Genomic DNA, 115,343 nt, shown 5'->3' with positions numbered 1-115,343 from the left:
TGATGTTTCTGTTGCACAAGCGGATAGCAGGCTGGCACTCAGCAGGGTAAGATAAATTTTTTTCATATTGAGCTGCATATATTATTTCTTCAGCTTGTATCTGGGAAAATATTGATGTTAAAAGATATTATTAGTATTTTCAATTAAATATAATTTATATCCGTTCAGGTTGCAGAGTATCAGAATTTTTCCTGCGGGCTTAAATAACGCCATTGTCCCGGTGGCAGGGCACCCAGTTTGATTTTACCCATGCGTACCCGTTTCAGACCGGTTACACGTAAGCCTACCAGTTCACACATGCGCCTGATTTGGCGTTTTTTACCTTGTTTAAGTATAAAACGCAGCTGATCCTGATTTTGCCAGCTGACTTTAGCCGGCCGCAGTTTTTCACCGTCAAGACTTAATCCGTGGTTCAGCAGAGCCAGACCGCTTTCACTCAGTTTACCGGTTACGCGTACGAGATATTCTTTTTCGATACCACTATTTTCACCGATCAGCTGCTTGGCAATACGCCCGTCCTGAGTGAGTACCAGCAAGCCTACTGAATCGATATCCAGACGGCCGGCCGGCGCCAGATGGCGTGTATGCTCCGGCTGAAACTGAATCCGGCTTTTGTCTTCCTGCCAGTGGTTGGCTTCGGTAATCAGCTCAACGGCCGCACGATAACCTTTTTCCGGCTGCGCGCTGACAAAGCCTACTGGCTTATTCAGTAGAATGGTAACGCGTTCGGCTTGCTGACGGTGCGCCTGCCGGTCGAGGTCGATGCGATCACTATTAAAAACTTTTTGCCCAAGTACGGCAGTTTTACCATTAACTTTTACCCAGCCCTTTTCAATATAGTTGTCTGCTTCACGGCGTGAGCATAAACCCAGTTGCGCCATGCGCTTTGACAGACGCTGAGCTTCGTTTTGTTCTATAGTTGTCATGCTTTATGCTCTTTTTGTCGATTAGAACCGGCTACCATATCCAGCAGGAACAGGCGGCAATCCAGATTACCGTTAAACAATGGGATTTTACGTTTTGGCGACAGACGCATCAGTTTGGGCATATCACGGTCGGCGCTGAACATACCGATCAGCCAGCCGGCAAAATGTTGTTTCAGCCAGCTGCCTAATTGGGGATATAAAGCATGTAAGAGCTGAATTTCAGAAAGGCGGACACCATAAGGCGGATTGCTTATCATGATGCCGTTATTCCCGTTCGGACGGGTATCCAGGGCATCTGTTACCTGCCATTGAATATATTGCTCCATACCGGCATAGCGGGCGTTGTCCTGAGCCAGTCTGATTAGCCTGCTATCAATATCTGCTCCGAAAATCGGTGCAGATGGCTGGTGTATGGCTGCCTGAGCAGCGCGACGCAGTTGCTGCCATAAATTATCATTATAATTATTCAGCTTTTCAAAACCGAAAGCACGTTCCAGCCCGGGTGCTGTGCCGGTAGCAATCAGTGCGGCTTCAATGGCAAGGGTACCACTGCCGCAAAAAGGATCCATGAAGGGCTGGCTGCCGTTATAGCCGGCCAGTAACAGTAAACCGGCTGCCAGATTTTCACGTAATGGTGCTTCACCGGTGTCACTGCGGTAGCCACGTTTGAATAAGGCTTCACCACTGCTGTCCAGATAAACAGATATTTCGTTTTTCTCAATAAAGACATGAATGCGGATATCCGGACGAAATTTTTCTATACTGGGGCGGCGGCCGGTTTTATCGCGAAATACATCGCAGATAGCATCTTTTACTTTGAGGGCAGCAAAATTAAGGCTGTTGATTTGTGCCTGTTTGCCTTCAATATGAATTTTGAAATTTTTATCTACGTCAAACCATTCAGGCCAGCAGATTTTCCGGGCCAGTTGATAAATTTCGTTTTCGTTGCGAAAGTGGCCGGTAGTCAGACGAATAAGTACCCGGCTGGCTACACGGCTGTGCAGATTAATTTTGTATACGCTGGCTAAATCACCTGTAAGTGCGATACCGCCGTCATGATTATGAATCTGCTCACAGCCCAGAGTAACCAGTTCCAGATTTAATATGGTTTCCAGCCCGCGCGGACAGCTTACGAAAAGAGAATATGAATTCATGCAGTACTTTATTTAAAGAAGATAGGACATGCTAAATTGGTTTGCGCATGTATAAATAGTATGATTGTAATATTGAAGTTTATGTGCTGACTATTGTTTATGTTTTCGGGCTTGCAAATTTGAGTGATTAAGCGTGAAGATAACCTTAAGATGAAAAGGGACAAGAAGTCTGTATATGTCTAATTAATCGGGGATAAATACCATGTTTATTTTTAAACTGCATTATTTGAAGTCGATAGAAGAAGTAGAAAAATATTTGCCTGCTCATCTGAATTATTTGCAGGAACACTATGATAGTGGTGATTTTATTGCTTCCGGCCGGCAGGTACCGCGCATCGGCGGAGTTATTCTGTGCCGGGCGGTCAGTAAAGAATCGGCGCAGTCTATTATGGTTAAAGATCCGTTTTACATTCATCAGATTGCCGAATATGAACTGATTGAATTTATACCGACAAAATATGCATCAGGTTTTGAAGTGTTTATTTAAAAAATATTTTCAGAATGATGTTTACTTGTTTTTTGTGTTACAGGCAGATAAACGGTAAATCATCATTATGCTGACGCTCAAATCACATTACTGGTTTTATTAGCCTGATGTGTAAACAATTTTATGATTTAAGATTACTTTTTTCATGGTCAATCAGCCATTTTTTACGTTCCAGCCCTCCGCCGTAGCCGGTTAATTTACCATTGGAGCCGATTACTCTGTGACAGGGGATAATAATAGCAATACGATTGAAACCATTGGCATTGGCTACAGCCCGGACTGCCTGAGGATTATGCAGTTTTTCTGCCTGTTGTTTGTAGGTAGTGAGTTCTCCGTAGGGGATCTGTTTGAGACAATTCCAGACTGCCTGTTGAAAATCAGTGCCGGGAGTATGTAGTGGAATAGAAAAATATTTTCGTTTTCCTTCAAAATATTCCTTAATTTGAATTCTGGTCTGAATGATATGTTCATTTTCACCAAAAATAATTGTGGCATTCAGTAATTGCTGTAATTGTTTAAACTCTGTTTCTAACATCCGCCGGTCGACAAATTCCAGCAAACAGACTCCCTGTTGCGTGGCGCAGACAAACATCGGACCTATAGGCGTGGTCAGCCGGTTAATAAGTATGATATTGTTGTTTAAATGGCTGGATGGTGAGTTTTTAGCGATTTTTTTATAGATATAGCCAAAGCCGCTTAATGATCCATAACCATTATCGAAAGCGACATCTATTATTTTTTTACCGGTTTTCAATTCCTGATATGCCTGATTAATCCGGTACATTCTCTGATATGCCTGAAAAGTAATTCCATAATTTTTTTTAAACCAGCGGCGAACAATTTCCGGACTGATTTCATGTTCTCTTAATACGGAATCAGAAATTTTTATCTTCGGATTCTGAGTAATCATTTTTATGGCATTAATAATCTGTTCGGGCGCCTCATTGGCATTTTCAGTCGGTCGGCAAATTTTACATGGGCGGTAACCTGCATTCAGAGCTTCTTTGACTGTATAAAAAAATTCTGTGTTTTCTAATTTAGGCTTTTTTGCTCTGCATGTTGCGATACAAAATATTGAGGTGGTTTTCACACCTGCATAAAAAATACCAATATAACTTTGATCTTTTGTGAGTAAGGCCTGATAGTATTTTTTGATTTCATTTATCTCTGTAACTGGCATTTAAAATATACTTTCCTGTATTTTGTGAACACTGTAAACCAATTCATCTGCCTGCAATGATGTAGTTAAATTACTTTTTATGCATAATTTCATTAGGCGTTTTTAAGCTAAAAGATTATGTAATTAGGTTCTGGAATGAGCATAGTTAAATTTGCTCCAATGTAGTTTCTATTGATGTAGCAGTAAATAAAAAGATATTAAAAATTAATGCTGACAATAACAACCGAAAAATGGATAACTATTTTTATAATTTGAATTATTAGATTGTATGATTTAATCTCTTTGTAATTTAAAATAAAAATATTGTGAGAATAATATAAATCGGTTTTGCAAAATGAGTAAAGAAAAGATGGAAACAAAAAAATCAGATAAGTTTTTAAGTACTCTGGAAGCAGCTCAAAAAGGAGATGCGGATGCCCAATTTGCTCTGGGTGGTATGTATAAACATGGTATAGGAGTCGCACAAGATTATCCAGAAGCATTCAAATACTATAAGCAGGCTGCCGATCAGGGAAATATTGATGCGCAATTTGCTCTGGGTGATATGTATAAGCATAGTATAGGAATCGCACAAGATTATGAACAAGCATTCAAATATTATCAGCAGGCTGCTGAGCAGGGAAATATTGATGCACAAGTCGAATTAAGTGTTATGTATTATGATGGTCAGGGTGTAGAACCGGATCGTGAAAAATCATATGAACTTCATGCAGTCGCTTTAAAAAATCTTCAAGAGGGATATAAAGAATATCTGTTGGGTGCTGAACAGGGAGAGGCTAAAGCACAAGTCAGATTGGGTTATCTGTATAAATACGGCTTAGGTGTAGAACAGGATTATGAAAAGGCATTTGAATATTATTCAGCGGCAGCAGCTCAGGGAGATGCTACCGCACAGTATTATTTAGGTTGTTTATATTATTGCGGTAAAGGTACAGAGCTGAATTACGCTAAAAGTTTTGAATATATTCAGTTAGCTGCGCATCAAGGCAATAGAGATGCCCAATGTGATCTGGCTATTATGTATGAGAATGGTGAGGGAGTAGAGCAAAATTATGCTGAAAGCTGTAAATATTATCAGCTGGCTGCCGAGCAGGGGGATGCTTCAGCACAATTTAATTTAGGTAATTTTTATTACTACGGTGTGGGAGGAGAAAAAGATTACATTAAAGCAATTAAATATTATCAGTTAGCCGCTGATCAGGGTGATAGTTCTGCTTTATATATTTTAGGACGTATTTATAAAACAGGTGAGGGTGTTGCTCAGGATTTTGTTAAAGCAGCGAATTATTTCCAGCGGGCAGTAGAATCGGGCGATATTTCTGCACAAAACGAATTAGATTTTATGTATAAAAACGACAATGGCGTAAACCAAGATTACAAAAAAATCTTTGAATCTTATTCAGTCGGTGTTGAACAAAGAGATATTTTTTCTCTATCTAATTTAGATAAAATGTACTGTTATGGTAAAAGTCTGAAACAAGATAATATTCAAGGTATTGAGCATTATCTAGATAAGCACAATTTGTTTTAGGTTGTATTTATTTTGTTGAAAAAAGTGTCGTTCAGGATATGGCTAAAGCTGAGAATTATTTTCAGCAGGTAGCCATGCAAGAACCTCCTGAAGCTCAGCATTTTCTGGAGCTAATTCATAAAAATAATTCTGGAGTAAAAATAGATGTATTTTTAAAGATTTTATAAAAACTTAGTATAGAAAATAAAATATTTATAGTTAAAAGCGATATTGCAAAATGAGTAATGAGAAGATGGACACAAAAAAATCAGATAAGTTTTTAAGTACTCTGGAAGCGGCTCAAAAAGGAGATGCGGATGCCCAATTTGCTCTGGGTCTTATGTATGAGGATGGAAAAGGAACAGAGCAAAATTATGTAGCTGCCTATAAATACTATAAACTTGCTGCAGACCAGGGAAATATTGATGCACAAGTCAATTTAGGTCTTTTATATGCGTATGGTAATGGCGTAGAACAGAATTATGAAAAGGCAGCTGAATATTATGCAACTGCAGCTGCGAAGGGAGATGCTATTGCCCAGTATAATTTAGGTCTATTGTATGAAAATGGTGATGGTGTAGAAAAGAATTATGCAAAAGCATTTGAATGTTATGCAGCTGCGGCTAAGCAGGGAGATGCTATTGCTCAGTATAACTTAGGTGATTTGTATTATTTCGGTAAAGGTACAGAACAGAATTACACTAAAAGCTTTGAATATTTTCAGTTAGCTGCGCAACAAGGTAATAGTGATGCACAATTTTCTCTTGGTCTTATGTATGAGGATGGAAAAGGAACGGAGCAAAATTATACAGAGGCATATAAATACTATAAGCTGGCTGCCGAACAGGGAAATATCGATGCACAAGTCAATTTAGGTAATTTATATTGCTTTGGAAAAGGAGTAGAGCAAAATTACACTAAAAGCTTTGAATACTATCAGTTAGCCGCGCAACAGGAAGATGCTACTGCTCAGCGTTATTTAGGTAATTTATATTACTTTGGAAAAGGAGTAGAACAAAATTACACTAAAAGCTTTGAATATTATAAATTAGCCGCGCAACAAGGTGATAGTGAAGCACTATACACTTTAGGATATATTTATGACGTTGGAGAGGTAATTGCTCAGGATTATGCAGAGGCACATAAATATTTTAAGCAGGCTGCCCGGCTCGGAAATATTAGTGCACTATTGAGTTTAGGTATTCTATATGAATATGGTCAAGGTGTAGAGCAGAATTATGAAAAGGCAGCAGAGTATTATTCAGCTGCAGCAGCACAGGGACATGCAAATGCTCAGTGTAATTTAGGTGTATTGTATGAAAATGGCGAGGGTGTAGATCAGAGCTGTGAAAAGGCATTTGAATATTATTCAGCTGCAGCTGAACAGGGACATGCTGCTGCCCAGTGTAATTTAGGTAGATTGTATGAAAATGGTGATGGTGTAGAGCAGAATTATGAAAAGGCGGCAGAATATTATGCAGCTGCAGCTGAACAGGGATATGCTAATGCCCAGTGTAATTTAGGTATATTGTATGAAAATGGTGATGGTGTAGAGCAGAATTATGAAAAGGCAGCAGAGTATTATTCAGCTGCAGCTGAACAGGGACATGCAAATGCTCAGTGTAATTTAGGTGTATTGTATGAAACGGGCGATGGTGTAGATCAGAGCTGTGAAAAGGCGGTTGAATATTATTTGGCTGCAGCTGAACAGGGAAATGCAAATGCTCAGTGTAATTTAGGTGTATTGTATGAAAATGGCGATGGTGTAGAGCAGAATTATGAAAAGGCAGCAGAGTATTATTTAGCAGCTGCTACACAGGGACATGCTATTGCCCAGAGTAATTTAGGTAATTTATATTACTATGGTAGAGGTGTAGAAAAAAATTACAACAAAAGTTTTGAATATCATCAGTTAGCTGCGCAACAAAACTATGGTGAATCACAATATCAACTAGGTTTGATGTATTGTAAAGGTCTTGGAGTAAAACTGAGTAAGATTAATGCTTATAAATATTATTTACAAGCATCTACGCAAAAGCATGTTAATGCCGAGAATGAACTGGGATGCATGTATGCTGAAGGTAAGGGAATAAAACAAAATTTTAAAATAGCAAGGGATTATTTTTATTCAGCCGCCAGAAAAGGACATAGAGGAGCACTAAATAAGTTAGGACTTATGTTTCTCTCAGGAAATGGTGTACGGCAGAATTATATGAAAGCAGTATATTACTTTTGTTTGGCAGCAAAACGGGGTGAAACAGAGGCATGGCACAATTTAGGAATAATGTATGCCGATGGTCAGGGTGTGAAAAAAAATAAACGCTTTGGCCAGCAACTGATCAAAAGAAGCGCTGTATACAAAAAAACGGGGACACGTAGATTTTATCAGTGATTAATCTAAAACTGATGGAAGAAATAAAGCGTAGTATTCAGGCTGAATAAACATTACTGTATTAAAGTATGATTGAAAAATTAAATAGAATTAATTCGATGATTAATGATATTTAAAAAAAGTCTGAAATCCGATATTTTAAAAGCAGATTTTTTATATTCACTGTTTATACTCAATACAAATATTAAGAATGATTGCTAATGATATATAAAATGATGACTATTTTTGTTATTGGTATCAGAATTTAGGTTTATCTGTATTTTATAAATACAATAAATTGAGAATATTTTAAAAGCAACCTTGTAAAAGGAATAATAAGTATATGGAAACAAAAAAATCAGATAAATTTTTAAGTACTCTGGAAGCGGCTCAAAAAGGAGATGCGGATGCCCAATTTAACCTGGGTGCTATGTATGAGAACGGAGAAGAAACAGAGCAAAATTATGCAGAGGCATATAAATACTATAGGCTGGCTGCCGAACAGGGAAACATTGGAGCACAAGTCAATTTAGGTTTATTTTATAGCGAGGGTTATGGAGTAGAGCAGAATTATGAAAAGGCAGCTGAATATTATGCAGCTGCAGCTGCGAAGGGAGATGCTATTGCTCAGTATAATTTAGGTCTATTGTATGAAAATGGTGATGGTGTAGAACAGGATTATGCAAAAGCATTCGAATGTTATGCAGCTGCGGCTAAGCAGGGAGATGCTATTGCTCAGTATAACTTAGGTGATTTGTATTATTTCGGTAAAGGTACAGAACAAAATTACACTAAAAGCTTTGAGTATTGTCAGTTGGCTGCGCAACAGGGTGACAGTGATGCTCAATTTACTCTGGGTATCATGTATGAGAAAGGTAAGGGAACAGAGCAAAATTATGCAGAAGCATATAAATACTATAAGCTGGCTGCCAAGCAGGGAAATAGTGATGCACAAGTTAATTTAGGTATTTTATATGAAAACGGTGATGGTGTAGAACAGAATTATGCAAAAGCATTTGAGTGTTATCAGGCTGCCGCTGAGCAAGGAAATCCTATCGCTCAATATTATGCAGGTAGTATGTATTATTATGGTAAAGGTGTAGAACAAAGCTTCATTAAAAGTATTGAATATTATAAGTCAGCTGCGGAACAGGGAAATAGTGATGCCCAATTTACTCTGGGTATCATGTATGAGAAAGGTAAGGGAACAGAGCAAAATTATGCAGAAGCATATAAATACTTTAAGCTGGCTGCTGAACAAGGAAATATTGGGGCACAAATCAATTTAGGCACTTTGTATTATGAGGGTAAGGGTGTAGAACAGAATTATGCAAAAGCAATAAAGTATTATCGATTAGCTGTGCAACAAGGTGATAGTGATGTGCAATTTCATCTGGGTAATATGTACAGAGATGGAGAGGGGACAGCACAAGATTATACTGAAGCATATAAATACTATAGACTGGCTGCTGAACAGGGAAATATTGATGCACAAATTAATTTAGGTATTTTATATAAGTATGGTTTTGGTGTAGAACAGGATTATGCAAAAGCATTTGAGTATATTGCAGCAGCTGCTGAACATGGAAATGCCACTGGACAGTGTAATTTAGGTGATTTGTATTATTTCGGTAAAGGTGTAGAACAGAATTACATTAAAAGTATTAAATATTATAAATTAGCTGCGCAACAGGGTAATAGCGATGCCCAAAATAAACTGGGTGTTATATATGAATGTGGACGGGGAATAGAACAAAATTTTGCAGAAGCATACAAATATTATAAGTTTGCAGCAGAACAGGGAAATATTGATGCACAAGTTAATTTAGGTGATTTGTATTATTTCGGTAAAGGTAGAGAACAGAATTACGCTAAAAGCTTTGAATATTTTCAGTTAGCTGCGCAACAAGGCAATAGCGATGCACAATTTTCTCTGGGTCTTATGTATGCAAAAGGAGAAGGAAAGGAGCAAAATTATACAGAGGCATGTAAATATTATAAGCTGGCTGCGGAACAGGGAAATAGTGATGCACAAATTAATTTAGGTATTTTATATGAAAACGGTAATGGTGTAGAAAAGAATTATAAAAAAGCATTTAGGTATTATCTGGCTGCCGCTGAGCAAGGAAATCCTATCGCTCAATATTATGCAGGTAGTATGTACTATTATGGTAGAGGTGTAGAACAAAGCTATATTAAAAGTATTGAATATTATAAGCTAGCTGCGGAACAGGGAGATAGTGATGCACAATTTGCTCTTGGTCTTATGTATGAGGATGGTGAAGGAACGGAGCAAAATTATACAAAGGCATATAAATACTATAAGCTGGCGGCAGAACAAGGACACTCTGGAGCTCAGCATAATCTGGAGCTTATGCAAGAAAATGGTTTTGGAATAAAGAAATAAAAGTATTTTCAGAAAATTTATAAAAAAAGTAGTACAAAAATCTTTGTGTCTGAATGCTATATAACTTTTTTATTATTGATCTCTATGATTGAGGTTATTTATATTTGCAGATAAAAATATTCTGAAAAAGTTTAAAAGCTTACTGTAAAAGGAATAATAAGAAGATGGAAACGAAGAAATCAGATAAATTTTTAAATACTCTGGAAGCGGCTCGAAAGGGGAATGCGGATGCACAATTTGCTCTGGGTGTTATGTATGAGGATGGAGAAGGAACAGAGCAAAATTATGTAGAAGCATATAAATACTATAAATTGGCTGCCGAACAGGGAAATATCGATGCACAATTCAATTTAGGTTTATTGTATAGCGAGGGCTATGGCGTAGAGCAGAATTATGAAAAGGCAGCTGAATATTATGCGGCTGCAGCTGCACAGGGGGATGCTTCCGCTCAATGTAATCTGGGTATATTGTATAGTGATGGTTATGGTGTAGAGCAGAATTATGAAAAGGCAGCTAAGTATTATTCAGCTGCAGCTGCACAGGGAAATGCAAATGCTCAGAGTAATTTAGGTATATTGTATGAAGATGGTTATGGTGTAGAGCAGAATTATGAAAAGGCAGCTGAGTATTATTTGGCTGCAGCTGCACAGGGAGTTGATATTGCCCAAAGTAAATTAGGATTTTTATATTACAACGGCTATGGTGTAGAGCAAAATTATGAAAAGGCGGTTGAGTATTATTCAGCTGCAGCTGCGCAAGGAGATGTTACTGCCCAGTATAACTTAGCTAATTTATATTACTATGGAAAAGGCGTAGAACAAAATTATACTAAAAGTATTGAATACTATCAGTTAGCAGCGCAACAGGGTAATAGTAAGGCACAATTTACTTTAGGATATATTTATAAAACTGGTGAAGGTGTTGCTCAGGATTATGCGGAGGCATATAAATATTATAAGCTGGCTGCAGAACAGGGAAATAGTGATGCACAAATTAATTTAGGTATTTTATATGAAAACGGTGATGGTGTAGAACAGAATTATGCAAAAGCATTTGAGTATTATCTGGCTGCCGCTGAGCAAGGGAATCCTATTGCTCAATATTATGCAGGTAGTATGTATTATTATGGTAAAGGTGTAGAACAAAGCTTCATTAAAAGTCTTGAATATTATAAGCCAGCTGCGGAACAAGGAAATAGTGATGCACAATTTGCTCTGGGTTTTATGTATATAAATGGTGAAGGAGCAGAGCAAAATTATGCAGAGGCATATGAGTACTTTAATCTGGCGGCAGAACAAGGACACTCTGGAGCTCAGCATAATCTGGAGCTTATGAAGAAAATGGTTTTGGAATAAAGAAATAAAAGTATTTTCAGAAAATTTATAAAAAAGTAGTACAAAAATCTTTGATGATGTCTGAATGCTATATAACTTTTTTATTATTGATCTCTATGGTTGAGGTTGTTTATATTTGCAGATAAAAATATTCTGAAAAAGTTTAAAAGCTTACTGTAAAAGGAATAATAAGAAGATGGAAACAAAAAGTTCAGATAATTTTTTATGTGTTCTGGAAGCTGCAAAAAAAGGAGATGTTAATGCCCAATTTACTGTTGGATTAATGTATTACAAGGGTGCAGGCGTTGAGCAGAATTATATTAATGCTTTTAACTATTTTAAGTTAGCATCTGAACAAGGTGATAGTGGTGCTCAATATAATTTAGGCGTGATGTATTACTATGGAGAAGGAGTAAAACAGGATTTTACAAAGGCATTTTATTATTGCCGGTTATCTGCTGAACAAGGGAATGAAGATGCTTTGCTCAGTCTGGCAAACATGTATGAAAAAGGTAATAGTCTTCAGCAGGATTATGATAAAGCTATATATTATTATCAGCTAGCCTCTGATAGAGGAAATATAAATGCACAGTTTCATTTAGGATATGTTTACTATAATGGTATAGGGGTAGAACAAAATTTTGCGCAGGCATTTAAGTATTATCAACTGGCTGCTAAACAAGGACATGCCGATGCTCTGACTAATCTGGGTATGATGTATAGCGAAGGTTCAGGCGTCAAACAGAATCACAAACAAGCCTTAAAGTACTTTCATCTTGCAGCATTAAAGAACAGTCCGGAAGCACTATTTAATCTTGGTGCATATTACAGATATGGCTATGGTGGTATTGAACAAAATGATACCGAAGCTATTAAATATTATAAATTAGCGGCTGATCAGGGTAATGCAATTGCACAATATAATCTGGGTGTAATTTATGAGTTTGGTCAGATTGTCCCGGCTGATTATTCTAAATCAGTTAAATATTATAAACTGGCAGCCAAAAAAGGGTATTCTTACGCTATCTATAATTTAGGGCTGATGTTGTTTAATGGTAAGGGTATTGAACAAGATTATCAGAGAGCTGCTCAGTGTTATCGTCTTGCTGCTAAAAAGGGCTTGGCAGCTGCGCAATATAATATGGGATTAATGTATTTCAAAGGTACAGAGATAGAACAGAATTATGAAGAGGCTGTCAAATATTTTCAATTAGCGGCAGATCAGGGAAAAATTGGTGCTCAGGCTCATTTGGGGTATTTGTATAGTGAGGGAGAGGGTGTTAAACAAGATTTTATAAAATCATTAAAATACTACCAATTGGCTGCCGACCAGGGAGATTCGTTCTCACAAAATAGCTTAGCTAATATGTATGAGAATGGTGAAGGAGTGAAACAGGACTTTGCAAAAGCAGCCAGATATTATCAGCTGGCGGCTAAACAGGAAAATGCAGATGCTCAGTATAATCTGGCCTATATGTTTTTGAATGGTACCGGTGTCAAACAAAATAAACGGATAGCTAAAGAATTATTCGGTAAGAGCTGTAAAAATGGTAATCAGGAAGCATGTGAAATATACAATCAATTGAAATAAAACCATATTGGTTATCATGGATATTATTTTTTCATTTTAAAACTATGAATGCTGAAATTTTTTAACAGTAGATTTTAATAAGTAGTCACTGTTATTTAAATTTTATATCATGAAATTTAATACTATTGATAATATTTCTCTGTTTATGATTATGAAATAATTTTGCTTTTCTAAAGCAGATTCTTGTTTTATGTCTATAATCACCCATATTAGTTTATTACCTGAATTATTCAGGCTGATCATGAATTTTTTATGTTAAATTAGGGTGTTATGAATAAACAAGCAGTGCAGGAGGCGGAGTTTGCTCCTCGCCTGGTAAGCTGGCAGCGTCAGCATGGCCGGCATGGTCTGCCATGGCAGTGTCGTGAACCATATAAGGTATGGTTATCGGAAATTATGTTGCAGCAAACGCAGGTGTCCACGGTACTTGATTATTATCCGCGCTTTCTGGCTGCATTTCCTGATGTCCGGGCACTGGCGGCGGCTGATGAAGATAAAGTGCTGGGTCTGTGGCAAGGGCTGGGCTACTACAGTCGTGCACGCAATTTGCATAAGGCTGCCAGACAAGTTATATCTGAATTTTCAGGAAATTTTCCACACAGTCGTGTGGAATTACAAACTTTATGTGGTGTAGGTCGCAGTACGGCAGCAGCGATTGCTGCATTTTGCTTTGATGCACGCGAAACCATTCTGGATGGTAATGTAAAGCGGGTATTGTGCCGGGTTTTTGCTCTGGACGGTGATATTGCGAATAAAGCTTTTGAAGATCAGCTTTGGCGCAAAGCAGAAGCTTTGCTGCCACTTAATGCAGCAGATATGCCGGCTTATATTCAGGGGTTGATGGATTTGGGAGCAACGGTATGTAAGCGCAGTAAGCCAATATGCTGTTCATGTCCGATGAACGATCTGTGTCAGGCATATGCCCAGAACCGTATTGCTGAATTACCGCGTAAGAAAAAAGCTGTAAGTGTAAAAAATTTATCGCTATATTGGCTGGTTTTACGTAACTGTGATGGTGCAATATTTTTGCATAAACGTCCAGCTAAAGGAATATGGGGTGGTTTATGGTGTGTACCATGTGCAGACAGTCTGGATGATTTGTATAAACTTGCTGCAAAGTTTGGTTGTACTGCTGAAGATTTAACTGAAGGTATTGAATTCAGTCATCGTTTAACTCATCGTCAATTGCTTATTCTGCCTTTTGCTGCTCAGATAAATACCGGGCAGGATGCTGCATTTTGTGCAATAACTGGTGAATGGGTATCAGCCAATAATCTGAATGCATATGGTATCCCTAAACCGTTATATGATTATCTGAACGTAAAACAGAGCAGTCTTTTTTAATTTGATTATTATGTTAATAGCATAATTTTTAACCGCTATTTTGCTGCGTATATTTATTTTTAAATTTGTCTGTTTTATGTGCATATTATCGTTATTAATATTATATATTGTGAATAATATTGTTTTTTAATTTGTATAGCGTAAATATAATTGACACTGACATCACAAATATGTATAAACGCTATCTTGCTGAAATATTGCTGTCTTTCAGATGTTTTAGTTATTCAGACAGAATAAAGAAGAGAAAGCTGTTGTTTCAGTAAGGTGTGCTTAATTCTATGTATTAAGTATCTGATTATTTAACCGGGAATAAAACAATGGAAGAAGATTCGAGTCGACCGTTTATTTTATTAAAACAACAACTGCAACAAGGCCGTTGATGTTTCCGGGTTAACAGTATCTGCCGACCGGGAAATATCATGGTCGGTGAGGTACTGTTTATGAAAAAATTCAAAAAAATCATTTCCCAACCAGTGGTAATCAAGGCTGTGCTGGAGTCCCGCAATAGTCTTGACCATACGCTGTCTAATTTACAGACCAGTTTAAATGGTCTGACTGAGCAGGATGTTAAAGAAAGACTGATCAGTTTTGGCAATAATGATGTTGTGCACGATAAAGCACCATCAGTCTGGCTGCAATTATTACTAGCCTTTAAAAATCCGTTTATTTTTGTTTTACTGGCGCTGGCTTTGGTAAGCTTTTTCACTGATTATCTGATTCCTTTGCATAATGGCGAAGAAACCAGTGTGAGCGGTATTACAATAATTCTGGTAATGGTTCTGCTCAGTGGTGTACTCAGTTTCTGGCAGGAATATCGTTCCAATAAGGCTGCACAGGCGCTGAAATCTATGATCAGCACCACTGCTACAGTAGTGCGCCGCAGCCATAGAGATATCAATGCAGAACAGCTTGAAGTACCGATTAAAGAAGTAGTACCGGGAGATATTATTTTGTTATCTGCCGGCGATATGGTACCGGCTGATGTGCGTCTGATTGAATCACGTGATTTGTTTATCAGTCAGGCCGTACTGACCGGTGAGTCTATTCCGGTAGAGAAATCTGATACTCTTGGCATGAATAGCTCGCTAGCTATTGAAGAGCAGCCATTATCAGCTGATCCGCTGGATGCAGAAAACATCTGCTTTATGGGTACTAATATTGTCAGTGGTACGGCTAAAGCTGTGGTTGTGGCAACAGGAAATGATACCTATTTTGGCTCTCTGGCCAAATCCATTGTCGGTACACGCAGCCAGACTGCGTTTGATCGCGGTGTAAACAGTGTAAGCCATCTGCTGATTCGTTTTATGCTGGTTCTGGTACCGGTGGTGTTGCTGATTAATGGCTTCACTAAGGGAGACTGGGGTGATGCTGCCCTGTTTGCACTTGCTGTTGCTGTCGGGCTGACTCCTGAGATGCTGCCCATGATTGTCAGTGCCAATCTGGCTAAAGGTGCTATGGCCATGGCACGGCGTAAGGTAGTGGTAAAACGCCTGAGTGCTATTCAGAATTTCGGTTCAATGGATATTTTATGTACAGATAAAACCGGTACATTAACTCAGGATAAAATTATTCTTGAGCATTACACGAATATTCATGGCAATAATGATAGTGAAGTTTTGCAACTGGCCTGGTTAAACAGTTCCTATCAGAGCGGTATGAAAAATCTGATGGATAAAGCCATTGTGCGTTTTGCACAGGAGCCTGAAAACAGGGCGGGTATCAGCGATGGTGGTTATCATAAAATTGATGAATTACCGTTTGATTTTATTCGCCGGCGTTTATCTGTGGTTTTACAGGATGAAGAACAGCGCCATGTGCTGATTTGTAAGGGCGCAGTGGAAGAAATGCTGTCTATTTCCAGCCGTGTTTATGAGCACGGAGAATATTTGCCATTAGATGCAGCGCGGCGGGAACAATTGCTGGCTTTAGCTGAAAGCTATAATAAGGAAGGCTTTCGGGTACTGGCGATTGGTAAAAAATACATTACTGCTGAAGCCCAGAAAGCACAATATGCAGTTGCTGATGAAACTGAGCTTACTCTGTTCGGCTTTCTGACATTTCTTGATCCGCCGAAAGACAGTGCTGCACAGGCTATTGCTGCGCTGAGTGAAAATGGTGTGGCTGTTAAGGTTTTAACTGGTGATAATGCGATTGTTACCCGTAAGATTTGTTATGAAGTAGGAATTGAAGCCGGACAGCCTTTACTAGGTAGTGAAATTGAGGCTCTAAGTGATGAGGAACTGAAACCTCTGCTGGAAAAACACACTGTATTTGCTAAACTTACACCATTACAGAAATCACGCATTATTCGTCTGCTTCAGGAAAACGGACATACAGTCGGTTTTCTTGGTGACGGTATCAATGATGCTCCGGCTCTGCGCGATGCCGATGTCGGTATTTCTGTGGATACAGCTACTGATATTGCTAAGGAATCGGCTGATATTATTCTGCTGGAAAAAAGTCTGATGGTATTGGAAGAGGGCGTAATCAAAGGACGTGAAACTTTTGGCAATATTATTAAATATCTGAATATGACTGCCAGCTCTAATTTTGGCAATGTGTTTTCTGTATTGTTTGCCAGTGCGTTCCTGCCATTTCTGCCTATGCTGGCTATTCAGTTACTGATTCAGAATCTTCTGTATGATTTTTCTCAGCTATCACTGCCATGGGATAAAATGGATGAGGAATTTTTGCGTAAACCGCGTAAATGGGATGTATCCAATATCAGCCGTTTTATGCTGTTTATCGGTCCTATTTCCTCTATATTTGATATCAGTACTTTTGCGCTGATGTGGTTTGTGTTCCATGCTAATGCGCCAGAAGTGCAGAATCTGTTTCATTCCGGCTGGTTTGTAGAAGGTTTATTGTCACAGACTCTGGTAGTACATATGCTGCGTACCCGCAGAATACCGTTTGTACAAAGTACTGCTGCTTTACCGGTATTGCTGATGACAGGGTTAATTATGGCTATTGGTATTTATATTCCGTTTTCGCCGATTAGCAGCTGGATCGGGCTGGTACCGCTGCCATGGCAATATTTCCCCTGGCTGGTACTGACACTGGGTTGTTACTGTATTGTGACTCAGATAGTGAAACGCTGGTATATTCGCCGTTTCGGACAATGGTTCTGAATGTTATGTAAAAAAAGCGAGTTGAGTACTCGCTTTTTTTAGGTCTGAATTAAATAAGGATAAGCTAAATACTGATTTTAATGCCTAAATACTTTTATCAGGATGAGTATAAGAACTGGCAGTTCTAAGAGTGAATCTGATTATTTTTCAGTTTGCTGTATAACTGATATTTATAGTATTTTAAATCATATTGAAATTATTATATTCAGAAAAGGGAAATAAATGGCATTTACTGAAACTGAAAAAGCGGCTTTGCTTACTGTAAAAGGGGTAGGAGAAAAGGTAATTATGCGTCTGGAGCAGATGGGTATTGACTCATTGGATAAGCTTGCTCTTGCAAACCCACAGGATATCACTGAGCAGGCAGCCAGTCTGGTTGGCAGCAGCTGCTGGAAAAACAGTCCGCAAGCCAAAGCAGCTGTCACTATGGCAGTAGATTTTGCGCGCGGAAAAGTTCAGAAATGAGTAAATCTGTATTGTTTAGAGCAATTAACTACTGTATGTCTGATAAAAATATATTATTTATTAACAACAATTTATCAGGTTGGTTTTTACTATTATTTAATTTACAGCACTAAGATTGCACGAAAGTCATTGATATTGGTTAATGTAGGGGTTGTCACCAGTAGTTGTCCGGTTGTGCTGAAAAAATCATATGCATTATGATTATTCAGCATATCTTGTGCTGATATTCCGGCCTGTTCAGCACGGAGTAATGTATCAGGTGTTAGCCATGCTCCGGCATTATCTTCGCTGCCATCAATACCATCTGTATCGGCCGCCAGTGCATAAATATTGTTTGCTCCATTCAGAGCAATAGCCAGTGCCAGTAAAAATTCAGTGTTACGACCGCCGCGTCCTTGTTGCCGGTTCAGGGTAACAGTGGTTTCTCCACCGCTGAGAATCAGCAAAGGTTTACTGCGCTGATGCCGGTTTTGCTGAAACAGAGCGATTCCGGCCATCACCTGAGCCACTTCCCGTGCTTCGCCACCTATACGGTCTCCCAGATACAGTACTTCAATTTCCTGATTAATTGCCCAATTTTGCACGGCAGTAAATACCTGATCAGGGTTAATAATTATGTGAGCACTGCTGTTTGGAAGATTTTTAGGTGTTTCTGCATCAGCTTTGTTTAAATAGGCGATAACACTTGCAGGGAGGTCGATTTGGTATTGATTAACGATACGTTTAATATCAGCCAGTGTGGTAGGATCGGGCACACCTGCGCCGGAGCCTATGGTACTGATATCATCACCAACTACATCTGAAATAGCCAGAGTGGTGATATGTGCTGGTGCTGCTGCGGCAGCCAGTCGACCGCCTTTGATGCGAGAAAGATGTTTCCGCAGTGTATTCATAGCGTCTATGGGAACACCATTACTAAGTAACTGGCGGTTAATATATTGCTTATCAGCCAGTGTAATGCTGCTAACAGGCAGTGTGGTCAGAGCGGAAGCACCGCCGGAAACGAGATAATATACCTGATCGTGCGGATTTAGTCCGCTAACAGCATTAAGTAAGGCCTGAGCAGCAGCCTGTCCGGCAGTGTCCGGCAGGGGATGACTGGCTTCGAGTACTTTGATGTGCTTTGTAGGGGTAGTGTGTCCGTAGCGGGTAACAACGACACCGGATAATGGCGGATAGTCTTGCGGCCAGATTCTTTCCCATTCAGCCGCCATGGCAGCAGCAGCTTTGCCTGCACCGACAACTATCACTCGTCCGCATGGATTGGTCTGTGGTAACCAGTTACTCATTTTATTCACCGGACTGGCTTCTTCGATAGTATAGCGAAATAATTGCTGTAAAAAGCTGATGGCATTAACGTGGCTGAGCATACTGTTCTCCCCTTAGACTTTTTATTGGATTTTAGCGGTTTTTAGCAGTTTCAAATTTTTCTGCCAGAAAATCAATAAAACTACGCACTTTAGCGCTGAGAAATTCACGATTCATATAGGCCGCATACAGTGTATGGCTTTCCGGACAAGCGATGTGTTCGATGATTTCTAAACGTTTTTGTTGTATATCTTCTCTCACCATCCATTCAGGCAAGTATGCCAGTCCCATATGATTAAGCGCCATCTTGTGTATTAGCAGAGCACTGTTACTGGTACAGGCAGGAATAAGTGGTAAATCAAGATGAACATATTGTGGTAACAGACCATAATGCTGTTTCAGGTCTGCTACAGTATGCGGCATGCCGTATTTTTGCAGATATTTCGGGCTGGCTACCCATAAAAAATCAATGGGGGTAATGGGTTTAACAATGAGATTGGGTTCAGGGTTATTGGTGACACGTAAAGCAAGATCGATACCCTCTGCAACCAGATCGGTACGCCGGCTGTCCAGGTTGATGGATAAACTTACTTCCGGAAATTGCTGCCGGTATTCTGATAGAATTTCACTAAACTGACGTGAAGCACACCAGTTAGGAGCGGTAATTTTAAGTAAGCCCTGCGGTTTGACCGTACCAGCCTGTGCAACACGTTTGGCTTCGGTAAGTGTATCCAGTGCTTCTACACAGCGATGATAGTATTCCTGTCCGGCTTCGGTAAGGCTGATGCGACGGCTGGTACGGTTGAGTAGTTTAGCCTGAATGTTTTTTTCCAGATGATGCAGGTGTTTACTGGCCATCGCAGTAGAAATATCCATAAATTCAGCTGCTTTAGTGAAGCTGCCTAACTCTACTACGTAACGGAAAACCCACATGCTTTGTAATGTGTCCATTCTGTTTCTTTAAAGGAAATAATTATTTAATAAAAATGATATCGTTTCTTTTTAGTAAATTCAATACACTATTTTCATGTTTTTTATGAATGAATGGCAGAAATTACTATGTTTGAGATAGATAAGATTCATACTATGGGGGCTGAGTTTGCTTTGGGGTTACTACGTATAGTCGTAGCATTTTTATACATACAGCATGCCACGGCAAAATTTTTATAGCGGCGATTTTCAATGACTGACGGGAATGGATCAATAGTGTTATTTTTGATAATAAGTGTTGCCAGTATGCAGGAATGATTGGGAAGTATTCTGTTGCAGGCGGTGGTCATTTTTAAGACGGAAAATCGGTTTCAATAATTGCAGATTGTTACTTAAATGGCATTTTAAGCAGATGCCGGTGCTAGCGATAATTTTATGTATCTGCTGAAATAATTATTATAAACCTGGATTTATGTCTGATAAGAGTTATAAAGGTTTAATTGGAATGGATTGGATTTTTTAGGAATATATGCCAATTTCATTAGAAAAAAGATTATTTATTTTGTACTAAATTTTTTTATTTAAAACTGATGCTAATATCTTTTTTTAGATTTCCAATAATCCAGAGTTGATTTAGATTTTCGATAATAATAAATTGCAGTAATAATAATCATAAAAGATAAAAATAAATAACAATAAAACTCAAATTTACGGCTATGATTGCCTTTGATATCTGCTACTTTAGGAAAAAATTTACTATAGATAATTTTAATTGTATTACCAGGAGATAAGTGATAATCGCTACGAATATTTGTAATATAAGTTTTATTGTATTTGTCGGTATATATAACTGTCAGTATATAGACTTCCCCATTTTTTCTTGAGGAAAAGATAGATTCTTTGGAATCAATTACCGTAGCGAATGTTTCTTCACTGTATCTGGAAAGTATGAAAAGTAATTTTGCATCATATAAAGTTGTACCTATAATCTCAAAGCTAAAAAATATGGCAACCACTAACAAAAGTATTTTTTCTATTTTACTCATAATATAAAGAATAATAATAAATATTTACATATTAAATTAATTAAATAATATAATTTATTTATTTTTACAATTCAAGCAATATATAGAATGTTCAGAGTATTTCAAACCATGTGTCGGTTGTGTGCTCTGAACATCTTTATCAGTGATGACTTAATCAAAACGGCGGATATAACGAATTTCATTCCGGCTGATCCGGTACCTATGCGCACAATATTCTGATAATGGCGATTTTTATAACTGACGAGACTGGATCAATAGCATTTCGATAATAGGTGTTGCTGATATGCTGGAATGATTAGAAAATTTTCTGTTGCTGACGGGTCTGTTTGTGCGGGCTGAGTGGTTTACTGTTGTTGGTCGTTTTAAGACAGAAAATAGGTTTAAATAATTGCAGATTGTTACTTAATTGGCATTTTCAGTAGACACAGGTGTCAGTAATAATTTTATGTATCTGCTGAAATAATTATTATAAACCTGGAATTATGTCTGATAAAAGTTAAATTGGAATAGATTGGATTTTTTTCAAGAATATAAGCTAATATCTTAAGCTAATATCTTTAGAAAAAAGATTATTTATTTTGTATTAAATTTTTACTTAAAGCTTATGCTTATATTTTCTTTTGGATCTCCAAAAATTTGGACTGGATTTGAATTCCTGATACCCTTGAATTGTAAGAATAATAAAAATAAAGCAAATATATAAATTTATATTAAATTTCTTTTTGCGCAAACTGTTGTCTTTGCGATCGGCAACTTGAGGAGAAAATTTATTATAAATAATTGTAATTTTATCGCCAGGCTTCAAGCTATTTTCGGTTTTGATAGTATTTGTAATATAAGTTTTATTATATTTATCAGTAAATTTGGCTGTTACTAAATAATATTCACGATTTCTATAGACATAGGATTCGCTAGTTACTATCGTAGCTAATGTTTCTTCCCCATGTCTGGCAAGTCCGAAAATAATTTTCGCATCGGAGAAAGTTACAGCCATATATAGTGCGGTAAGAACTACAAGGCTGATATAGCAGGATATTATTATTATTTTGTTTATTTTTTTCATAATAAGGAGCTAATAACAGATATTTATATATAAAATTCATTGTACTAATATAATTTATTTATTTTTACAATTCAAGTAGTATATAAAATGTTCAGAGTATTTTAAACCATGTGCCGGTTGTGAACTCTGAACATTTTTATCAGTGATGACTTAATCGAAACGGCGGGTATAGCGGATTTCACCTCCAGCCGATCTGGTACCTATGCACACAATGCTTTGCAGTGCACTGCTAATCTGATAGATGATGCTGATGATCTGGGTCGCACTTTCAATTCCATACAGATAACAGATATAAAGATTATCAGACAGATGTTTGTCGATTGTGATGACCTGTTCTGCAGGATTCATTAGTAAAGCTGCTCTGTCTCTACTAGGTAACCAAAAACCTACACATTTTGTAATGTGTTCATTCTGTTTCTTTAAAGGAAATAATTATTCAGTAAAAAAGATATTGTTTCTCGTTAGTAAATTCAATACACTATTTTTTTATCTAAAACTGATACTAATATCTTTTTTTAAATTTCCAATAATTTGGATTGAATTTAAATTCCTGATAATAATAAATTGCAGCAATGATAATCATAAAGGAGGCGAATAGTTCTGCAGAAAAATTATTTTTACGGTTATGGTTGCCTTTGATATCGGCTACCTGAGGAGAAAATTTATTATAAATAATTGTAATTTTATCGCCAGGATTTAAGTTTTTATAGGTTTTAATATCATTTTTGATATAGGTTTTATTATAGTTGTCGGTGTATTCTACTGTCAGTATATGGAGGACTATCCCACGTCCTTCGTCTTGGGATTTGGTATCTATTACCGTAGCTAATGTTTCTTTTCCGTGTCTGGCAAGCCCGAAAATAAATTTCGCATCGGATAGAGTTAAACCTATAATCGAAACGCTAAAAACTATGGCAGCCACTGACAAGAGTATTTTTTCTATTTTTTCCATAATAAAATTATTATAACAAATATTTACATATAAAATTAATTAAATAATATAATTTATTTATTTTTATAATTAAAGCAATATATAAAATGTTCAGAGTATTTTAAACCATGTGCAGGTTGTGTACTCTGAACATTTTTATCAGTGATGATTTAATCAAAACGGTGGGTATAGCGGATTTCACCTCCGGCCGATCCGGTACCTACGCGCACAATGCTTTGCAGTGCACGGCTAATCTGATAGGTAATGCTGACGGTCTGGGTCGCACTTTCAATTCCATACAGATAGCTGATATAAAGATTGTTAGACAGATGTTTGCCGATTGTGATGGCCTGTTCTGCAGGATTCATTTCGCCAGTCTGAGTATTTCGGGTTTGCTGGCTGGTAAGGCCGATTTCGTCAAGTAAACCAAGCTTGTCATTCAGGCCTCCGGCAAGCCAGGCACTGGCCGCAGCTGCAATGGCGGCTTCGTCACCGGCGCTGCCGCTACTGGGACGATTGAGTATCAGCCACGATAGTTTGTCTTTTTCACTCATGGCTTCATTGGCTATCAGATTAATACGCGGGCTATCCAGCCGTCCGAGTGCTTCAACACCCGCACCAACTTGTGAATAACGGCGTTTGGCACGTATTTTCAAATTGGGATTATCCATCGGACCTACGAAAGAAATGGTACTCCCATGCTGAATAACCAGATCCTGTCCGTAAGCTTTGTATTGTCCGCGAACAACGTTTACTGTACCAACAATTTGAACCGTGCTGCCCGGATTGGCAGTAGCAGTAAGCTGACCGCCAAGCAGAACGTCAATCCCTTCAGCACTGAAACGGAAAGCATCATTCATGTCTAAATCGAGATTGAGCCGGATAGGTGTAGGGCGTTGCTGTTCTGCTGTCTTTTCGCGACCCAGTACGACAACGTCGTCATCTAACTGTGGCATTCCTGATTTTTGCATACCAAAGAGACCTTTATCGACTTTTAGTTTGCCGTTCAGAACAATTCCGTGTGCAATAGTATACAGTAGCTGAGTATTTCCGCTTATGGTAAGGCGACGGTTTATCTGATCAAAAATATTGTAATGGTCAAAGTGGGCAGTAACGTTAATATCTGGAGTGAGTTTGGTCATATCTACTACGCCACTGAGTTTAATAGTTCCGTCACGGCGCGCAAAACTAAGATTGTCAATTAACCAGCGCCGCCCCTGAAAGTGGCTTTTAAGGTTGCCGTTTTCAAGAATAGTGCCGTTGGCCTGATCTCGGTAGTAAAGGTTATTACCGGTAAGCGTACCATTAAGCAGAGGTTCATTCAGATGTCCGCTGATGCCGGCTTCGGCATGCATATTGCCCTTAAGCTGCATACCAATGGGTAGAAGATTGCGAATAGTGCTCAGATCAGGGCTATCAAGTTTTATACGTCCGCTGATGGGGGCAGTACTGACTTTGCCGTTATTGTCAGGAGTAATAACCAGTGTGGCATCTGTAGTTCCATAACGGGTAATACCACTCAGATGATTATTGATATGACCGTTCTGGAATTGTGCATCCAGACGTACATTTTGTAAGCCAAGTTTCTGCTGATGCTGTGGCAGGGTAATGTCACCGCCCTGCTGGTATAGTTTCAGATAGCCCTGCATGTGGCGACTGTAACTGAAGTTCCAGTCACCACCAATGATCAGGTTTTGCTCAACGGGTAATTCTATGACGTTGTGTAATTCGTGCAAAGCCAGATTGCTGGCTGAACCACGGGTAATCAGACCTTTATTTTTATCCCAGTTCAGATTATTCAGAGTTAAGTTACCGTTCAATGCAGCCCAGCGTGCATTTTGCATGCTGACATGCTCGGTTCCGGCCTCAAGCTGAATAGGATTGAGCAGTTTCAAATTAAGTGCGCCACTTATATCCAGAGCATTAACTCGCCCGCGCCACTGATAATGCTGGTCCAGACCACCATGCGCACTGAGATTAAAATGGTAAGCTTTGCCATCCAGAGTCAGATTACTGCTACCCTGAAGCTGATGCTGGCTGCCGCGGCCATTGATTTTGATGTCGGTACTGTTAATGATCGTGGGTTTTTCGCTGGTGCTGCCGGCGATGCTGATATGATCTGCATTCAGGTTAACCAGTAATGGCTGATTAATATCAGGTGAACCAACAAGTTTAAAATCCAGCTGATTAATGTTAAGTAGTTGAGCAATTTGCAGGTTGCGTGCCGCACCAGTAAGATTTGCTGTAATTTTTTTGGGTTCTCCGGCGATAAAACCTTTGGTGCTGAGTAAACCTTTCATGCCTAATCCGAATAATCCCAGATTGGGTGCATTGATATCAAGATTGAGCTTGTCACCTTTTTTACCAAAACTGCCATTGGTAGCTATCCGGTTCGGGCCGGCATTCAGGTTAATGCTGGCCTGTTCCAGATGCTGATTACGATAGCGGATGACGGCTTTACCTGAAAGAGGTGCACCGGAAAGAATGCTATTATGCCAGAGCATATCTGCCTGAATGGCAGGTTGTTGTGCCAATTGTCCGTTAACGTTGATATGTCCGTTGATACTGCCTGCCGGAAAGTCTGAATTAACTTTGGCGGGATTAAAATTGTTGCTGTTGATGGCCAGCTGGATTGCTTTATTCTGATACAGTGCCAGACTGCCTTTGGCGTTAAAGCTACCCCCGCCATTGGGGGTGATGTTCAGTTTATCGAGTATCAGTGTTTGCTGATGTTTCTGTTCATCAGTAATAATCTGAATCGAACCTTCGCTGTTGCCTTTCTCACTGGACAGAAGCCATTGGGTAATCAGGCCGTTGAAACTACCGGATACACGAATATGACCATTAAGTGAACCGGGTAGTGGTGTAGCCAGAGCATCGCTGGCGTAAATACGTAATAATTGGCTGTTGATATCGAGTTGTCTGGATGCACTATCGATATTTCCGCGGGTGATGATTTGTCCCTGCTGAAGCAGACGTGTGGTTAATGCCGGTAAGATAAGTTTGCCGTTATTATCGATGTTAATGTCACCTTCAATACTGCGTACAGGTAAACCGCCATGTTTAGCATCGTTATAGGCCAGTGGCTGTTCATTCCCTAGCTTAATATGTCCGGCAAGCTGGCTTTTGCCGTTGTTTACGGGTGCCAGATCTAAATTGAGATTGAGATCGGCAAATGGTAAGTTTGCATTAAAAGCAGCCGGATTAATATGGCGGCTTTGAAGATTCAGGCTGATGATTTTATGATTGAGTTGCAGTGCATACGGTCTGATGATGGCATGGGTACGGAAATGAATATTTCCGCCGTCCAGGCGGGCAAATATATCTGGCTGTTGCAGACTGCCTTTGATGAGTGCAGCACTTTCAACCGCAGTTTTATCAAGAGTGCCGCTACCGTTCAGCTGTCCGCTAAGTATAAAGGGTGTCTGAGTAGTAATAGCTGCATTGCCGTGAATGTTCTGCCATGGTGTATTCAGCTCACTGAGAATAAGCTGATGTTTGTGATAGTCAAAAGTGTAGCTGGCCTGGCTGGCAAGTAAAACTGGCGTTTCTTTTTTACCCAGTGTGAATCCACCAAGCTGAATGTTATCAATAATAACTTGTAATGGCACGCTGATGCTGTTGGGTAGGGTAGGAACGGGCTTGGGTTTGGGTACACTATGGTCTGTATAATTAATTTTACCAACATCGAGCAGCCGTACGTGGAAGCGACGTCGCCATAATTCACGATTGTTCCAGTCAAGACGTACTTTATCTATGGATAAGTCAAAATCGCGATGGCTGACGTGAATATCTGTGCCGGAAAACCCGCGCCAGATACTACCAGTCAGATTTTTTGTCTGGATGTGCACACCAAACCATTTCGGGACAGTATGTACACCAAAACGCAGACCGGATTCGGTACCAATCAGCCAGCATAATAGTGCCACAATAATAATAAACAAAGCCAGAAGAGAATACAGACTGGTTTTCAGCCATGATTTCCAGCGTGGTTTACGCGGGGGTACGGAAGGCGGCGTGGCGGGAACTGGTGTTTCGCCTGAGTTGATAGTGGTTTCAGCCATTAGAATTTAGTTCCCAAACTGATAGACCAGCGCCATTTTTCATCATGATGGCCATAGGCTATATCAAAGGCAAACGGGGCAACCGGATTAAACCAGCGTACTCCGAATCCGCTGCCATGACGCCATTGCATGTCGCTGAAGTTTTTCGATACCGAACCGGCATCATGAAAAAGCGCCAGAGAAAAATCCTTATACACTGGAATCTGGTATTCAACACTGGCTACAGCCAGCGTACGGTTAGGTAACACTGAATTATGTGAGCTTTTAATACCGATACTGTCTATTTCATAACCACGTACGCTATTGGCGCCACCGGCACGGAACATCAGCACAGAAGGTACGTTTACTGCATCACCGGTATGTACATAGCCAATCTGGCTGCGTAAAAACCATGTTCCGTATTTTTTGTTTTCAGGGGTGAAATAGTAGCCGCCACTGGCTGTTATTCTTTGCATGGATGCCGATGATATCAGTTTGCCCAGAGTGGTGCCGACCTTACCTTCCAGATAATAACCATTAGCCGGTCGCAGCTGGGTTTCTATGTTCTGACGTTTCCATGAAGCTGTCACCATGGTGGCATAGCTGTGTCCGAGATTAGGTCCGTTTTCAATTTTGCTGCTTTCAGTAACGTATTCAATCCCGATTCGCGAATCAATTCCGTCACGGTCTCGAACTTTCCACATCCCGCTGGATAGAGCGCGGCTTTCCAGATGCTGGACAGTAGAGTAGGTATAGTTAAGATTGCTGGTCCAGTAGTGACCGCGATTGTCACGCGGCTGGCTCAGACCTAAACCGAAAGTAGTTTCATAGCGGTCTGTATCCAGCAAGGTTGAACCGACAAAACCTTTATGAAAAACATTATAGTGGTCATACCCACCACGAAAACCCGGACCGTTTTTGGTGTCATAACGTAAACCAAAGGTCAGCTTCTGGCGGCGCATTTCACTGATTTTCACCAGAACCGGCACCTGATTATTTTCCATATGGTCGAAATCTGCACTGACTACGGCATTACCATAATGGCTGTCCTGTTCCAGTGCCTGCTGATAGTCCAGAAGTTTGTCCAGATCATAGGGAGAGCCAGAAGCAAAACCGGCCATACCGGTGACGATTGAAACAGGATATCGTTCATTTCCGCTAACGTGAATATCACCAAAGTATACAGCCTGCTTACTGTCAATTGTGAGGGACAGATCCGCCTTATTTTTTTGCGGATCAATAGCCGCACGGCTGGCGCTAATGGTTGCCAGCGGGTATTTTTTGCGCACAATAGCGCTGAGGACAGAAGATTTACTTGCAGACCAGTTACTCTGAGTAAACGGGTCACCTACAGGCAGCACCCAGTTATCAATAGCAGTTTTGTAATAGTTGGTCAGATTATCATCACTGGTTACATCACCAATCAGAGAAACGTCGACATTTTCAATACGGGTCAGCGGGCCGGGCTTTATATGGATAATGTAACTATTACTTTGTTTCTCCAGATTAACTTCAGCATTAAAGTATCCCTGAGTTTCCAGCATGGTTTGTGTTTGCTGAGGTGCTTCTTCTGCCAGGAAACTGAGCTGCTCATCGTCCAGATCTTCAATCAATTGTTGAGTAATCAGGGGCAGGTGATCATTAATCAGTTTTTTTAAGGCTGAACTATTAATATCTATGATAACAGGAACACGCGGATTCTTGGGTGTCTGAGGCTGTTGTTGTGAGTCGTTATGCTCGCGTCCGTGCAACAATCTGTGCAAGAAACCGGCTTTGGGAGGCGGAATATTGTCATCTGTGTCATCGCTGTCTGCTGGCAGGCCTACAGCCCACACCATGGAGGTAAGGGAAGACAGCAACATACTTAAAAGCAGCCATTGCAAGCGCTTCTGCGTGAAATATACCAAAATCAGTCCTGTTTCAGAAAGTTAAAACATATGTCAGTTTTTGCAGTCTGTTTATGTCTGCTATTGTAGCGTGAAACTGAAATTTCATCCTATGCCTTGAATGACACAGATATTCTATATTAATGTACAAACAAATTTAAAGTCATGATAACAGGTTTAGTGAAATGTTAAATCATCAAAGCTGTTTACTGACTTGGACGAATGTCTGACATTTTTGTAGAATAAATAATTTAGGTTAATATGGATTGTGTTATCCATTCACCCGAATTTACTGAGGATTAATTGTGGCCGGAATTATTCGTGTAGGCAATATTGAAGTAGCCAACCATTTACCGTTTGTACTGTTTGGTGGTCTGAATGTACTGGAAAATCTGGATTTAACAATGCGCACATGTGCACATTATGCAGAGGTTACCCGTAAACTGGGCATTCCGCTGGTTTTTAAGGCCTCATTCGATAAAGCCAACCGCTCTTCCATTCATTCCTATCGCGGAGTAGGGCTGGAAGAGGGAATGAAAATTTTTGCTGCGGTTAAACAGGAATTCGGTGTGCCGGTAATTACCGATGTGCATGAACCGTATCAGGCTGCGCCAGTAGCAGAGGTTGCCGATGTATTACAGTTGCCGGCGTTTTTAGCCCGTCAAACTGATTTAGTGGTGGCACTGGCACAAACCGGTAAAGTAATTAATATCAAAAAACCTCAGTTCCTAAGCCCGCACCAGATGAAGAATATTGTTGAAAAGTTTTATGAAGCCGGCAATCAGCAGCTTATTCTGTGTGAGCGTGGCAGCAGCTTTGGTTATGATAATCTGGTAGTTGATATGCTGGGTTTTGGGGTGATGAAAAAAGTTTGTGCTGATTTACCGGTTATTTTTGATGTAACCCATGCATTGCAGCAACGTCAGGCTGATGCTGCAGCTTCAGGCGGGCGTCGCAGTCAGGTACTGGATCTGGCATTAGCCGGTATGGCTACCCGGCTGGCCGGTTTATTTCTTGAATCACATCCTGATCCGGATAAGGCACGTTGCGATGGTCCCAGCGCTTTACCTTTGGATTTGCTCGAACCATTTCTTGCTCAGGTTAAAGCTGTGGATGAGCTGGTAAAAACCATGCCGGTACTGGATATTAATTAAATAAGTATGTTCTTGCATAAAAAAGCAGAGCGTTTTGCTCTGCTTTTTTATTTATCAGGTAAAAATTCAACCAGAAGGATTTTATTGCTCAACAGAACCGGAATTCTGGTACAGCGTAAATAATGGTACTCCTTCATCTCGAATTTTTTTGCCGCCGGGCAAATCAGTAAATTCGATAATTGCAGCTGCCTCTACTACTTCAGCACCCAGTTTACGAATCAGTTTTACACCGGCATTCATCGTACCTCCGGTGGCAACCAGATCATCTACCAGCAGCACACGAGTACCCGGTTTTACCGCATCAGTGTGCATTTCGATGGTTGCATGTCCGTATTCCAGTTCGTAACTTTCCGCAATAGTAGTAAAAGGAAGCTTGCCTTTTTTACGGATAGGAACAAAACCGACATTCAGCTGATAGGCAAGAGCAGCACCGATAATAAAACCGCGTGCATCCAGACCGGCTACAACATCAATTTTCTGATCCATATACCGGTAAACCATTAAATCTACCAGCAGACGGAAGTACTGCGGGCTTTGTAATACCGGAGTAATGTCGTGAAATAAAATTCCTTCCTGCGGCCAGTTCGGAATTTTGCGAATTTTTTCGGCCAGCGCGTCAACACCTATGACTTCGGGATGAGTCTGCATTATAAATCCTTTAAAAATAAAGACTATATGCGAAAGCTATAAACGCGGGACGAGCGAAGTTATTTGCATATAGTGTATGCGAAAGTTGCGCATAATAGCACTATTCCTGTTTTTCTACAGCCTAATATGAAGCATAAAATGGTCTGTTTTGGTAAAATGGTCGCCATAATTTACACAAATCAACAGGTTGATAACATGGTTAGCACGCCTGATCAAGCTCTTGTCACCAATCCATGCTTACCGTGTGTCTGGTTAGATGATTATATTGCCACCTTACCAGCGGCGATGGGAGTAATGCTCCGGCATGCCCAGAGTTTGGTAAATAACAGCTATCCGAAAGACGCGGTAACCTTTGCCGGTGAAGATCTGTATATCAATTTAATGGCTGCTGCTAAATCGGTAGCAGATATGGATTTGATGGCCGATGCTGTTGCCGCCACAATGCTGAGCTGTCTGCCCAATTATGTCACTGACTGGAAAAATATTGTCAAAGAAGAATGTGGTGACAGTGTAATGCAGCTGGTTGCTGGTTTGTATCAGGTACAGAAGCTTACTTATTTTGTCAGCATCAGCCCTCTGGCTACACAGGAGGAACGGCAGCAGCAGGCTGAAGCAATGCGACAGATGTTACTGGCGATGGTATCGGATATCCGGGTCGTACTGATTAAACTGGCTATGCGCGCCCAGACCATGAGCTACCTGAGTAAAGTCACCGACGAAAAATTAAAAAAAGACGTAGCTAAAGAAACCATGACAGTTTTTGCCCCTCTGGCAAATCGTCTGGGTGTATGGCAGCTGAAATGGCAGCTTGAGGATTTAAGTTTTCGTTATCAGAATCCGGATGAATATAAGAAAATTGCCCGTCTGCTGGATGAAAAGCGTACTGAGCGTCTGGACTATATTGAACATTTTGTTGATACCCTCAGACAGCAACTGAGCCGCCTGAATATGCATTTTGAAGTGGCCGGACGACCAAAGCATATCTATTCCATTTACCGTAAAATGGTAAAAAAGAAACTGAGCTTTGATGGTTTGTATGATATACGGGCAGTACGCATTCTGGTGGATACAGTAGCAGACTGTTATGCCACTCTGGGGATCGTGCACAGCTTATGGCAGCCTATACCGGGTGAATTTGATGATTATATTGCTCATCCTAAACCCAATGATTATCAAAGTTTGCATACTGTTGTCGTCGGACCTGAAGACAAAGGCGTGGAAATCCAGATTCGAACTTTTGATATGCATCGTTATGCAGAGTTTGGGGTGGCCGCTCACTGGCGCTATAAAGAGGGTGGCAAGGGTAATGAAGCCTATGAACATAAAATAGCATGGTTACGTCAGTTGCTCGACTGGCGCGAAAATATCGCCGAAAACGATAGTAGCCGTGAAGATCTGTCACGTGCTTTCCAGACAGAACTGTTTAACGACACTATTTATGTTCTGTCTCCGCATGGCAAGGTATTCTCTTTACCAGCTGGTGCCACACCGATTGATTTTGCCTATGCATTACATACAGATATTGGCAACCGTTGTCGCGGTGCCAAAGTAGACGGACAGATTGTTCCGTTATCCACACCATTGGAGAATGGTCAGCGGGTTGAAATTATTACTGCACGCGAAGGTAAACCGTCAGTTAACTGGCTGCATGATGGCTGGGTGAAAAGTAATAAAGCCATTAGTAAGATTCGTGCGTTTATCCGGCAGCAGAACGGTGAATCCATACGGGAATCAGGACGTGCTGCGCTGGAAAAACAGTTAGTAAAAATGCAGGTACAGCCAAATATTCATAAGCTGGCTGAAGCTCTGGGATTTTCCAGTGCAGATGATTTTTATCTGTCTATGGGGCATGGAGAAGTTTCCGGCCGCATGATTCAGAAAGCAGTCGATACTTTACTGGAAAAACCGGAAGCACCGGTAACAGAAAACCATTTAGTCAAACGCAGTAAAATTAAGAAAAATTTTGGTGGTGTTCTCGTTGATGGTGAGGCTGGTTTATTTACGACACTGGCTAAATGCTGTAAACCGGCATTCGGAGACAAAATTATTGGTTTTGTAACACGGGAACGTGGTATCTCAATCCATCGCAGCAATTGTTCTTCGTTTCAATATCTGGCTCAGATTTCTCCGGATAAAGTATTACCTGCATCCTGGGCAAGTGATTCAGCCGGGCAGGTTTTTGCTATTGATATCGAAATTCGTGCCAGAGACCGCAGTGGATTATTACGCGATATTTCTGAAACACTGGCACGCAACCGGCTTAATGTTACTGCGGTACAGACGTTATCACGTGATATGGAAGCTCAGTTGCGATTTACTGTTGAAGTACAACAGGTAAATGATTTACCCCGGGTACTTAGCCATTTGAGCGATGTTAAAGGTGTACTCTCAGTAACCCGTTTATAAGCAATTGCTATCCGCTGCGGATAAATTATCAGCTTATTTATCATTTATCTGAACAAGCCACGGACTTTGTACCTATGTTCGTGGCTTGTTCAAACTGCTTAATATCTATTTCTTTTAAGTAAGAGAGTTTTATGCCTCCGGAAAATATTTTTCAATTAAAGCGTATAAGATAGCAACCGTTTCGCAATCCACTCTTCCGCTATAGTCTGTCGGACGGAAATGCAGTTGAAAAGCACGTATCAGTTTGCTGAATTGTTCAGCATCAGCGTCAGCACCGGTGATATCGTAACCATAACGATTTAATTGCTTTAAAATGGTTGCATTATCAGGTATCCCTTGCTTTGTGAATTGGATTAGATAATTTAATTTGGTTTTTGTATCAAACCAGGCGCCAATTCCAGCTTTGTACAGTTCTTTCCATGGAAAGGCCGCACCCGGATCACTTTTGCGTTGTGGTGCGATATCTGAATGGCCGATAACATGAGTTGGCGTAATGTCCGGATAACGCTGGAGAATATTCAGAGCTAGTTGTTTGAGCGCTTTAATCTGATTTACTCCATAGGATGGAAAAGTAAATATACCGTTATTATCGGTAGCCAGATTAACAACTTCTATACCTATGGAAGTATCATTCAGATTACTACGACCTTGCCAGCTACTGATACCTGCATGCCAAGCCCGGTCTGTTTCTGCCACCAGATTAAAAATACGCAGCTCTTTAAAGCCGGCTGCCTGATAGCTTGCTTCTGCTTCATCTGGAATCAGATAATGAATACTCGTATTTGGACCGGTGAGTGATTTGATCGAATCAGCAAAATTTTCAGCAGTATAATGCAATATTAAAAAACGTACGCGCTGATTAAAACCGTTTATAGAGCGATAGCTATTGTAGTCAATATTATACATATTATTTTCTCCTTTTATATGCTTTTAAGATTTTTTATAATTTAAATTAATAACCTAAGCTAAAGAAGTTAGGTAAATAAATTATATAGTTTATTTTTTATTAAGCAATACTTTATTCATGAAAATAATAGTTTAATTATAATATTTTAAATGAAAATTTTTAATTATTATAAAGATATAAATATTTTGTTATTTATTCTGTATTAATTTATTTAAAATCTCTTATCCCGGTTAAGAAAGAGAAAGATAATTGAATTATTTTAGCGAGAAGTAAAATAAAAAAACGAATAAAGATACACAAGCAGAAAATTTCACCTGAAATGAAAACAAGTTGTATAAGTTGTGAAGATTCTATAAAAAATAATATACCGTTAATAAAAAACAAAAAGAGGCAGTTTATCAGAGATAATCCGGAGCTGCTAAGTAAAGAAATAAATGAAAAGGATTCACTATTTTCAATATTAAAAAAAATATATTTTACAGGTTTCATAGTAGAAACAGATATAATCAATATAAAAGTTAAAAAATTAATTCCGAGCAGAATTAAGTTTAATTTTCCGATTCCAAGCAAAAGCTTGAATTGGTAAGTATAATCACCAATAGAATAGTAAAATCCAATCATGCAGATTATAACTAATGAGTAACTAGTTAAAAACATAAATAAATCTTCGGATACAAGTCTATAAGAAGAAATCTGAACATTTTTTTCTGCCCGTAAAAAATATTTTATGATTTTTATATTTATTAGTATAAAAAAACTGACTGCCCAGCAATATAAAATGAAATATATCATTAAACCATAAATAGTGTACGCTAAATCTCTGTCGATACCTAATAAATAAACAACAAAGTGAAATAGCAAAATTAAACCAATGTTAAGTGCTAATTTAAAAAATAAAGATTTAAAAGAAGATGATTGATTTTTGCTGTTGCGAATGAAAATAGTTTTAGTCGTTTTGAACAAAAAAAAGAAGTATAAAAAGAGAATGAAAGTTATTTCCATCAGACCCAAAACTGACTCTCGTGTAAAAAATTCATTAATATCTCTAAAACCAGTAAGGAGTTGGAGTATAATGAAAAAAACTATTGTAAATATTAAATAGTTAATTAAAAATCTGATCAATTTTCTGAGATTTAAGTAATGCTGAATCATATTTAAATTTTATTGTCAATAAAAATTATTTTATTATATATAAATTTTTTAAATTAAATATATTTAAATGTTGTGGTTTGATTTAAATCATATATACAATTGATCATTATATTGATGAGTCAGTTATCATAATTGCCTTAAATTACAGCGACTGGAAAATAATATTATCTGCTGCTGAACTCATTAAAATATTCAGATTTATCACTAGCTGTTTGTATATTATGAATGACTGTTTAAAAATTAATTCTGGCTCGGGCTATTACATTTCTGATTAAAATGCTGCATTTGGTGCTGATGTTATAAATAATTGAGTACGGAATAAATATATTGATTCATAATTAAATATAAAATGATATGAGTCATTATGTTTATTTTACAGTAAGTATTGAGTAAGGTTTATATACTTTTTTACCAAATTAATTAGTTAATATTTTTATCATTAAGCTGAACGTAAGAAAAGCCATTTGATTATTTTGGCGAAAAATAAAATTAAAAAACAGATAAAGATACAAAAAGAACAGCAGAGAATATTTAACTAAAACAATATCTGTTTGATTATAATAGGCACTTAATAATCTATAACCCAAAATACTGATAAAAAAGGTAATAAGAAATAGTGTGAAATTAAACAGTAAAAATTTAAATGAAAGTGATTGTTTATTTTCAGTCCGGGAAAAATTGCTTTTAAAGCTTTAATAACTATAGAAAATAAAAAAATTAATCAGTGCTATTAAACCTAAAAAGAAACTTGCGCCTGATCGTTCACATTCATCATAAAAATAAAATTACTCCAACTGAACACAGTATAAATATGAAATAGCTGACAAATAATATTAAATAATTTCTAGATAATTTTTTATGCAAAGAAATTTGAACTATTTCCGTTTTTTTTATTATTTCATTTAACAAATTCAAAGATAATTATATTTATGTATTCTTTTTAATGTAAAGAAAAACAAATATTTTAGTTGGATTCTGGGTAAAATTTTCTGTCTTCTGTACGCTGGTAACACTGGTAACATTACCGGAAATTATTAATAATATCCGGTATCTCTGGTTTCCAGTCATCAGTATGTAGTCTAATGAAGAGATAAATATTATTTTGACAAATTTCTGAAAATACCCGGTATTATCTAAAGATGATATTTAACATAGGTAGCAATGTTTCAGGCATTCCATAATTGTATATTCAGTATTGTAAATAAAATTTCTGGATATTCCGGTATTGTTTATTGGTAATATTAATAAATCTGATAATAATCAGATTAATATATTTGTACTAATGTAAAGCATCATATATCTTTTCGGCCAGAGCAAGGCTAATACCTTCCGTCTGACTCAGATCATGCACACTGGCAGCAACCACGCCGCGCAAACCGCCAAAACGGGTTAATAGTGCCTGACGCCTTTTGCTGCCAATACCCGGTATGTCGTTGAGTGAAGAAGTGACTCTTGCTTTGGCACGTTTCTGCCGATGGCCGGTAATGGCAAAGCGGTGAGATTCATCCCGGACAGTCTGTAACAAATGCAGAGCTGGATTGTGCGGTTCTACCCTGATATTGCGCTGCTGATGCGGAATAATCAGCTCTTCCAGTCCGGCTTTACGTTCCGGACCTTTGGCAATGCCGACTATCGGAATATGAATACCCAGTTCCTGCCATACATCCAGAGCCATATGTACCTGACCTTTGCCTCCGTCTATGAGCACCAGATCCGGCCACGCACCGATACTGTCATCATTATCTGCCAGTCGTCCGTAGCGACGGGTTAATACTTCGCGCATGGCGGCATAATCATCACAGGCCTTTGCGGTTGTAATATTATAGCGACGATATTTAGCAGGCTGCATGGCTTCATCTTCATATACGACACATGAAGCAATAGTAGCCTCGCCCTGAGTATGGCTGATATCAAAACATTCAATCCGGTTGAGATTTTCTGCATCCATATCAAGCAGTTGAGCCAGTGCTTCAATCCTGTGTTGCTGGCTATGCTGCTGTAAACGATGCTGTTCAATCGCCATATGTGCATTGCGTTCCGCCATATTCAGCCATACGCGCCGTTCACCTACAGTTTTATGAATAAACTGAATCTGTTTACCGTTTTCGTTATTCAGTGCTTCACACAGACTTTTGGGCAGTTGAAAATTACTGATGATTATATCCGGCTTATTTTTACCCAGATAGTGTTGTGCAACAAATGCCTCTCCATAGTGATTGAGTTTTTCAGTAACACGGTAGCGGGTATCTGGAAAAAAGTTTTTATCCCCGACATGCCGGCCGCCGCGAATGCTAACCCAGTGAATACATACAATATCATTTTCTTCAGCCAACGCAAGGATATCAATGTCATTGTGACGAGCCTGTTTGCTGTCGATAAATTGCTGAGACTGCATTAGTCCCAGTGCCTGAATCTGATCTCGCACCTGTGCTGCCGTTTCAAAATCCAGCTGTTCAGCAGCATGTTGCATTTTGGTATGCAAAGAAGCAGTCAGCTCACTGGTTTTTCCGTGCAGAAAGCTGATCGCAGCTTTAACACTGCTCTGATAATCTTCAACTGTGATATGCCCTGTACATGGCCCAGAACAACGCTTAATCTGGTAAAGCAGGCAGGCACGGTCGCGATGTTCAAATACACTATCTTCACAAGTACGCAGTCTGAATACTTTCTGTAATGTCTGGATGCTATTACGTACCGCATAGCCATTAGGATAAGGACCGAAATACTGGTTATTTTTTTTCAGATTGCCACGGTAATACGCCATTTGCGGGAACTGATGCCCACTCAGCATCAGATAAGGATAGCTTTTATCATCCCGGAACAGAATATTGTATTTCGGCGATAATGCCTTGATAAAGTTATTTTCCAGAATCAATGCTTCTGTTTCTGAATGAGTGGCTGTAATTTCAATTCGCGCCACTTGTTTCACCATAAGCTGAATCCGGGGCGATAAATTGGTTTTCTGAAAGTAGCTGCTGACACGACGTTTCAGATTCACTGCTTTGCCCACATATAATACTTTATCATTTGCATCGAGCATGCGGTATACCCCCGGCACTAAAGGCAGATTTTTAAGAAACAGGGCTATATCAAATTTACTGTCAGTATTGCTGGATGATGTGGCTGTGGTATTGGTCATAGTAATGGTATATCTGGTTAACAACTATGTATGCAGCCATAAAAAAGTCCATAAGCTGCGTAAACAACTTATGGATAAGGAGTAAAATAGTCAAGAGTAAAAGTTTATTTACAATTCAGTTGTACGTCTTCATCATAACGTTTAATCAGCGCATCGCGATTATTGGTACGCAGACTGTCAGCCATTTGGCGGTTCATCTTCGAAGTTTTGCAGGCGGCTTCACGGTTTTTCTTGTTTTGTTCTTCAATTTTTTTGTTCCGCTCATCTGTCAGCTTGTTATGTTCTTCAATTTTACGGTTAAGTTTTGCCTGCTGTTCTGTTATTGAATCAGAACTGGCTTCAGCATTAGGCTGAGGTGCTGCCACAGGCGTGGCAACCTGTGTGCGCACATTAAAACGCTGAGTTTTAGCAGGTGAAAGATTTACTGGGGTGTCTGAGTATTCATTTACGCCTTTGTTATCACGCCATGTATATACCTCCACAGCACCTGCTATTAATGTGCTGCCCATCAGTACCATTGCCAGTGACATTTTCAGTATTTTGTGACGCATGTTTACTTTTCCTTGGGTTTGAAAATATATGTTTTGACTATTATACGATAAAAAAAACCAATGTTTGCCAATTGACCGGTTTATGTAAAAGTATATTTTGCGAGTGTGTCGTATATTTGTTAAAATTACCCGCCAATTTCCTTATCTGAATTTCTTCTCATCCTCTAAAAGAAGCCCTAAAATGCGTATAGTCGAAAAAGCTTACACTTTTGACGACGTGCTACTCGTACCTGCTCATTCTGAAGTACTGCCGCGCGACGTTATTCTGAAAACTCCGCTTACCCGCCGGATTAATCTGAATTTACCCCTGGTTTCAGCGGCGATGGATACGGTTACTGAGGCTAAGCTGGCTATTTCCATGGCTCAGGAAGGCGGTATTGGCATTATTCACAAAAACATGAGTGTTGAACGGCAGGCACGGGCCGTAGCCAATGTTAAACGATATGAAAGTGGGGTGGTCAAGGATCCGGTAACCATTACGCCTGATACGCTGATTAGCGATTTAATTGGTCCTGGGCGTAAATACAAAGCTTCCAGCTTACCGGTGCTGGAAAATGGTAAAGTTGTTGGTCTGGTCACTAACCGGGATTTACGTTTTGAACGTAATCTGCAGCAAAAAGTATCCAGCATTATGACCCCGCGTGAGCGTCTGGTTACGGTAAGTGAAACTACCAGTATTGATGATGCGCGTGAATTAATGCATACACATAAAATTGAGCGTGTGCTGGTAGTGAATGAAGACTGGGCGCTGAAAGGTCTGATTACGGTAAAAGACATATTAAAAAACACAGCTTTTCCTAATGCCAATAAAGACAGTGAAGGGCGGCTGAGAGTAGGTGCAGCAGTAGGAGTCGGAAAAGACACAGACGAGCGAGTAGCTGCACTGGTACAGGCCGGAGTAGATGTGCTGGTGGTGGATACAGCACATGGACACAGTCAGGGTGTAATAGAACGTGTACGCTGGGTAAAACAGCATTATCCGGATGTAGATGTCATTGGCGGTAATATAGCAACAGCCGCTGCTGCGCGTGATCTGGTTGCAGCCGGAGCGGATGCAGTTAAAGTCGGCATCGGGCCAGGTTCAATCTGTACAACCCGTATAGTAGCCGGTGTAGGTGTACCGCAGTTAACCGCTATTCATAATGTGGCTACAGAACTTGCCGGTACCGGTGTGCCGCTGATTGCTGACGGTGGTATACGCTTTTCAGGTGATCTGGCTAAAGCACTGGCAGCCGGCGCCTCTGCGGTAATGCTCGGCGGTATGTTCGCCGGTACTGAAGAAGCACCGGGCGAAATCGAGCTTTATCAGGGACGCTCTTATAAATCCTATCGCGGTATGGGCTCAATGGGTGCCATGAGCCAGGGCTCATCTGATCGTTATTTTCAGGATAATGTCTCCAGCGCTGATAAATATGTGCCGGAAGGCATCGAGGGACGGGTACCTTATAAAGGACCAATCAGTCAGATTATCCATCAGCTCGTAGGCGGATTACGCTCCAGTATGGGCTATCTGGGCTGTAAAACCATTCATGATATGCATGATAAGGCAGAATTTGTTGAAATTACCGCAGCGGGTATGAGTGAGTCGCATGTACACGATGTGCAAATCACCAAAGAAGCGCCGAATTATCATGTACGCTAAAATAGTGTTGTAAAATTTGCAGTCAGTCTAATGGGCAGCCGGCGGGCTGCTCAGCAGATTAATAAAAATTTTCTTTTTTATTTAGTAATATCTGCATTGCCAAAGTAGAGAAGATTAGCTAAAATGCATTGCTTTCATGGCAGTGTCGGATTTTATGTCTCTGCCATAATCAAGCACGTAGCTCACGCTTTTTGCGTGAAGTGGCGTGTTTTTTTTTGCCTGCAACTGGTAACTGGAAGCACGATTATTAATCCATAAAAAACAGATTGTCGTTATTGACGGTCTATTAAATACACAGGACTCATCCATGACTACAAGTGCAATTCTGGTGTTGGCTGACGGTTCCGTATTTCATGGTGTCAGCATTGGTGCAGCCGGGCAGGCAGTTGGTGAAGTAGTCTTCAATACCAGCATGACTGGCTATCAGGAAATCCTCACTGATCCGTCTTACACTCAGCAGATGGTGACTCTTACTTATCCGCATATCGGCAATACCGGTATCAATAGTGAAGACACTGAGAGTAAACAAATTTATGCTTCCGGGTTAATTATTCGCGACTTACCTTTATTGCACAGTAATTTTCGTGCGCAGGAAAACCTGTCCGATTATCTGAAACGTCAGCATACTGTGGCAATCGCAGATATTGATACCCGACGCCTTACCCGTTTGCTGCGGGATAAAGGTTCACAGGCCGGCTGTATTCTGACTGGCGCCGATGCAAATAAAGAACAGGCTCTGGAAATGGCACGTGCTTTTGGCAGCATGGCTGGAAAAGATTTGGCACGGGAAGTAAGCTGTTCTGCAAAATATGAATTTACTCAGGGTGAATGGCAGCTGGGGCAGGGTTATGTTCAGCCGCAAGAAGCCGGATATCATGTGGTTGCCTACGATTTCGGGGTAAAAACCAATATTTTGCGTATGCTGAGTGAACGCGGCTGCCGTCTGACTGTGGTTCCTGCTACTACACCGGCAGCTGAAGTACTGGCATTGAATCCTGACGGCGTATTTCTGTCTAACGGGCCGGGTGATCCGGAACCTTGTGATTATGCCATTAAAGCTATACAGGAAATTCTGGCACATAAACTACCACTATTCGGTATTTGTCTGGGACATCAGCTGCTTGGTCTGGCTTTAGGGGCGAAAACCCGCAAAATGCCTTTTGGTCATCACGGAGCCAATCATCCGGTACAGGATATGGATACTGGCCGGGTTGTGATTACCAGTCAGAATCATGGTTTTGAAGTAGACGCAGATACTTTACCGGAAAATGTTCGTATTACCCATAAATCGCTGTTTGACGGTTCACTACAAGGTATTAGCATGACCAGTCAGCCGGCTTTTTCATTTCAGGGACATCCGGAAGCCAGTCCGGGCCCGCACGACGTTGCTTACCTTTTTGACCGCTTTATCGAACATATGCAGGCGGCAAATAAAAATTAATTGCGTGATATTACGAACTACATTTATTGAGAATAGTAAAAAAGTACAGGAATCCCCATGTTTGGTATTACTGATCTGGGAACGTATATTGTCGGTGCCATAGCAATTGTTCTACTGCCGGGACCAAATTCAATGTATTGTCTGGCCATGGCTGGAAAATATGGAGCACGGGCTGCTTATTGTGCGGTTGCCGGAATATTTCTGGGTGATAGTATTTTGATGTTGCTTTCAGCTTCAGGTGCAACATCAATTATTAAAACCATACCTGCGTTGTTTTTAATACTGAAACTGGTCGGTGGCTTGTATTTGTTTTATCTGGGCTGGCAGTTGCTGCGTTCAGCTCTTAAGCAATGGAACAGACGTCAGCAGGCTGCTGCAGATGTTTTCAGACAATCGTTGTGTGAGCCGGCAGCAGCCAGTAAACCGCTTCCGGCACGTCATTACTTTCAGCATGCTTTGCTGCTCAGTTTGTTAAACCCGAAAGCAATTTTGTTTTTTCTGGCTTTTTTTGTTCAGTTTGTTGATCCGCATTACTCACATCCGGCATATAGTTTTTTACTGCTGGCTATTATTTTGCAAATTTTCAGCCTGACTTATCTAAGCGTACTGATATTCAGTGGCTTATCGCTGGTCAAGTGGTTTCGGCACTATCAGCGTCTGGCTGCCGGGGCAGTAGCCACAATCGGGCTGATGTTTATTGCGTTTGCACTGAAATTATGGACGGCAAGTATCGAATGACCGATTGACTGTCAGAAAATCAATCCTGCCGTACCGCTAAATTAACAGATAATTTTTGATAAAGGTATCAGTATGCCTAAGCGCACAGACTTAAAATCTATCCTAATTATTGGTGCCGGTCCTATTGTAATTGGTCAGGCATGCGAGTTTGACTACTCCGGAGCTCAGGCATGCAAGGCATTGCGTGAAGAGGGCTATAAAGTCATTCTGGTTAATTCCAATCCGGCTACGATTATGACAGATCCGGATATGGCTGATGTTACTTACATTGAGCCGATTATGTGGCAGACAGTGGCAAAAATTATTGAAAAAGAACGTCCCGATGCTATTTTGCCAACGATGGGCGGACAAACGGCACTCAACTGTGCTCTTGATCTGGCGCATAACGGTATTCTGAAAAAATATCAGGTAGAGCTGATTGGTGCATCCGAAGATGCAATTGATAAAGCAGAAGACCGCGGCCGTTTTAAAGAAGCAATGAATGAAATCGGTCTGCATACCCCGAAATCCTTTATTTGCCATAGCATGGAGCAGGCACTGGAGGCACAGGCGCAGGTTGGATTCCCTGCATTAATTCGCCCGTCTTTCACCATGGGCGGCAGTGGCGGCGGTATTGCCTACAATAAAGATGAATTTATTACTATTTGTGAACGTGGTTTCGATGCTTCACCTACTCATGAATTACTGGTCGAACAGTCTGTACTGGGTTGGAAAGAATATGAAATGGAAGTGGTGCGTGACCGTGCCGACAATTGCATTATTATCTGTTCAATAGAAAATTTTGATCCGTGCGGCGTACATACCGGTGATTCGATTACAGTAGCTCCGGCACAAACACTGACGGATAAAGAATATCAGCTGATGCGTGATGCTTCTCTGGCAGTGCTGCGTGAAATCGGTGTGGATACCGGTGGCTCTAATGTACAGTTTGCCGTTAATCCGCAAAACGGCGAAATGATTGTGATTGAAATGAATCCGCGTGTCAGCCGTTCTTCTGCTCTGGCTTCTAAAGCTACCGGTTTTCCGATTGCCAAAATCGCAGCTAAGCTGGCAATAGGCTATACACTGAATGAATTGCAAAATGATATAACCGGCGGACGCACACCAGCTTCCTTTGAGCCTTCCATTGATTATGTGGTAACTAAAGTTCCCCGTTTTGCCTTTGAAAAATTTCCGTCCGCAGATGATCGCCTGACGACACAGATGAAATCAGTTGGGGAAGTAATGGCTATCGGCCGTACATTTCAGGAGTCTGTCCATAAAGCTCTGCGCGGTCTGGAGGTTGGTCTGAGCGGCTTTGATTGCCGCAGCAGTGACCGTGCAGCCATTCAGCGTGAACTGGCTAATCCCGGTCCGGAACGGATACTGTATGTCGCTGATGCATTTCGTGCTGGCTTTTCATTAGAGGAAATCTATACAATTTGTGCTATTGATCCGTGGTTCCTGGCACAGATTGCTGATCTGGTTAGCGAAGAGCAGAAACTAACAGTGATCAGACTGGAAGATATCGATTACAGTTATCTGCGTAAACTCAAACGCAAAGGTTTTGCCGATAAACGGCTGGCGCAATTGCTTAATCTGGACGAAGCCAGTGTCAGACAGCATCGTTATGCCATGAATCTGCATCCGGTTTTTAAACGCGTAGATACCTGTGCAGCTGAATTTGCTACCGATACTGCCTATCTGTACTCAACTTATGAAGAAGAATGCGAAGCGGAACCGACACAGCGTAAAAAAATTATGATTCTTGGTGGCGGACCAAATCGTATTGGTCAGGGTATTGAGTTTGATTATTGCTGTGTACATGCTGCATTAGCATTGCGCGAATCCGGTTTTGAAACCATTATGGTGAACTGTAATCCTGAAACCGTTTCGACAGATTATGATACTTCTGACAGATTGTATTTCGAGCCGCTTACCCTTGAAGACGTACTGGAAATCTGTCATACCGAACAACCTGACGGTCTCATTGTGCATTATGGCGGTCAGACGCCTTTAAAACTGGCTAATGAACTGGTAGCTAATGGTGTTAATATTATCGGCACCTCTGCCGATGCCATTGATGCAGCAGAAGACCGTGAGCGTTTTCAGCAGATTCTGCATAAACTGGGATTGCGTCAGCCGGAAAACCGTACAGCACGTACCGAGGCAGAGGCACTGCAACTGGCTGAAGAAGTTGGCTATCCGTTAGTAGTACGTCCATCTTATGTACTTGGCGGACGAGCTATGCAGGTAGTGCATTCAGCTAATGAATTACAAACCTATATGCGCGAAGCTGTACAAGTATCCAATGATAGCCCGGTATTGCTGGATTACTTTCTCAGCCACGCTATTGAAGTAGATGTAGATTGTGTATGTGATGGAAAACAGGTGGTTATCGGCGGCATCATGCAGCATGTGGAACAGGCAGGTGTCCATAGTGGCGATTCAGCATGTTCCATTCCGCCTTATTCGCTAAGTGAAGATATTCAGAATGAAATTCGTCGTCAGACAGCAGCCATGGCAATGGCTTTAGATGTAATTGGTCTGATGAATGTGCAGTTTGCGGTACAGGATGATATCGTTTACGTACTTGAAGTCAATCCGCGTGCTTCACGTACTGTTCCATTTGTATCTAAAGCCACAAGTGTGTCTCTTGCTAAAATCGGAGCAAGGGTTATGGCCGGTATCTCATTGGCCGAACAGGGCTACACACAAGAAGTTATTCCTGAATTTTTTGCAGTTAAGGAAGCCGTATTTCCTTTCATTAAATTTCCCGGCGTAGATACCATTCTTGGGCCGGAAATGCGTTCTACCGGTGAAGTAATGGGTGTTGGTGAAACATTTGCCGAAGCATATTTAAAAGCCCAGCTCGGAGCAGGAGAACGTATGCCGACTATTGGCAAAGTGTTTCTGGCTGTACGTAATGAAGACAAACCTGCTGTTGTTCAGGTGGCAACCAATTTTCAGTCGCTCGGTTACGGACTATGTGCCACCCGCGGGACAGCAGCTTTCTTGGCTGAACACGGAATCAATGTGCAAGTGGTGAATAAGGTTACTGAAGGGCGCCCGCATATTGTTGATGCCATTAAAAACGGAGAGATTGCTCTGGTCGTTAATACTGTCAGCAGTGATGTACAGTCTATTAAAGACAGCCATTCAATTCGCCGCAGTGCACTGAATATGCGTATCCCTTTATATACCACCATCGCAGGTGCTTTAGCGATGAGTGAAGGAGTAAGCCGTTTATCCCGTACTGATGTTTACAGTATTCAGAATTTACATCAGCGCATAAAGACAGCACTGCAAAACTAATTATTTCAAGGTAAAAAGCTGCTGATTGTTAATAATGCAACCAGCAGCTTTTTTATTAATAAAAAAAACAAAAATTTACTTTGAAATCATTAGAAAGTAATAGCTTTAGTCTTTTACTAAATTCAAGTATGAACAAAGCCTGAAATCAAATTGCAGGCTTTGTTTTAAAGTACAGTTGTTAATTACCCCAGTATGCAGCTACAGTATTATGCTGATGAGGTAATATTGTCTGCTCAGGAGCCATAAAACCAGTTGTATTACCGACAGACATATCTGTCATTGCTGTAATCAGCCGATTTACCTGATTAGCAATCTTAGCTTCATGTGTACTGTTCGTGACAAAGTATCCAGTTTGGTTGATATTCTGTCCTTTATTACTATTTGTATAAAGACTCCTGTCACTGATTTCCGTAAATTTTTTGCGTTTAGTTAAAGTGTTAATCTGATTCAGCTTAAGCTCCTTACAATCTATGCTTTTATCTTCGAAATTAATAGTTTGTATAAGCTGTTTTTTGCCAAAAAAGTTTTTGATTAAAACTGAATCAGTATCAGAGTATCCGGAAATTATCAGATTAGACCCTTCTTTGCGATAAATGACTTCATCAGATCGAATATCAGTAAACTGGATGATATTTGTATCCTGTTCGAACTGATTACTTTCAACTATTGTATCATGACCATGACCACGGCTGATTACATAGGTATCATTGCCTATACCACCTTCCAGATAATCGTTACCCAAACCTCCTACAAGAATGTCGTTACCTTTACCTCCATATAAGTAATCATCCCCGATGCCTCCATTCAAATAATCATTACCCTGATCGCCATATAAACTATCATTACCGGCACCTCCCTCGATATAATCATCTCCGCCTTTGCCATGAATATGATTATTCAGATTGTTTCCAATAATAACGTTATTCTTATCATTTCCATAACTGGTTTTCTTTTCCGCAAAAATCGTATCAGCTGGTAAAATTTCAAACTCAATTTGCTGAATTGCCTGTTTACCGAATTCGTCAGTAGCGACTAACTGTACAGTAAACCAACCACTTTGAGATGGAGTACCACTTAGCTGATTAGTTATCGGATCAATAGTCAGCCAGCTGATATCATCTTTGGGGCTAACTGCTTTTAGAGTATATTGAAGTTTATCGCCGTCTTGGTCAGTAAATAGATGGTCGATTTTTCCAAAAGACCATGATTGTTTTGCAACCAGTCTTTGATCTTGTATATGTCCGACAGCTTCTGGTGTATGATTGGCTTGAATATTTAGGTAAAGCGGTATATGAGCACTTAAACCGCCAGTATCTGTTCCTGTAATCTGAATAATGAATTCACCATTTAAATCTGCATCAGGTGTACCATATAAGGTTTGAGTATGTTCATCATAATTTAGCCAGTCAGGCAAACCATCTACGCTAATAAAGATTTCATCTGATTGATTTGGATCTTTAAACAAATTGTATGGTAGCTGATAACTAAAGAAACGACCTCCTCGGGTATTCAAAGGATCAATATGCTGTGCTACTTCTGGGGTCAGATTACGTTCAGGTAGATTAATATCTAAATCACCATCATGATAATCATGAATAATAATACTTGAATTAAAATCACCAGTTATTATCAGATTACTGCCATTTTTTTGCAGTTTCAATTTCCCTGAATACCATACAGTGTCTTTTACTGCATCGATAGTCCATTTTAAATTATTTAGACGAACATTATCGATACTGATATAACCTAATCCGTCGCTGTCGGTAATATGATTAACAGATTCTCCTATTAAATCCGTATGAGAAAATACATAACCATCAATTCCTTTACCGCCATCAAGATAATTATTTCCTGTACCACCCATTAAAATGTCATTACCATCATTACCATATAGTTTATCGTCACCATCACCACCAATTAAAATATCACGACCATTGGCACCAAATAGTGAATCATTACCAAGACCACCATTAAGTACGGTGTCTTCATTACTGTAAGCATAAAGCTCGTCATCACCATCAGTACCGGTCTGGGTTAATTTTTTAATATCCTGCACATTTAACCGGGTACCATCTGCAAATTCAATGAAATCAACCCGATAATTTCCTTTTGCTTCATTCTGAAAATAATTCTGAACAGTAATACTGTTATCGTCCTGACGGGTTCTGATAACCAGATCATTGCCGGTACGCCGGAAAATTAAATCAGCCTGACTGATATTATCGGTAAAGCGGATAATATCTTCGCGATTACCGGATGAATCATAGTTATTAATAACATCATGACCGAAATTGCTGCCGAATATATAAATATCGGAACCGGAACCACCTTCCAGATAGTCATTTCCTGTGCCGCCGGTCAGAACATCATTACCGGCACCACCATAAATACGGTCGTTACCGTCGCCGCCAATCAATGTATCATTACCATTGGCACCAAATAGTGAATCATTACCGAGACCACCATTAAGTACGGTGTCTTCATTACTGTAAGCATAAAGCTCGTCATCACCATCAGTACCAGTCTGGGTTAATTTTTTAATATCCTGCACATTTAACCGAGTACCATCAGCAAATTCAATGAAATCAACCCGATAATTTCCTTTTGCTTCATTCTGAAAATAATTCTGAACAGTAATACTGTTATCGTCCTGACGGGTTCTGATAACCAGATCATTGCCGGTACGCCGGAAAATTAAATCAGCCTGACTGATATTATCGGTAAAGCGGATAATATCTTCGCGATTACCGGATGAATCATAGTTATTAATAACATCATGACCGAAATTGCTGCCGAATATATAAATATCGGAACCGGAACCACCTTCCAGATAGTCGTTTCCTGTGCCGCCGGTCAGAACATCATTACCGGCACCACCATAAATACGGTCGTTACCGTCGCCGCCAATCAATGTATCATTACCGTTTGCACCATAAAGCTGGTCATTGCCTTTCCCGCCATTCAAATATGTATCTTTTGTACCATATGCATACAACTCATCATCACCATCAGTTCCGGTTTGAGTAAGGGTACGAATATCTGAAATATCCAGCTGGCTGCCATCTGAGAATTTAATATAGTCTAGCTGATTTTCACCAGAAGCACGGAAGAAGTTGATAATTTGTAATGAATCAGCTGAATTTTTAGCCACAATATAAAAATCCAAACCCTTGCGATAATAGATAAAATCATCTTTTATCCAATTATTAAAGTATACAGTATTAATATCTTTACCTGAGGGATTGAATTCGAGTAACTTGTCGTTGCCAAAATTTTTGTCGAAGATGAATAGATCTGAGCCTTCACCACCTTCCAGATAATCATTACCGGTACCACCAATAATAATATCATCGTCATCGCCGCCATAAAGAATATCATTACCGGCACCACCGATTAATACATCATTACCAGCACCGCCATCAAGGTTATCATTACCATCTCCACCGTCAAGCAAGTCATCCCCGCCATGACCTTTCAAAGTATCATTGCCAGCAAGGCCCATCAGCGAATCATTTGATTCATAACCATGAATAATATCGTTATTATCTGTCGCCTGTAACAATAATGCTTTGATTTCCTCTACATTAAGCTGTTTTCCATCAGCAAATTCAATCAGATCAATTTCATATCCGCCGTGACCATCTTTAATGAAGAAATTTTCTATTTTAATTTGATCGGTAGTATTTCTGATTTTCAGGAATAAATCATTACCTTCGCGAACAAATATCACTTCACTTCTTAAAATACCGTCAGTAAAACGTATTTTATCTATTTTATCTGTACCGGTATCATGATTGTGAATAACATCCTGACCAAATCCGCGTGCGAATTCATAAATATCTGAGCCAGCACCTCCATCCAGGTCATCGTTGCCTATTCCGCCGATAAGAATATCATTACCGGCACCACCTTTAATAATATCTCTGCCATCACTCAGAAGATTGGTACCAATCAGAATATCGTCGCCATCACTGCCTGAGCATACACTCAGTTTATCCTGTGCCGTCTGCCCCAGATGATTACACCATTTTTCATATACACCATGAGTTTTAGCATAATTAATATACTGATTTAAAAGATTAAATCCTTCCGGCCAGAAACCATCGTACTGATAGGCAAGAAATTCTCCTAAGTCAACAAAAGCTTTTTCCGGATTATGCTGGAAAACCTGATTGAAAGCCGCAGTAGTATCTGAAAAATCTATAGATATCTGATCATTTTCTAATTTAAATGTTAGCTTCTCCAGATATGGTTTCAGACGTGTCTGGAATAGCAAACTTTCATACAGGCTATCACGGATACTGTTATAAGTATCATCAATAGTATCCAGAAGTTTCTGACGTTGCTTTGCGGTGCCTGCATAAAATAGTTTAGAAGATTCACCTGTAAAAGCATTCAGAATGTTCAGCTTATTGCTGTAAGTATCAAATTTTTTGAGCCATTCCGGATCTGCAACTTTTAAGCCACCTTCTTGTGAAGGTGTAAAACCTGAACCGCCACTATTTGAGCTAACTCTTATCCAGTCTGTACCCAGAGAATATTTAGCATTCTCATCAAACTGAGGATCGGATTTTGCCCATTCCAGCAATAATTTATCTAGTAAAGACAATTGTCCGGCCCGCGTTTCGGTATTCGAATAAGTATTTAAAAGCTCAGCGAGTTTATCTGAAAGCGCTGCTGCATCGCGTAAGTCACGCACCCGGCCTGTACCTTTTAAATTCGGTGCCTGTTTTTGCTGTTCTGTCAGTTTAACTTCTTCGGCATATTCACTGAAAACTGGCTTATGCTCAAAATTGACATCACCCATTTCATGGGTACGCCCGTCTGTAGTTTCATAACTTCCGATTTGCGCTAAAGTATTGCCGTTACCCAGATTAGTATTTGTATTTTTATTAGCCAGATTCAATGCTTTAACACCAACTTGTTCCAGCGTAAACAATTCATTAGTCTGGCTGATGCCGTCCTGATTCAGATCTCGCCATACACGTAACTGATTGAAATGTTTATCCTGCGCATCTACTCTACCATCACCATTACTGTCAAATTCACGTAATGCAGCATAACCGTCTTTTGCTTTAGTGCCGTCAGCCAGCAACGTACTGTCACCAAACAGTTCAGTACCGTCATTAATGATACCGTCACCATTACGGTCAACAACCAGCAGACCGTCATCAGCCTTTACCCAGCCGGTAGCCGTGCGGATACCATCTCCGTCATGATCGAAGACAGCCCCGTTTAATTTTCTGGAACCAACTGTTTCAATACCATCTCCGTCAAGATCCAGTACCAGAGGATCATAGATATAATACTTACCGTCACGATTCCAATTTAACCATTCTCTAGTATGTTCACATATCCAGTTTCCGAAATTAAAAGGATCTAGGGTAAAATGTTTATATCCGAAATAAAGATTACCTAAAGTTTGTACAAAACCGAGTGGATTTAATGCACCTAGATTATCAAGATTATGCCAGTCCAGTGCAGAACCGGGCCAATCTGAAGGTGTTAAAGATTCAGGATCAAAACGGGTAAAACCCTGTGCGTCTGATTTTAAAATTCCGTCTAATGAGACTTTTCCTGATTGTGCTATATTAGTCAGCAACACATCAGCCATATTATTAGAAAAATGGTTATAGTTCTTATCATCATACTTCGATAGTCTTGAGCGCATAATTACATCAGTAGCAAAGCGCAAAGCTTTATCAATAACATTATTCAAAAATCCGCCAGCTCCGCGGCTATTAGTAGCTACTGCCACGTCTAACCAAGTATTTAAGCCTGCAGCATCTGGATTACCCTGTGGTATAGTTGATTTTAAATATTCATATGCTTTTGAATAATTTGCATCCTCACCATTAGCTATTTTTTCTCTAATATCATTTAAAATTGATGTTAATTCTTTTTGTTGAGCTTCAGTTAAATCATAGGACGCATTTTCGGCTAAATATGCCTCTAAGTTTAAATATCCCTTAAAATCTTCACCTTTAGTAAAACAGTTCATAAGTTCTCCCAATTAATCAATTACTTTACTATGTTTTTGAATAAAATTAACAACACGATTATTATTTTTAACAAAATCTCTTACAATTTCTGGATGATCAAGTAGACTTTCATTATTTTTATATATATTTATTAAAGCATCGGCAAAATAGTTCTGATCGTCCGGTTTATTCTTCCCATGTAAATATCTTGAAGAATATATCGTATAACTTAAACCAAACTCTTCGTATAATACAGAATGTATATCAGTCTGATGTGGATAGGAATCATCTTTATTATTGGAATCAAAAGGCCAAAATTCAATGCTAATATCTTGTTGACTACTATCAGATTGATTAGCAAATATGGCTAATTTCCTATCAATGCCAGCACGATATAGTGCCAAATTATTTTTTTGTTCTTTAATAGAAAATCTAAAGTATTGCTGTTTTAACCAGTAATTTCCATATTCCAATTCAGTTTTGCCAACTATGGGAAACAATGGGAAAATACCTAATGTTGTAATTGGTTTAGAAAAATCAGGACATTGATAAATGGCTTCTTCATTATTAGGGAAATCGGAAAATGTAGGTAACTGGTACATAATGCTAACAGCAATTTCTTCAACCTTTCCATCAATAATTTGATGTTTCAGATTTGTACCAAAGAAACAGCGAGGAAGTGTAATTTCTAACTTTTTATCTGATACTTTTGACGGAATACGGACAGTAATCTCTGTGGTGTCTGTCATTATCTTTTGTTCCTCCAATTTTTTAATTTTGTCCTGTTCACTGTTGCCATTAAAGCAGCCGGTTAAGCATAAAAGCAGTATACAAAGCCAATATTTCATATTTTTCCTTGTACTGTCTGGTTTAAATATTTATTTAAAATTCCCCTTACTTTTGATAAAATCAACCGAAAAATAACATTTAATCAGATAAATAGCAAAAGCATAATGCATTCAAATATTGTGTATTGAAGATTTAAATTGAAAAAAAATTCTTTTTATTTAGTCAGAATATGATATTTATTGTACTTTAAATATTCATTAAAGCACAAAATTGCTAAATCGAAATTTTAATTATGATTAATTAATATATATATTAATTGTTTTCACTACCCAAAAATTATATTTAAGTCTGTCTTATTGTAAAAATCTTTAGCTAATGCACTAGCTAATCAACGACTTTACTGTGCTGATGGATATAATCCAGAATACGGTTATTATTCTGAATAAAACCCAGTTGAATTTCCGGGTGGTCAAGTAAACTTTCATTGTGCTTATATATTTGAATTAATCCATCAGCAAAATAGTTCTGGCTTACTGGTGGTTTATACTTTCCATGTAGAAATCTCGAGGAATATACAGTGTAAGCAACACTAAACTCTTTATCTAAAACAGAATAAATATCAATTTGATGAGGAAAAGCATTGTATTCATCCTTAACATCAAATGGCCAGAAATCAATTCTTAAATCTTGTTGATTGGTTTCGGATTTATTAACAAACATAGTTTGTTTTCCTGAAATACCAATATAATACAATTCCTGATTATTTTTCTTTTCTTTTAAACGGAATCGGTAATTTTCCCGTTTGAACCAATGATTTCCATATTCCAGTTTTTCTGCTTTTATATTACGATATAACGGCGCAAAACTAAGACCTACAACAGGCTTAGAAAAATCAGGACATCGATGAATTGCTTCTTCATCATTGGGAAAACCTGATAAAGTAGGTAAGGCAAATATAATTGCTGCTGCCTTTTGCTCGACTATACCATCAATAATTTTATTTTTTATACTAAAACCAAACATGCAGCGCGGCAGGGTAATCTCCAGTTTTTTACCTGATACTTTTGATGGAATACGGACAGTAATCTCTGTGGTGTCTGTCATTATCCGTTGTTCCTCCATTTTTTTAATTTTGTCCTGTTCACTATCATTGTTGCTGTTAAGACATCCGCTTAAACTTAAAATTAATAACAAAAGCAATATTTTCATTTTGATATTCCAAAAATCTGCGAGCTTTTAAATTTAATACTACATTATTTTAATAAATATTAACATACAATAACATTTATTTAGTTAATCACAAAGCATATAAATATTTTTATTTAAAGATAATGATTTTTTATAATTTCATATTCACTCAGCTGTATTCAGACATTTTCAGCTTTCTCCCTGTGCTTGTTAGTATAATAACTTTATTGTAATAAGAATAAAGCTATGTATTAACAATGCAGACTGCTATATCTTGCACGATTAAAGGAAATTTATGGCTTTCAGAAAAAAAATTTTAGACTGGTGCGCTCAGGAGCTGGCGGTTGCTCAGTTTCGCGATTTCAGCCCGAATGGGTTACAGGTAGAAGGCAGGGATGAAGTTAGCTCTATTGTTTGTGCTGTCACTGCCAGTCAGGCTGCTATTGATTTTGCCGTAAAGCAGCAGGCAGATATGCTGCTGGTTCATCATGGTATGTTCTGGAAAAATGAAGCGGCTGTGATTACAGGCTGGAAAAAACGCCGTATTCAGACATTATTAGCCAATGATATTAATCTGGTTGGCTATCATTTACCGCTGGATGCGCATCCGCGCTGGGGGAATAATGTGCAACTGGCTCAGCGTTTAGGTTGGCAGATTACTGGCTGTGGCGGTGAACAGAATTTAATTCAGTACGGTGATTTAACCTATGAGCAAACTGCAGAACAGCTGGCTCAAGAGATTGAGCTAGGCCTGAATCACAAACCCATATTGCTATGTGCCAATAAACAACAACCAGTACGCAGGCTGGCCTGGTGTACCGGCGGCGGTCAGAGTTTTTTTCAGCAGGCTATTGATGCCGGGGTTGATGCATTTATCACAGGTGAAATATCCGAACCTCAATACCATCTGGCGCAGGAATGCGGAGTGGTATTCATCGCGGCAGGGCATCATGCTACCGAAAGATATGGTATTCAGGCACTTGCTCATGCATTAGCCAGTGAATTCGGGATTACTCAGCAGTTTTTTGATGAGCCTAATCCGGCTTAAATCAATTTTGTGTGATTGGTGGTAATTTATATAATAAAAATTTTAATAAACATAAACTTAAGCTATTTTTCTGGTAAAAATAGAGTCATTTGTCTATAATTGAATAATTTTTAAACACCACACTGTATTGATTATACAGTAATTCTGGGAAACTAATTATGATGACATTATATGCGGGCATCACTTGCCCGTTTAGTCAGCGTTGCAGCTTTGTGCTGTATGAAAAAGGCATGGATTTTGAAATTAAAGATGTAGACGTTTTTAATAAGCCGGAAGATCTGGCTGTGATGAATCCGTATAATCAGGTTCCTGTTCTGGTTGAACGTGACCTGATTTTGTATGAATCCAATATTATTAATGAATATATTGATGAGCGGTTTCCGCATCCGCAGCTAATGCCGGCAGACCCGATTATGCGTGGTCGTGGCCGTCTTGTTTTATATCGTCTGGAAAAAGAACTGTTCAGTCATGTACTGGTGCTGGAAAATCCTGAATCAAGTAATAAGGAAATGAACAAAGCCCGCGAAGCCATTACTCAGGGCTTAACGATGCTGGCTCCTGCATTCACTAAAAACAAATATATTATCGGTGATGATTTCTCCATGATTGATGTGGCGCTGGCTCCGCTTTTGTGGCGTCTGGATCACTATGATATTAAGCTGCCAAAATCAGCTGCGCCATTGCTTAAATATGCGGAACGTATTTTTCAGCGTGAAGCGTTTATTGATGCCTTAACACCTGCCGAGAAAGCGATGCGTCGTTAAATTATCCTGACAAAGGGGAGGACAATGAACAAGCTGAACACCAAACCGTATATTCTGCGGGCACTGTATGAATGGGCGCTGGATAGTGGTTATACACCGCATATTGCTGTATGGGTAAATGATAAAACTCAGGTACCGCTTCAGTATGTAAAAGACAATGAAATTGTGCTTAATATCGGGCCTGTAGCCGCACATAATCTGAATATAGATAATGAATGGGTTAGTTTTTCTGCCCGTTTTGGCGGCGTTTCTCATGATATATGGATTCCGGTTGGTCATGTAATCAGTCTTTTTGCCAGAGAAACTGGTGACGGCATGGGGTTTGATGTAGAACCTCTTACTGAAAACAGTGAACACCCGACAGCAGGCGAGGATAACACCGTATCTGAAAGCCAGCCTTCTGTATCAGAGAGTTTACCTGCAGATGACAGTAATAAATCTGGTGCGAAAAAAGGTTTGAAAATAGTTAAATAACGATTGTTATTAATAGAATATCTTCTTAGCAGATAAGAAGTAATTTGTTTATTGATAAACAAGGCTGAAACTGACTGATGGTTTCAGCCTTTTTAATTTTTTAAGATTCAGACTGATAACATTTTATTCTATTTATACCTAATAAAGTGTGGCAAATAAATCAGTTCTTATAGCTAATAAGTATATATAAATTTGATGAAAGGTTAGCCGTAATCTGAACAGACAGTAAATAAAATTTTTGAAGCTATGCAGTTTTAAAACTATATATATATTTGAATATTAGTTATAAATTAAAAATATTTAGAATATGTCATATAAATAAATTGATAATTTTGCGGATGTATATCTGATTAAATATGCGTTAACAAAATTTTTTCAGAGTTATTCTCTTATATCAATTTGTTAAAATAGTACTTCATTGCGAGTGTAATACCGGTTAAAATAGCCTTGTCTTGAAATTTGACATTACAATAATATTCATTAGCTTTACATTTACTGGAGTTTGAACACATGAACCAAACTGCTGAATTTGCAACAAACAGTAATGAACTAAGTGTACAGCTTGCACACAAAGAGCAAAAATTTAAAAGAGTAAAGTTCTATTTTAACGTCATATTTGCTTTGTGTTTTCTGGTATTTGCTGTGGGTCTGGTATGGATGAATACCATGGCTATTGCCAGCTCATTCATTACCGCTATGATGTTTGGTATGGCCTATCTGGGCGTAATTATGATATTTGAAGAAGATATCAAAGAATTGAAAATCAAACTGGAAAAAACACAATCTGTTTCCGCCTGATTACCTGAGCTTTAAGAGATGGCAGCTTTAGTCAAAGCTGCCATGCAAGACTAATCAGATACTTTGCTGTTATCAGTTGGATCCGATCTGATTTTTACTTGTAATGGTAACTGCGGTTTTAACGTGATGGTCTCCGTAAGTGCCGTTTACTAAAATAAAGATAGATAAGCATGGTGCTGCAACCTATCAGACACCAGAGCATATCTTTCTGTGTATCCCATACATCGCCCTGTGTGCCAAGAAAAGTGACAGCTTCCTGATTACTCAGTATTGCTACCAGCCACTCAAACAATTCGTATATGGCGCTAATCGTCATGCAGACACAACCACTCAAAAATATCACCCAGCCGCGGTAGCGTACAATTCGTAATCTCCATAGTAATTCACTGGCTATAATAGCTGGTGAAAAACCTTGAAAAAAATGTCCAAGCTTATCGTAATTATTACGTGACCAGCCAAATACACCGCGCAGATAATTAAATACCGGCTCTTCGGCATAAGTGTAATGTCCGCCAATCAGTAATATAATTGCATGAATTAAAACTACCCAGTACATAAGCTGACTGAAACGAAAACGAGAATAGGTGAATACAAGAAGTATCAATCCTAGCAATGCCGGAAAAACTTCAAGCCACCAGGTAGGGTAGTCATGCGGCTGATAAGCAGACCATATGAGTACCAGTATAAATATTATCAATTGCAGAATATGCGTTTTCATACCATACATCACCTGCAAATATTCAGTAGCAGAATTAAACTGAAACTAAAAAGTGAAAAAATTTTTGCCGATATCAATCTTAATTTGACTTCTTTTTTTATAATAATCTGTATATTAATCTTGATAAATGCACAGGGCAAATATCAGTAATGTGCAGCATACAAGCTGTGACCGGTTTAGTTACAGCAATTTTAGATTTTGGCAGAGTAACTCCCATACAGCTAATGGCTGTTTATAATAGTTTTTATATATGAATTTAGTGTATTTATCTGGTTTGTAAGTTATTTTTATAATCCTGAAAATATAATACATTGTTTTTTATGAAAAATAAAAACTATCGATTACATAAAATCATTTGATTATATTTATTGAATAAATTTGTGTACTATACATCCATCGATTAATTCAACCTGTACATTCAAGGAGATATTTCATGGTTGCTAATGTTAACACTGAAATCAAACCGTTCAATACCACTGCCTTTCATAATGGTAAATTTGTAGACATCAGTGATGCTGACGTAAAAGGTAAATGGTCTATATTCTTTTTCTATCCGGCAGATTTTACTTTTGTTTGTCCTACTGAATTAGGTGATCTGGCTGACCACTATGAAGAATTGCAGAAACTGGGTGTAGAAGTTTACTCTGTTTCTACTGATACTCATTTTACTCATAAAGCATGGCACGATGCTTCTGACACAATTGCCAAAATTAAATACTTTATGCTGGGTGACCGCAATGCTACCCTGACAACTAATTTTGGTGTACTGCGTGAAGGCCAGGGTTCTGCCGATCGTGCTACATTCCTGGTTGACCCGCAGGGTATTATCCAGTGTGTGGAAGTAACTGCAGAAGGTATCGGTCGTGAAGCTTCAGATCTGGTACGTAAAGTTAAAGCTGCACAATATGTTGCTTCTCATCCGGGTGAAGTTTGTCCTGCTAAATGGAAAGAAGGCGAAAAAACTCTGGCTCCTTCTCTGGAACTGGTTGGTAAAATCTAACACACTTAAATACACACATCAGAAACTTACTGTTAAATAAACAGTCATTCAGCCCGAATACCGGCTGCGGTATCCGGGCTTTTTACTAAAACAAAAATGCAGGCTATCAAAAACAGAATATCTATAGTTTATTTTTATTAATGTAATGGAGCAGTAAAATGTTAGACGACACTTTGAAAAACCAACTAAAAGCTTATCTTGAATATGTAACCAGACCGGTTGAAATTATTGCTACGCTGGACGAAAGTAAAGGTGCTCGCGACATGCTGGCATTGTTACAGGAAGTAGAGGCGTTAAGCGATAAAGTCAGTCTGCGTACTGATGGTCAGTCTGAACGTAAGCCATCTTTTGAAATCACTAATCCCGGTGTGCATACAGGACTGGTTTTTGCCGGTAATCCAATGGGGCATGAATTCAGTTCACTGGTACTGGCTTTATTGCAGGTGGGCGGTCATCCATCTAAAGAAGCAGAATCATTACAGCAACAAATTAAAAATTTGCAGGGCAGTTATCACTTCGAAACTTATTATTCTATTACCTGTCACAATTGTCCGGATGTTATACAGGCATTGAATCTGATGTCTATTCTCAATCCGAATATCAGCCATACAGCTATTGACGGAGCATTGTTTCAGGAAGAGATTGAAGCGAAACAGATTATGGGTGTGCCGGCAGTTTTTCTGAATGGTGAACCATTTGGTCAGGGCAGAATGGAACTGGCAGAAATTGTTGCTAAACTGGACAGCAATGCTGCCAGTGCGGCAGTTGATGAACTGAATGCAAAAGCACCGTTTGACGTGCTGATTGTGGGCGGGGGACCTGCCGGTGCTGCTGCCGCTGTATATGCAGCACGTAAAGGTATTCGTACCGGTATTGTGGCCGAACGTTTTGGTGGTCAGGTTCTCGACACGCTGGATATTGAAAATTACATATCAGTTTTACGTACAGACGGTCCGCGTTTTGCCCATGATCTGGAAAGCCACGTACGCAGTTATGATGTCGATATTATGAATTTGCAAAGAGTCAGTGCGCTGGTACCGGCTAAAACTACAGGCGGACTGATTGAGGTACATACAGAAAGTGGTGCTGTTTTAAAATCGCGTACCGTTATCCTGTCTACAGGTGCACACTGGCGCTCAATGAATGTGCCCGGTGAGCAGGAATACCGTACGAAAGGAGTGACTTATTGTCCGCATTGTGATGGTCCGTTATTTAAAGGCAAAGATGTAGCCGTAATTGGTGGTGGTAATTCCGGTGCAGAAGCTGCCATTGATTTGGCTGGCGTTGTAAAGCATGTTACTTTGCTGGAATTTTCCGGCAAAATGCGTGCTGATGAAGTATTACAGCAAAAATTGCATAGTCTGCCTAATGTTCAGATTATTATGAACGCTCAGACTACCGAGGTAACCGGCGAAAATGGCAAAGTTAATGGCCTGAACTATCTGGACCGGGTAAGCAATACAGAACATCATCTGGCATTGGAAGGTATTTTTGTTCAGATTGGTTTATTACCGAATACCGGATTTTTGCAAGGTACAGTAGACTTAACTGAGCCAATGCACGAGATTGCAATTGATGCTTTTGGTAAAACCAGTGTGCCGGGTGTTTTTGCCGCCGGTGACTGTACAAACGTACCTTATAAGCAGATTATTATTGCTGCCGGTGAAGGTGCTAAAGCAGCATTAAGTGCTTTTGATTATCTGATTCGTACCAGTGCAGCTAATTAATAACTGACATAAGAAACCACTCAAAACCAATCGTTTTGAGTGGTTTATATTTTTATCGGGATATCTACAGACCTGATACGATGACATTTATGGAATATTATTGAAAACATCATATCTTTTCATACCAGAATTTCATTGTTTATGCTAATCCGGCTTATGGACAAATATTTAGTGGCGCAGCTAATTTAACGTTTTATTAATCCATACGTATTATTAAATTCAGTTTTTAAGTATCTGAAAAAATTCAACTTATAACGAGCGTATATTCAGACAGTAAACCCCAGCATCATTCCCGTATCTTCATGTTCCAGTATGTGGCAATGAGCCATGTAAGGAAAACTGGCTGGCGCACTGTGGTTGAATTTCACCAATACCTTACTTACACCACCTTCTACCCGTACCGTATCTTTCCAGCCTGAGCGATGAGCAGCAGGCGGTTGTCCGTTTTCATTAAGAATGCGAAACTGAGTACCATGAATATGAAACGGGTGCAGCATCATATCGCCTAAACCGGATATTTCCCAGCACTCATATTTCCCTTTACTGGCGGCAAATGCCGGCTTATTCATATCAAAAGTCTGTCCGTTAATCCTGTTGGCATGCATTAAATCTAATGCGTTTTTATCCGTGTGCATATTATGCATCATTTCCATATGAGACTGATGCATAGACATATGCTCCATTGGCATAGCTGATTTTCCCGCCAGTTGTTGTAAAGCCTGCATGCCCATACTGTCCAGCTCAGGATCCATAGACAGCTGAAAATGTCGGTGTACAAGCTGAGACAGAGCCGGTAATACAGGCAGAGAGCTGGTAAACTGATCGGGTAAAGATGTATCATTACGCGAAGAAAGTACAGACACACGAACTATCGGGCAGGGCTGATCAAAAGGCGGCAGATTCATGCCCATCTGTTTTACCGGTAAAGTAAGCAAATCAAATGTTTTACCGTTACTGGTGTCAACCATTACTTCAAAACGTTCACCGGGCAATACCGACAGGCTGGACACCGTTACTGGCTGAGGCAGAAAGCCACCGTCACTGGCAATAACATATAAAGGGCGGCCATCACTACAGGCAAAATTCAGAGTTCGGGCATTACAGCCATTAAGCAGACGTAATCGCAACCAGTCACGCGGCGCGTTATGCTGCGGATATATCTGACCATTACACAGCAGAGTATCTCCAAACCAGCCTGTGGCAGCACTCATAACATTAAGCTGATAATCAATTTGTCCGGCTGTATTAAATTTTTTATCCTGTACGATCAGAGGAATATCATCTAATCCCCAGTTTTTGGGGATAGGCAGACCAGTACTGACAGTATCTTCCAGCAACAGCAAACCAGCCAGCCCCATTGCCACCTGACGGCCGGTCTGCCCATGCTGGTGCGGATGAAACCAACATGTTGCAGCAGGCTGGCTTGAGGTAAATTCAATTACTCGTGCTTGTCCGGCTGGTATACAGGCCTGAGGTCCGCCATCTGCTTCACCCGGTACTTCCAGACCATGCCAGTGTACTGTTGTGGCTTCAGTTAATTGGTTTTGCAGTTTTATCTGTACCGGTTTGCCCCGGTAAATACGTATAGCAGGACCAAGCAAAGCACCATTATAGCCCCATGTCTGCGTCTGATATTTGCCAAAACGGCTGGTGCCCTGCTGAATAGTGAGCTGAATCCTGTTATCTTTACCGGTATCTAATAATGGCGGAATAGCCAGTACCGGTAAATTCAGAGTATTCAGAGCATAAGCAGAAAGCGGTAGCGTAGCTGCGGCGCTTACCATGGCCGAATATCTGAGGAAGTCTCTTCTGTGCATAATGATTCTTATGAAGAAAAAGAACAGCTTAAACCTTCACCTAAGTTGAATGTCAAGCCTGTTTTGCTGAAAAGAAAACCAAAGAATATTTAAACAGAAACAGGGCACAGCATTAAATGCTGTGCCCTGCAGAAAGCAGCAGTAACCATATGGCTACTGCCGGATAATGCATTATAACCAGGTATATTTATAACCCACAGTACCTTTAAAGCCTTTGCGTTTATCACCGCCAAAGTTTTTCTCGTAACGGATATCGCTGTAGAAATTACTTTGACGGGTGATTGGCAACTGAATACCCAGACCGACTTCGCCCCAGGTTTTGGCATACTCTTCTTTTAGATTGTCACGACCAATATCAACTGATTTCGGATTAACGAAATCATGCCAGATATTCGCAATGCCATAGAAAGAGGATGACGGCAGGTTATCACGGATATCACCATTATAGCCGAAGCGCATACCTACACGACCGCGCAGTGCAGACGGATCATGCTGGTCAACATGGCGGATTCTGTCATTAAAATCATCCAGAGACAGATACTGGTATACCAGCTGAGCCTGCGGCTCTACAAACCAGTTATTTCCATATACAATGAATGATTTACCTGTTTCAGCTGATAAAGCTGCACCCCAGCCGTTCTGATGTACAGATTCGTTCGAACGGGCATTGTATTTATTGCGCAGATAAGTTACCTGACCAACAAGATCTACATAACCGCCATTATTGCCGTAGAAGGTACCATAACCACCAACACTTACTGCATCAGTACGGCCTTTGCCCGTGTAATGGTCATCAACGATGTAACCATTCTTAGCTCGGTACTGATCGCGGAAATCATTTTCATTATGGCCATAAGCTACATAGCCGCCAATATGCCGCCGTATTCCGGTTTTCTCATTTTCATCCAGAATAAAATCTTGACCAATCTGTAATACAGATTGATTACCGGCGGTATTCAAACGTTTTTTACCATCTTTATCCAGATGTTTAACCAGAACTCTGCCCCATGTCTGCTGCTGATCACTACCAAGAGCAGTATTATTCGAACCAGTGATATTGTAAGTCTGGTTTTCCCCGCGCCGCTCATGTAATGTGCCAATCGTGGTAAAGCCAAGTTCCATATCTGCTGTAGGCATCTGCACATAACCGGAAACCGGTTCTGCATAAATTGGTACTTCTGTTATAGGTGGTGCTGGCAAAATAGGCTTATCAGGAGCAGTAGGTTCGGAAATATTAGGATCAGTAGGTCCAGACACATTAGGATCAGTAGGTTCGGAAATATTAGGATCAGTAGGTCCAGACACACTAGGATTAGTTGGTTCAGGTGTTTTATTTTGTGCAGTTAATGTCCATGCATAATCAGTTCCTGAAGTAGTATCTATTTTTTTAAGCTGAGCTTCACCGGCATTGGTAGTCGGAGCGGAACCGGTAAAATCATTGCCGCTACTCTTACCGGCTACATGCACCACAACTGCAGAATGAATAGGTATCTCTTTCAGGGTCACATCGCCATAGATACCGTTTAATGTCTGCACTGTTGTAGCGGCACCGTCTACATCGCCATGAATATCAACGCGGTCGCTATAAGAAGTGCCATCCTTATTCCATACAGTATTAACACGCATCAGACCGCCACCGGTATAGTTACCATTAACAGTGATAGTATGGTACTGGTCTTTGTCACCGGCATTAACTTCAGATACTTTCGGAAATATAATTGTCCCGGTAGTGTTTTGCAGCTTTGTTAATACAGAGTTTCCGGTATTGTTCCAGATACCCTGATTATCCAGATTTATTTTTCCTGAATCGGAATTGTCTGTTATACCGGTAAAGTTTTTGGTATTTAGGGCAGAAATAAATCCTGTGTTAGCATTAATCAGATTACCTTCGAATTCCTGTGTATTGATAAATTCAATTTCACCTGTACTGCTTTTAGTATTGGTTATATCCGTTTTCATAGTACCGTTATTGGTTATACCAATAGTACCCTCACTGGCATTGCTGATTGGTCTGTTCAAAGTTTTATTATTGATAATGGTAATCGTGCCATTACCAATATTCTGAATTTGCCTCAGACTAGTATCGTTAATTCTTACACTGGTATTATTAACCACACTAGCATCTACATCACCATTGTTAGTAAATGTAATTGATCCGGAACCATCATTCTTAATATTGCCGTTTAATACAGCTTGATCTTGATTCTTAATGCTGATATTACCAGCACCACTATTAGTAATATTACCATTAATAAAGCTGTCTTTATTGTTTTCAATATTAATAGCACCAGCCCCTCCATTAAGAATAGCGCTAGCTATCTCACCATTATTGTCCAAGGTGATAGTACCGGCATTGTTATTAGTAATATTACCGGTAATACGTCTAATACGTCTAATACGGCCGGTATCTTTGGTATTTTCAATATAGATACTGCCTGTACCATTATTTTCGATAGGGCCGTTTAACTCCTTATTGTTGGTGATCTTAATATTGTAGGCATCGACAGCAAAATCACCGGTATTGGTGATTTTGCTGTTAAAGATTTTGTCATTAATAATCCTAATATTACCAGTATTCTGATTGGTAATAGAGCCGTTAAAGGTATTTCCACTATTTTGAATATAAATGAAGCCGGTACCGGTTGCATCATTATCAATGTCACCTTGAAAATTGCCTTCATGCTCATTATCAATGTTAATATGACCACCGGAATTAGTAATTTTAGAGTAATTAGCCTCACCGCTGTTTTCGATCTTAACACTAGCGTTTATATTAGTAATATCACCCTCAATAGTAGAGGTTTTTGCCTTGTTGTTAATATAAATACTGCCACCATTAGCATTATTAATATGGCTATTAATTGTAGTACCTTCTTCATTGTTGTTAACAGTAATATAACCAGTGTTATTATAAATATTGCCGGTAAAAGAAGAGTCTTTTTTATTGTTGTTAACAAAAATACTACCATCGCGATTTTCAATAGTGCTGTTTAAATCTTTATTGTTATCAATCCAGATATTATCAACATTATTTTTAGTACCGGTATTGGTGATAGAGCCACTAATGATACCGTTATTGGTTAAAGAGATACTGCCTGTACCATTATTTTCGATATAGCCGCCAACGGTATCGTTATTGGTTAAAGAGATACTGCCTGTACCCTTATTTTTGATATAGCCGCCAAGGGTACCGCCATTGGTAATATTGATAGCACCAGCCCCTCCATTAAGAATAGCGCTAGCTATCTCACCACCATTGTTCAAGGTGATAGTACCGGTATTGTTATTAGTAATATTGCTGTTAAAGGTTTTGTCATTAGTAATCCTAATAGTACCAATATTCTGATTGGTAATAGAGCCCTCAAAGTTCTTTCCTCTATTGGTAATATCAATGGTACCAGTATTCTGATTGGTAATATTGCTGTTAAAGGTATTTTCATTGTGAATATAAATGGAGGCGGGACCGGTTGCATCATTATCAATGTCACCTTGAAAATCGCCGGCATTCTCATTCTTAATGTTAATACTACCACTACCACCGGAATTAGTAATTTTAGAGTAATTAGCCTTACCGCTGTTTTTGATATTAACGATACCGTTTATATTAGTAATATCACCCTCAATAGTAGAACTGTATGCCTTGTTGTTAATAGTAATATCACCATTATCATTGGTAATATGGCTATTAATTTTAGTATTTTCTTCATTGTTGTTAACAGTAATCTTACCTGTGTTAAAACCACTGTTATTATAAATATTGCCAGTAAAAGAAGAGCCTTCTTTATTGTTGTTAACAACAATACTACCATCGCGATTTTCAATAGTGCTGTTTAAATCTTTATTGTTATCAATCCAGATATTATCAACATTATTTTTAGTACCGGTATTGGTGATAGAGCCATTAATGGTACCGTTATTGATAATCATAATAGCACCAGTATTCTGATTGGTAATTTTACTATTAACAGTACCCTCATTATTCAGAGTAATCATGCCGGTACTGGTTGCATCGTTATCAATGGCACTTTGAAAATTGCCTTTATCATTATTTGTAATGTTAATTTTACCAGCACCGGAATTAGTAACTTTTCTATAGAGAACAGTCAAACCGCTGTTATTGATAGTAATGGAACCGGCCTGACTATTAGTAATATTACCACTAATAATAGCGCTGTCTGTATTGTTATTAACAGTAATATTACCATTCTCAGCATTATTATTAATATCGCTATCAATTACAGATTCGTTTCCATTGTTGTTAACAGTAATATTACCGGACTGATTGTTATTAATAACGCCATAAATAGAAGATCTATCAGTGGGAGAGCTGTTTTCATTGTTGTTAATAACAATAGTACCATTGCCATCATTATTAATAGTGCTGCCAAAAGCATTATAGTTATTAATCAGGATATCACCGGTATTTTCGATACTGCCGCCAAAGCTATCTTTATTGATAATTTGAATAATACCAGTATTTTTATTTGATATATGGCTGACTACATGACCTTCATTTTTTATACTAATTAAACCGGTACTGGTCGCATCGTTTTCAATGTCACTGAGAAAAGAGCCCTCATGATTATTGTTAATGATAATTTCACCATCATTGGAATTTGTAATTTTTTTAGTGTCATCACTACCACTAATACTACCGCTATTATTGATAGTAATGGAACCTTTCTGACTATTGGTAATACCACCTTTAATAAAAGAAGTGCTTTCATTATTGTTAACAGTAATATTCCCATCATTATTATTAATAATATCACCATTAATAGTAGTAGGATTAGTATAATCAGTTTCACCATTAACAACAGAGCTGGTTTTATTGTTGTTAATAGTAATATCACCAGTATTTCCATTAAGAATATCGCTGGCTATAGTACCGGTATTAGTAATATCCATCGAACCTGTACCGGAATTTTCAATCTTATTCCGTGTATTATCATTCTGGATCTTACCGCTGTTATTGATAGTAACTGTACCGTTATCTTGATTAGTAATATTACCGGTAATAGTAGAGGCAGAATTTTTGTTGTTAACAGTAATATTACCATCCTTAGTATTAATAATATTACCATTAATAACAGAGCTGGCTTCATTATTGTTAACAACAATGTCACCATTTTTATTATTTTTTAAAACTGAATCTCCATCAGAATATAATGTCCCATCATTGTTTACTGTTAATATTCCAGATGAATTATGAACAATTGTATCAGCGTGACTCGTTGTAATCCCGTCTGCTTTGTTTGTAAAAGTTGCTTCTTCACCTGATTCTAAATCAGTAGCAATTACAGTATTTTTACCACCATTTACCGTTAGAGTACCATTATTTTCAAAAATTCCTTTGTTTCCAATGATGACTCCTGCAGCATCTTCAAAGTTTTTTTCATCATTATCTTTAATGTTAATATTAGCTCCACCGTTAGCTTCATAAGTTCCGTCTGTAATAGAAATAGCAGAGACTTTTTTAGGGTCATCGATAAAGTCTGGATCGACATGAGTGTTAATGGTGGTTTTACCTTTGACATTTATTTTTCCGCCTTCAATCTTAATCGTAGAATTTCCCTCAGGAATATTTCCGGATTTAATGGTTAAATCATTATTAACAGTTATAGATGAATTTTCTGATGTTTGATGAATTGCATAATTTTTTCCTCCCTGAATTATATTTATGTTATTGGCTTTAATTTTACCACCGTCTGTATTTTCTATTGATGCGTTTCCGTCACTACCCTCCGAAGTAATATCAATGTTTTGTTTAACATCTATCACACTATTATTTTTATTTAGTATACCATCATTACTGAAACCTACTTTCTTCGAAGTAATCGTAATGTTCTCAGCGCCTATCGTACTATTTTCTATATTTTGTATACCATTACTGAAACCTTTTTCATCGTTAATTGTCAGATCTTTTCCAACAGTTAATGTAGACCCTCCTGAATTCACGATAGTATCCGCTTTGTTCCCCATATTAGTTGCTGTCAGGTTTTCATCAATGTCTACTATTGAACTGCCTGCAATAGCTAAAGCATTAGTGCCTTTTGAGTTAACTCTATTTGTAGTCGTTATATTTGTAGCATTCAGTGTAGATCCTCCATCTACATTAATTACTTTTTTGACTTTAGTTGTCCCAATGGCTGTAATTTTTTTACCTTCTTCTCCAATTAACTCTGCGCCACCTGATGCAGAAATTTCAGTATATGTTTTGTCGTCTGGTAACGAAGGTAACGAACATTTAGTTCCTGAAACTACAACACTTCCTGCGTTATTGTCACAGGGAGCAGGATCAGCAGCATATGAGCCTAAACTGGTTAAAGCAAGGGCAACAGCTGCAGCGATTTTGGCACAGTTATTTTTAGTTTTACCACGTACTAGTTCCGAACAGGCTACCCATGTCTGTGTTGCTTCACTCCATTTGGATTTATATATGTTATTCATCACTTCCCCTTGCTTACGCAAATATTTAAAAATAAACAGTAGCTATAAATTTACGAATTTGTTTAATTTACACACTAATTGCTAATTAACAAATAAAAATAATCTTATACGAAATAATTATATAAGATATGTTATACCATATTCAAATTAGGTTAACTTTATGATAAAAACATTAGTGTATATCAGTGCCGGAAAGTTGATCAGAATGTTTTAGAAAAATAAGTGTTTTCATAAGAATAAAAGTAAATATGCTATTTGATATTTTGACGTGTAAAAAAGCAGATTTAATATTTATAAGTTATAACGTTCTCCAGATTAATAACACTGGGTGTGATTGTGAGAATTAAAAATGTTAATAAAAATTGTTGTTATTTATCAGTTTTTTTGTTTTATGTTTAAGTAATATTGCCGGAATAGTAGCTAGTACTGGCGCAAGATTTACGGATAATTAAAAAAAAAGATTAAAAATCAGGAATAAGTGTATTAATTGTGCAACTATATGCATGTAAAAAGGATTTTATTCTAAAATTAATAATTTTATGTTAATTTTTAAAATATGATTAGTTGATCTGTTAAAGCTAAATTCGGAGAAATGTGTCTGTTATAAAGTATGATTAACCAAAGTTTTTTTATGATGAATAAATGTTAAATGAAAGTTACTGTTTTAATGTAAATGTATCATCCGGTCTGAAATATATTCCGCATATAGATGATAAAAATCATAATTAAACAATTTTTTAGTAGCTATATTTTAAAATACTATTTGCGGAATATAATAAACATAATTTTTAGCTTAAAATATTTATAGGGTGTGTTTTCTGTGAGTATTGAATGAAAATGCGTGTCTGTATAATAAAAATTACAGTGTTTATTATTTGTGCATATAATTTTAATAAGCAATAAAAAGCCGCTTTCAGCGGCTTTTTTGATAAAAACTCTGTTTTCTGATACAGAATTTTATGGGTTATTTGGTGGGTCCAGTGGGGTTCGAACCCACGACCAAGGGATTATGAGTCCCCTGCTCTAACCCCTGAGCTACAGACCCGTAAGCCGCGTATTGTAACCAATACGGATGGGTATTGCAAGGTTTTACATAAAAAATCATCCGCTCTTGGCGGATGATTCTGGTTTTAAACAAAAAAATGTTTATTGTTTATTTTCGTCACTATCAAGAAAGCTTTTCAGCCGGTCAGAGCGGGTAGGGTGGCGCAGTTTGCGCAGGGCTTTTGCTTCAATCTGACGGATGCGCTCACGGGTAACATCAAACTGTTTACCGACTTCCTCAAGTGTATGATCGGTATTCATGTCGATACCGAAACGCATGCGCAGTACTTTGGCTTCGCGCGGAGTCAGGCTTTCAAGTACATCTTTGGTTACTTCGCGCAGACTGGAGTACATGGCTGCATCTGCCGGTGCGACGTTATTGGCGTCTTCGATAAAGTCGCCCAGATGAGAATCATCATCATCACCAATCGGAGTTTCCATTGAAATAGGCTCTTTGGCAATTTTCATGATTTTGCGGATTTTGTCTTCCGGCATTTCCATCAGCTCAGCCAGTTTGGCAGAATCAGCTTCTTCGCCGTTTTCCTGCAGATACTGGCGGGAGATGCGGTTCATTTTGTTGATGGTTTCAATCATGTGTACCGGAATACGAATGGTACGCGCCTGATCGGCGATAGAGCGGGTAATTGCCTGACGAATCCACCATGTGGCATAGGTGGAAAATTTATAGCCGCGGCGATATTCAAATTTATCTACGGCTTTCATCAGGCCGATGTTACCTTCCTGAATCAGGTCGAGAAATTGCAGACCGCGGTTGGTGTATTTTTTGGCAATGGAAATCACCAGACGCAGGTTGGCCTGAATCATTTCCTGTTTGGCTGCGGCAGTTTCCTGCTCGCTTTTCACCATATTTTTGTTAATCTGTTTAAGCTCATCCAGTGAGATCTGGGCAGACTGCTCCAGATTGGCCAGTTCGGTCTGTTTTTCGATGATGGCATACTGAAAACGGCGCAATGCTTCATTCCATACGCGGTTCAGGGAGAGTTCTTCATCTACCCAGCCCAGGTCGGTAGTACGATTGGTAAAGCTTTTAATAAAATAGTCGCGTTCCATGTGGACGCGGTTCAGGGCAATATCGCGAATCTCGCGTTCAAGCTGTCTTACCTGATTAACGCGCATACGCAGATTGTCGCACAGGCTTTCAATCTGACGGGTAGCGAAACGCACCTGTAGCAGTTGTTCGGCAATTTCCTGCTGTAATTTCAGGTAATCGGCATGGTGACTGCCTTTTTCCTGTAAGGTGGCAACCATAGTATCGTACAGGCTTTGAATACCATCGAAATGTTCGAGTGTTTTCTGGCGCAGTTCTTCAAGGTTGGCTGAAGCGGCCAGTGCTGCACTCTCTTCATCATTTTCTTCATCATCAACGTCTACACTGTCATCACTGTCATCAGTAATTTCGGTGTCTTCGTTTTTGGTATCCAGACCAATGCCCAGTTCATCCAGCAGCTCTTCATGCGGGTCGACAATGGCTTCGACTATTTCGTCTACTTTGATTTCATCTTTGCGCACGGCATCAATCAGAGCAAGTATTTCTGCTACTGATCCCGGACATGCGGAAATGGCCTGAATCATGTTACGCAGGGCATTTTCGATTTTTTTGGCGATGATTATTTCATCTTCACGGGTCAGCAGGTCTACCTGTCCCATTTCACGCATATACATGCGTACCGGATCGGTGGTTCGTCCGAATTCGTTGTCGGCATTAGATAGTGCTGCTTCTGCTTCTGCTACTGCATCGTCGTCGGTCATGTTGGCGGTGTTGTCGCCCATGAGTAGACTTTCAGCATCAGGAGCTTCTTCTGTAACCTGAATACCCAGACCGGAGATCATCGATACAATGTTGTCAATCTGATCGGCGTCAGACATTTCGTCGGGCAGGGCATCATTGATTTCGGCGTAGGTAATATAACCACGCTCTTTACCCTGAATAATCAGCTGGCGCAGGCGGGCACGCTGTTCTTCTGCGGTTAACGGGCGAGTATCATCCTGTTCCTGACTGGTATCAATAGTGGATTTCTTAGGTGTGGAGTTTGCCATATTTTACTCGATGTATTCACAACGACTTTGTCGCTGCAAGCGTTTACAATAACCGTCGGTTTATACTGACGGCATTTTGGACGGACTTAAAAGTAGCAGTAGTAACTGTTTTTCGTCGGCACTTAGTCGCTCATGCTGGAGTTTGCGCTTCAACGCATCAATCTGCTGTGTTTTAAGGTTGTCCAGTAATTTTTGCATGCCCTGTCTGAATGTGGTGCAGTCATCTTCATTGCCTGGCTGCATGACATCCGGTGAATCCATGTAATCATGAATAATCTGCCGGATAACGGGTTCAAATTCAGTATTACGCATCAGTTCCAGCACGGCACCACTGTTTAACGGGGTAACGGAGGCTTGAATACGTTCAGCCAGCGCGGCGAGGCATGCATAATCGCCGTGCAGGTCCAGATATTCTGGTAGTTCTATATATACGGCCCATTGCGGATTTATCAATAGCGCGCGTATCTGCTTTTGCACTAATGACATGACTGGCGGCTGCCGGAAAGTATTGCGGGGTAATTGATAACTTTTCTGTCTGATAGTCTGAGGTCTGGGTAGTTCCTGCCCGAGCAGTTGTGCCAGATTGTGTTCATCAATACCTACTTTCAGGCTAAGTTCCTGACGCAGCAGAAAAGAAAGTGCCGGTGCTTTGATTTGCGCCAGTAAAGGACTGGCGGTTTTAATCAGCTCCGCTTTGCCTTCCTGTGTATCCATATCAATATTTTCTGTCAGTACCTGCCAGAAATAGGCTGATAGCGGCAGACTTTGATTGAGTAATGCATCTTCAAATGGTTTTAATCCATAGCTGCGTACATAACTGTCAGGATCGTGTTCTGCCGGTAAGAACAGAAAGTGTAAAATTTTGTCGTCTTTTAACTGGGGTAAGGCATTTTCTAAAGCCCGCCAGGCTGCTTTTTTACCTGCGTTGTCGCCGTCAAAGCAAAAATAGATATGATCGCTTTGCCGCATCAGTAAGCGCACATGTTCGGCAGTGGTGGCTGTACCGAGTGCGGCTACTGCATAGCCCAGACCAAACTGTGCCAGGGCAACTACGTCCATATAACCTTCTACTACCAGTACACGCTGTGCTTCTTTAATGGCGGCACGTGCTTCATACAGGCCATACAGATTACGCCCTTTATCAAACAAGGGAGTTTCAGGTGAATTAAGATATTTAGGTTCGCCTGAATCCAGAATGCGTGCACCAAACCCGATAATCTGACCACGGGTACTGCGGATTGGAAACATAATACGGTTACGGAATCGGTCGTAATGGCAGTCGTCTTTGGTAATGACCATACCGCTGTTTACCAGTGCATTGCTTGGATAGGGCTGGAATACTTTTGCCAGTGCCTGCCAGTCATCAGGTGCATAGCCCAAACCATAATGAAGAATGATTTCATCGCTCAGGCCGCGCTGCTGTAAGTAATTCTGAGCACTTGGCGAGGTTTTAAGTTGTTGCTGGTAAAAGGTGGCGGCATCAGCTGTGGTTTGTTCCAGTGTCTGCTGTTGCTGTTTAAGGGCTTTATGTGCCTGTGAGTTGCTGTTGCCGATCTGTCTGGGTACGGTCATTCCGATCCGGTCGGCCAGAAATTGCACAGCTTCCTGAAAGCTTAATCCTTGATATTCCATGATAAAGCCAATGGCTGAACCATGTACACCGCAGCCAAAGCAATGATAGAACTGCTTGCTGGGGCTGACAGAAAAGGAAGGAGATTTTTCTTTGTGAAAAGGGCAGCAGGCCATGTAGTTGGCACCGCTTTTTTTTAACGGTACAAACTCTTCAATTACATCGACGACATCAATTTTATTTAATAATTCGTCAATAAATTCACTGGGAATCATTCCAACTATGCCTGCTATCTTCAATATGAAAGATTGGAAAACAGTCTTTCTGATCTGCTGTTATGGTTAATGCAGATAACTTTTAGTTTAAAAGCTGTTTGATTTTTTTGCTGACTTCACTCATGTCAGCTTTACCGGCCAGTGTTTTTTTCAGTACACCCATAACTTTACCCATATCACTTGGCTGCGCAGCGCCTGTGCTGGTTATGGCTTCTTTAATTGCTGCGTCAATTTCAGCTTCGTCGAGCATTTTGGGTAGATAATTCTGCAGCAAATCGATTTCTGACTGTTCTTTTTCTGCCAGATCAGTTCTGCCAGCCTCGGTATACATGCGTACAGACTCTTTGCGCTGTTTAACCATTTTGCTGATAATAGCTGTGAAGCGTGTATCGTCTACTTCGATTCGTTCATCTACTTCGATCTGTTTTATTGCAGCCAGTGCCATTCGAATGGTGGACAGGGTAGCTGAATCATGATTGCGCAAGGCAGTTTTCATATCTTCTTGCAGTTGTTGTTTCAGGCTCATAATAATGCTCGCAATAAATAAAAATTAAATTAGTTTAGTATGATACTGCTAAAATTGCGGTGCTTCAGATAGTTATTTCTGTAAAATGCAAATACCGCAAGCAATAGCCTGCGGTATTGTTTTCAATTGTATTTATTTCCGGTTACCAGAAAATGATAAACCGGAGCTACCAATTAATAGAATTTTGGTGGCAATTGCTGGCTGCGCAAGCGTTTCTGTAAACGTTTTACGGCTGCTGCTTTTTTACGTTTACGTTCAGTAGTTGGTTTTTCGTAAGCTTCACGAGCACGCAGTTCGGTCATCAGACCGGTTTTTTCAACAGAGCGTTTAAAGCGACGCATCGCAACTTCAAAAGGTTCATTTTCTTTTACACGTACAGAAGGCATGTTTTTTTCCTGAATAAATGAGTTCTGATGCTGATTACTTATTAATCAGCTAAATATTTAAATATTGCCACTTAGGGCTAGGGCGGTGTTTACGGTACCGCATAACCGTTTACAACATCACCTCCTAAGGTGTAAATAATGGCTATATCTGTGATAAACAAAGTAATAACAGACATAGGTTTATTTTAAAAATAAGGCAGAATTATGTCTGATTAAATATCGTTCGTCAAGATGATATTTAACAGATATATATATGAATATTTATCAGGAAAGATTGTTCAGACGCGGTTTACGCGGCGAATCTGAGGTACAGAGTGCAGATCTCGTGTAATTTGGTTCAGCTGGTCTAAATCTTTTACCTGTAAAACAAAGCGAAATTCGATAAATCCCTCAATGCCTTCAAGTTTTTTCGATGTTGTCTCAACCGACTTGATATCTCCGCCATTGGAGGAAATAGCCTGAGCAATAGTGGCCAGTAAGCCATGACTGTCGATTGCATTCAGACACAGTGTTGTTTGATAGTTGCTTGCCTGCATAATATCCCAGTTAGCATCAAGCTGAAGCTCAGGATCTGTTTTCAGAATGGTATTGCAGGTATCACGATGGATGATGATTCCCTGATCTTTGATTAATAAGGCTTTAATAGTATCACCGGGAATAGGGTGGCAGCATTTAGCCAGATGAATATGGGTAGATTCATTGCCGGTAAGATTAATGGGTGCCAGTTTAATGGTGTTGTTAAAGTGTTCTCCGGCCAGCTCTGCGATGTGCATGGCTATAGAAACCGGTTGCAACAATCCCATACCAACTTCGCACAGGATATTTTCAAAGGAAGTATTTTTCTGTTGTAAATCGGCCAGATATTTATCTTTCAGGCTGTCTGAAAGTAAAACGTTTTCTGGTAACAGGCTGGAGAGTGCTTTTTGTAATAATTTCTCACCCAGACGGATAGCATCTGAGCGATTCATTTTTTTAATCTGGCTGCGAATGGCGCTGCGTGCATGGCTGGAAACGGCAAAGTCAAGCCATGCCGGGGTAGGATGACCGTTGCTGGAGGTAATGATTTCTACTGTGTCACCAGTGTGCAGCCGGGTACGTAATGGCATGAGATTGTGATTAATACGTGCTGAAACAGTACGATTACCAATGCCGGTGTGGACTGCATAGGCAAAATCCACTGGTGTGGCACCTTCCGGTAAGGTAATGATTTTGCCTTTGGGGGTGAAAACGTAGACCTCGTTTGGAAATAGATCAGTTTTTACGTGTTCAAAGAATTCAATGGCGTTAGCACTATGTGCCTGAATATCAAGTATGCTTTGCAGCCATTGATTAGTACGCATCTGAGCCTGATCAAAGCTATTCTGCTCACCATCTTTGTGCATCCAGTAACTGGCTATACCCCGTTCGGCAATGGTATCCATTTCATGTGTACGAATCTGTACTTCAATTGGCAGACCATACGGACCTACCAGTATGGTATGCAGACTCTGGTAACCATTATTTTTAGGGATGGCAATATAGTCTTTAATTCTTCCCGGCTTAGGCTTGTAAAGATTATGCAACACGCCTAAAGCGGTATAGCAGGCTGGTATATTATTAACGATAACTCTGAATGCATATATATCCATTACGTCGGCAAAGTGGAGATTTTTCCGGCGCATTTTTTCATATATGCTATAAAGATTTTTTTCTCGACCTCTTACCTGTGCCTCGATATTGGCACTAACCAGACGCTGACTGAATGCGCGCAGTACTTTTCCGACCACGTCACGCCGGTTACGCCGGGATGACTGAATAGCTTTGGCAAGAACTTCATAGCGATGCGGATACAAATGCTTGAATGCCAGGTCCTGTAATTCGCGGTAAACATGGTTTAATCCGATGCGATTGGCCAGCTGCGCATAGATTTCCATAGTTTCCTGAGCAATACGTCTTCGGCTGGCTGGTTTTTTTGCAGACAGCGTGCGCATATTGTGCAGCCGGTCTGACAGCTTGACAATGATCACCCGTACGTCCTGTGTCATTGCCATAATAAGCTTGCGGAAACTTTCAGCCTGTGCTTCCTGCTGGCTGTTATATTCAAGCTTTTCCAGTTTCGATAGACCGTCAACCATATTGGCTATGGTTTCTCCGAATACGGCTATAATTTCTTCTTTGGTGGTACCGGTATCTTCCAGTACGTCGTGTAATACGCCTGCACATAAAGCCTGAATGTCTACATGCCATTCAGCCAGTTGTGTTGCCACCGCTATGGGATGAGTAATATAGGGCAGGCCACTATTGCGAAACTGTCCCTGATGTGCAGTTGCACCGAATTCGCAGGCTTTGCCAAGTAATCGCAGATCATCTTTTCCGAGGTAGGATGCGGTGTGCAATAATTTATTCTGTGCCTCGGCAATAATGGCATGATAGCTGTTTTCTATTTGCTGCTCACAGCATTTAAGTTGTGAGGCAATATCGGTATATGCTGAGGTATTAATTTCGTTTAAAATTTTCATCCCCACCTGTCCTAATGCATGGCTTGGCAGGTGAGAATCTGAAGTACCTAAATCTTCAAAAGCAATTTTGATTAAAACGGCAACAAGAGCCTGTACTCTGTGCAGATTTTGTGCAAGAGATGTAGTAATGGCAAAACTGCGTTCCAGTAATGCAGTTTTGCCAGTTTTGTCTGCAAGAGAATATATATAGGCGCATGCCTGTTCCAGCAATTCCCAGCGTTCTTGTTTATTCAGATATTCTGTATGTGCGAAAAGATTATCTCGCCATTGGTTTACTGGTGGTTTATAAGGCACGCTGGGGGGATACATGGCTGTTTGCCTGTATTATTTTTGCTGGTTAAGTAATTCTGTTCCGATTTGTCCGCCGGCAATTTCGCGCAATGCAATGACAGTCGGTTTATCATGATCTTCTTCGACCAGTGCAGTAGCGCCGTTGGCAAGCTGACGGGCGCGTAAAGCAGCTATCATGGTCAGGTCAAAATGATTCGGAATACGTCCGATACAATCTTCTACAGTGATACGAGCCATAATCTGAGTTCCATTCCTGATATCAGGATAAGTAATAAAAGGTAAATAAATTATTTTTCGGATAAAATTTGTATAATTGTCTGGCTTTGTGCTTTGGCACGCAAGCCAACTGAGCGAATAATCGCCAGCAGGTCATTTTCTGCCTGTGTAATCTCTTCATTAACAATCACATAATCGAATAACAGGCTTTGCTCTATTTCTTCACGTGATTTTTCCAGCCGGTAGGCTATTACATCTTCACTATCTGTGCCTCTGTTTCGCAGACGTTCGTTCAGTTCAGCCATTGACGGAGGCAGAATAAAAATGCTGGTGGCTTCCGGTAATAAACGGCGGATCTGTTCAGCACCCTGCACATCTATTTCCAGAATAACGTTATAGCCCTGTTTTGATAATGACTCAACAGCTTTTAAACTGGTGCCGTAATAATTACCATAGACATTTGCATGTTCTATGAAGGCATTGGCAGCAATCATTTGCTCAAATTCATCACGGCTGACAAAATGGTAATGAATGCCATTCTGCTCTCCATCTCGCGGCATTCTGGTAGTGTGGGAGATAGAAATACGGATATCAGGCTGACAGGCACTCAGACGTGAAACCAGAGTGGTTTTGCCTGTTCCGGAAGCGGCGGAAACAATGAAAATATGTCCAGATTGCAACATAATAAAAATTTAGCGGTTACGGTGATTAATTATGCCACAACCGTGATTATTGCGCCAATCCGGAGATAATATTCTCACTCTTTATGTGACCGGGCAGTATCTTTCATTTCATGCTGTTTTCGGCTAAAATGCTCAATTCAATTTCCTGCTGATTGTCATGACCAAGTTTATTTTTGTAACTGGCGGTGTGGTCTCTTCACTGGGTAAAGGCATTGCCGCTGCGTCTACTGCTGCTATTTTAGAATCCCGTGGTTTAAAAGTAACCATGCTTAAACTGGATCCATATATTAATGTTGATCCGGGTACAATGAGTCCTTTTCAGCATGGGGAAGTATTTGTTACTGATGATGGTGCTGAAACAGATCTGGATCTCGGGCATTACGAGCGCTTTATTGATGCTACGATGCAAAAGCGCAATAATTTTACATCCGGCCAGGTGTATGAAAGTGTAATTCATAAAGAACGCCGTGGTGATTATCTGGGGGGTACGGTTCAGGTTATTCCCCACATTACTGATGAAATCAAACGCAAAATTCATGAAGGTGCTGCCGGTTTCGATGTGGCGATTGTCGAAATTGGAGGTACGGTAGGTGATATCGAGTCTTTGCCTTTTCTGGAAGCCATCAGACAAATGCGCAGCCAGCAGGGACGAACCAATACCCTTTTTGTTCATCTTTCCTATGTACCGTATATTGCGGCCGCAGGTGAGATAAAAACCAAACCGACCCAGCATTCCGTTAAAGAATTACGTGAAATCGGTATTCAGCCGGATGTGCTTATCTGCCGTATGGACCGGCCGATGCCGGAAGAAGAAAAACGTAAGATCGCTTTATTCTGTAATGTTGAAGAGCGTGCGGTTATAAGCTGTTATGATGTTAATAGCATTTATGAAGTGCCGGCAATGCTTCATGATCAGGGTATTGACAATATTATCTGTGAGCAGCTGCAACTGAATGTTCAGCAGGCCGATCTGACTGCATGGAATAAGATTGTTTATTTAGTACAACATCCGAAACACAAAGTAAAAATTGCCATGGTCGGCAAATATGTCGATTTAACTGAGTCATATAAATCTTTGTCGGAAGCTTTAAAGCATGCCGGTATTCAGACCGAAACTGAAGTAGATATTCATTATATTGATAGTGAAGCTCTGGAAACAGAAGGAACGGCCTGCTTAGAAGACATGGATGCCATACTGGTTCCCGGTGGTTTCGGTACGCGTGGTGTTGAAGGGAAAATCGCTGCTGTTCGTTATGCGCGTGAAAAGCAAATTCCTTATCTGGGTATCTGTCTGGGCATGCAAATCGCGCTGATTGAATATGCACGTGATGTGGCTAATCTGGATGGGGCCAATTCAACTGAATTTGATCTGAAAACCCAGCATCCTGTTGTTGCTTTGATTAGTGAGTGGCAGGATAGAGACGGGCAGATTGAAAAGCGCGATGTTAATACTAATCTTGGCGGTACGATGCGTTTAGGCGCACAAAAAGTTAAACTGGCTGACGGCTCATTGGCGAGAAACATTTATGGTAATGAGTTGATTCGCGAGCGTCATCGTCATCGTTATGAAGTTAATAACTATTATGTGCCACAGTTAGAACAGGCTGGTTTGGTTATTGGTGGTGTATCTACCGGGCATGAGCATTTGGTTGAAACAATTGAATTACCGAATCACCCTTGGTTTTTCGCATGTCAGTTTCATCCTGAGTTTACTTCAACACCAAAAAATGGCCATCCTTTGTTTACAGCCTTTATTAAAGCAGCATTAGCTTATAAAAAATAAATTATTATAGTTTTTATTAGAATCAGGCTATCCGGATTTCCAGATAGCCTGATTTTTTATTTATATCAACATTAATTTTGCTATCACTGATAACATTTTGTATGATGAATTAAATTATTACTAACTGCACATCAAAATTTTACTTATGAAGAAAGTTATTTTGCTGGTTATTGTGGCACTGGGCTTATGGTTGTGGTTGCAAAGCACAACAGACGAGCAGCCAAAAAGCCAGGCACAGGAACAGGTAATTAAATCTTTTAAATCTATGCGGCATAGTTTTACTGCAGCACCTGTTGCAAGTAATTCAAAGGAGAGTGTGTCGATTGAGCAAGCTCAAAAAGAAAATCTTGATAAAGTACAGGTATATGGAGAAGGTAAAGTTATTAAAACATTACCTGATGATAATAAAGGCAGTCGTCATCAGCGTTTTATACTGCGTACAGGCACAGATAGTACGGTTTTAATAGTGCATAATATTGATATAGCGCCGAGGCTGAATGATTTGCAGCGTGATGACACAGTTGGCTTTTCTGGTGAATATATCAGTAACAACCGTGGCGGATTAGTCCATTGGACACACCATGATCCAAAGCATCGTCATCATGATGGCTGGCTGTTATATAAAAATAAGCGTTATCAATAGCAATCGTTTATTGATATCTTATCCATTAATATTTTATCATTTAGAAATGGACATTTAATTAAAGGAAATATTGTGAATAATTTTACATTTCGCAGTCCGTTAGCTAATTTACTTTCAAAAAATTGGTGGATAGTACTTTTACGTGGGATTGCTGCATTGATTTTTGGATTGCTAACGTGGTTCTATCCATTCATAACTATAATGGTCATGGTTATATTCTTCGGTGTTTATGCTTTAATAGATGGTGTAATGGGCGTAATCATTTCTATTAATGGTCGAAAAAGTCATCAGGATTGGTGGTTAATGCTGATTTGGGGTATTGTAAGTATTCTGGCCGGTATCCTGACATTTTTTGTTCCGGGAATTACCTGGCTGGTTTTAATTACATTTATTGCTGCTTGGGCTTTGATATCCGGTATATTCCAAATTATAACTGCAATACGTTTACGCAAGACTATTCAGGGTGAATGGTGGATGATTATTGCCGGTATCTTATCGGTTTTGGTGGGTATTATTCTGTTAATTGATCCAGTGCAGGGCGGTATAGCATTAACTTGGGTAATTGGTGTTTATGCAGCATTATTCGGTGTCATGAATATTGCATTGGCTTTCCGGTTGCGCCGGTTTGCTATCCATCCAACCAATTAAGAAATTTATTTTGTAATTGAATTTACTGTGTTGGTAATACAAATAATGAAACTGGCTGATTAATTAATAATCAGCCAGTTTCATTGTTCAAACACTAATTACTTTAATACAGCAACCATTGCATTGGCTACGTATTCTATATTACTGCTATTTAATCCAGCCATACACATACGACCATTTTCAACCATATATACACCAAATTCGCTTTTCAGACGTTCAACCTGCTGCGGATTCAGACCAGTGAAGCTAAACATACCCCGTTGTTTTACAAAATAGCTGAAATCGCGCTCTGGGAATTTTGCCTGTAAGACTTCATGCAAACGGCTGCGCATAGCGCGAATACGATCGCGCATCATATAGACTTCCTGTTCCCATTGCTTGAATAACTGATTATTGTTCATTACACGGTCAACGAGATGACCGCCGTGAGCAGGAGGGCTTGAATATAAACGGCGTACAGTAAATTTAAGCTGACTTTGTACAAGACGGGCTTCTTCAGCTGTCGGGCAGACAATACTTAGACCACCCACTCGCTCGCCGTACATTGAAAGATTTTTAGAAAAAGAGTTGCTGATATAAACACATAAGCCTAAATCAACAGCTTTACGAATAGCATAGGTATCGGTTTCTATATCGTCACCAAAGCCCTGATATGCTATATCCATAAAAGGGATAAGTTGTTTTTGTTTGATAATCTCAAGCAGCTCATCCCATTGTTCTTGGCTTGGGTCTACACCGGTAGGATTATGGCAGCACGGATGTAACAAAATAATATTGCCTGCATCCAGTTGCTGAAGGAATTGTTTTAATTCTGTAAATTTAATGCCAATTGTTTCAGGATCATAGTAGGGGTATTTTAGTACTTCTATGCCTGCACCCTCAAAAATACTGATGTGGTTACCCCAGGTAGGATTGCTGACATAAACTTTTGCCTGAGGAAACCAACGGTGAATAAATTCAGCACCGACGCGCAGTGCACCTGAACCACCAAGGCTGGCAATGGTAGCAACTCGTGCACTTTTAATAGCTTCATGTTCACTGCCAAGTAATAATTTCTGGCAGGCCTGGCGATAACCGGGCAGTCCGTCCATAGGCAGGTAATCATGTGGTAAATTTTCTTTAACCAGTTGCGATTCTACGGTGCTAACGCATTCCAGTACTGGGACATGGCCGGTATCATCATAATAAACACCAACACCCAAATTTACTTTCTGATTACGTGAATCTTGTTTGTATTGATCCATCAGACCCAGAATGGGATCGCCCGGATAGTATTCGACATTCTGAAACATCTCAGTTCCTTAGAAGACAGCAATATTATTTAACAGAAAAAAGAATTGCCGCAATGCAATCAGGTTGATTGTACCTTAAATGTCTTTACTTTTTATTAATTCTTGATGTTATTTTTTTACAAAAATCAAATCCCACACACCGTGTCCCAGACGTTTTCCGCGTGCTTCAAATTTAGTTTCCGGACGGTAGGCCGGAGTAGCAGCAAAATCTTCAGCAGTATTTTGTAAATCAGGGAAGCCAGATAGCACTTCAAGCATCTGATCGGCATATTCCTGCCAGTCGGTAGCCAAATGGATATAGCCGTTTGGTTTCAGTTTGGGAAGTAATTGGGCAATAAAAGGTATCTGAATCAGACGTCGTTTATTATGGCGTTTTTTATGCCATGGATCAGGAAAGAAAATATGAATCCCATGCAAACTATTATCATGGAGCATGTAATTAACGACCTCCACCGCATCGTGGCGCATCACCCGTATATTCTGAATATTTTGTTCCTGAATCAGTTTTAGCAGATTACCTACGCCCGGGCCGTGTACATCAATAGCCAGAAAATCACACTCAGGCAGGTTTTGGGCAATTGCAGCTGTAGCTACTCCCATCCCAAAGCCAATTTCTAGAATTTTCGGTGAAGGACGATTGAAAATGGTATCTAAATCAATTTGATTTTGGTTAAAATCAATACCAAAAAGTGGCCATTGAGTATCAATGGCGCGTTGCTGGGCAGCTGTCATATGGCCTTGACGAAGAACAAAACTGCGGATGCTGCGCTTATGATCGTGATTATTTTCCGCCTGGAGATCGGATTGATTAGTCATACTTTATCTTGTGTTTAATGTAAAAGTCGATGATAGAATTAGGCGCAGATTCTAACATGCTTCACAAGATATAGGGTTTCAGAGTTGTGGCTAGTGTTTCGGTTACAATATCATCAGCTATCATTGCCTGCCCAAGTTGTCTGAGTGCAACAAAACGTAATTTTCCATCAATTACTTTTTTATCATGGCTCATATGTCCAAACCATGCCTTAAGTGACATCGCCGGAGGGAGAACGGGTAGCTTGGCCTGATTTAATAATGCAATCACACGCTCCGTATCTTTTTTGTTCAAATAACCCAGTTGCTCAGATAAACGGCAGGCAAGTACTGTACCGGCAGCCACAGCTTCTCCATGCAGCCAGTTACCATAACCCATTTCTGCTTCGATGGCATGACCGAATGTATGTCCCAGATTTAAATAAGCACGGATACCGGCTTCTTTTTCATCGGCACCAACAATTTCAGCTTTCATCTGACAGCAACGATAAACGGCCTCAGCCAGTATTGTTGGACTCTGTGCCATTAATGCGGTGATGTTATTTTCCAGCCATTGAAGAAATTCGATATCACCTAATACGGCATACTTGATTACTTCTGCTAAACCGGCAGAAAATTCACGTGCTGGTAATGTTTGCAAACTGTTTAAGTCAATAAATACGGCTTGGGGTTGATAAAACGCTCCAATCATATTTTTTCCTAAAGGATGATTGATTGCTGTTTTACCGCCAACTGATGAATCTACCTGACTGAGCAGTGTTGTAGGAATCTGGATAAAAGGTGCGCCGCGCTGATAGGTCGCAGCGGCAAAACCAACCATATCCCCAATTACACCTCCTCCTAAAGCCAATAAAGTGGTTTGGCGTTCTGCACGGTTTTGCATCAAACCATCATAAATTAAATTGAGAGTTTCCCAATTTTTATACCGTTCTCCGTCTGGCAGAATAATACTGAAATAATCATAACCTGCCTGATTCATGATTTGCTGCCACTGAGGTAGATACAATTCAGCAACGGTTACATTGGTAACAATGGCAATCTTATGATTTAAATAAGGAGCAAGAATATTTTGTGCGGATTTCAGTAGATCACTGCCAATAAATATCGGGTACTGGTGTGAAGCAGTTGCAACAGAAAGGGTATACATGATGGGTTATAAAAGAGAGAGTTGTTGAGAGGGGTATCGTAATAATCTAATTAATCGATTAATCGTCTTGGAGCTATAAGGACTGTCTACATCTATTATGGTATGGGCTGTTGCACGATAGATAGGATCACGTACGGTATATAGTTCTTGCAATTTTGCCAGAGGATCAGAAACTTGAAGTAGTGGTCGGTTTTTGTCGTGCTGAATTCTACTTAACAGTATTTCTGGTTGTGCATGTAGGTAAACAACGTGACCATTTTGTTGCAGTTTAAGTCGGTTTTCGATTTGTAAAATAGTACCGCCACCAGTGGCAATAACAATATTTTTTTGCTGCACTAGCTCGCTGATAATCGCCGCTTCTCGAAACCGAAAACCGGCTTCTCCTTCAACTTCAAAAATAGTGGGAATAGATACGCCAGTACGTTCACATATTACTTGATCGCTATCGTAAAAATCGCGATGTAATTTTGTTGCCAGTTGTTTACCAAGAGTAGTTTTACCTGCTCCCATCAAACCGATCAGAATCAGATTGCCAGCTATATTATCCATGTCTGTTATTGTAACTGAGAGCTGTAGTTTATGCATTAGTAAACTGATGTAGATACTTGATGAATAGCATAATCTGTAAATGAGTATATTTTTGTTTTTCTAACTTTAAAAAATAATAGCGAGGAAAGTAGTTATATTTGATAAATAGAAAATATAACTTTAATAAATGTTTTTTTCCTTGTTGATATTTAATAATTAAAAAGCCAGCCTGTTTTACAGGCTGGCTAAGTTTTTGGTGAAAAGGTTAATTAATATTTCAAAGGTGCGCTAGAAGAATCAACTACCCGAGGTGTAATGAAAACAAGTAATTCATTACGTTGCTGGGTATTTTTTCTGTGTTTAAATAAATTACCAATGCCCGGAATATCACCTAATAAAGGTATTTTATCTATACTATTTTCATTATTTTCATTGTAAATGCCGCCAATGATTAATGTTCCACCATTTTCAATCATGGTCTGAGTAACAACATTGCGTTTTTGCATACAGATATCGCCTGAACGAAGTACATCCGGTGCGACATTTGAACAGGCAATCGGACGATCATTCTGTACATTCAATGTCATAATGATATTGCCGTCAGGAGTAATCTGTGGTGTTACTTTCAACCCTAAGACAGCATCTTTGAAACTGGTTGAGGTGGCGCCACTTGAAGTGGCTTCCTGGTACGGAACTTCATAACCTGATTCAATTTTGGCTTCTTTACGGTCCTGAGTTAATACACGGGGTGAAGAAATAATTTTGGTTTTACCTTGAGCCTGAGATGCTGAAAGTTCCAAAGCTAACGCGCCTGAAGCAAATTTATGTACCCAGGATACAACGGAAGTAGGATTAGTTACACCTAGATTAATATTTGGAAATCCAAGTTCAAAATTCGGATTACGGGTCGTACCTTTATTATCATCCTGAAGAGAAACTGTACCGCCAATATCAGTATGGGTAGTTCCTCTAGTATAACCGAACTTGGTACCTAGTTCACGCGCGAAACTATCTGTAGTTTCAACAATTCTTGCTTCAATTAATACTTGCTGAGAAGAAATATCAACCTGAGCTATCAGTTTTTCAAATTTTTTAATTACACTACTAATATCAGTAATAATTAAAGTGTTAGTTGCCGGATCGAGTAAGGCACTCCCGCGAGGGCTCAAAATACTTTTACTATCGCTTGAGCTACCGTCATCTGACAAATGCAATATTTTTTTAAAGTCCTCTACACTGCGGTATTTGAGCTGGAACGTCTGAGAAATTAACGGACCTAAATCATCCAGTTTCTTTTGTTGTTCAAGAGAGGCAGTATCTCTGGACATGAATTCATCACGCGGAGCAATGTTGATAACATTTCCTTCACGACGCATATCAAGATTTCGTGTTTCCATAACCAGATTCAGAGCCTGATCCCATGGAACATCTTTCAATGAAATGGTCATTTTACCCTGAACACTGTCACTGGCGACGATATTCATCCCAGATTCTTTTGCCAGAATTTGTAAAATAGTGCGGACATCGATATCCTGAAAATCCAGAGATACGCGTTTACCTTTAAATGATTTATTATTAGCTTGTATTCCCTTATTTTCTACATCAAATTTGCGTGAAATCTGCAGGACAAGATTATTGCCGCTTGTCATTTGAGTATAGTCCCAGTCACCCTGCATCTGAATGCTGACTTCAGTGTCGTTACCGATTCTGCGTAAGCGTATGGCTCGTACTGGTGTACTGAAATCGGTAACATCTAAGTTACGTTGCTGTTCAGTTAATAAGGGAACATTTTTATAGGTTAAAGTAAGAGTCGCCGCGTTACTTTTAATGGTTGGCTGTGCTTTGCCATTCAATCCGATAATGGAAACCACACCATTACCGTTTTTACCTTTTTGAAAATCTACATTAACCGGAACAGGATCAGCAACATTGTAGGTATTATCAGCTGCACTGGAAGTCTGACGGTTAACTACTTGTTCAGTTATATTAGATGTCGGATATGGTGCATTGAATACTGGGGCAGGATCTGCAGCAACAGAAACTTGTTTATTTTTTACTTTGTTTTTAACCGGAAGCGGGTCTTGTACATAAACCCAGACTTCATTACCTTTTATGGTTGCATTATATTGTGCTGCTTTTGATAGTGAAAGCATGATGCGTGTCCGGTCAGCTGTCTGACCAGCTTCAATCTGCTGTAATACAGAATCATCAAATTTAAGCAGATTCTGCGGTACGGTTAAACCGGTACTTGCAAAATCTAGGGCGATACGTGCAGGATTTTCGGTTGTAAAACCCCGTGGTAGTGCTGGGTCTTTATCAAAATGAATTTTTATCAATCGTTGTTGATTTTGCAGTGCACCAACATTAATAGCAGTAATATTTCCTGCCATTATACTCTGACTCAGTAAACCCAGACCCAGAGTGGATAAAATAGATATGGTTTTCATTTTCATATTTGGTACCTTTTATTCTTAAATGGGTTACTTGTATCAGTCGTCTTGTTCGGATGTTTCCGTGGAGGTGCTGTCTGCAGCCTGTAAAGGTAAGCTGGCACGATGTGTTGTCCAGTTACCGTACGAATCTTCAACTAATTCTGAAATAACAATTTCATCTTGCGTTATTGCCGTAATACGTCCGAAACTTTGTCCGAGATAATTTCCCACATTAACGGTATATACATGTCCGTCTACAGCAATAAATGCGGAAGGAGCTTTACCTGCACCCTTTATCAATCCAACGTAATGTAATTCATCTAATGAAAAATTTTCCAGAATTTGTTTAGGTCGGTTTAAATCTGGTGCATTCGAACCCTGAACCCCGGCTTTAAATCTTGCCGGATCAAAAATATTTAGTTTTGGTTGTACAGGTGGCGTATAAGTAGGCTGAATATTTAACTTGGTTTCATTAGGTTTAACATTCTGAGTTTTTACCTGCTGTCTGGTATTTTGCATCCATTCATGTAAATCTTCATTTGCTGAAGAACAGGCACCTAATGCGAAAAGACCAAGAAAAAGTAAATATTTATTCATAATTTATCCGTTGCATATATGTTATAAAGTACTGTTTTGCAGAAACTAGGCTTATTTTTTATCATTGTTCTGTTCTTTTATTTCTGCATCGGTTAGCGCTTTATAGGTATTGGCAACCGCGTTCAAAGTAAGCGTATTATCTTTTTCATTCCGTTTAATAACAATTGAGTTCAACGTTACGATTCGTGATAATTTTCCTACATCGCGGAGAAACTGACTAATCTGATTGTAATTTCCTGTTAGGGTGATGTTATAAGGTAATGTCTGAATTACCTGCTGTTCAGATTTTTTGTCAGTTTGATTATCTGATTCAGTATTTTGGACCTGGGCAGGTGTTACACTGTCCATATTCAGTCCGTTTTTGGTTGCGCATTCATGTAATTCCTGAATCAGATTCGGAATTTCAGCCTGAGTTGGCAGCTGCTTTAATAATATATTAAATGAACCATTAATAGAGTCTAGTTCTGCTTTTAAAGCATCAAGATGAGCAGCCTGTCGGCTTTTTTCTGTATATGTCTGTTTCAGTTTTTCCTCTTCCTCACGCAGCTGGCTGATTTGTCCATTTAAACCACTGTAAACAAAGAAGTAGGCGAGAATTAGAATAATAACAATGATTGCTCCGGCAATACCTAATTGTACAGGTTTACTTTGCTGAGGTAAGGAGTTTAAATCAATTGCTTTCAAGTCAATATTTTTTGCCATGTTCAACTACTCCTTCAGTTTGATGCGGCTGCTGCATCAGACGCTGACTCATTTTGATCTGCAGTATCTGTTGAGATTGGATTAGTATTCTGATTTGCCTGAGTCATGTCATATGGTTGCCCAATGTTGCTATTCAGAGGAATACGAATACTGAATTCTTGTACATTATTTACCCGTTTAATATTGAGTAATTCCGGAGTGCTGAATAATTGTCCCGGTATTGCATTCATAAATGCAGCAGTTTTAGCATCACTGAATGCTTTACCATTGACTATATAGGTAGAGGAATTTTGAGCTTCAATACTGGTTATGTACAATCCCAAAGGTGCTACAGTATTTAATGTATCCAGTATACGCGCAGCTTCAAATCGTTTGTTTGATAGTTCTTCAACTTTTTCCTGTCGCGCGATAAAGTTCTTACGTTCTTCCTGCAGCTTGGAAATTTCTGCTATTTCTGAATCCAGTTTTTTAATACCGTTCTCTAACACCAGATTACGGCTTTCCTGGCTGCTTACTCTACTTTCAACAGCCAGATAGCCGAGGAAAGCTAGACCGAACCCAATTAGAGCAGCTCCGGCTAATAATGTCTGAAATTGCTTTTTTTGCTTGGCTTGTAATGCTTCACGGTAAGGCAGCAGGTTAATTTTTAATAAAGGTAACATCTTATAATCCTCTTATAGCCAGACCAAATGGAACGGTTAATAAACTGCTGTCTTGAAGTAGTTTCGCCTGTGGGATGTTATCACTTGGCTGTGCCAGTAATACAGGGTTGATTTGCTGTGCAGGTATTCGTGTCTGCTGAATAATACTTTCAGTAAATTCATTAGCACCTTTGTTGCCGTAGCCGAAAATCAGGATTTCATCAATTTCGTTTTCCTGACTGGCTGAAGTAAAGTAAAACTGCAATACCCTCTGTATTTCCTGAATAAACTGTTGCTGGAACGGCTGTGCCACGGCTGTATTGTAATCTTCAGGTTTGGAAGGATTATAAAGCATGTTCCATGCTTCCTCTTCGGTTAACTGATAGTTGCGTCTTAAAGACTGCATTAAATGATCATAGCCAAGATTAATTTCCTGTTTGTATAGTAATTTACCATGGCACATGATAATTGCCTGGGTTTCACTGTAATCAATGTTGAAGACAGCAACACATTTATTGGTAAGTTCCGGTTGTCTGAAATTGATCCAGGTGATGGCACTATTCATTATAGCCATTAAATCTACATCCATCTGGCTGGGTATTATGCCGGCATCAGTATAGACATCCATCAGTATGTTTACATCTTCCCGCTTACCATTAACCAGCAACAGACATTCTTTCCCCTGATCGTTTGCATCAATCTTCTGATAATCATAACTGACTTCATCCAGAGAGTCATATTGACTCAGTTCAGCCATAATTTGTTCTTCTTCGGTATACTCTGTATCCAGATCACGGTCGAGGAATTGGACTGACACCTGCTTTTGTGAAATTGCCGCTGTAATATTCCGGCAATTACTTTGTAGTTTTTGTTTTGCCTGTTGTAGGTAAGCAACAAGTTCTTCATGATTTTCTATACTGCCATTACCTACAATATTTTTTGGTAGAGGGACAACAACGTATTTTTCGAGACGAAATTGATTTAAACTGCGTGCATTTAATAGCACCATATTAATGCTTTTATCAGTAATACTGATACCAAGACTTTGTCTCGAGGATGTTGTGGCCACCTTCTTATTCTTTGAATTTATTTTGAAATTATTCAGTTTCATGAAAGGGCTTTCTGTCTGTTTATCAAACGGGTAATGTCGGGTGTTGAAAATTACTGTTCTGTGTTGCTAACAAATTTAAGACCAAAGTTTACTTTATTTTGGATATATTTCGCAGCCTTAAATGAAAATTAGTTGATTATGATTAGAAAATTATTACTTTCAACCGTAGGTTTGCTTGCCGGGCTGGCGCTTTTTGCTGTCGGTTTGCTGGCAGTAGCGATTATGGTTACTTATCCGAAGCTGCCTTCTCTGGAAGCAGTAACGCATTATCAACCCAAACTGCCGCTTACAATTTATTCAGCCGATAATAAACTGCTGGGGCAGTTTGGAGAGGAAAAACGTGCTTTTACAAGAATCAATGACTTTCCTCAGGTGCTGAAAGATGCAGTGGTAGCCGCTGAAGATAAACGTTTTTATGATCATGGCGGAGTCGATTTTATTGGTGTAACCCGTGCTTTGATTACAAATCTAACTGGCGGTGTGCAATCTGGTGCCAGTACGATTACTCAGCAGGTAGCACGTAATTTTTATCTGACTAATGAGCGCACCTATACGCGTAAATTCAATGAAGCGCTTCTTGCTTACAAAATTGAACAAAAATTAAGTAAAGATCAGATTCTTGAGCTGTATTTTAATCAGATTTATCTGGGGCAGCGTGCTTATGGGTTTGCTGCTGCTTCTCTGGTTTATTTTAATAAACCAGTACAAAAACTGGATTTGGCAGAAGCAACGATTTTGGCTGGCTTACCTAAGGCTCCTTCCACCTTTAATCCTGTTGTAAATCCGCAACGGGCTAAAATGCGCCAGCGTTATATTCTCAATAATATGGTGGAAATGGGTAAAATTACACCTGCTCAGGCTGATGCTGCTTTTGCAGAACCATTAAATTACGTTCATTATCAGCAACCTATAGATCAGAATGCGCTCTATGTTGCTGAAATGGTTCGTCAGCAAATGTATGAAAAATATGGTGATGCAGCCTATACGCAGGGATTTCGCGTTTATACAACAGTCAATTCACAGGATCAGGCTGTAGCAACAGAAGCATTGCGTAAAACATTGAATAATTTTGATAGGGGTTCGGCTTACCGTGGGGCGGAAGGATTTTTTGACCTGAGTAAAATCCCGGAAGATATTCGTGATGAGCAGATAGAACAGTATCTGGCAAATCGTTCTGCTGTAGACGGTATGTTGCCGGCTGTAGTAACTGAACTTGGTTCAAATTCAATTGTGGTGTACATAGGCGGTGTAGGTGAAAGCAGAATTAGCGGTAGTAGTTATAACTGGATTAAACGAACCATTAATAATGCGAAACTGGATGACGCTGCCGTACGTGTGGGCTCAGTAGTACATGTACGAGGTGATGGTAAGAGTTATCGAATTGTACAGCAGCCGGAGCTTCAGGGGGCGATTGTTGCTCTGGATGCTCAGACTGGAGCTGTAAAAGCTTTGGTAGGTGGTTATGATTTTTATCGTCGAAGTTTTAACCGTGTGACTCAGGCCAAACGTCAGCCTGGTTCTTCTTTTAAGCCTTTTATTTATTCAGCAGCTATTGCTAAAGGCTTCACGCCGGCGACAGTGGTAAATGATGCTCCGATTGTTATGCCGGGAATGGGTGCAGGCGGGCGTGCTTGGACACCTAAAAACTCAGACGGTCGTTATGCTGGGTTTATCACGTTACGTCAGGCCTTAACTGCATCCAAAAATATGGTTTCAATCCGTATACTGATGGCTATGGGTGTTGACTATGCCAGACAATATATCCAGCATTTTGGTTTTCGTTTGGATCAGATTCCGAATAGTCTATCCATGGCACTTGGTAGTGGTGAGGTAACACCAATGCAGATGGCTGAAGGTTATGCTATTTTTGCTAATGGTGGTTTTAAAGTTTCCAATTATGTGATTGACCGGATTTATGACAGTCGTGGTAACCTGCGTGCGCAAATGCAACCATTAGTTGCTAAGCAAAATGCGCCACAGGCTATTGATCCGCGCAATGCATTCATTTTATATCACATGATGATGGATGTAGTTAATCATGGTACTGCTTATAGTGCACACGCACTTGGGCGTAGCGATATTGCAGGTAAAACGGGTACAACTAATGATAATAAGGATGCTTGGTTCGTAGGCTTTAATCCGAACATCGTTAGCGCAGTTTATATAGGATATGATCGTCCGCGCAGTATGGGGCGTTCAGCCTTTGGGGGTACAATTGCTGTACCGGTATGGCTGGAATATATGCGTTATGCATTAAAAGGCAAACCTATTGTGAATACACCTGTTCCGGCCGGTATTATTCAGAAATCCGGAGAATATTTTCTTAAAGAACATCAGACAACTAATCCTGATTTACCATTGGATAATCGTGCTGACGGACCGGTAACAGCCAAAACGAATGGTAAAAGTGGTGATGCTGATGATGCCGGAGAAGTACCAGTTGTCCCGCAATCTGGTACTAATAGTCAGTTAGACTCATTATTTTAAAATTTTGTATTAATAAAATTGTAATTTACTAAAATGGGCAATCATTCGGATTGTCCATTTTTATTTACTATTGAAATATAAATATATTAAATCATTAATATTTAATTAATTAATAATGTTCTTAAAATTCAATGTGTAAAATATATTTTTAAATATATAAATTTGAATTTGGGAATAGTATGTCTATAAATATATAAAAATTATATCAATAGTTTATTTTAAATTTGTCATATTGTTTGGTGTAATTGCATAACATTGAGTTACAATGTTTAAACGAATTATCACAATCTTTAAAATAAATTTTATGCCTGATTTTGGTTTAAAAAGAAAGGAACAATATGAGTGAGCAACAATCACAGACTGAGCAGTCTGATGAAATTAGTACGAATGATAAAGAAGCAAGATTGAAAGTTTTTGAGAGAAGTGTATTGGAAGGCAGGCATACTGATGAAGATTCATCTACAGCGCCATTACCTTCAAATTATCCTTATCGTACCCGGATGAGACGTTCAACATATGAGCGAGAAAAAGCCAAATTGCAAATTGAACTCTTGAAAGTGCAAAACTGGGTTAAGGAGTCGGGTCAGAAAATTGTATCTTTATTCGAAGGCAGAGATGCAGCGGGTAAAGGGGGAACGATTAAACGCTTTATGGAGCATCTTAACCCTCGTGGTGCACGGGTAGTGGCTCTTGAAAAGCCTACTGAGACTGAAAAGGGTCAATGGTATTTTCAGCGTTATATTGAGCGCTTGCCTACAAGTGGTGAAATGGTATTTTTCGATCGCTCCTGGTATAACCGTGCCGGTGTGGAACGTGTAATGGGCTTTTGTCAGCCTCATGAATATTTGCAGTTTATGCGCCAGACTCCGGAATTGGAGCGTATGCTGGTAAATAGTGGTATTTATTTGTTTAAATTTTGGTTTTCTGTTTCCCGTGAAGAGCAGTTACGTCGTTTTATTTCACGGCGCGATGATCCTTTAAAGCACTGGAAACTTTCTCCTGTTGATATTCAGTCTTTGGATCGCTGGGATGATTATACCGAAGCTAAAAACGATATGTTTTTCCATACTCATACCGGCGATGCGCCATGGACAGTAATTAAATCTGACGATAAAAAACGCGCACGACTCAATTGTATACGCCATTTCCTCACTGAACTTGATTATCCGGGCAAGGATATTGCTGCAATAGGTGCAGTAGATAATTTGATTGTATTAAAACCTCAGACTCAGTTTAAAGATTCAACAGATACGCATATTGATTAATTGTTTCGTTGTAAGACAATTTCGAAAGAGGATTTAATTAACATATCATATAATTTTTAATGGGTATGCAAGGGTTGTTTTAGTTGGGTAAATGTATCTTGTGTGATTTTATATGAGAATACGAATGATTTTTGTGTTGTCTTTGTAGAAAGTAGATTTGCGTGGAATTAACCAAGTATATTACTGAAATGGCTAAAGCAGCCAAAGATGCTTGTTATGCTCTTAATATGGCATCTACTGCACAGAAAAATCAGTTATTGTCATTTATTGCATCGGGTCTGTCTGCTGAACGAAATAGGATTCTTGCTGCTAATGAAACTGATATAAGTGCAGCACGAAAACAGGGAATAGATACTGCTTTACTTGATCGGTTGCAACTTAATGAAAGCAGGATAGCGGCAATGATTGATGGTGTACATCAGGTTGCTGCATTAGCGGATCCAGTGGGTGAAATGGATGAGTTTCGTGTACTGCCTAATGGTATTACGCTCGGTAAAATGCGTGTGCCGTTAGGTGTAATAGGTATGATTTATGAATCTCGCCCGAATGTGACTCTGGACGCAGCCATATTATGCCTGAAAACAGGTAACAGTTGCGTGTTACGGGGTGGCAGCGAAGCAATCAATACTAATAAGGCAATCGCTTCGGTCATTACATCATCATTAAAGCAAGCTGGCTTACCGGAAACTGCTGTTAATCTGCTGACTGATACTGATCGTGCCGGTGTAGATATACTGGTGGGTTTATCTGAATATATTGATGTAATTATTCCGCGGGGCGGTAAAGGTCTGGTGCAGCGGGTAAATGAAAAAGCACGTATACCGGTTATCAAACATTTGGACGGTATATGTCATGTGTATATTGATGCTTCTGCAGAAGCAGAAATGGCGATTAATATTGCTGTAAATGCTAAAACATCGCGTTACGGCACGTGCAATACTATGGAAACTTTGCTGGTTCATGTTAGTCGTGCAGCAGAGTTATTACCTGTACTTCAACAAAAATATTCAGAAAAAGGTGTTGAGTTACGAGGCTGTCAGCTTACTCAGAAAATTTTGCATAATGATATTATTCCAGCTTCAGAAATTGATTGGTCAACTGAGTATCTGGCTCCGGTTCTTTCAATAAAAGTAGTCAATGATGTCAGTGAAGCCATCAGTCATATTAATTATTATGGTAGCCATCATACAGACAGTATTATTACAAATGATTTATCTCATGCACAGTTATTCCTGCGTATGGTAGATTCATCCAGTGTTATGGTGAATGCGTCAACTCGTTTCGCTGATGGGTATGAATATGGCTTAGGCGCAGAAATTGGAATTTCTACTGACAAAGTCCATGTACGCGGTCCGGTGGGTTTATATGGTTTAACCAGTCAGAAATGGATCGTTATGGGGCAGGGGCAAGTACGTCTTTGAAATTTCAGCGCTATAATATTATTCAAGCATATATTTATATGTCATTATATGCTTATTATTATAATTTTAGGTTTTGATTTCGAAAACTTTTAAATAATTGATTTATGAACTTATAAATAAAATATCAGTTTTCAGATTAAATGAAAACTGAATATTATTAGTTTTTATGTCACTGATATTATTGTACTGATGAATTTTTACAGAAATTAAAAGGGCATAATGTGAAACGTATTGTATTGTTTATTGCTACCAATCTTGCTGTCATCATTGTTATTAATGTTGTTCTGAATATTCTTTGTGCACTTTTAGGTATTAATATTTATAGTAACGGCAATGGTATTTTGTTATTACTGGCTGCTGTTGTTGGTTTTACCGGTTCTATTATTTCTTTGCTAATGTCCAAAACGCTGGCACTTAATTCAGTTAATGGACAGATTATTGGTCAGCCACAAACAGCTGCAGAGGCCTGGCTGTTAAATACAGTTGCCAGTCTGGCCAGTCAGTGGAATATTGCTATGCCCGAGGTGGCTATTTATGATTCTCCTGAACCTAATGCTTTTGCTACCGGAGCTACACGTAACAGCTCACTGGTGGCAGTAAGTACTGGTCTGCTGCATAGTATGTCGCAGGATGAAGTAGAAGCCGTGCTTGCTCATGAAATGGCTCATATTGGCAATGGAGATATGGTGACAATGACATTGTTGCAGGGAGTGGTTAATACTTTTGTTTTTTTCTGGGCTAACCGCATTGCTGATGTTGTAGCCCGAAAAGAAGATGGGGAGGTATCTCATAGTATTTATTATCTGGTAAGTATGATTTTGCAGACAGTGTTCGGTTTTCTGGCAAGTTTAATAGTTATGTGGTTTAGTCGCCAGCGCGAATATCGTGCAGATGCGGGAGCAGCACGTCTGGTGGGTGCGCCTAAAATGATAGCAGCACTGCAAAGATTAAAAGGTGAAACCAGTCATTTACCTGCTGGTATGCAGGCTTTTGGAATTGCTAGTGAAACTGCTGATGCTCTTTTCAGTACTCATCCGACACTGGATAACCGGATTAATCGCTTACGTCAGATGTGATATTAATATGATAGAAGTAGTTTTTGTTTATATCAATCTGACAAATCTGAATTTAATCAGGACTGTTTTTTAAACACCTAGTTTAATCCATGGCTTGTACTTGTATCTGTTTTAGTGAAAAGAATTTCAAATTTAATTATTAAGCGGCAAAAGATATTGATATATTTTGGTTAAATAGCATACATATTTAAATTTATTATTATCTAAGTGGTAATCTTGTATTGTTTATACAAAATTTAGTTGTTTTGTGGCTATATTTTAATTCATTAGACTTTAATTCATGATTGCTGTAACAATATATAATTTTACAAATCAAATTATGTTTTTATAATAAATAGAGAGAAAAATGCACAACTACTTAACCCCGAATTTTACTTTTGCACCTATCCTGCCGGATCATGCACAGGGCAGTCGGGTATGGGATGATAATGGTCAGGAATATATAGATTTAGCCGGCGGTATTGCTGTTAATGCACTGGGGCATTGCCATCCTGCATTAATTCAGGCACTGACTGCACAGGCACACAAGCTTTGGCATATTTCTAATATTTATACAACACAGCCGGCACAGGATTTGGCAAAAAGACTCGTAGAAAATACCTTTGCCGAGCAAGTATTTTTCTGTAATTCCGGAGCTGAAGCAAATGAAGCTGCTTTCAAGCTGGCCCGCAAGTATGCACGAGAACATTTTGCCGGAACTGAAAAACATGAAATTATAGCTTGTGTAAACGGATTTCATGGACGTACTTTGTTTACGGTATCAGTAGGCGGGCAACCTAAATACAGTAATGATTTTGCACCTTTACCTACCGGAATTAAACATATTCCGTTTAATGATTCCTCAGCCATTGTGGCAGCTGTAAATGATAAAACCTGTGCAGTTGTCATTGAACCTATTCAGGGGGAAAGCGGAGTATTGCCGGCAACTGAAGAATTTTTGCAGGCAGCCAGAGAGGCTTGTGACCGGCATCAGGCTTTATTGATTTTTGATGAAGTACAAACAGGTATGGGGCGGACGGGAAAGCTGTTTGCCCATCAATATTATGATGTTCAGCCAGATATAGTTTCCAGCGCCAAAGCTTTGGGTTGTGGTATTCCTATTGGTGCAATGCTGACCACAGCTCATATAGGGAATAGTTTTACGCCGGGCAGCCATGGCAGTACTTTTGGTGGTAATCCGTTGGCTTGTGCTGTCGGCTGTGCTGCATTTGATATTATTAATACACCGGAAACGATGAAAAATGTGCTTCAGCAAGGGAAAAAATTAAAGGCAGGATTGCAAGAATTGGCTGAATCAACTGGTGTATTTTCTCAGGTAAGGGGTCAGGGATTACTACTTGGCTGTGTTATGTCTGAGACATATACCGGAAAGGCTGCTCAGTTAATGCAATTGGCTTTACAACATGGTTTGCTGGTTTTGGTTGCCGGTAATAATGTCTTGCGTCTGGCTCCAAGTCTGTTATTGAATGATGCTGATTTACAGGCAGGATTACAACGACTGAAAGCAGCGATTACGGCTTTTATACATATCTGATGATGGAATTTATGCCCAACTCAAACAGACAGCATATTGTTGTATTAACCGGATCCGGTATTAGTGCTGAAAGCGGTTTACAGACTTTTCGTAATCAGGGAGGTTTGTGGGAAGGTGAGCGTGTAGAGGATGTGGCAACACCGGAGGCATTTAAGCGTCAGCCATTATATGTGCTTAATTTTTATAATCAACTGAGACGTCAGCTGCTAAAAACCGAACCCAATTCTGCTCATGTTGCTCTGAAACGTCTGGAAGATGGTTATGACGTAGATATAATTACTCAAAATGTAGATGATTTGCATGAGCGAGCCGGAAGTACTCATGTTTTACATTTACATGGTGAGTTATTAAAAGCCAGAAGCTGTGTTGATGAAAATTATATTGTGGATTGCCCGGGGGATCAGAAAGTAACAGATGTTGATGTTAATGGTTTTCCGATGAGGCCGCATATTGTCTGGTTTGGTGAGGCGGTGCCTATGATTGAACAGGCTATACAAGTGATGCGTTCAGCTGATATTGCAATTATCATTGGCACTTCCTTGCAGGTTTATCCGGCCGCTGGTCTAATCCGGTATATACCACCGAACGCTGAAATTTACCTTGTTGATCCCCAGCCGATTGATGGCTTGCAAAATGTACAGATTATTCGCGCCCCGGCTCAGGCTGGTGTATCTGGTCTGGTTAATGAATTACTGCAACGTCCTGATGCACATTCTTTATCCTGCTGATACGGGTGGTATATCAAAATCAAATTTTAGTTAGTGCTAAAATTTCTGTTCTGATTTTCTTGATTCTTGTAAATTAATATGACAAAAAATGATTTAGTCATTGCCAGCCGCGAGAGCACTTTGGCTATGTGGCAGGCTCATTATGTACAGCAATGTCTTCAGACTGCATATCCGGGGTTATCTGTTGAAATTCAGGGTATGACAACCCGGGGTGATCAGATATTGCACCAGTCTTTATCCAAAATAGGTGGTAAGGGATTATTTATAAAAGAGCTTGAGTTAGCCTTGCAAAAGGAAACAGCAGATATTGCTGTGCACTCTCTTAAAGATGTTCCTATGCAACTTCCGGATGGCTTTATCTTGGCAGCAATAACTGAGCGGGCTAATCCGTTTGATGCATTTGTTTCTCATCAGTTTAGCTGTTTGGCTGATTTACCGGCTAATGCCATAGTCGGAACTTCAAGTCTGCGTCGGGAAGCTCAGATTAGGTTGCTGTATCCTGATTTGCAGGTAAAGCCTCTGCGGGGTAATGTGCAAACACGTCTGGAGAAACTTGACAGACAGGAATATGCTGCAATTATTCTTGCTGCAGCCGGTCTTGAGCGACTGGGTTTAGAGCGGCGAATTCAGTGTATATTATCTCCAGAAATATTGCTGCCAGCTGCCGGTCAGGGGGCTCTGGCTATAGAGGTCGCCGCTCATCGTGAGGACTTACTGACTTTATTACAACCATTACACGATCCTGTTACAGCAGCCTGTGTTACTGCAGAACGTACTCTGGCACGTGTACTTGGTGGTAGCTGTCAGGTACCGCTGGCAGCATATTGTACTGAAAAATCCGGCATGCTTGAGTTACGTGGTTTAGTGGCATCTGTAGATGGTGTAACAGTGTTGCGAGCCAGTGAAAAGGCAAATATTAGTGAAGCAGAGCAGCTGGGTTTGATGGTTGCACAGCAGCTAGCTGATCAAGGTGCGCAGCAGTTAATTAATGATGTTTTATCTACCCGATGAATACTTTACCATGTCTGGTGCTAATGCGTCCGCCGCAGGCAGCCACTGCCGATATAGACTGTTGCATTCATTATGGCTGGCAACCTATTTTACTTGAATATCTTCAATTACAAACACAATCAGCGGCTTTAAACCGGCTATCTTGTCAAAGCCAGAGTCAGAATATTATTTTCTGGGTTAGCCCGAGTGCCGTACATATTGCTGCAAATTATGTTTCACGTTCTGATAAATTAATACATGTAGCAGTGGGTGCTGCTACGGCATCAGCATTATCCGGTTATGGATTTAAACAGATTGTTTATCCGGAAAACGGACATGATAGTGAAGCAGTTTTACATTTGCCTGTATGGCAGCAGCGTAAAGGTAAATTGCTATTGATTAGAGGTATAGGTGGCCGCGACTGGCTGATTAAGCAACTGCATCAACTAGGATGGCAAATTGAGGTAGCAGAAGTATATCAGCGAAATCCGGTACCTATAAACTGGTCAGTTATTTCAAAACAGGCCGAACAGGGAAATTTGAAGGCAGTGTATATGACGACAACTGCCGCAGTCCGGGCGTGGTTTACTCAATTACCTCCGGATTTGTACGTAGTTAGCAAAAGCTTGTTATACTTAGTTCACCATCCGCGCATAGATGCTGCGTTAACCGGATATGGAGTCCAGACACTTCATGTTCCGAACTTATGTCGCGGACTGGCACTTTTGCATTCACGCAGCACCTGATGATATTTTCTTCAGTAGTGCTGTTAACCTATTATATAAAGTAGGGAGTATACCGAATGAGTGAACAACAGAATGCACAGGCTGGCCAGCCTCCTGAACAGGAAAAGCAGCCATTGCTGGTGAATAAACAAGGCGAAGTTAGTGCTCCGCCCGAATCGGCTACTTCTGCGGTTACTGAAGCTACCAATAAAGATCTAAACACGACACATCAAACTATGAATTCCCAAAAAAACAACACAGTATCAGATGCTTCTGCATCTAGTATTCCTGTTCAGCCATCTCCGGCAAAACAGTCGCAATCCGGCTCAGGTAAGGGAATTGCTCTGGGCGCACTGATATTATCATTACTGGCTCTGGGAGCCAGTGGGTTTTTATTTGTTGAGGGGCAGAATCAGCTTAAAAACCAGCAGCTACAATTTGATCAGAAAATTGACAATGCGGGGATTAGTGCCAGCAAAACTGCTGTTTCGATAGAAACCAGCCTGACACGCATTGATGAGTTAAGCCGTCAGTTGCAGGAAATTCAAACCCAACAGAAAACTCAGGGTGATAATGTAGACCGGCTTACCCGTGCCTATCAGGAGCTGGTAAAAAATCGCACTGACTGGCTGGTTGATGAAATAGAAGCTACATTGAATCTTGCCTCTCAGCAGTTGCTGATTTCCGGTAATGTTCCTGTTGCAGTTAATGTACTTGAAAGTCTGGATGGCCGGCTATCCCGCTTTGACCAGCCGCAATTGCTGCCTATCAAAAAGGCTATAAGCAGTGATTTGGAAAATCTGAAAAACCGGCCTTATCTGGATGTTGCCAGTGTTTCATTGCGTCTGAATCGTCTTGAGTCTGCTATAGCAGGTCTGCCGTTAGTAGTTGAAAGTCAGTTACAGCCCGGAGTGACAAGTAATACACCGGTGAATCCAAATGCTTCATGGTGGCAGCGTACATGGCAAAATACTTTGCACTCTTTACGCAGTATGGTAGAAGTGCGTCACATTAATCACAATGATTCAATGCTAATGTCGCCTGAACAGATATATTTTGTACGTGAAAATCTGCGGCTGCGATTGCTGGATGCACGTATTGCTCTGATTCAGCGTCGCGGAGAAGTTTATGTTGCTGATTTAAATGGTGCAGAAACTGCTGTTAAGCAATATTTTGACGGTAGTTCAGCAGCAACGCAGTCGTGGCTGAAAGAATTAACTCAGTTAAAGACACTTAATGTGCAAACTAGTCAGGACAGTAGTCTGTCAGCCAGCCTGGCTGCTGTACGTGAATACCAGAATCAGTCTGGAATGGATATGTCAACGGCGTTGCCGGATTTAAGTGCATCATCTGCCAGCAATGTACCGGTACATACCGAACAACAACAGGCTAGCCCTATAAATAGTAATAATGCTTCTGCAGCGTCATCTTCCAGACAGGGAGACAATTCATTATGAGATCTCTATTATGGTTGATTGTTCTGTTTATTGTTGCAGTGGGTGTCGTACTTGGTGCGAAATATTACAGTGGTGATGTGTATATTGTAGTTGAGCAAACTCTGATACGTATCAATCTGCAGCTGTTTATTGGTCTTGTGCTGCTAACGGTAGTGCTGTTGTATATATTTTTACGCATTGTTATGGGTTTTGTGCATTTACCCGGTCACTGGCATCACTGGCGTATCAATCATCAGCGCCATCAGGTTGAAACAGCATTAAATCATGCTGGTTTAGCCTACTTTGAAGGTCGCTATCAGTTTGCTGAGCGTGAGGCTGAGCGGGTCTTACGTAATAAACAGGGGCAGCACAGTCGTGCTCTGGCCTTATTACTGGCTGCGCACAGTGCTGATCAGATGGATGACAGTACAACACGAGACCGTTATTTAGATGAAATTGCAAAGTTGCCGGAAAAACAGCAGCTTTCCCGCTATTTGCTTCTGGCCCAATCAGCTTTATCACAGCACAATGATCAGCAAGCCAGAAGTGCACTGGAAGCAGCAGCCAAAATCAATCCGAATTTAACCCAGCTTGTTAAGCTGCAGTTACGATATGACTGGGAAAAGCATGATGCTCAGGGTGTTTTGGAAGCAGTTGATAAATTAAGCCGCGCAGGAGCGTTAAGCGAAAGCGAACAGAATAATTACCAATACTGGGCTTATCGGCAGTTACTGGCAAATGTTAAAGAGCCGGGTGAGCTGAAAAGCAATCTTAATTTGATTCCGGTAGATGAACGTGAAAGTACACTTAGTGCAAATATTGCAGAAAAATATCTTCAGCTAGGTATGTATACTCAGGCATTGAAATGGGTAAAAAAATATTATCCGCGCACTCATGATGCTTCACTATTACCTGCATTTAATCAGGCCAATCAATATCTAAGCAGTAAAGAACAGCAAAAAAATATGGTAACCGTTGATAAGTGGTTACAACAGAATCCGCAAGACCCGGACTTACTATTGTTGATGGGTGAGTTAAGTTATCAGCAACAACTGTGGGGAAAGGCAAAGACTTATCTCGAAGCCAGTTTGCAGGCCAGTAATAATAATGTAACCAGATTGTTATTAGCTAAAGTACTGGAGCAATCCGGTCAGAGCGAGGCTGCCGAGCAGCAGCGTAATGAAATTCTGGCCACAATTGGTAATAATGATGAGTTGTAATTTTTAGTTTTTATTTAACAGGCAGTTGGTACTGTATGTACTAACTGCCTGAGGTTAATTATGGCAGTTTTACATAACGATACTTTTTTACGTGCTTTACTAAAGCAGCCGGTTGAATATACGCCGGTATGGTTAATGAGACAGGCTGGACGCTATTTACCGGAGTACAGAGAAACAAGAGCGAAAGCCGGCAGTTTTCTTGTACTTTGTCATAATCCAGAGCTGGCTACAGAGGTGACTCTTCAGCCATTGGAGCGTTTTGCACTGGATGCGGCTATCTTGTTTTCCGATATTCTCACTGTACCGGATGCAATGGGGCTCGGTTTGCATTTTGTCGAAGGTGAAGGACCTAAATTTACTCATCCGTTGCAGCATGAAAACGATGTGACACGTTTACAGGTTCCTGATATGAACCGTTTGCGCTATGTGTTCGATGCTGTTCATAGTATACGTAATGCTTTGAACGGTCGTGTACCGTTAATTGGTTTTTCTGGCAGTCCGTTTACACTAGCCTGTTATATGGTTGAAGGAGAAGGCAGTCGGGATTTTCGTTTATTGAAAACCATGCTTTATCAGCGACCGCAATTGTTACACCGGATACTGGATATTAATGCGCAGACTGTAACTGCTTATTTGAATGAACAGATAGCTGCAGGTGCACAGGCCGTACAGATTTTTGATACATGGGGCGGAATTCTTAGCGATAAAGCTTTTCAGGAGTTTGATTTACGCTATCTGCAACAGGTCATTTCAGGCTTACAGCGTGAAGCAGATGGTCGTCGGGTACCAATCATTATATTTACTAAAGGCGGTGGCCAGTGGCTGGAACAATTAGCTGCACTGGGTGCTGATGCGTTAGGTGTGGACTGGACTGTCAATTTACAGCAGGCACGTCAGTTGGTCGGACAGCAGGTGGCATTACAGGGAAATCTTGACCCGCTGGCTCTATTTGGTGATTCAGAAAGTATTACAGACGAAGTTAAGCGTTTACTTGCTGCTTACGGAGCTGGCAGCGGACATGTATTTAATCTGGGTCATGGTATCAATCAATATACTAATCCGGAAATGGTGAAATGTGCAGTAGATGCGGTACATCGCATTTCTGCAGAATATCATCAGAATTAATTATTTGTATTTCAGAGAATATCAATCAATTCTGAAACAAATAATTGATGTGAATAATTACTTGCTATTTCTGGCAGTCACAGACTTAGTTTTCTGTACCTGCCAGAATTTTTTATCTGATATTTATCTCAATTCATTATATAGATTATTTATCCATTTATAATCTACTATATTCTAGACATTAAATAATTGGTTTACTTATATGTTACATGATATACCCTGGGCTGAAATTCTTGTTGTATTACATGTGATTGTGGTTACTGTTCTGGTATTGAGAGTGTTATACCATCAGCGTAATACAGGAGTTTCCGTTGCTTGGATTCTGATGCTAATGGCTTTTCCTTTAGTCGGGGCTGTAGGCTACTTGTTAATTGGCGAACCCAGGCTGGGTTCACGCCGGCTACGTCGTCAGAATGAACTGGTGAAATTTTATCAGGGATTCAGTAATAAATATCTGCATAATTTCAATCAGCATGCTTGTAGTGGTCTGAATGAGCGTTATCATGGTATCAGTTTGATTGCAGCCGATAAAACCGGATTTGAGGCTACCGAATACAATCACTTAAAGCTTCTTACCAATGATGAAGAAATCATTGCTGCCATTCGATATGATATTCAGCATGCGAAAACAAGCTGTTTACTGGCTTTTTATATTGTTGATCCTCAGGGAGAAATTATTGAACTGCTGAATGATGCCATTGCAGCAGCACAACGAGGTGTGGTTACCAGTATGCTGGTTGACAGTATTGGTAGTGTAAAATTCTGGCGTAGTGACTGGCCTCAGCGTTTACGCAATGCGGGTATTACATTGACTGAAGCTTTACCCGTTCAATTATGGCGCACTTTTCTTGTACGCGCAGATTTGCGTAACCATCGTAAAATTGCGGTTATAGATCAGAAAATTGGCTATACCGGCAGTTTTAATCTGGTCGACCCGCGTTTTTTCAAAAAAAATGCCGGTGTCGGAGAATGGGTTGATGTGATGATGCGTTGTGAAGGAAGTCTGGTACAACCTCTGGCAGCAGTATTTGCCGGTGATATGGCAGTAGAAACTGAATCTAATTTAATGCAGGTGCAGCAATGGGTAGACAGTTACGGTAAACAGGCGCTCATACATAATCTGCAAGTTGCACAACAGGAACAAAGTGGTGTAGTGGTTCAGGTGATTCCTTCAGCACCTGAGCAAGGCAGTCCGGTTATTTACGACACTATTGTTAATGCAATTCATGCTGCTACAAGACGTATTATTATTACGACGCCTTATTTTGTTCCGGATGATGCTTTGCTGCTGGCTTTAACTACAGCTGCTACCAGGGGAGTGGATGTAACTCTGATAGTACCGGAAGCTGTGGATTCAATGCTGGTGAAATATGCTTCACGTGCATATTATCCAAGACTATTACAGGCTGGGGTGAAAATTGCTTTGTTTAAGGGTGGGCTGTTACATGCTAAAACTTTAACTGTAGATAGTGATTACACTTTGTTTGGCACTGTAAATATGGATATGCGCAGTTTTTATCTCAATATGGAAATTAGTCTGGCTATTTATGATGAAGGTATGACTGAAACAGTAGTGGCGTTACAGAGCACTTATTTGAAAGCTTGTGAATATATCGAACTGAAAACATGGCAGGCTCGTTCAAAGTGGTGGGGGCTGGTGGAGAATACAGTGCGTCTGGTTGGTCCGTTGTTATAAATTTTAATAATGAAAAAACTGCCGGCTAAAACCGGCAGTTTTTTTACCTGATTATTTTTCTATCAGTGTTGAAAAAAGTATTTTCAGAATGTGATATTTTAAAATGTTAATAAGATAATATTATGTTTAGGAAAATATAAATTAATCTACAAGCCATATTTTTAATAGTTTATTGACAGTAAATATTCATAAGTGTTATCTGTCATGATTGGTTAATTTTATAATAATTTTATATTAATATTTTTAATTTTAAGAATAGTAGTTATGATACACACACATCTGAAAATATTAGCTCTGTCACTGACAGCGCTGCCATTTATGGCTTATGCCAATGATAAAAATGATGAAGCAGATTTGCCGGATATCGAAGTCACTGCTTTACGCACTAATTCAAAATGGCTAAATACTACAGCTTCTGTTTATACTGTAAATGCAAATACACTCAAAAATACGCCTAAAACTAATATCTCTGACGCTTTGAAAGCTATTCCGGGTTTACAAGCTCTCGAAAGAGAAAATTATGCTCAGGATATGCAAATATCCATGAGAGGTTTTGGTGCCCGTTCGACATTCGGTGTTCGCGGAATCAGGATTTATGTTGATGGAATTCCGTCTTCTATGCCTGATGGACAGGGGCAGACATCCAATATCGATTTAAATTCTCTGGAGAAAATTGAGGTACTTGGCGGACCTTTTTCTTCTTTATATGGTAACTCTTCTGGAGGAACTATTCTCGCTACAACCCGTGAGGGTACAGGTAATCCGAGTGTCAGTGTTGGTTTTAACACGGCGCGTTTTGCTAAGCAGCAAACTTCATTTCAGTTACAAGGCGGAAGTAAAGCGGCGAGTTTACCTGCATATAATATAAGTTCAAGTTACTTTGATACCAATGGTTACAGGGAACATAGCGATGCAAGAAAAGTCCTCAATAACGCAAAATTTACTTGGGATTTAAATGATGGCAGTACATTGAATTGGGTACTTAATCAGGTTCGTATCCGTGCTGCTGATCCCGGAGGACTGACACGTAAACAGTGGCAAGAAAATCCGCGTCAGGTAGCTCAGAATGTCAGAGATTATAATATGCGTAAAGAAATTGACCAGAGTCAGACCGGTCTGACGTGGGATAAATCAATTAATGAGCATAACAGTTTATATGCTATGGCGTATGCCGGCCGGCGTCACGTTGTGCAGTACCAGTCAATTCCGGCCAAAGCTCAGACAGCTCCTAAACATGCCGGAGGTGTTATCGATTTTACCCGTTATTATTATGGAACCGATATTCGCTGGCTGAATACAAATACAATACCTAATCTAACTGTGATTGGAGGTGTGGCGTTTGATAAGGAAAATGAGGACCGGCAGGGTTATAATAATTTTAGTGGTGCGCATTTAGGGATTAAAGGAAAATTACGCCGTGATGAGGATAATACCTTATGGAATTTAGATCCTTATATTCAGTTTTCATGGAAATTTTTACCTGAATGGCATTTGGATGGCGGGTTACGCTATAGCAATGTGCATTTCAGAACACGTGATCATTATCTGGCTAATGGTGATGATAGTAGTACTATGCGATACCATAAACTGTTGCCCGGTATTTCACTAGGCTGGAACTTTAGTAATCAGGCAGCAGCCTATGTTGCTTATGGTAAAGGTTTTGAAACACCGACATTTACTGAAATGGCATACAGACCGGATGGACAAGCTGGTTTTAATCGTAATCTTAAGCCTTCTAGCAATGATACAGTTGAAGCAGGACTAAAATTTGAACAGCTGTGGGGCCAACTGACAGCTACAATTTTTCATACTGAAACTCACAATGATATTGTTTCTGCGGTTTCATCTGGCGGCAGAAGTACGTTTCGTAATGCTGACCGGACGAAAAGATATGGTAGTGAATTAGCTTGGCAAAAGAAGTTGTGGCAGGATTTACAAGTTCAGGCGAGTTATTCCTATGTGGATGCAAAGTTTGATAGTGATATAGCAGCACAAGGTAAAGCAGCCGCTGTTAGCAAAGGTAATAAAATTCCGGGAGTTGCTCAAAACCAGTTTTATTTAGGATTTCAATGGCAACCTAAGCAAGGGTGGCAGGGGGGGATGGATATCCGCTATATGGATAAAATATATGTTAATGACAGCAACAGTGATTATGCACCTGCTTATGCTCTTGCTTCAGCGAATATTGGTTATGAATGGGTTCATCATGGCTGGACAGTAAGCAGTTATGCACGTATAGATAATATGTTTAATCGCCGTTATGCTGGATCTGTGATAGTCAATGATAGTAATGAGCGATATTTTGAACCATCACCTAAACGTACATTCAGTACCGGAATTAATATTCGTAAAATGTTCTGATTAAAAAAGCACTGATATTTCAGTGCTTTTTTTAATATTTAAATATAATTGCTAGTTAAATATGTGCAAGTGAGAATTAATCCTGTTGTATACCGGCAATCAGCCAATCCTGCTGACTACCCATAGGTTTAACAAAGTGCCATACTTCACTGAATGGTTGCTGTGCACTACCCAGCTCTTCACTCACTAATCCACTAAAACGTACACTGGCAATATACTGACCATTTTCCTGAGTGCTATCTACCAGTTCGGCATTAAGATTACTGAATTCAGCAGTTTCATGATTATTTATAATATCATTACGGATATCTGCGAACATATCTGAAGTAAAGTAACGGCGGATTTCTTCCAGATTTGAGGCATTGTTCATTGACTGAACATGATTAAAACGCTGACGTGCGAAACGCAGAAATGCGTCTGGATTACTTCCGTCTGCCATGCCGGATAAATTGTTTGTCATTAAATTATTATTGCTTCCAATATTTTTTCCGAAAATGTTGGTACTACTGCTGTTGCTATTATTGTTTAATGAAGTGAAATTATTAGGCTTGGTATTTCCGGCATAAGGTATATTTGACTGATTATTCCTTTTAGCGGCAAAACGACGATAAAGATAAACACCACCAAATACAATAATGAGTAACCATAACCAGCTAAAGCCACTTTTAGGTTCCGGTTGTGATTGTTGCTGTACCTGTGGCTGATCAGAATTGGTAGATTGAGTAGCGGCTGCATTATTACTATCAGTAGCATTCTCAGTATAATTACCGTCAGCATTTGTCACAGGTGCATTGGTTTGTTGCTGGTTATGATTAGCCATTGCATGACCTGCAAGTGCCCCAATAGCGGCACCAGCTACACCTGCACCAATTACCCGACCGGTATTGCTACCGCGCGGCTGTGTCTGACCAGAATAATTGTTCTGATTATCAGAGCGATAATCATTACGTCCGGAGTTAGAGTAAGAACGTGACATACCTGCATTATTGCCACCGCCAAGTCGGCTGGAAGAAGAGTTTGCATAGTTGCCGCGATTGGATTGGTAGGATGAGCCAGAATAAGAGCTGGAGTAACTTGAGCGGGACATTCCACGGTTACCGCCACCGCCAACTCTTTTGGCTTCAGCCAGTGGACTCAGTGTCAGGCTGAGAATAACTGCAGAAGCAATATAACGTAATTTTCTATTTTCCATCACTTGGATACTTTCTTATCTATAATATTAAAACTAACTTTACCGTACATAGCGCTGAAAAATAAGATTTCAAGCAAAGAAATAGTTATTATTTAATCTCTTTTACGGTTTTATGGTTGCTTTTGCAAATAAAAGACAGCATTGTAGCGCATGAAAGAATGATAGTCATATTGGGTTATCAAAATATTTATCATTAAATCATAGTATGAGTTCAGAAGAAGATTAATAAAATAGTGATAATTTATCAGAACTAATATTTTGTTTGTATTTATCAAAATACAAAATAGCTTCTTCTATCGGTAGAAATGACTGATAAAAATTGCAGATAAAAAGAACCCTCTGTGCCAAGGGGAGAAGCAGCAGAGGGCCAAAATAATGTTTCGACAAGAGAATACTGAAAAACCATTTTAAATCTTTAATTTATACGCTTGTAGCTGCGTATGAACATCATCTTAATGACTTAGACTGTTTTTTGCAGCGAAAGTTCTTGTAGTTTTGTTATATTTTGTAATTTTTCTTCTTTTGAAATCCCGGCAGGGTAATGTTGTAATGATAAGCGAGTAAACGGCTTAGTACACCACCAATAAACAGCAAATTAATACTTAATGGTGTAACCATTTTCCAGTGATCCAGCAGGCACAGAAGTAAGCCAAGTAAAATAGCAATGGTACCGTAAATATCACTACGTAAAATAATGGGTACTTCGTTTACCAGTATGTCGCGCAGTATCCCACCGCCTACAGCTGTTACAAATGCCAGTGTAATTACACCAAACCAGTTTAATTCAAGATCCAGACCAACTTGTGCACCTGTCAGACTGAATGCTGCCAGCCCAAGAGCATCAGCAACAACAAACCATACCGCAAGTACACGATGACGATGATATTGTAAATGGCACACCCATGAAATTAATAATGTAATAAAAATAGTCCACAATGCTGTATTACTTTTAAAAATCATAGGAATATGACCGACCAATGCATCACGCATCATGCCGCCGCCTACCGCAGTAAGTAAAGCTACAATGACCACCCCGAGAATATCAAGTCTTTTGCGAAAACCAACCAGATAACCTGATACGGCAAAAGCGACTGTTCCGATAATATTGATTAGTTGGAAAATAATATCTGTATTAAGCATGTTACATTAAGCCGGACTCAGGTTGAAAAAAACGCCATCCGCCAGCAGGTAAATCTTCAGTCTGCCATAGTCCGAAAGCACTGCGATGCAAGGCAGTAACACGATTGCCGGCTGCAGCTATCATCCGTTTTACCTGGTGGTATTTACCTGAAGTAATGGTAAGCTGTAAGGTATGCGGATCAATTAACTCAGCGGCCTGTGCAGTTACCGTTTCGTTATCATCGTGTAACAAGACCCCGTTTTTTAAAATAATACATAGTTTTTCGTCTGCAGCATGCTTCAAACTAACACGATAAATTTTTGGAAGTTTATGTTTTGGTGACGTGCAACGGTGATTAAACTGACCATCGTTAGTCAGGATTAATACGCCGGTTGTATCTGCATCTAACCTGCCTACAGCCTGCATGTCCAGATGACGCAATGGCTCTGGTAATAAACTAAAAACACTCGGATAAAATTGTGGTTTATGCGAAGTTTCATAATCAGCGGGTTTATTGAGCAGAATATAAAAATAAGGAAGAGGTACTGGAATCAGACTCACGTCATCAATATATAAACTGCTTACCGCTTTCGGGTCGATATCCATTTGAGCATGATTGCAGAGCGTATCATTAATTCGTACAGCATCGTCGTCAATTAATGCCTGACATTGCTTGCGACTGCCCAAACCTTGTGCTTGCAGGTATTTCAATAATTGCATAACTAAATAAACCTTAATGGCCGGCTATTCCGATAAGTTAAAAAAACAATAAAGTATCCAGTAAAAAAACCGGAATAAGCAGAGTAACAGACCAACTCATGTAGCCAAAAAAGCTTGGCATAGTAATTCGATGTTGCTCGGCAATAGATTTAACCATGAGATTAGGAGCATTACCAATATAACTGAGCGCCCCCATGAATACTGAACCCATAGAAACCGCCATTAATGTAGAAGGTAAATGTTGCATAAGTAAAGCAGCATCACCTCCAGCAAGATTGAAAAACACCAGATAGGTAGGCGCATTATCCAGGAAGCCAGACAATAAACCACTTAGCCAGAAATAGAGAGTGTTTACTGGTTCTCCATTTTGCTCAATTAAATTTATCAGTATTCCGAAACTTCCTGCCTTTCCGAGTTGTAATATAGCCATTACAGGAGCAATAGTTATGAAAATTCCGATAAATAATTTACCTACTTCAACCATAGGTGCCCAGTTAAAGTCATTTTGTCTGCGTAATTGTGCTGGTGTTAATTTTAGTGAACACAAAGTAATGATAAGCAGTAAACCATCACGTATCCATGCAACTAAATTGGTTTCGATTCCGTAAATATTCCATACCGGTAAATTTTTACATAATCCGGAAACCAATATTACTCCAGTAACTGCAAATAATAACAATAAGTTGGCTTTACCCTGAATAGACCATGAAGAAATACTGTTCTGAACTTTATCATTGGTAATAATTTCACGTTGCCATAAATAGTAATCAATACAAAAGAAAATAAATAGTAAAATCAGAGTATTGATAATTACGGGTAAAAGCATGTGAACGAATGTCCACTGAAAACCAACACCTTTCAGAAAACCCAGAAATAATGGCGGGTCCCCAAGCGGGGTTAATCCGCCACCGATGTTGGCCACTAGAAAAATAAAAAATACCACAAGATGAGTTCGATGGCGTCGCTGAGCATTGGCCCGCAATAAAGGGCGGATAAATAGCATGGCAGCACCAGTTGTACCCATGATTCCGGCCAGAAGTGTACCTGCTGCCAGAATCAGTACATTGAGTTTTACACTGCCATTACCATTATGCTGAATAAGAATACCACCGGAAAGTGTATATAAAGCCAGTAGTAAAAGCATAAATGGAATATATTCCTGTAACAATGCATGTATGGTAATAGATAAACCAGCTGAAACATTATAGTAGCAGCTCAGAGGTATCAGAAATGCAGCACACCATACACCGATAATTTTTCCACTATGACTATGCCATGTTTTAGGTATCAATATCGGACACAAAGCTATAGACAAAAGCAAACCGATAAAAGGAAAGCACCACCATAAACTCAATTCATGGGCAGGTAAGCCGGCAGCCAGTACAGGAAATGGTAATAAACTAACGATAAATAAAAATATTAATTGCAGTATTCGATTGCCTTGCTTTAATAAAGAAAAGGCAAACTGTACAACAGAAGGGTTAACTGGCGTCATTCTTGATAGTTTACTATTTAAGCAAATAGAGATTTTAACAATAATTTCGTATGGTGTTAAAAAGTAAACTCGATAAAAAGTGAGCTATTAATAAAAGATTTAGCATGATAGTTCAGAGGAAAGATTCGAATTTTACAATTTGATATGAAGTTTAAGATTAATTTATTTTGATTTTTGCAACGGGTATTCGATTGCTAATTTTGTCCAGCTTTCCATTCCCATTTCACGTAACAATGCTTTGTTACGTTCATATATGGTTGCAGCATCAGGAAATGCCGCAATCGCTTGATCAATACTACTTTCACGTATCAAGTGTAAAATAGGATAGGGACTGCGATTAGTATAGTTACTGATATCATCCTTAGGTTCATCAGCAAACTGAAATTCAGGATGAAAAGGGGCTATTTGTATGATGCCATTTGCTCCAATCTCCTGAAGTACATCTTCTGCTAAAGTTACAGCATCCAGAAACGTCTCAAAATCTGTAAATAATGAAGGTTCGACAATTAAAGTGGTTTCTGTTTCGTGTGCCGGCGTTTGTAACAACAACTGAATTTCCTGCTCTATGAATTCCAGAAATGCATCAACATGTCTGGCATGGCTTATGCTAAACCGCAATCTTTTTAAATTGTAAGGTTTTCTGGCAAAAGGGCAAAGATTAAGTCCGATTACTGCCTGTTCCAGCCAGTGGCGGCAAATAGCAATAATTTCTTCATCCTGATTATAAATGACAGACATATGTATTTATCTATGTAGATAACAGACGCTCAAGCGTAGCATGAATTCTTAAACAATTAAAACATTCTTTACTATTAGTTTATTAAAACTAATTTTGAGTTTTTTAGCCTACATTTAAATGTTCCAGCGGTAACGAAGTAGTTGTTTTAATCTCTTTCAGTACAAAGCTGGATTTGGCATCTTCCACTCCCGGAGTTGCCAGTAAAGTTTCCAGTACGAAGTGCGAAAAAGCATTCATATCTGAGAAAAAAGCCTGAAGAATGTAATCAGACTCCCCAGTGAGTGCAAAACAATTAAGCACCTGAGGCCAGCTTTGAACAGCAAGAGTAAACTCATCACGGGACTGTTTACTTTTATTAACTCTAACCCGAATAAATGCCTGCAAACCCAGTTCTACATGATAAGGGTCCAGAAGAGCTGCATAACGGCGAATAATCCCCGATTCTTCAAGCTGCTTTAACCGGCGCAGACATGGCGATGGTGATAAAGCTACTCGCTCGGATAGCTCAACATTAGTAAGACGACCATTATCTTGTAAAACTTGCAGGATTTTCAGGTCGGTTTTATCTAAAAAACTTATTGCCATGATACAAGGATCCTGAGGATTATTGTCGCAGCGATGAAACAGGCGGCGATAATAAATTAAAGTTAAAGTTTATACAATTTATAAGATTGCACTTAATTACACAAATTTATTTTATTTTGACATTAATTTAAAATTAATACTAGTTATTCCAAATGCTTTTTAAATATCTAATCCCCTTATTACTATAAAAAATGTTGATACTATTCTACTTTCTTGAAATATATTATTCAGTTTAAAGTTGTAATATCTGTATATTATTGCTAATTGAAGTTTACACGGATAATAACCATTAAATGCAATAAATAAAATGATATTGTTTAATTTGTTGATTAGTATAAATATTTTTATATAGGTAATATTTATTCATATTTTTGTAAGCGTATAAACTCAATTTATTAACGGTTTATTTTTTAAGAAATTAATAATTAATAATAACTATATAAAGAATAAAGTGATATTATCCAGAAGTTTAAATTACTGCAAATCTGAAAAGCTATAATTACACTGAGAGGTATAATAAATAAAATACATAATATAACAAATTTTAAAATATTTTGTTTAACCATTATTTGAAATAATCAGATTAATTATTATATGTTATTCAGATAATT

82 protein-coding genes and 1 tRNA gene (1 of these 83 only partly in view) are annotated in these 115,343 nt (G+C 39.6%); 38 read left to right on the top strand and 45 right to left on the bottom strand.

What is annotated here, in order from left to right:
- From H3V11_RS00925 to H3V11_RS00915, 3 genes are all read right to left on the bottom strand, one after another.
- Positions 1-66: the 5' end (the start) of a CsgG/HfaB family protein gene (locus tag H3V11_RS00925; RefSeq protein ID WP_025331098.1), read on the bottom strand. Its footprint begins 597 nt before the window's first position; only the first 66 of its 663 coding nucleotides appear in the window; its start codon is at positions 64-66; its stop codon lies off the left edge, out of view.
- Between the two features lie 113 nt (positions 67-179).
- Complete coding sequence (locus tag H3V11_RS00920; protein ID WP_198223406.1) at positions 180-926, bottom strand: pseudouridine synthase; 747 nt, start codon at positions 924-926, stop codon at positions 180-182.
- Positions 923-2,080, bottom strand: coding sequence for a class I SAM-dependent RNA methyltransferase (locus H3V11_RS00915; protein WP_198223405.1), 1,158 nt, complete (start codon positions 2,078-2,080; stop codon positions 923-925). Before H3V11_RS00915 ends, H3V11_RS00920 begins: the two co-directional genes overlap by 4 nt.
- A gap of 202 nt (positions 2,081-2,282) precedes the next feature.
- On the opposite strand from H3V11_RS00915, the gene H3V11_RS00910 reads away from it, so the two are divergent.
- Positions 2,283-2,567, top strand: coding sequence for a YciI family protein (locus H3V11_RS00910; RefSeq protein WP_198223404.1), 285 nt, complete (start codon positions 2,283-2,285; stop codon positions 2,565-2,567).
- Positions 2,568-2,688: 121 nt separating this feature from the next.
- On the opposite strand, the gene H3V11_RS00905 is transcribed toward H3V11_RS00910, so the two are convergent.
- Complete coding sequence (locus H3V11_RS00905; protein WP_198223403.1) at positions 2,689-3,747, bottom strand: bifunctional transcriptional activator/DNA repair enzyme AdaA; 1,059 nt, start codon at positions 3,745-3,747, stop codon at positions 2,689-2,691.
- A gap of 334 nt (positions 3,748-4,081) precedes the next feature.
- Between H3V11_RS00905 and H3V11_RS00900 the strand changes: the two genes are divergently transcribed.
- From H3V11_RS00900 to H3V11_RS00865, 9 genes are all read left to right on the top strand, one after another.
- A complete protein-coding gene (locus H3V11_RS00900; protein WP_198223402.1) occupies positions 4,082-5,278 on the top strand; it encodes a tetratricopeptide repeat protein in 1,197 nt (398 codons plus the stop codon).
- 38 nt (positions 5,279-5,316) lie between these two features.
- Positions 5,317-5,445 (top strand): hypothetical protein, encoded by a 129-nt coding sequence (locus H3V11_RS11935; protein WP_255516506.1) that lies wholly within the window; start codon positions 5,317-5,319, stop codon positions 5,443-5,445.
- Positions 5,446-5,510: 65 nt separating this feature from the next.
- A complete protein-coding gene (locus H3V11_RS00895; RefSeq protein ID WP_198223401.1) occupies positions 5,511-7,649 on the top strand; it encodes an SEL1-like repeat protein in 2,139 nt (712 codons plus the stop codon).
- A gap of 322 nt (positions 7,650-7,971) precedes the next feature.
- Positions 7,972-10,035, top strand: coding sequence for an SEL1-like repeat protein (locus H3V11_RS00890; protein ID WP_198223400.1), 2,064 nt, complete (start codon positions 7,972-7,974; stop codon positions 10,033-10,035).
- 164 nt (positions 10,036-10,199) lie between these two features.
- Entirely contained in the window at positions 10,200-11,390 is a 1,191-nt protein-coding gene (locus H3V11_RS00885) for an SEL1-like repeat protein (protein WP_084553011.1), read from the top strand.
- A 175-nt stretch (positions 11,391-11,565) separates the two neighbouring features.
- Complete coding sequence (locus H3V11_RS00880; RefSeq protein WP_198223399.1) at positions 11,566-12,960, top strand: tetratricopeptide repeat protein; 1,395 nt, start codon at positions 11,566-11,568, stop codon at positions 12,958-12,960.
- A gap of 270 nt (positions 12,961-13,230) precedes the next feature.
- Positions 13,231-14,304, top strand: coding sequence for an A/G-specific adenine glycosylase (gene mutY, locus H3V11_RS00875; RefSeq protein WP_198223398.1), 1,074 nt, complete (start codon positions 13,231-13,233; stop codon positions 14,302-14,304).
- 440 nt (positions 14,305-14,744) lie between these two features.
- Positions 14,745-17,435 (top strand): magnesium-translocating P-type ATPase, encoded by a 2,691-nt coding sequence (gene mgtA, locus H3V11_RS00870; RefSeq protein WP_232335729.1) that lies wholly within the window; start codon positions 14,745-14,747, stop codon positions 17,433-17,435.
- Between the two features lie 222 nt (positions 17,436-17,657).
- Positions 17,658-17,900, top strand: a complete 243-nt coding sequence (locus H3V11_RS00865; RefSeq protein WP_084585912.1) for a helix-hairpin-helix domain-containing protein — start codon at positions 17,658-17,660, stop codon at positions 17,898-17,900.
- 101 nt (positions 17,901-18,001) lie between these two features.
- Here the strand turns inward: H3V11_RS00865 and H3V11_RS00860 are convergent, their stop codons facing one another.
- The 8 genes from H3V11_RS00860 to H3V11_RS00825 all read right to left on the bottom strand — a co-directional run bounded on the left by H3V11_RS00860 (position 18,002) and on the right by H3V11_RS00825 (position 29,128).
- Positions 18,002-19,270, bottom strand: a complete 1,269-nt coding sequence (locus H3V11_RS00860; RefSeq protein ID WP_198223396.1) for a glycerate kinase — start codon at positions 19,268-19,270, stop codon at positions 18,002-18,004.
- A 31-nt stretch (positions 19,271-19,301) separates the two neighbouring features.
- Complete coding sequence (locus H3V11_RS00855; protein ID WP_198223395.1) at positions 19,302-20,159, bottom strand: LysR family transcriptional regulator; 858 nt, start codon at positions 20,157-20,159, stop codon at positions 19,302-19,304.
- 572 nt (positions 20,160-20,731) lie between these two features.
- A complete protein-coding gene (locus H3V11_RS00850) occupies positions 20,732-21,184 on the bottom strand; it encodes a hypothetical protein (protein ID WP_084586370.1) in 453 nt (150 codons plus the stop codon).
- A gap of 595 nt (positions 21,185-21,779) precedes the next feature.
- Complete coding sequence (locus tag H3V11_RS00845; protein ID WP_198223394.1) at positions 21,780-22,247, bottom strand: DUF3592 domain-containing protein; 468 nt, start codon at positions 22,245-22,247, stop codon at positions 21,780-21,782.
- A gap of 150 nt (positions 22,248-22,397) precedes the next feature.
- The gene (locus tag H3V11_RS00840) at positions 22,398-22,595 is read right to left on the bottom strand and encodes a hypothetical protein (protein WP_198206882.1); all 198 of its coding nucleotides are present in this window, start codon (positions 22,593-22,595) and stop codon (positions 22,398-22,400) included.
- Between the two features lie 154 nt (positions 22,596-22,749).
- Positions 22,750-23,199, bottom strand: coding sequence for a DUF3592 domain-containing protein (locus H3V11_RS00835; RefSeq protein WP_110414381.1), 450 nt, complete (start codon positions 23,197-23,199; stop codon positions 22,750-22,752).
- A gap of 149 nt (positions 23,200-23,348) precedes the next feature.
- The gene (locus H3V11_RS00830) at positions 23,349-27,242 is read right to left on the bottom strand and encodes a translocation/assembly module TamB domain-containing protein (RefSeq protein WP_198223393.1); all 3,894 of its coding nucleotides are present in this window, start codon (positions 27,240-27,242) and stop codon (positions 23,349-23,351) included.
- A complete protein-coding gene (locus H3V11_RS00825; protein WP_232335728.1) occupies positions 27,242-29,128 on the bottom strand; it encodes an autotransporter assembly complex family protein in 1,887 nt (628 codons plus the stop codon). The genes H3V11_RS00830 and H3V11_RS00825 overlap by 1 nt, the downstream gene beginning before the upstream one ends.
- A 293-nt stretch (positions 29,129-29,421) precedes the next feature.
- Between H3V11_RS00825 and kdsA the strand changes: the two genes are divergently transcribed.
- On the top strand, positions 29,422-30,261 hold the full coding sequence (gene kdsA, locus H3V11_RS00820) for a 3-deoxy-8-phosphooctulonate synthase (protein ID WP_096765882.1): 840 nt from the start codon (positions 29,422-29,424) through the stop codon (positions 30,259-30,261).
- An 81-nt stretch (positions 30,262-30,342) separates the two neighbouring features.
- Here the strand turns inward: kdsA and H3V11_RS00815 are convergent, their stop codons facing one another.
- Positions 30,343-30,909, bottom strand: a complete 567-nt coding sequence (locus H3V11_RS00815) for an adenine phosphoribosyltransferase (RefSeq protein WP_025331077.1) — start codon at positions 30,907-30,909, stop codon at positions 30,343-30,345.
- 195 nt (positions 30,910-31,104) lie between these two features.
- Between H3V11_RS00815 and H3V11_RS00810 the strand changes: the two genes are divergently transcribed.
- Positions 31,105-33,315 (top strand): bifunctional (p)ppGpp synthetase/guanosine-3',5'-bis(diphosphate) 3'-pyrophosphohydrolase, encoded by a 2,211-nt coding sequence (locus H3V11_RS00810; RefSeq protein WP_084586664.1) that lies wholly within the window; start codon positions 31,105-31,107, stop codon positions 33,313-33,315.
- 129 nt (positions 33,316-33,444) lie between these two features.
- Here the strand turns inward: H3V11_RS00810 and H3V11_RS00805 are convergent, their stop codons facing one another.
- From H3V11_RS00805 to H3V11_RS00795, 3 genes are all read right to left on the bottom strand, one after another.
- Positions 33,445-34,221, bottom strand: a complete 777-nt coding sequence (locus H3V11_RS00805; protein ID WP_198223392.1) for an N-acetylmuramoyl-L-alanine amidase — start codon at positions 34,219-34,221, stop codon at positions 33,445-33,447.
- A 2,432-nt stretch (positions 34,222-36,653) separates the two neighbouring features.
- Positions 36,654-38,513 (bottom strand): excinuclease ABC subunit UvrC, encoded by a 1,860-nt coding sequence (gene uvrC / locus H3V11_RS00800; RefSeq protein WP_198223391.1) that lies wholly within the window; start codon positions 38,511-38,513, stop codon positions 36,654-36,656.
- A 104-nt stretch (positions 38,514-38,617) separates the two neighbouring features.
- Entirely contained in the window at positions 38,618-39,064 is a 447-nt protein-coding gene (locus tag H3V11_RS00795) for a DUF4124 domain-containing protein (protein WP_078474736.1), read from the bottom strand.
- Between the two features lie 181 nt (positions 39,065-39,245).
- Between H3V11_RS00795 and guaB the strand changes: the two genes are divergently transcribed.
- The 4 genes from guaB to carB all read left to right on the top strand — a co-directional run bounded on the left by guaB (position 39,246) and on the right by carB (position 46,179).
- A complete protein-coding gene (gene guaB / locus H3V11_RS00790) occupies positions 39,246-40,706 on the top strand; it encodes an IMP dehydrogenase (RefSeq protein WP_084564476.1) in 1,461 nt (486 codons plus the stop codon).
- Positions 40,707-41,013: 307 nt separating this feature from the next.
- Positions 41,014-42,147 carry a glutamine-hydrolyzing carbamoyl-phosphate synthase small subunit gene (gene carA / locus H3V11_RS00785; protein WP_198223390.1) on the top strand — a complete coding sequence of 378 codons (1,134 nt, stop codon included), beginning with the start codon at positions 41,014-41,016 and terminating at the stop codon, positions 42,145-42,147.
- Between the two features lie 57 nt (positions 42,148-42,204).
- Positions 42,205-42,885 (top strand): leucine efflux protein LeuE, encoded by a 681-nt coding sequence (gene leuE, locus H3V11_RS00780; RefSeq protein WP_198223389.1) that lies wholly within the window; start codon positions 42,205-42,207, stop codon positions 42,883-42,885.
- A gap of 72 nt (positions 42,886-42,957) precedes the next feature.
- Positions 42,958-46,179, top strand: coding sequence for a carbamoyl-phosphate synthase large subunit (gene carB, locus H3V11_RS00775; protein ID WP_198223388.1), 3,222 nt, complete (start codon positions 42,958-42,960; stop codon positions 46,177-46,179).
- Between the two features lie 178 nt (positions 46,180-46,357).
- On the opposite strand, the gene H3V11_RS00770 is transcribed toward carB, so the two are convergent.
- From H3V11_RS00770 to H3V11_RS00760, 3 genes are all read right to left on the bottom strand, one after another.
- A complete protein-coding gene (locus H3V11_RS00770; RefSeq protein WP_198223387.1) occupies positions 46,358-52,180 on the bottom strand; it encodes a calcium-binding protein in 5,823 nt (1,940 codons plus the stop codon).
- Between the two features lie 12 nt (positions 52,181-52,192).
- Positions 52,193-53,008, bottom strand: coding sequence for a hypothetical protein (locus H3V11_RS00765; protein ID WP_078474742.1), 816 nt, complete (start codon positions 53,006-53,008; stop codon positions 52,193-52,195).
- 325 nt (positions 53,009-53,333) lie between these two features.
- Positions 53,334-53,972, bottom strand: a complete 639-nt coding sequence (locus H3V11_RS00760) for a hypothetical protein (protein ID WP_198223386.1) — start codon at positions 53,970-53,972, stop codon at positions 53,334-53,336.
- 460 nt (positions 53,973-54,432) lie between these two features.
- Here H3V11_RS00760 and H3V11_RS00755 point away from each other — a divergent pair, with 460 nt between their 5' ends.
- The 4 genes from H3V11_RS00755 to H3V11_RS00740 all read left to right on the top strand — a co-directional run bounded on the left by H3V11_RS00755 (position 54,433) and on the right by H3V11_RS00740 (position 57,221).
- Positions 54,433-55,185, top strand: coding sequence for a Nif3-like dinuclear metal center hexameric protein (locus H3V11_RS00755; protein WP_198223385.1), 753 nt, complete (start codon positions 54,433-54,435; stop codon positions 55,183-55,185).
- A 158-nt stretch (positions 55,186-55,343) separates the two neighbouring features.
- Positions 55,344-55,949, top strand: coding sequence for a glutathione S-transferase N-terminal domain-containing protein (locus H3V11_RS00750; RefSeq protein ID WP_025331062.1), 606 nt, complete (start codon positions 55,344-55,346; stop codon positions 55,947-55,949).
- A gap of 24 nt (positions 55,950-55,973) precedes the next feature.
- Entirely contained in the window at positions 55,974-56,423 is a 450-nt protein-coding gene (locus H3V11_RS00745) for a ClpXP protease specificity-enhancing factor (RefSeq protein WP_025331061.1), read from the top strand.
- Between the two features lie 510 nt (positions 56,424-56,933).
- Positions 56,934-57,221, top strand: a complete 288-nt coding sequence (locus H3V11_RS00740) for a hypothetical protein (RefSeq protein ID WP_025331060.1) — start codon at positions 56,934-56,936, stop codon at positions 57,219-57,221.
- Positions 57,222-57,339: 118 nt separating this feature from the next.
- On the opposite strand, the gene H3V11_RS00735 is transcribed toward H3V11_RS00740, so the two are convergent.
- Complete coding sequence (locus tag H3V11_RS00735) at positions 57,340-57,939, bottom strand: DUF2238 domain-containing protein (protein ID WP_198223384.1); 600 nt, start codon at positions 57,937-57,939, stop codon at positions 57,340-57,342.
- A 433-nt stretch (positions 57,940-58,372) separates the two neighbouring features.
- Between H3V11_RS00735 and ahpC the strand changes: the two genes are divergently transcribed.
- Both ahpC and ahpF read left to right on the top strand, forming a co-directional pair.
- Complete coding sequence (gene ahpC, locus H3V11_RS00730) at positions 58,373-58,939, top strand: alkyl hydroperoxide reductase subunit C (RefSeq protein WP_025331058.1); 567 nt, start codon at positions 58,373-58,375, stop codon at positions 58,937-58,939.
- 158 nt (positions 58,940-59,097) lie between these two features.
- A complete protein-coding gene (gene ahpF / locus H3V11_RS00725; protein WP_198208943.1) occupies positions 59,098-60,666 on the top strand; it encodes an alkyl hydroperoxide reductase subunit F in 1,569 nt (522 codons plus the stop codon).
- A gap of 266 nt (positions 60,667-60,932) precedes the next feature.
- On the opposite strand, the gene cueO is transcribed toward ahpF, so the two are convergent.
- The 10 genes from cueO to gmk form a co-directional block, all read right to left on the bottom strand.
- Positions 60,933-62,483 (bottom strand): multicopper oxidase CueO, encoded by a 1,551-nt coding sequence (cueO, locus tag H3V11_RS00720; RefSeq protein WP_198223383.1) that lies wholly within the window; start codon positions 62,481-62,483, stop codon positions 60,933-60,935.
- Between the two features lie 171 nt (positions 62,484-62,654).
- Positions 62,655-68,933, bottom strand: a complete 6,279-nt coding sequence (locus H3V11_RS00715) for an autotransporter outer membrane beta-barrel domain-containing protein (protein WP_198223382.1) — start codon at positions 68,931-68,933, stop codon at positions 62,655-62,657.
- A 969-nt stretch (positions 68,934-69,902) separates the two neighbouring features.
- A tRNA-Ile gene (locus H3V11_RS00710) sits at positions 69,903-69,978 on the bottom strand.
- 101 nt (positions 69,979-70,079) lie between these two features.
- Positions 70,080-72,035 (bottom strand): RNA polymerase sigma factor RpoD, encoded by a 1,956-nt coding sequence (gene rpoD / locus H3V11_RS00705; protein WP_084547389.1) that lies wholly within the window; start codon positions 72,033-72,035, stop codon positions 70,080-70,082.
- A gap of 60 nt (positions 72,036-72,095) precedes the next feature.
- Positions 72,096-73,880: a DNA primase gene (gene dnaG, locus H3V11_RS00700; RefSeq protein WP_198223381.1), complete on the bottom strand. Its 1,785-nt coding sequence runs from the start codon at positions 73,878-73,880 to the stop codon at positions 72,096-72,098.
- A gap of 82 nt (positions 73,881-73,962) precedes the next feature.
- Positions 73,963-74,406, bottom strand: a complete 444-nt coding sequence (locus tag H3V11_RS00695) for a GatB/YqeY domain-containing protein (protein ID WP_025331052.1) — start codon at positions 74,404-74,406, stop codon at positions 73,963-73,965.
- A gap of 173 nt (positions 74,407-74,579) precedes the next feature.
- The gene (gene rpsU, locus H3V11_RS00690; protein ID WP_025331051.1) at positions 74,580-74,792 is read right to left on the bottom strand and encodes a 30S ribosomal protein S21; all 213 of its coding nucleotides are present in this window, start codon (positions 74,790-74,792) and stop codon (positions 74,580-74,582) included.
- A 278-nt stretch (positions 74,793-75,070) separates the two neighbouring features.
- Positions 75,071-77,599 carry a bifunctional (p)ppGpp synthetase/guanosine-3',5'-bis(diphosphate) 3'-pyrophosphohydrolase gene (locus tag H3V11_RS00685; RefSeq protein WP_198223380.1) on the bottom strand — a complete coding sequence of 843 codons (2,529 nt, stop codon included), beginning with the start codon at positions 77,597-77,599 and terminating at the stop codon, positions 75,071-75,073.
- A gap of 15 nt (positions 77,600-77,614) precedes the next feature.
- Complete coding sequence (gene rpoZ / locus H3V11_RS00680; RefSeq protein WP_025331049.1) at positions 77,615-77,818, bottom strand: DNA-directed RNA polymerase subunit omega; 204 nt, start codon at positions 77,816-77,818, stop codon at positions 77,615-77,617.
- 50 nt (positions 77,819-77,868) lie between these two features.
- Positions 77,869-78,480, bottom strand: coding sequence for a guanylate kinase (gene gmk, locus H3V11_RS00675; RefSeq protein ID WP_025331048.1), 612 nt, complete (start codon positions 78,478-78,480; stop codon positions 77,869-77,871).
- Positions 78,481-78,637: 157 nt separating this feature from the next.
- Between gmk and H3V11_RS00670 the strand changes: the two genes are divergently transcribed.
- The 3 genes from H3V11_RS00670 (at position 78,638) to H3V11_RS00660 (ending at position 81,554) form a co-directional block, all read left to right on the top strand.
- Positions 78,638-80,263 (top strand): CTP synthase, encoded by a 1,626-nt coding sequence (locus H3V11_RS00670; RefSeq protein ID WP_198223379.1) that lies wholly within the window; start codon positions 78,638-78,640, stop codon positions 80,261-80,263.
- 145 nt (positions 80,264-80,408) lie between these two features.
- Positions 80,409-80,906, top strand: a complete 498-nt coding sequence (locus H3V11_RS00665) for a DUF3465 domain-containing protein (protein WP_198223378.1) — start codon at positions 80,409-80,411, stop codon at positions 80,904-80,906.
- Positions 80,907-80,978: 72 nt separating this feature from the next.
- Entirely contained in the window at positions 80,979-81,554 is a 576-nt protein-coding gene (locus H3V11_RS00660) for an HdeD family acid-resistance protein (RefSeq protein WP_198208952.1), read from the top strand.
- 98 nt (positions 81,555-81,652) lie between these two features.
- On the opposite strand, the gene H3V11_RS00655 is transcribed toward H3V11_RS00660, so the two are convergent.
- The 9 genes from H3V11_RS00655 to pilM all read right to left on the bottom strand — a co-directional run bounded on the left by H3V11_RS00655 (position 81,653) and on the right by pilM (position 90,775).
- Complete coding sequence (locus tag H3V11_RS00655) at positions 81,653-82,846, bottom strand: amino acid aminotransferase (protein WP_198223377.1); 1,194 nt, start codon at positions 82,844-82,846, stop codon at positions 81,653-81,655.
- A 108-nt stretch (positions 82,847-82,954) separates the two neighbouring features.
- Entirely contained in the window at positions 82,955-83,662 is a 708-nt protein-coding gene (gene trmB, locus H3V11_RS00650) for a tRNA (guanosine(46)-N7)-methyltransferase TrmB (RefSeq protein WP_084586052.1), read from the bottom strand.
- A 61-nt stretch (positions 83,663-83,723) separates the two neighbouring features.
- Positions 83,724-84,806, bottom strand: a complete 1,083-nt coding sequence (gene aroB / locus H3V11_RS00645; protein WP_198223376.1) for a 3-dehydroquinate synthase — start codon at positions 84,804-84,806, stop codon at positions 83,724-83,726.
- A 6-nt stretch (positions 84,807-84,812) separates the two neighbouring features.
- Positions 84,813-85,355 (bottom strand): shikimate kinase, encoded by a 543-nt coding sequence (locus tag H3V11_RS00640; RefSeq protein WP_078474768.1) that lies wholly within the window; start codon positions 85,353-85,355, stop codon positions 84,813-84,815.
- Positions 85,356-85,603: 248 nt separating this feature from the next.
- Positions 85,604-87,787: a type IV pilus secretin PilQ gene (gene pilQ, locus H3V11_RS00635; RefSeq protein ID WP_100125899.1), complete on the bottom strand. Its 2,184-nt coding sequence runs from the start codon at positions 87,785-87,787 to the stop codon at positions 85,604-85,606.
- A gap of 36 nt (positions 87,788-87,823) precedes the next feature.
- Positions 87,824-88,363 (bottom strand): pilus assembly protein PilP, encoded by a 540-nt coding sequence (locus H3V11_RS00630; RefSeq protein WP_084584935.1) that lies wholly within the window; start codon positions 88,361-88,363, stop codon positions 87,824-87,826.
- A 51-nt stretch (positions 88,364-88,414) separates the two neighbouring features.
- Positions 88,415-89,065, bottom strand: coding sequence for a type 4a pilus biogenesis protein PilO (locus H3V11_RS00625; RefSeq protein ID WP_084547399.1), 651 nt, complete (start codon positions 89,063-89,065; stop codon positions 88,415-88,417).
- 14 nt (positions 89,066-89,079) lie between these two features.
- Entirely contained in the window at positions 89,080-89,727 is a 648-nt protein-coding gene (locus tag H3V11_RS00620) for a PilN domain-containing protein (protein WP_084584936.1), read from the bottom strand.
- Between the two features lies 1 nt (position 89,728).
- A complete protein-coding gene (gene pilM / locus H3V11_RS00615; protein ID WP_172397065.1) occupies positions 89,729-90,775 on the bottom strand; it encodes a type IV pilus biogenesis protein PilM in 1,047 nt (348 codons plus the stop codon).
- A 180-nt stretch (positions 90,776-90,955) separates the two neighbouring features.
- Between pilM and H3V11_RS00610 the strand changes: the two genes are divergently transcribed.
- From H3V11_RS00610 to H3V11_RS00550, 13 genes are all read left to right on the top strand, one after another.
- Complete coding sequence (locus tag H3V11_RS00610) at positions 90,956-93,304, top strand: penicillin-binding protein 1A (RefSeq protein ID WP_084550913.1); 2,349 nt, start codon at positions 90,956-90,958, stop codon at positions 93,302-93,304.
- A 338-nt stretch (positions 93,305-93,642) separates the two neighbouring features.
- Entirely contained in the window at positions 93,643-94,569 is a 927-nt protein-coding gene (gene ppk2, locus H3V11_RS00605; protein ID WP_025331034.1) for a polyphosphate kinase 2, read from the top strand.
- A gap of 161 nt (positions 94,570-94,730) precedes the next feature.
- Positions 94,731-95,990 carry a glutamate-5-semialdehyde dehydrogenase gene (locus H3V11_RS00600; protein ID WP_370570159.1) on the top strand — a complete coding sequence of 420 codons (1,260 nt, stop codon included), beginning with the start codon at positions 94,731-94,733 and terminating at the stop codon, positions 95,988-95,990.
- 221 nt (positions 95,991-96,211) lie between these two features.
- Entirely contained in the window at positions 96,212-97,066 is an 855-nt protein-coding gene (htpX, locus tag H3V11_RS00595) for a protease HtpX (RefSeq protein ID WP_198189966.1), read from the top strand.
- A gap of 346 nt (positions 97,067-97,412) precedes the next feature.
- Complete coding sequence (locus H3V11_RS00590; RefSeq protein ID WP_198223375.1) at positions 97,413-98,600, top strand: acetylornithine/succinyldiaminopimelate transaminase; 1,188 nt, start codon at positions 97,413-97,415, stop codon at positions 98,598-98,600.
- An 11-nt stretch (positions 98,601-98,611) separates the two neighbouring features.
- Entirely contained in the window at positions 98,612-99,328 is a 717-nt protein-coding gene (locus tag H3V11_RS00585) for an NAD-dependent deacylase (protein WP_198223374.1), read from the top strand.
- A 78-nt stretch (positions 99,329-99,406) separates the two neighbouring features.
- Entirely contained in the window at positions 99,407-100,339 is a 933-nt protein-coding gene (hemC, locus tag H3V11_RS00580; protein WP_198223373.1) for a hydroxymethylbilane synthase, read from the top strand.
- Positions 100,336-101,064, top strand: a complete 729-nt coding sequence (locus H3V11_RS00575; RefSeq protein WP_084549807.1) for a uroporphyrinogen-III synthase — start codon at positions 100,336-100,338, stop codon at positions 101,062-101,064. The genes hemC and H3V11_RS00575 overlap by 4 nt, the downstream gene beginning before the upstream one ends.
- A gap of 56 nt (positions 101,065-101,120) precedes the next feature.
- Positions 101,121-102,500 (top strand): uroporphyrinogen-III C-methyltransferase, encoded by a 1,380-nt coding sequence (locus H3V11_RS00570; RefSeq protein WP_232335726.1) that lies wholly within the window; start codon positions 101,121-101,123, stop codon positions 102,498-102,500.
- Positions 102,497-103,699 (top strand): heme biosynthesis HemY N-terminal domain-containing protein, encoded by a 1,203-nt coding sequence (locus H3V11_RS00565; RefSeq protein WP_198223372.1) that lies wholly within the window; start codon positions 102,497-102,499, stop codon positions 103,697-103,699. Before H3V11_RS00570 ends, H3V11_RS00565 begins: the two co-directional genes overlap by 4 nt.
- A gap of 60 nt (positions 103,700-103,759) precedes the next feature.
- Positions 103,760-104,824 carry a uroporphyrinogen decarboxylase gene (hemE, locus tag H3V11_RS00560; RefSeq protein WP_198223371.1) on the top strand — a complete coding sequence of 355 codons (1,065 nt, stop codon included), beginning with the start codon at positions 103,760-103,762 and terminating at the stop codon, positions 104,822-104,824.
- 202 nt (positions 104,825-105,026) lie between these two features.
- Complete coding sequence (cls, locus tag H3V11_RS00555; protein WP_198223370.1) at positions 105,027-106,520, top strand: cardiolipin synthase; 1,494 nt, start codon at positions 105,027-105,029, stop codon at positions 106,518-106,520.
- Positions 106,521-106,784: 264 nt separating this feature from the next.
- Entirely contained in the window at positions 106,785-108,881 is a 2,097-nt protein-coding gene (locus H3V11_RS00550; protein WP_198223369.1) for a TonB-dependent receptor, read from the top strand.
- Positions 108,882-108,957: 76 nt separating this feature from the next.
- Here the strand turns inward: H3V11_RS00550 and H3V11_RS00545 are convergent, their stop codons facing one another.
- From H3V11_RS00545 to H3V11_RS00520, 6 genes are all read right to left on the bottom strand, one after another.
- Positions 108,958-110,073: a Tim44 domain-containing protein gene (locus H3V11_RS00545; protein WP_198223368.1), complete on the bottom strand. Its 1,116-nt coding sequence runs from the start codon at positions 110,071-110,073 to the stop codon at positions 108,958-108,960.
- A 498-nt stretch (positions 110,074-110,571) separates the two neighbouring features.
- Positions 110,572-111,213: a trimeric intracellular cation channel family protein gene (locus H3V11_RS00540; RefSeq protein WP_025331022.1), complete on the bottom strand. Its 642-nt coding sequence runs from the start codon at positions 111,211-111,213 to the stop codon at positions 110,572-110,574.
- Between the two features lies 1 nt (position 111,214).
- Complete coding sequence (locus H3V11_RS00535) at positions 111,215-111,913, bottom strand: 16S rRNA pseudouridine(516) synthase (RefSeq protein ID WP_025331021.1); 699 nt, start codon at positions 111,911-111,913, stop codon at positions 111,215-111,217.
- A gap of 37 nt (positions 111,914-111,950) precedes the next feature.
- Positions 111,951-113,408: a sodium:proton antiporter gene (locus H3V11_RS00530; RefSeq protein ID WP_198206845.1), complete on the bottom strand. Its 1,458-nt coding sequence runs from the start codon at positions 113,406-113,408 to the stop codon at positions 111,951-111,953.
- Positions 113,409-113,570: 162 nt separating this feature from the next.
- Positions 113,571-114,146: a DUF1415 domain-containing protein gene (locus tag H3V11_RS00525; RefSeq protein WP_198189974.1), complete on the bottom strand. Its 576-nt coding sequence runs from the start codon at positions 114,144-114,146 to the stop codon at positions 113,571-113,573.
- A 103-nt stretch (positions 114,147-114,249) separates the two neighbouring features.
- Positions 114,250-114,732 (bottom strand): Lrp/AsnC family transcriptional regulator, encoded by a 483-nt coding sequence (locus tag H3V11_RS00520; RefSeq protein ID WP_025331019.1) that lies wholly within the window; start codon positions 114,730-114,732, stop codon positions 114,250-114,252.
- Positions 114,733-115,343: the final 611 nt, after the last annotated feature.

Source organism: Snodgrassella sp. W8158 (genome assembly GCF_016100435.1).
Lineage (GTDB): Bacteria > Pseudomonadota > Gammaproteobacteria > Burkholderiales > Neisseriaceae > Snodgrassella > Snodgrassella alvi.
This window is presented reverse-complemented; position numbering and strand designations above follow the sequence as displayed.

Coding starts and splice junctions, on each gene's coding strand:
- ahpC (WP_025331058.1), top strand. CDS start 58,373: ATGGTTGCTAATGTTAACACTGAAATCAAACCGTTCAATACCACTGCC.
- guaB (WP_084564476.1), top strand. CDS start 39,246: ATGCGTATAGTCGAAAAAGCTTACACTTTTGACGACGTGCTACTCGTA.
- cls (WP_198223370.1), top strand. CDS start 105,027: ATGTTACATGATATACCCTGGGCTGAAATTCTTGTTGTATTACATGTG.
- H3V11_RS00755 (WP_198223385.1), top strand. CDS start 54,433: ATGGCTTTCAGAAAAAAAATTTTAGACTGGTGCGCTCAGGAGCTGGCG.
- aroB (WP_198223376.1), bottom strand. CDS start 84,806: ATGTATACCCTTTCTGTTGCAACTGCTTCACACCAGTACCCGATATTT.
- H3V11_RS00880 (WP_198223399.1), top strand. CDS start 11,566: ATGGAAACAAAAAGTTCAGATAATTTTTTATGTGTTCTGGAAGCTGCA.
- H3V11_RS00890 (WP_198223400.1), top strand. CDS start 7,972: ATGGAAACAAAAAAATCAGATAAATTTTTAAGTACTCTGGAAGCGGCT.
- H3V11_RS00670 (WP_198223379.1), top strand. CDS start 78,638: ATGACCAAGTTTATTTTTGTAACTGGCGGTGTGGTCTCTTCACTGGGT.
- H3V11_RS00695 (WP_025331052.1), bottom strand. CDS start 74,406: ATGAGCCTGAAACAACAACTGCAAGAAGATATGAAAACTGCCTTGCGC.
- H3V11_RS00905 (WP_198223403.1), bottom strand. CDS start 3,747: ATGCCAGTTACAGAGATAAATGAAATCAAAAAATACTATCAGGCCTTA.
- H3V11_RS00760 (WP_198223386.1), bottom strand. CDS start 53,972: ATGTTTGGTTTTAGTATAAAAAATAAAATTATTGATGGTATAGTCGAG.
- H3V11_RS00585 (WP_198223374.1), top strand. CDS start 98,612: ATGCCCAACTCAAACAGACAGCATATTGTTGTATTAACCGGATCCGGT.
- H3V11_RS00795 (WP_078474736.1), bottom strand. CDS start 39,064: ATGCGTCACAAAATACTGAAAATGTCACTGGCAATGGTACTGATGGGC.
- trmB (WP_084586052.1), bottom strand. CDS start 83,662: ATGACTAATCAATCCGATCTCCAGGCGGAAAATAATCACGATCATAAG.
- cueO (WP_198223383.1), bottom strand. CDS start 62,483: ATGCACAGAAGAGACTTCCTCAGATATTCGGCCATGGTAAGCGCCGCA.
- H3V11_RS00865 (WP_084585912.1), top strand. CDS start 17,658: ATGGCATTTACTGAAACTGAAAAAGCGGCTTTGCTTACTGTAAAAGGG.
- H3V11_RS00915 (WP_198223405.1), bottom strand. CDS start 2,080: ATGAATTCATATTCTCTTTTCGTAAGCTGTCCGCGCGGGCTGGAAACC.
- H3V11_RS00550 (WP_198223369.1), top strand. CDS start 106,785: ATGATACACACACATCTGAAAATATTAGCTCTGTCACTGACAGCGCTG.
- H3V11_RS00575 (WP_084549807.1), top strand. CDS start 100,336: ATGAATACTTTACCATGTCTGGTGCTAATGCGTCCGCCGCAGGCAGCC.
- H3V11_RS00765 (WP_078474742.1), bottom strand. CDS start 53,008: ATGAAATATTGGCTTTGTATACTGCTTTTATGCTTAACCGGCTGCTTT.
- rpoD (WP_084547389.1), bottom strand. CDS start 72,035: ATGGCAAACTCCACACCTAAGAAATCCACTATTGATACCAGTCAGGAA.
- H3V11_RS00920 (WP_198223406.1), bottom strand. CDS start 926: ATGACAACTATAGAACAAAACGAAGCTCAGCGTCTGTCAAAGCGCATG.
- H3V11_RS00530 (WP_198206845.1), bottom strand. CDS start 113,408: ATGACGCCAGTTAACCCTTCTGTTGTACAGTTTGCCTTTTCTTTATTA.
- H3V11_RS00885 (WP_084553011.1), top strand. CDS start 10,200: ATGGAAACGAAGAAATCAGATAAATTTTTAAATACTCTGGAAGCGGCT.
- H3V11_RS00745 (WP_025331061.1), top strand. CDS start 55,974: ATGAACAAGCTGAACACCAAACCGTATATTCTGCGGGCACTGTATGAA.
- H3V11_RS00620 (WP_084584936.1), bottom strand. CDS start 89,727: ATGTTACCTTTATTAAAAATTAACCTGCTGCCTTACCGTGAAGCATTA.
- carB (WP_198223388.1), top strand. CDS start 42,958: ATGCCTAAGCGCACAGACTTAAAATCTATCCTAATTATTGGTGCCGGT.
- uvrC (WP_198223391.1), bottom strand. CDS start 38,513: ATGACCAATACCACAGCCACATCATCCAGCAATACTGACAGTAAATTT.
- H3V11_RS00685 (WP_198223380.1), bottom strand. CDS start 77,599: ATGTATCCCCCCAGCGTGCCTTATAAACCACCAGTAAACCAATGGCGA.
- H3V11_RS00590 (WP_198223375.1), top strand. CDS start 97,413: ATGCACAACTACTTAACCCCGAATTTTACTTTTGCACCTATCCTGCCG.
- H3V11_RS00835 (WP_110414381.1), bottom strand. CDS start 23,199: ATGGAAAAAATAGAAAAAATACTCTTGTCAGTGGCTGCCATAGTTTTT.
- pilQ (WP_100125899.1), bottom strand. CDS start 87,787: ATGAAAATGAAAACCATATCTATTTTATCCACTCTGGGTCTGGGTTTA.
- H3V11_RS11935 (WP_255516506.1), top strand. CDS start 5,317: ATGGCTAAAGCTGAGAATTATTTTCAGCAGGTAGCCATGCAAGAACCT.
- H3V11_RS00805 (WP_198223392.1), bottom strand. CDS start 34,221: ATGTATAATATTGACTACAATAGCTATCGCTCTATAAACGGTTTTAAT.
- H3V11_RS00535 (WP_025331021.1), bottom strand. CDS start 111,913: ATGCAATTATTGAAATACCTGCAAGCACAAGGTTTGGGCAGTCGCAAG.
- hemC (WP_198223373.1), top strand. CDS start 99,407: ATGACAAAAAATGATTTAGTCATTGCCAGCCGCGAGAGCACTTTGGCT.
- H3V11_RS00900 (WP_198223402.1), top strand. CDS start 4,082: ATGAGTAAAGAAAAGATGGAAACAAAAAAATCAGATAAGTTTTTAAGT.
- H3V11_RS00540 (WP_025331022.1), bottom strand. CDS start 111,213: ATGCTTAATACAGATATTATTTTCCAACTAATCAATATTATCGGAACA.
- ppk2 (WP_025331034.1), top strand. CDS start 93,643: ATGAGTGAGCAACAATCACAGACTGAGCAGTCTGATGAAATTAGTACG.
- H3V11_RS00630 (WP_084584935.1), bottom strand. CDS start 88,363: ATGAATAAATATTTACTTTTTCTTGGTCTTTTCGCATTAGGTGCCTGT.
- hemE (WP_198223371.1), top strand. CDS start 103,760: ATGGCAGTTTTACATAACGATACTTTTTTACGTGCTTTACTAAAGCAG.
- gmk (WP_025331048.1), bottom strand. CDS start 78,480: ATGTTGCAATCTGGACATATTTTCATTGTTTCCGCCGCTTCCGGAACA.
- H3V11_RS00895 (WP_198223401.1), top strand. CDS start 5,511: ATGGACACAAAAAAATCAGATAAGTTTTTAAGTACTCTGGAAGCGGCT.
- H3V11_RS00860 (WP_198223396.1), bottom strand. CDS start 19,270: ATGCTCAGCCACGTTAATGCCATCAGCTTTTTACAGCAATTATTTCGC.
- H3V11_RS00565 (WP_198223372.1), top strand. CDS start 102,497: ATGAGATCTCTATTATGGTTGATTGTTCTGTTTATTGTTGCAGTGGGT.
- H3V11_RS00625 (WP_084547399.1), bottom strand. CDS start 89,065: ATGGCAAAAAATATTGACTTGAAAGCAATTGATTTAAACTCCTTACCT.
- H3V11_RS00715 (WP_198223382.1), bottom strand. CDS start 68,933: ATGAATAACATATATAAATCCAAATGGAGTGAAGCAACACAGACATGG.
- leuE (WP_198223389.1), top strand. CDS start 42,205: ATGTTTGGTATTACTGATCTGGGAACGTATATTGTCGGTGCCATAGCA.
- ahpF (WP_198208943.1), top strand. CDS start 59,098: ATGTTAGACGACACTTTGAAAAACCAACTAAAAGCTTATCTTGAATAT.
- H3V11_RS00735 (WP_198223384.1), bottom strand. CDS start 57,939: ATGAAAACGCATATTCTGCAATTGATAATATTTATACTGGTACTCATA.
- H3V11_RS00525 (WP_198189974.1), bottom strand. CDS start 114,146: ATGTCTGTCATTTATAATCAGGATGAAGAAATTATTGCTATTTGCCGC.
- H3V11_RS00855 (WP_198223395.1), bottom strand. CDS start 20,159: ATGGACACATTACAAAGCATGTGGGTTTTCCGTTACGTAGTAGAGTTA.
- dnaG (WP_198223381.1), bottom strand. CDS start 73,880: ATGATTCCCAGTGAATTTATTGACGAATTATTAAATAAAATTGATGTC.
- H3V11_RS00850 (WP_084586370.1), bottom strand. CDS start 21,184: ATGAGTAAAATAGAAAAAATACTTTTGTTAGTGGTTGCCATATTTTTT.
- rpsU (WP_025331051.1), bottom strand. CDS start 74,792: ATGCCTTCTGTACGTGTAAAAGAAAATGAACCTTTTGAAGTTGCGATG.
- H3V11_RS00610 (WP_084550913.1), top strand. CDS start 90,956: ATGATTAGAAAATTATTACTTTCAACCGTAGGTTTGCTTGCCGGGCTG.
- H3V11_RS00545 (WP_198223368.1), bottom strand. CDS start 110,073: ATGGAAAATAGAAAATTACGTTATATTGCTTCTGCAGTTATTCTCAGC.
- mutY (WP_198223398.1), top strand. CDS start 13,231: ATGAATAAACAAGCAGTGCAGGAGGCGGAGTTTGCTCCTCGCCTGGTA.
- H3V11_RS00845 (WP_198223394.1), bottom strand. CDS start 22,247: ATGAAAAAAATAAACAAAATAATAATAATATCCTGCTATATCAGCCTT.
- H3V11_RS00910 (WP_198223404.1), top strand. CDS start 2,283: ATGTTTATTTTTAAACTGCATTATTTGAAGTCGATAGAAGAAGTAGAA.
- H3V11_RS00750 (WP_025331062.1), top strand. CDS start 55,344: ATGATGACATTATATGCGGGCATCACTTGCCCGTTTAGTCAGCGTTGC.
- carA (WP_198223390.1), top strand. CDS start 41,014: ATGACTACAAGTGCAATTCTGGTGTTGGCTGACGGTTCCGTATTTCAT.
- H3V11_RS00640 (WP_078474768.1), bottom strand. CDS start 85,355: ATGGATAATATAGCTGGCAATCTGATTCTGATCGGTTTGATGGGAGCA.
- H3V11_RS00815 (WP_025331077.1), bottom strand. CDS start 30,909: ATGCAGACTCATCCCGAAGTCATAGGTGTTGACGCGCTGGCCGAAAAA.
- H3V11_RS00810 (WP_084586664.1), top strand. CDS start 31,105: ATGGTTAGCACGCCTGATCAAGCTCTTGTCACCAATCCATGCTTACCG.
- H3V11_RS00840 (WP_198206882.1), bottom strand. CDS start 22,595: ATGAATCCTGCAGAACAGGTCATCACAATCGACAAACATCTGTCTGAT.
- H3V11_RS00770 (WP_198223387.1), bottom strand. CDS start 52,180: ATGAACTGTTTTACTAAAGGTGAAGATTTTAAGGGATATTTAAACTTA.
- mgtA (WP_232335729.1), top strand. CDS start 14,745: ATGAAAAAATTCAAAAAAATCATTTCCCAACCAGTGGTAATCAAGGCT.
- H3V11_RS00520 (WP_025331019.1), bottom strand. CDS start 114,732: ATGGCAATAAGTTTTTTAGATAAAACCGACCTGAAAATCCTGCAAGTT.
- H3V11_RS00655 (WP_198223377.1), bottom strand. CDS start 82,846: ATGTTTCAGAATGTCGAATACTATCCGGGCGATCCCATTCTGGGTCTG.
- H3V11_RS00830 (WP_198223393.1), bottom strand. CDS start 27,242: ATGGCTGAAACCACTATCAACTCAGGCGAAACACCAGTTCCCGCCACG.
- H3V11_RS00740 (WP_025331060.1), top strand. CDS start 56,934: ATGAACCAAACTGCTGAATTTGCAACAAACAGTAATGAACTAAGTGTA.
- rpoZ (WP_025331049.1), bottom strand. CDS start 77,818: ATGGCTCGTATCACTGTAGAAGATTGTATCGGACGTATTCCGAATCAT.
- H3V11_RS00570 (WP_232335726.1), top strand. CDS start 101,121: ATGAGTGAACAACAGAATGCACAGGCTGGCCAGCCTCCTGAACAGGAA.
- H3V11_RS00665 (WP_198223378.1), top strand. CDS start 80,409: ATGAAGAAAGTTATTTTGCTGGTTATTGTGGCACTGGGCTTATGGTTG.